Genomic DNA, 115343 nt, shown 5'->3' on the forward strand with positions numbered 1-115343 from the left:
CAACCCGCTCTCCTCGTGCCTTCCCATCCTGGCGCAGTCCCCGTTCTTCTTCGCCCTGTACCACGTGCTCAACAGCATCGCGTCGAACGACACCATCGGCGTCATCAACGACAACCTGCTGCAGAGCGCGCAGAAGGCACACATCGTCGGTGCGCCGCTGGCGGCGAAGTTCACCGACAGCTCGTCGAAGGTGGAAGCACTCGGTGCCTCCCTCACCGACGTCCGCGTGGTCACCGCCATCATGATCGTCCTGATGTCGGCGTCGCAGTTCTTCACCCAGCGCCAGCTGATGACGAAGAACGTCGACACCACGGTGAAGACGCCGTTCATGCAGCAGCAGAAGATGCTGATGTACGTCTTCCCGGTCATGTTCGCCGTCTTCGGCATCAACTTCCCGGTCGGTGTCCTCGTCTACTGGCTGACCACCAACGTGTGGACCATGGGCCAGCAGATGTACGTCATCCACAACAACCCGACCCCGGGTTCCAAGGCCCAGGCCTCGTACCTCGACCGACTGACCAAGTACGTCACGCAGCACGACAAGGTCAGCAAGCGCCGCGACCGCGCCATCGTCAAGGCGATCGTCGCCAAGGGCCGCGACCGCAACGAGTTCGAGCGCAAGTTCATCAACGGCCTGAGCAAGGCCGGTCTCGCCGCCCAGGCCGACGGCACCGTGATCAAGAGCGACACCGCAGCCGCAGCCCAGGCCGAGGACGGTACGCCGATCACCGCCGCCGGTACCCCCAAGCGCCAGCAGCCCAAGCGGCAGAGCAAGTCGCAGCGGCAGCACGGCGGCAGCACCGGCGCGAAGGCGGCCGGCGAGAGCGAGCCGAAGACGTCGCTGACCAAGTCCGACGAGCCCGAGGACGCCAAGCCCGCCGCCGCCGACAAGAAGGGCGGCGCGAAGCCCGCCGGCGGTACCCGCAGCAAGGCCCAGTCCGGACAGCGCAAGGGTCCGCAGCGGCCCAAGTCCCCGTCCAAGAAGTAAGAAGGAGTCCATCCCGTGACGGAAGGCACCACCTCCGCCGCTGCCGAGGGTGCAGACACCCTGACTCGCCTGGAGCAGGAAGGCGAGATCGCGGCGGACTACCTGGAGGGTCTGCTCGACATCGCCGACCTCGACGGCGATATCGACATGGACGTCGAGGCCGACCGCGCCTCCGTCTCGATCATCAGCGACACGGGCGGCCGTGACCTGCAGAAGCTGGTCGGCCGTGATGGCGAGGTGCTGGAGGCGCTCCAGGAGCTCACCCGTCTGGCCGTGCACCGGGAGACCGGTGACCGCAGCCGTCTGATGCTCGACATCGCGGGGTACCGGGCACAGAAGCGCTCCGAGCTGTCCGAGCTGGGCGCGAAGGCAGCCGCGGAGGCCAAGAGCAGCGGTGAGGCCGTGAAGCTGAAGCCGATGACGCCCTTCGAGCGCAAGGTTGTGCACGACGCGGTCAAGGCCGCGGGCCTGCGCAGCGAGTCCGAGGGCGAGGAGCCGCAGCGCTTCGTCGTCGTGCTGCCCGCCTGATCGGCCCCTACGTTCCCCGGCCCCGTCTGTTGCGCAGGCGGGGCCGAACTTTGTCAGCCTGATAGTTCTGGTGGTTCTGGTGTCGGCGCCGGGTGCGCTGACGCGGTACGGAAGGACGGTCCCCGTGACGGAGGCAGCGGAGCTTCCCCCCGCGCCCGAGCAAGCGCGCGAGGTGTTCGGTGAACGCTTCGCGGATGCGGTGCGGTACGCCGAGCTGCTCGCTGAGGCGGGCGTGCAGCGCGGTCTCATCGGCCCGCGTGAGGTGCCCCGCCTGTGGGAGCGGCACCTGCTGAACTGCGCGGTGCTCTCGGAGGTCGTGCCCGACAACGTGACGGTGTGCGATGTCGGCTCGGGTGCCGGTCTTCCCGGCATTCCGCTGGCGCTGGTCCGCACCGACCTGAAGATCACGCTCCTGGAGCCGCTGCTACGGCGCACCAACTTCCTCTCCGAGGTCGTGGAGCTGCTCGGCCTCGATCATGTGACTGTCGTGCGCGGCCGGGCCGAGGAGGTCATGGGGAAGATCCAGCCCGTCCATGTGGTGACGGCCCGCGCCGTCGCGCCGCTCGACCGGCTCGCCACCTGGGGCATTCCCCTGCTGCGGCCGTACGGAGAGATGCTCGCGCTCAAGGGCGACACCGCCGAGGAGGAGCTGAAGGCCGCGTCGGCGGCGCTCAGTAAGCTGGGTGCGGTGGAGACATCCATCCTGCATGTGGGTGAGGGCGTCGTGGACCCGATGTCCACCGTTGTACGGGTCGAGGTCGGGGAGAGCCCCGGCGGTGTGCGCTTCGCCGCGAAGCGCGCCAAGGCGGCTCGCACGGGGCGGACGCGCCGTCGGCGCTGAGCTGATCCGTCCTGACGGCACTGATCCGTCCTGACGACGAGACGTACTCCACACAAGCTGCCAAACCTATGCATGCCGGAGTGTCGCGACAGTCCGGCCATGGCTGCTGTGCATCGTGTTTCACGTGAAACGTCGCTCACTGCTGCACGGCATCATCAGTCGTGGCCGCGCCGCGGCCGAACCCCGCGACCGAAAGCCTCTTGGTTCACTCGATGAGGGACCTGAGGTATCCACAGAGGTGGATTTCTCCACAGAACGCCAGGCCTCACTGGTTCATGACCCCGAAGACATGGGAGGCTCTGTTCATTGCGAGCCTGAAGTCGAGGAGAGTGAATCCTTGCGGTCCGACGCCAACATCGCGGGACCGATGACCGATCCGGTCCCCGGTCCCCGTACCGAGTCGATGGGGGCGGATGTTTCACGTGAAACACCGCCTCCGATGGACGACACTCCCATCGGTCGTGCTGCCCAACTGGCGGTGGAGGCTCTGGGTCGTGCCGGTGAGGGCTTGCCACGGCCCGAGCAGACCCGAATCATCGTGGTCGCCAACCAGAAGGGCGGTGTGGGCAAGACGACGACGACCGTCAACCTTGCCGCATCACTGGCGCTGCACGGTGGCCGGGTCCTGGTGGTCGATCTCGACCCACAGGGCAATGCGTCCACTGCGCTGGGTATCGACCATCACGCCGAAGTCCCGTCCATCTACGACGTGTTGGTGGAGAGCAGGCCTCTCTCCGAGGTCGTCCAGCCGGTCCCCGATGTCGAGGGCCTCTTCTGTGCCCCCGCCACGATCGATCTCGCCGGTGCGGAGATCGAGCTGGTGTCCCTGGTGGCACGGGAGAGCAGGCTGCAGCGCGCGATCCAGGCGTACGAGCAGCCGCTGGACTACATCCTCATCGACTGCCCGCCCTCACTCGGTCTCCTGACGGTCAATGCGCTCGTGGCAGGCCAGGAGGTCCTGATCCCCATTCAGTGCGAGTACTACGCGCTGGAAGGCCTCGGGCAGCTGCTGCGCAACGTCGACCTGGTGCGGGGGCACCTCAACCCCGCCCTGCATGTGTCGACCATCCTGCTCACCATGTACGACGGCCGGACGCGCCTTGCGTCCCAGGTCGCGGAAGAGGTGCGCACTCACTTCGGTGACGAGGTACTGCGGACCAGCATCCCCCGTTCCGTCCGTATCTCGGAGGCGCCGAGTTACGGGCAGACGGTACTGACTTACGATCCTGGTTCGAGTGGTGCCCTCTCCTATCTTGAGGCGGCACGAGAGATCGCGCTGAAGGGCGTCGGCATCAGCTATGACGCGACGCACGCCCATATCGGCGTACAGCAGAACGACCCGAGCATGGTGGAGGGCATCCAGTGAGCGAGCGACGGAGGGGGCTGGGCCGTGGTCTCGGCGCACTGATCCCTGCGGCACCGACGGAGAAGTCGGTGGCCCAGGCTGCGGCGAACGCTGCTTCCCCATCCCCCGCGGCAGTGCCGGCGCTGCCGAACGATCGTGGGGTGGCCGCCGCGAAGGTAGCGACCCTGCCGACTGTTTCACGTGAAACAGAGGAGCCGGCTCAGCCGAGTGCTCCCGCCACGCCGGCGGCGCCGATCGGTGCGCACTTTGCCGAGATCCCTCTCGACTCCATCACGCCGAACCCGCGCCAGCCGCGTGAGGTCTTCGACGAGGACGCGCTGTCCGAGCTCATCACTTCCATCAAGGAAGTGGGGCTCCTCCAGCCGGTCGTCGTACGGCAGGTGGGTCCCGCCCGCTACGAGCTCATCATGGGCGAGCGGCGCTGGCGGGCCTGCCGCGAGGCAGGGCTGGAGGCGATCCCGGCGATCGTGCGGGCCACGGAGGACGAGAAACTCCTCCTGGACGCTCTGCTGGAGAACCTGCACCGCGCTCAGCTGAACCCGCTGGAAGAGGCAGCCGCCTACGACCAGCTGCTGAGGGACTTCAGCTGCACGCATGACCAGCTGGCGGACCGCATCGGCCGCTCGCGCCCTCAGGTCTCCAATACCCTGCGTCTGCTGAAGCTCTCGCCGGCCGTGCAGCGCCGGGTCGCCGCCGGGGTGCTCTCCGCCGGTCACGCACGGGCGCTGCTCTCCGTGGAGGACTCGGAGGAGCAGGACCGGCTGGCCCACCGCATCGTGGCCGAGGGTCTTTCGGTGCGGGCCGTCGAGGAGATCGTGACCCTGATGGGGTCGCGGCCCCAGAAGGCTCAGAAGCCGAAGGGGCCGCGCGCCGGTGCCCGGGTCTCTCCTGCGCTGTCCGACCTCGCCACGCGGCTGTCGGACCGCTTCGAGACGCGGGTGAAGGTCGACCTGGGTCAGAAGAAGGGCAAGATCACCGTCGAGTTCGCCTCGATGGAGGACCTGGAGCGGATCCTCGGCTCACTCGCTCCTGGCGAGGGGCCGGTCCTGCAGAACAGCCTTCTGGAGGGCGACTCCGAGGACAGCGAGTCCTGAGCCTCCGGCAAGGGTCCTCTGCTGGGCAGGAGACAGAGCGGGCCGTGTCCGGTGTGTGCCGGAACATGGCCCGCTCTTTCCTTTCTGGCGGTATCGATGGAATCGCATCGTGGATACGATGCGTTTCGGGTACGGCGCAACCACTCGGCAGCACCTCTGAGAGGGAGGCAGGGGCCATGCGAACCATGAGCCGCACCGGACTGGTGAGCGCCGGTTTGGGGCTGGGAGCGGTCGGTGGGTTCATCGGCAGCCTCCTCAGGGAACGGAGCGCTCTGACAGCCGCCCGCGACGCGGCGGCGGGCGAAGGAAGCGAGGATCAGCCTTCATGGGCCGCCGGCTCGTACCGCTCACGCTGGACAACCTCCAGGACCTTCCCAAGCGTTGTCGCTCGTGTGTCTTCTGGGAACTCGACCCAGTCAGCGGTGAGGCCGCGGTAAAGGCGGGCACATCCGCCCCGGAGAAGGAAGCCTGGATCTCAGCGGTTCTGCTGGACTGGGGATCCTGCGGGCGGGTCGTGTACGTCGACGACGTGCCGGTCGGCTACGTGTTGTACGCCCCACCCGCCTATGTCCCCCGCTCCACGGCGTTTCCCACGAGTCCTGTCTCACCTGACGCGGTACAGCTGATGACCGCGTTCATCGTGCCCGGCTACCAGGGGCAGGGACTGGGCCGGGTGATGGTTCAGACGGTCGCCAAGGATCTGCTGCGGCGCGGCTTCAAGGCGATCGAGGCCTTCGGAGACGCGCGCTGGAAGGAACCCGCTTGTGTGCTGCCCGCCGATCATCTACTGGCGGTGGGCTTCAAGACGGTGCGCCAGCACCCCACCCATCCCCGGCTGAGGCTGGAACTGAGGTCGACGCTCTCCTGGAAGGAAGACGTCGAGATGGCTTTGGATCGGCTCTTGGGAGCCGTGCAGAAGGAGCCGGCGCTGCGACCGCTGTAGGGCAGTCAAACGAATGGGCCAACCCGGAGGGGTTGGCCCATTCGTGTTTCACGTGAAACATGCACTGCCGGTGCGGCGGTGCAGCCGACTCACTCGGCGATGAAGTCCTCGAGGTCGCGAACGATCGCGGCCTTCGGCTTCGCACCCACGATGGTCTTGGCGACCTCGCCGCCCTGGTAGACGTTCAGGGTCGGGATGGACATGACGCCGTACTTGGCGGCCGTACCCGGGTTCTCGTCGATGTTCAGCTTGACGACCTCGATCTTGTCGCCGTACTCGGAGGCGATCGCCTCGAGGGACGGCGCGATCTGGCGGCACGGACCGCACCAGGCGGCCCAGAAGTCCACCAGAACAGGCTTGTCGCTCTTGAGGACGTCCTGTTCGAAGGAGTCGTCGGTCACATTCTTCAGGGTGCCGGCCACGGCGGGCTCCTTAACTGGTTGGTGCGTGGGGCGGGTAGGGAAGATCAGACGGAGGTCTTCTCGGGCTCGGGCTGCTCCTCGTCCGCCAGGGCGGCGAGGTAGCGCTCGGCGTCGAGAGCTGCGGAGCAGCCGGTCCCGGCTGCGGTGATCGCCTGACGGTAGGTGTGGTCGACCACATCGCCGGCGCCGAAGACACCGGTCAGGTTCGTGCGCGTCGACGGCGCGTCCACCTTCAGGTAGCCCTCTGCGTCCAGGTCGAGCTGGCCCTTGAAGAGCTCGGTGCGCGGGTCGTGGCCGATGGCGATGAACAGTCCGGTCACCGGCAGGTCCGAGATCTCACCGGTCTTGAGGTTGCGCAGCTTCAGACCCGAGAGCTTCGGGTCGCCCTGGATCTCGGCGACCTCGCTGTCCCACACGAACGAGATCTTCGGGTCGGCGAAGGCACGCTCCTGCATGGCCTTGGAGGCGCGCAGGGTGTCACGGCGGTGGACGACGGTCACGGACTTGGCGAACCGCGAGAGGAAGGTGGCCTCCTCCATCGCGGTGTCACCGCCACCGATCACGGCGATGTCCTGGTCCTTGAAGAAGAACCCGTCACAGGTGGCGCACCAGGACACGCCACGGCCCGAGAGGGCGTCCTCGTTCGGCAGACCGAGCTTGCGGTGCTGAGAGCCGGTGGCGACGATGACGGCCTTCGCCCGGTGCACCGTACCGGCCGTGTCCGTGACGGTCTTGATCTCACCGCTCAGGTCGACGTTCACGATGTCGTCCGGGACGAGCTCTGCTCCGAAGCGCTCCGACTGGGCGCGCATGTTGTCCATGAGCTCGGGGCCCATGATGCCGTCCTGGAAGCCCGGGAAATTCTCGACGTCGGTGGTGTTCATGAGCGCACCACCCGCGGTGACGGCGCCCTCGAACACCAGTGGCTTCAGCGACGCGCGCGCGGTGTAGAGCGCCGCCGTGTAGCCGGCGGGCCCGGAGCCGATGATGATCACGTTACGGACGTCGCTCACGGCTGGATTCCTCGTCTCTGGACTGCGTCGTTCGACCGGTGGGAGCTCCTCTCGGAGCTCTCACCCCACCCAACGGATCCTAAGGGGCGCGCATTCCCACTGTGTCCGGGCACACGAAGAAGCGGCACCAAGCCCCGGGGCGAAGGCGGAGCGCTCGCTCAGGTGGACGGGTAGGTGCGCTCCAGGAGCACCTCGCCGGCGGCGGTGGACGCCGCGTGATCCACACAGGTGGCGTCGACGATGTAGGCGGTGACCCGAGTGGCGTCGGAAGCGTCGGGAAGCAGCACGAGCATGGCCTTCTTCCCTTGATAGGTGCCGTTCTCGGTGGCAAGGGCCGCATCGTCGCGTCCGATGCCGTCGCGGACGCAGCCGGGCACCACGGCTTCCCTGAAGACCTTGGGCTGGTTGGTGCCGGGGGCCGTCGCCGCGCCGAAGGGGGTGCGGGAGTCGCCGCCCTTGGTCTTGTTCTCGGCCAGGAGACCGGTGACCTGCTTCTGCAGCTTCCCCTCGGAGAAGGTGTCCGTGGCGGTGGTCTGCCGTTCGCCCGCGGTGTCATGGGGCGGCGTGTTGTCGCCGAGCGACGAGAGCAGGACGGAGCCCAGCCCCAGGGCGGCCACGGTGAAGACGGCCCCCAGAACGGCGATCCTGCGGCGTCCGATGCGCGTGCGGCCCTTGCGGCCCGGGCCGGTGGTGGAGGAGCGGGGGCGGCCGACGGGCCGGTCGGCGGGCGTCGATGTTTCACGTGAAACATGCGCACCGCTGTCGTCCTCGGAAGTGGAACGGGGAGCACTCACCGGCTCCGGGCTCTCTGCGGCCTCCGGGCCGGTGGCGTTCAGCAAGGCCTCGGCGGCGAGAGCGGCATCGATGCGGCCCGCGACATCGGCGGGCATGCGCGGCGGACCCGGCAGCGTGCCGAGCAGCCCGCGGATCTCCTCCAGGGAGGCATACACGTCCGCGCAGAGCCCGCACTCGTCCAGATGTCGGCGCAGGTCGGTGGTTCGGGCCGGTGGGAGGAGTCCCTCGGCGAGGTCGGAGATCTCCGCGACGTCCGGGTGCCCGGCCATGTCTGTCGTCGACGTCACGCTCGTCCACCTCCGCCCTTCACTGCAGCTGAGTCGCTCGGTCCTGTGTCCGGGGGTCCCGCTCGGTGCGGTCCCGCTGCGGGTGGGACGGCTGGCCTCTGCGTCCGGTTCCGTTCTCCGCCGGGGTTCTTGCCCTCACCGCTGCTGTCCGGCCGTAGGTGGGTGAGCAGCGGCAGGAGTCTGGCTCGTCCGCGCGCACATCTGCTCTTCACCGTGCCGGTCGGCACGTCGAGAATGCGGGCGGCCTCCGCGACCGGGTAGCCCTGCATGTCCACCAGGACGAGCGCGGCACGCTGGTCGGCCGGCAGGGTTCCCAGGGCTTCGATGAGCTGCCGGTGGAGATCGTTGCGCTCGGCGGGGGCCGAGGCCGACTCGTGCGGCTCCAGCAGCTGTTCCAGGCGCTCGGTGTCGTCGACGGGAGAGGTCTTCCGGGAGGCCGCCTTGCGGGCGCGGTCCAGGCAGGCGTTCACCGTGATCCTGTGCAGCCACGTTGTGACGGCCGACTGGCCCCGGAAGGTGTGGGCGGCCCGGTAGGCGGACACGAGGGCGTCCTGCACGGCGTCAGCGGCCTCCTCGCGGTCGCCGAGCGTCCGCAGGGCGACGGCCCAGAGCCGGTCGCGATGCCGCCGCACGATCTCACCGAAGGCGTCGGGGGCGCCTTCGACATGGCGGGCGAGCAGATCCTGATCGCTCACTCCGTCATATCCGGTGCCGTCTGCCATCGGCCTCCTTCCTCGAGGCAGATGCCGTCAGCTGGTCACCTTGATGTCCGCCACCCTGCCGCGCCACTTGCCTTCGTCGGGCTGCAACGGCAGCTTCGTCAGCCACACCAGGAGGTACCGGCTCTTGAGCGACTTGCCGGGCTTGAGCTGGACGGTCGTCCCTGAACCTTCTGCCACCGTGGAGTAGGCGTCGAGGGACGTCGGCTCCGAGCCCGCCTGCGCGCTTGCGCTGCGGAGCTCGACGGAGGTGTCCCCCTCGAACGTGACGGTCACCTTCCCGACGTTCTGGGTCTTACCGAGGTCGAGGATGATGCCGACGCCCGACTTCAGACGGCCGAAGTCCGTGCTCAGGTAAAAGTCTGTTTGCCAATAGGTGGCCGTGCTGTTGTCGTAGACCTTCCCTATGTCTGACGGCTTCTCTGTTTGATCCCCGAGGGGATCGAAGTCGCGGGCACCGCTGATGGCGATGGGCTTGCCGGATGCAGGCTTCTTCGGGCTCTTGTCGTTCCCGTCGTTCGTCTGCGTCTGTCCCGGGTCCTCGCTCTTGCCGCCCTGGTCCATCAGCGCGTCCGCCAGCTGCCAGCTGCCGAGGCCCAGCGCGGCGATCAGGAGCGCGGAGACGGCCCACTTCAGTGCCTTGCCCGTGCGGCTCTGGAGCGGGGGCGGCGGGGTCGGGACCGGCTGGGTGACGCCGGGACGCGGGGACTGACGGCCGTACGTGCCCTGTTGGTACGTCGTGCGCTGGTACTCGGGCGGGGCGGTGAACGCCGGCTCCGGCGGGCGGATGCGGGGCATCTCGCCGATCGCCTTCACCAGCTCCTCCGGCGTGGTGCACGGCGACTCGTGCCGGGAGGCGGTGGCACCGTCGTTGGCGAGCGCGCGCATGGAGAGCTCGGACAGACCGCGGTGCACACCGGCCCGCACCTGGTCGGGCGCGATCAGACCGATGTCCTTCGGCAGGCCCGACAGGCCGTAGGCGTCGCTCTCGTACGGCCAGCGCTGCGTGAGCGCCGCGTACAGCAGGGCTCCGATGGACTCGGTGTCGGTGCGCTGCGGGGTGTCGGACGCGACACCGCGCAGGGCGGCGTTCACGGCGAGGCCGCGGATGCGCCACTGGCCGGTCGAGGCGCGCAGCACGGCGTTGGGGTTCAGCCGCAGATGGGCGAGACCCTCGCGATGGGCGGCGGCCATGGCGGAGGAGACCTGACTGACCATCTGGTAGGCGTCGTAGGGCTCCAGGGGCCCGGAGGCGAGGAGCGTGGTCAGTTCCGTCGCGTCGGGAAGCCACTCGTGGACGACGTAGACGACGTCGTTCTCCTCCACCGCGTCCAGCACCTGGACAAAGCGCGGGTCACCCAGGAGGGCGGAGGAGCGGGCGGCCGCCAGGACGGAGCGGGCCCGTGAGTGGTCGGCGGGCAGGATGTGCACGCCGACGGCACGGCGGAGCTTCTCGTCCACGGCACGCCAACTGCTGAAACCGTCCAGACGGGTGACGCACTCCTCGAGGCGGTAGCGTCTGGCGAGCTTGTGACCACTGTGCAGTTCGGGCGGCGAGGTCGCTCCGGCACCGTCGGTCCGGGTGCTCTCCTGTACCTCGTCGCTGTCCGTGTCCCGCTCCCGGTTCTTGGCCACCCCGTCGGCCGTGGACTGGTCCGCCTGTGCGGTCAGCGACGTCTCGTCGCTGTTGTCTGCCACGTCGACGGCAGCCGTACTCCGTTCCGCCACCGTCGTTCCTGCCTCCCCATCCATTACGCCTCGGACGGCATCCAGTGCGCGCCGTCCGACGCCGAAACCAATTGTGCCCACAGTCCGCCGCTATGCACGACACGCGGTGGCTGACGATGGTTGTGCGACTACCCCCCGACTCAGCGTCCCAGGCGTCCGCGGACCATGCCGACCAGCGAGTTGAGTTCCTCGATGCGCATGCGGCGGGCGGCGACGAAGAAGATCCCGAGCAGCACGGCGCCGCCCGCCAGGACCGCGGCGAGCGAGCCCGCGGGGCCCTGGCCGAGCGAATGGCCGATGCCGTAGCAGGCCGCGCCGCTGAGCAGGGCCGCCGGGATCGACGCGATGCACAGCCGTGCGTAAGTCCGCAGGACACGGGCGCCGTCGAGGTCTCCGCCGAGCCGCTTGCGCAGCCGGCGCCAGGCGACGCCGACGCCGATCGCGTAGGCCAGGCCGTACGAGGCGGCCATGCCGACCACGGCCCAGCGCGACGGGATGACGAAGTAGCAGATCGCCGAGGCGCCGGCGTTGACCGCGGCCACGATGACCGTGTTGTAGAAGGGAGTTCGGGTGTCCTCGTAGGCGTAGAAGGCACGCAGGACCACGTACTGCACGGAGTACGGGATCAGACCGAGACCGAACGCCATCAGCATGAAGCCCATGTTGGTGGCCTCGCTGGTGCCCGAGGAGCCGAACATCAGCGTGCACATCGGGATGCCGAGGGAGAGGAATCCGAACGCGATCGGCACGATCGCGACCGCCGTGGTGCGCAGGCCCTGGGAGATGTCGTCGCGGACGGCGCCCCCGTCGCCCTCGGCCGCCGAACGCGACAGGCGCGGCAGCAGGGCGGCCATGAGGGAGACCGTGATGATGGCCTGTGGCAGCCCCCAGATCAGCTGTGCGTTGGCGTAGGCGGCGAAGCCGGTGCCGTCGACCGGCGCGGCCTTGCCCGCCGCGGTGGACAGCTGGATGACGATCATGGCGCCCGCCTGGTTGGCGAGGACGAACAGGACCGTCCACTTGGCCAGCGTGACGGCCTTGCCGAGGCCCTGGCCCTTCCAGTCGAAGCGCAGCCGCAGGCGGAAGCCGGTCTCGCGCAGGTAGGGGATCATCGCGAGCGCCTGCACCACGAGACCGAGCAGGACACCGATGCCGAGCAGGCGCTGGCCCTCCGGCGGGATGTTCGCGGCCTTCATCCCGGAGTCGGCCGCGGTGCCGTAGACGTAGATGAACATGCCCAGCGTCACGATGATGACGATGTTGTTCAGGACCGGGGTCCACATCATCGCGCCGAACTTGCCGCGGGCGTTGAGGATCTGGCCCATCACCACGTGGACGCCCATGAAGAAGATCGTGGGCAGGAAGTACTGGGCGAAGGTGACGGCGACCTGGTTCGCCGCCGGGTCGCTGGCGACCGGGTCGGACAGCGCACGGATCAGGAGCGGCGCGCCGAGGACCGAGAGCGCGGTGAGTGTGCCGAGCGTCACGATGACCAGGGTGAGCAAGCGGTTGGCGTACGCCTCGCCGCCGTCGTCGTCGTCCTTCATGGCGCGCACGAGCTGCGGCACGAAGACGGAGTTGAGACCACCGCCGACGGTGAGGATGTAGATCATCGTCGGCAGCTGGTAGGCGACCTGGAAGGTGTCACCGAGGAGGCCGACGCCCAGAGCCGACACGATCAGCGCGGAGCGGATGAAGCCGGTGAGGCGGGAGACCATCGTGCCCGCCGCCATCACGGCGCTGGACTTCATCAGGCCCGCGGCGCGGCCGGCCTTCTTCGGGGCGGATGAAGCAGCGGGCTCAGGAGCCGGAGTCTCGTCCAGGAGGGACGGCGACGCCGTGGTCTGTGCGGGCTCCGCGTACTGACCCTGTGGTGCGTACGGGCCTTGTGCCAGCTGCCCCGGCGCCGGGGACGGGCCGGGGACCGACGGCGACTCGTACGACGGGTGACCGCTGCTCTGCTGCTGGTCCCGGAAGAGATGCGCGAACGCGTCCGGCTCCTGGCGCGGCTCGCCCGCCTGGGAGACGAGGTCGTCCACCCCCACGAACTGGGTGGTGCGGGGGTCGTCGCCGTACGGCAGATGCCGCGTCGGGCCCTCCGGCTCCGGCGCCGGCGTCTGCGCCCACACCTGGGGGTCGGGCGCGTACGGCGACTGCGGAGGCTGGCCGTAGAGCTGCTGCTGGTACGTGCCGGGAGCGGGCGGCGGGTGCGCGGCGCGGTCGTAGAGCGCCTCGCCGACCGGGTCCTGGGCGGAGAGGTCCTGTGCCCGGTAGGGGTCCTGGCCGTAGGCATCCTGGAGGTAGATGTCCGCGGGCGGCTGCGGCGGCACCTGGCCGTGCTCGGGCGGTGAACCCTCGGGCCCGCCCGCATCGGGGTAGCCCGAGCTGCCCGCGGCACGGCCGCGGTCACCGTCGTACGGCGCGTTCATGCTTACCCCACCTCATCGTCCCGGGCCCACCGGCCACGACTTCTCAACGGTCCACTCTCTCACCCGTGCCGGACGGGTCGGCGCTTTCCGCTGCGGTGTCCGGGGCCGGGTCACTCGGCTGCTCGGGGGCGTCTGCCCGTGAGCCGGCCTCGGACTCCTCCTTGAGACGTGCGTCGGAGGCCTTTGGGTTCTGCGGAGCGTCGGCCCGGCTCTGCGGGCCGTCGACCTCGTCGTCCGCTTCGGCGGTGTCGTCCTCGTGGGCCTCACGGGCGGCGGCGCGCTTGCGCTGGGTGTACATCCGGAAGCCCGCGAGGACCAGGAGCAGGACGCCACCGCCGATGACCAGCATCACCGTGGGCGTGACCTCGGTGACCTTCACGTCGAACGTGACCGGGGCGCCGTACTTCTGGCCGTCCTCCGTGTACAGCTGGGCGACGACTTCCGCCCGGCCGTTGGCGTTGGCCGACGTGGTGAACTTCACCGACTGGGCGTGGCCGCCGTTGACGGTGACGGGCTGCTCCTCGTAGGCGTCTCCGCCGATCTTGAGTCGCGTGGGGTTCTTCGACGTGAGCCGCAGCTTTAGGTGCTCGACGCCTTGGACCAGGTTGTTCTGGACCGTCACGGGGATCGTGGCGCTGCGGCCGGAGAGCTTGGTCTCCGACTTCTGGATCAGCTTGACCCCGTCGATGAGCCCGTTGAGGTACGACTCCATGCCATCGCGGTAGCCCACCGCCGCGACGCCCCGGCCGCGCCACGACGTGGACATCTCACGGTTCATGGCCCGCCCGAACGGGGTCACCACCCGGGACTGGCGGGTGAGGATCACCTTGAACCGGTCGAGCTTGCCCTGGGTCCTGGCGATCTGCTCGAAGGCGGCCCGCGGCAGCTCCTGCTTGCGCAGCGAGGAGGGGTACGCGGCGGCAGACGGCACCTTCGTGTTGGCAGCCGGGTCCGGCTTGGCCTTGGCGGCGGCCGTGAGGTCCTGCGACTCGGACCAGTTCCCGCCCTGGAGGGCCCCCAGGGCCTCGGCCATGGCCTGTGCCTGGCTCACGGAGGGCATGCGCTGCGGGGCGACGAGGACGCTGCGCTGCTTGCCGGTCTGCAGGCCGAGCGTCAGGCTCTGGGCCAGGAAACGCTGCACGGCGAGCGTAGAGGCGGAGGCCTTCGTCAGGTCGCCCTGGAACGCTGTGGACATCCGGGAGTCCGCGACGACGGCCGTGGTGCCGCCGCCGATGGGACGGGCAGCGGAGGGCGTGTACGACAGGTTGTCCTGGAGGCTGTCGCTGCGGGTGATCACCTTGTCGGCGCCCGCGGATGTGGCGACCTTCACGATCGACGGGTCGACGGCGCCGTTCACCGGCCAGGCGAAGTCCGTGGACGGTTTCACGTGGAGGATCGTCTCCACCGTCTTGTCGGCCACGTCGGTGGCCTCCTTGAGGTGGTTCAGCGAGCCGGTGACGTTCGTGCCGTTGTGGGCGAGGGAGGCCAGGTCCGGGTCGCCGAACGGCAGGGTGGCGACCTCTTCGCCCGTGACCGCCTGCTGGAGCTCGGCCAGCCAGTGCTTGGCGACCTCCTGGTTCCTGCCGGGAGTGGTGGTGCCGTCTGCGGCACGGACCTGGTAGCTCCCGGTCATCGCGTCGACGGACGCCAACAGGTCCGGGTCGATCACCCACGTGACGTCGAGGCCCTTGCCCAGCGACACCATCTGGTCGAGGCGTCCGCCCGGGGCGATCTCGTCGGCGAGCTCGTCGTCGCGGAAGACCGGCGTCTGCTGCTCGTTCGACCCTGTCTCGGCCGCCATATGGGCGCTGGAGACGAGCGGCCACAGGAACGTGGTCTTCGTCCTGGTGTCGGCCTCTTCCGGCTGCCACGGCAGGAACGTGCGCTGGATGCCGAGAACCTGGTCCCAGGGCTGCGCCGCGGTCTCCCCGGAGAGCGCGACGGCCAGCTGGTAGACGCCGTCGCGGCCGAGATCCAGCTCGTCGGCCGGTACGGAGATGCTGAAGGGCTCGGCCACACCGGGGGTGAGCGCGGAGAACTTCTCGGTGTACTTGCCACCGACCTTTTCGCCGGAGGGCCCCTGGAGGTCGTCGCTCTTCCTGGCGAGGGTGTCGATCGCCGAGCGGGTCTCGAGAGGGGGCCCCACCTGCAGATCTACGTGGGCGCCGGTGACCGTCTGCTTGCCGTTGTTGGTGACCGTGCCCGACACGGTCACCGTGTCCCCCTCGGAGGGGGTGCTGGGGCTGAGGGAGTCGACCGCGACCGACACCGAGCCCGCGCTGGAGGCAGCCTGCGGGGACTCCTGCCCGGCTGCGTCCGCCGGTGTCGCGGCGGGCAACTGGAGGAGTCCGGCCAGCAGGGGCGCACCGGCGAGCAGTGCCCCGGTGCGCCGCAGCCAGCGGCGGGCAGGTGAGGCACTGGTCCCCTGGAAGTCTGCCGCCTCGGCCACGCGCTCGTCCGTCCCTCGTCGTCAGTGGTCGTCGGAATGTGCGTCCACGCATGGTAACGATGCGCGCTGAGGGGAAGTGCCGCGGTCCGCTCCACAAGATCGCGGGCCGACTCCGTGCTGTCCGGTATGTGAGCCTATGGAAGTGAGCGGTTCTTTACGGCTCAAGAGCTGGGGCTTGTGCCCGTATAACGGACGTGTCCCCATGCTTCTGCGCGCGGAATAGGAGGAGCTTTCGGTGGCCCGGGCCACGTACCCTCTTCTGTTGTGCCGAATGCCAACGAAGAAATGTCCAGTGCCCTGAGCCAGGTGCAGCACCGCGCGGTGAGTGAACTGCTGCGGGTCGCTCCTGTCGCCGATGACCTCGCCCGTCGCTTTCAGGAGGCAGGGTTCTCACTCGCCCTCGTCGGTGGCTCGGTACGGGACGCGCTGCTGGGCCGGCTCGGTAATGACCTGGACTTCACGACTGACGCCCGTCCCCAGGACGTCCTCAAGATCGTGCGCCCGTGGGCGGACGCCGTCTGGGAGGTCGGGATCGCCTTCGGCACGGTGGGCGCCCACAAGGGCGGCTACCAGATCGAGGTGACCACCTACCGCTCGGAGGCCTACGACCGCACGTCGCGCAAGCCCGAGGTGTCGTACGGGGACTCCATCGAGGAGGATCTCGTCCGCCGTGACTTCACGGTGAACGCGATGGCGGTGGCGCTGCCGGAGAAGGAGTTCGTCGATCCGCACGGCGGGCTCGAGGACCTAGCGGCACGTGTGCTGCGCACTCCCGGCACCCCGGAGGAGTCGTTCTCGGACGACCCGCTGCGGATGATGAGGGCCGCGCGCTTCGCGGCTCAGCTCGACTTCGAGGTCGCCCCCGAGGTCGTCACGGCGATGACGGAGATGGCCGGACGCATCGAGATCGTCTCGGCCGAGCGGGTGCGGGACGAGCTGAACAAGCTGATCCTCTCCCCGCAGCCGCGCAAGGGGCTGATGCTGCTTGTCGAGACGGGCCTCGCCGAACGCGTGGTGCCCGAGCTGCCGGCTCTGCGCCTGGAGCGTGACGAGCACCACCGCCACAAGGACGTCTACGACCACTCGCTGATCGTCCTGGAGCAGGCGATGGCGCTGGAGGAGGACGGCCCCGACCTCACCCTCCGCCTGGCCGCCCTGCTGCACGACATCGGCAAGCCGCGCACGCGCCGCTTCGAGAAGGACGGCCGGGTCTCGTTCCACCATCACGAGGTGGTCGGGGCCAAGATGACCAAGAAGCGCATGACGGCTCTGAAGTACTCCAACGAGCTGGTGAAGGACGTCTCCCGTCTGGTCGAACTCCATCTGCGCTTCCACGGCTACGGCACCGGTGAGTGGACGGACTCGGCGGTCCGCCGTTACGTCCGTGACGCCGGCCCGCTCCTCGACCGCCTCCACAAGCTGACCCGCTCGGACTGCACGACCCGTAACAAGCGCAAGGCGGCGGCTCTGTCGCGTGCGTACGACGGGCTGGAGGAGCGGATCGCCAAGCTGCAGGAGCAGGAGGAGCTGGACTCGATCCGTCCGGACCTCGACGGCAACCAGATCATGGAGATCCTCGGCGTGGGTCCCGGCCCGGTCATCGGCCGTGCGTATCAGCACATGCTGGAGCTGCGCTTGGAGAACGGACCGATGGAGCATGACGTCGCGGTGGCCGCGCTCAAGGAGTGGTGGGCCGGGCAGGAAGGCTGAGGCGGGTCATGTTTCACGTGAAACATGACCCTGCTGGAGACAGACCGAGGGGCGGTGTTTCACGTGAAACACCGCCCCTCGTCGTGTCTGCCTACTTCTTGTAGTCCTTCAGGCAGAGCAGGAAGTCCTTGCCGTCACCGCTCTCGGTGTACGTGTACTGGAAGTCCTTGGCCGCGGCCTCGCACTTGCTGGAAGCCAGCGTCTGCGTCAGGTACGAGCCCTCGACCTTGGCCAGCACCTTGAACTGGGCCTTCGCGTCGTCGCACTTCACGACCTCGAGGTCCGGGTTGTTGTCGCTGGTGCTGCCGCGGTGCATGCAGTCGCCGACGGCAGCCGTGTTGGCGTCGTCCCGGCTGGTCACGTAGCCGACGATGGCTATGGTCGCCACGGCGATGACGATGACGATGTTCTTGATCGTCTTGAAGCTGAGCTTGCGGCCGGACGGCTGCGGGGGGACCGGAGCGTACGGAGCCGCGCCCTGGGGCGGGAAGCCGGGCTGCCCGGGCTGTTGGGGGTAACCGCCCTGAGGCGGGAACGGAGCCTGGGGTGCAGCCGCGGGCTGGCCCTGTGCGAACGGATTGCCCTGGGGCGGCGGAGTAGTCACTTAGGGGTCCCCCTAGAACATGGTGAGTGACGCGAACATGTCGCGAGATAAGACCCACGTAAGGTAGCGGTCCCCGCTGACAACGCAGTAGTCAGAAGTGGCTCTGTGTCATTGATGTGACACTTACTGGCGGCCAAACCGGGCCATAGTCACAGCTACTGACACGTAGATAACGGCGATCGTGATCACCAGCGGCACGGACCGGCCGTCCGGCGGCAGCATCAGGGCGGCCACAGCGGCCGCGCCGACGAAGGAAACGTTGAAGAGGACGTCGTAAACGGAGAAGATCCGGCCACGGAAGCCGTCCTCGACGGAGGACTGGACGATGGTGTCCGTGGCGATCTTCGCGCCCTGGGTGGTCAGTCCCAGGACGAAGGCCGCGGCCAGCAGGGGGGCGGTGGCGAACGGCAGTCCGAGAGCGGGTTCCAGCAGCGCCGCGGCCCCCGCGCACACGACGATCCAGCGGCCCGGACCGAGCCGCCCCGCAGTCCAGGGCGTCACCACGGCCGCCGCGAAGAACCCGGCCCCGGAGAAGCCCAACGCCAGGCCGAGCAGGGCGAGTCCGTCGTCCGTGGTCGAGGTGAGCGCGTACCGGCACAGCATCAGCAGCATGACCAGCAGGGCGCCGTAGCAGAACCGCATCAGCGACATCGCCACGAGCGCCCAGGCGGCCTCCCGGCGCTGCGGCGCGGCCAGGTGACGTACGCCTGCCGCCAGGTCGCGGGCGGTGCCTGTGAGAGCCGCTCCGACCCGATCGCGCGCCAAGGGCCGGTCAGGGCCGAGGAGTTCGCGCGCCATGCTCAGCGACGCCAGGGCGGCGCACAGATAGAGCCCGGCTCCCACGAGCACCACCGCGGCGTCCGAGTCGGCCACCACCAGGCGCACGACGAAGGCGAGACCGCCCCCCGCGGTCGCCGCCAGTGTTCCGGCAGTCGGAGAGAGGGAGTTGGCGATGACCAGGCGATCGGCGTCGACCACACGCGGCAGGGAGGCGGACAGGCCTGACAGGACGAAGCGGTTGACCGCGGTGACGCACAGAGCCGAGACGTAGAAGAGCCAGTCCGGAGCCGGACTGAGGATCAGCAGGGCTGTCACGGAGGCCAGCAGGGCGCGCAACAGGCTGCCGAACAGCAGGACCTGGCGGCGCCGCCAGCGGTCCAGGAGGACACCGGCGAAGGGGCCGACGAGGGAGTACGGGAGCAGCAGCACCGCCATCGCGGAGGCGACCGCGGCCGCCGAGGTCTGCTTCTCCGGAGAGAAGACCACGTAAGCAGCGAGCGCGACCTGGTAGACGCCGTCGGCACCCTGGGACAGCAGACGTACGGCGAGCAGGCGCCGGAAGCCCTGGAAGCGCAACAGGACGCGCAGGTCACGGACGACGGCCATGGGGCCCACCCTCACATACGGGGAGGGTCCCCGGGTCGTACGACCCGGGGACCCTCACAGCCCTGGCAGGAGCGACTGGTTGCGGCGCGTCAGCGCTCGACCTCACCCTTGATGAACTTCTCGACGTTCTCGCGGGCCTCGTCGTCGAAGTACTGCACGGGCGGGGACTTCATGAAGTAGCTCGACGCGGAGAGGATCGGGCCGCCGATGCCGCGGTCCTTGGCGATCTTCGCGGCGCGCAGGGCGTCGATGATGACGCCGGCGGAGTTCGGGGAGTCCCAGACCTCGAGCTTGTACTCGAGGTTCAGCGGGACGTCACCGAAGGCGCGGCCCTCCAGGCGGACGTAGGCCCACTTGCGGTCGTCCAGCCAGGCGACGTAGTCGGACGGGCCGATGTGGACGTTGCCCTCGCCCAGTTCGCGGTCGCGGATCTGGGAGGTGACGGCCTGCGTCTTGGAGATCTTCTTCGACTCGAGGCGGTCGCGCTCGAGCATGTTCTTGAAGTCCATGTTGCCGCCGACGTTCAGCTGCATCGTGCGGTCCAGGATGACGCCCCGGTCCTCGAACAGCTTGGCCATCACACGGTGCGTGATGGTGGCGCCCACCTGGGACTTGATGTCGTCGCCGACGATCGGGACGCCCGCCTCGGTGAACTTGTCCGCCCACTCCTTGGTGCCGGCGATGAAGACCGGAAGGGCGTTGACGAAGGCGACCTTCGCGTCGATGGCGCACTGCGCGTAGAACTTCGCCGCGTCCTCGGAGCCGACGGGCAGGTAGCAGACGAGGACGTCGACCTGCCGGTCCTTGAGGACCTGGACGACGTCGGCCGGCTCCTCGGCGGACTCCTCGATGGTCTCGCGGTAGTACTTGCCGAGGCCGTCGAGGGTGTGGCCGCGCTGCACCGTCACACCGGTGCTGGGTACGTCGCAGATCTTGACGGTGTTGTTCTCGGAGGCGCCGATGGCGTCCGCCAGGTCGAGACCGACCTTCTTGGCGTCCACGTCGAACGCGGCGACGAACTCGACGTCGCTGACGTGGTAGTCGCCGAACTGGACGTGCATCAGGCCCGGCACCCTGGACGCCGGGTCGGCGTCCTTGTAGTACTCGACTCCCTGCACCAGCGATGCGGCGCAGTTGCCCACACCGACGATGGCTACGCGAACCGAACCCATTCCGGTTGCTCCCTGTGTGTACGAGTGAGGCCCTGAGTGGGCTCTCACGTGGCGGTGTCGTCGGGCGTATCCGGACGGGGGTCGCCCCCCGGCCGGGGCAGGCCGCCCGACGCTCCAGATGTGGTGTCACGCGAGGCGGGCTCCCCGGTGGCCGGACCCTTGAGGTCCCGCCCCGCCCGCTCGCTCTCGATCAGCTCGTTCAGCCAGCGCACCTCGCGCTCCACGGACTCCATCCCGTGGCGCTGGAGCTCGAGCGTGTAGTCGTCGAGGCGCTCCCGGGTCCGGGCCAGGGAAGCGCTCATCTTCTCCAGCCGCTCCTCCAGCCGGCTGCGGCGGCCCTCCAGCACGCGCATGCGGACATCGCGTGAGGTTTGCCCGAAGAAGGCGAAACGGGCTGCGAAGGTTTCGTCCTCGTACGCGTCCGGCCCGGTCTGCGAGAGCAGCTGCTCGAAGTGCTCCTTACCCTCCGCCGTCAACCGATAGACGATCTTGGCGCGGCGCCCCGAGAGGGGGGCGGCGAGGGCGTCCTCGGGGGTGTTCCCAGGTTCCTCGATCAGCCAGCCGTTGGCGACCAGCGTCTTGAGGCAGGGGTAGAGCGTCCCGTAGCTGAACGCACGGAACACACCCAGTGATGTGTTGAGCCGTTTGCGCAGCTCATAGCCGTGCATCGGAGATTCGCGGAGCAGGCCGAGTACGGCGAACTCGAGGATCCCGGAACGCCGGCTCATCGTCGCCTCCTCTCGCCGCGGTGCGTATGTATCAGTCCGATGTGTCGGGCCGATGTGTCGAGCTGATGTATCGACTCGATACATCACGACGATAGAACGGCCTTCCGGATGCGACAAGAGGGGGTCGGGTGAACGGGATCACATCACCGATTCGTCCGACGCGAGTTGCCTGATTTGAGGTGAACTTCGGGGCTCGGCAGGTTTTGGCGGTGCGTAGTCTGTGCGCCATGCACATCACCGGGAACCAAGTGACGCCTGAGAGCGTCGTCGTCTTCGGTGTAGTACGGGTGCATGCGGGACCGATGAATGCGGAGCCGACCGCATCCGTACTTCGGGGGGACCGGAAACCAGCCGCCGTTTCCAGGCGCGCAGGGGTGCGCCTGCCCGAGGAGTAGTCGTTCGATGAGCGAGCACCGTCGCAAACCGCCGCAGCCGCAGGGAGGCGGACGTGCCGCGGCCCGACGCGGCCAGTCCGGTTCGTCCCCCGGCCGCCGAGCGGCACCGCGAGGCGCCACCGGGTCTCCGTCCGACTCCTATGGGTCGGACGCCTACGACTCAGGGGGTGAGGAGCGTCAGTACGGCGGCCGTGCCGAGGCCCGCCGTGCGGCGCAGAGAAGTACGGGTGGCGGCCGCCGCAGAGCGGCCGAACCGCCCCGTGGGGGCCGGCGCGCCGCCCCTGCTGGAAGAGGGCGCGTGGCCGCCGTCCCCGACGGGAAGCGGCTGATTGACTACCCGCGGGCCGGAAAGTACGGCTGGCAGCGCTGGCTGCCCTCCTGGAAGCTCGTCTCCGGCCTGTGCATCGGCTTCTTCGGCAGTCTGGTGGCCGTGGCGGGCATCGGCTACGCCATGGTGGGCGTCCCCAATGAGGAGAACGCGGCCGCTCTGTCGCAGAACAACGTCTACCTCTGGGCCGACGGCACCCAGATGGTCGCGGCGGGCAGTGGTCAGAACCGGCAGAACGTCACGATCGACCGGATCCCGAAGGCCATGCAGTGGGCCGTGATCTCGGCCGAGAACAAGAGTTTCTATCAGGACTCCGGTGTCGACCCCATGGGTATCGCCCGGGCTCTGGCGAACATGGCCCGGGGCGGTGACACGCAGGGCGGTTCGACGATCACCCAGCAGTTCGTCAAGAACACCTACCTGAGCCAGGAACAGACGGTCACCCGCAAGTTCAAGGAGATGTTCATCTCCATCAAGGTGGGCACGAAGGTCGACAAGCCGGTGATCCTTCAGGGCTACCTGAACACCTCGTACTACGGCCGAGGCGCCTACGGCATCCAGGCCGCCGCCCAGGCCTACTACGGCAAGGAAGCGAAGGACCTCACGCCGAGTGAGTGCGCCTTCCTCGCCGCTCTGCTCAAGGGGCCGACGTACTACGACCCCGCGGGCAACGACAGCATCGCCGGGGCGACCAAGGACAAGAACCTCAAGCGGTCCAAGGACCGTTGGGGCTGGATCCTCGAGCAGATGCACAACGACAAGAGGATCACGGACGCGGAGTACCAGGAAGCGATCAAGAAGTACCCCATGCCCCAGGACCGCAAGGCGTCCAAGGGCATGACCGGCCAGATCGGGTACCTGGTGGACACGGCCAAGAAGTACGTCCTGAACCACTCCAACATCTCCGAGAAGCAGTTCGACCTGGGCGGCTACCAGATCAAGACGACCTTCGAGAAGAGCAAGGTCGAGGCGCTGGCGAAGGCCGTCAAGAAGGTCGAGAAGGAGAAGCTCGACCCGAAGAACCGCGAGCTGGACAAGCACGTTCAGTTCGGTGCGGCGTCGGTGAAGCCCAAGGACGGCGCGATCGTCGCGCTCTACGGCGGTGCGGGTTACGAGAACGGCCACTTCAACAACAACGCGGACACCTCGGGTGTCCCCGTCGGGTCGACGTGGAAGCCGTTCGTGCTCGCCGCCGCGATGGAGCACGGCACCTACCGGAGCGACGGTCCTCTCTCGCCGCAGAGCAAGTACAACGGCAACGACCATCTCAAGGTCAGGAACAACGACGGCACCTACGTCCTGAAGAAGGACAACACCCCGTTCTTCCAGGAGAACGAGAGCGACCGCCCCTGGGGCTACATCTCCCTGCGTAAGGCGATGGAGCAGTCGGTCAACACCCCGTTCGTGCAGCTCGGCATGGACGTGGGGATGAGGAACGTGCGTGACGTGGCCGAGAAGGCCGGAATCCTGGACGCCAGCTTCGCCACGCTCAACCCGTCGTTCGCGCTCGGTACGTCGACGCCCAGTGCAATCCGCATGGCCGACGCCTACGCGACGTTCGCCGCAGCGGGCAAGCAGGCCGCCCCGTACTCGGTGACCAGCGTCAAGGCCAACGGCCAGGAGGTCGAGGGCTTCGACAAGCCGAGGATCACCCAGGCGATGCCCGAGAACGTGGCCAACAACGTCACGGACACTCTGGAGAACGTCATCCAGAACGGTACGGGCAAGAACGCGCTGGCCCTGGGCCGTACGGCGGCCGGCAAGACCGGTACCACCGACGAGAACAAGTCCGCCTGGTTCGTCGGCTACACCCAGCAGCTGTCGACCTCGGTCGCGATGTTCCGTGAGGATCCCAAGAGCGCCAGGCTGCTCTCCATGAACGGCACGGCGGGTGAGGAGTCCATCCACGGTGGTGACACTCCCACCCAGGTGTGGACCGAGTACATGAAGGCCGCGCTGAAGGGCAAGCCCGACCTCGGCTTCCCGGAGGCCGAGAAGATCGGCGAGATCCAGGACGCGGTGGGTGCTCCGTCGCCGACCCCGACCCCCAGCGTGGAGCCCAGCGAGACAGTGACCGAGTCGCCGAGTGCCACGCCCAGTGAGAGCCCCACGCTTCCGTCGCCCACGCCGAGCGACACCTGCGGATTCTTCGGGTGTGAGGAGGACGGTGGTGCGCAGAACGGCGGCACCGGCAACGGGGGCACTGACGGAGGGGCTTCCACCGAGCCCACGCCCACCGATACGAACCTGGACGGCGGCAACACTAGAGGCAATGGCAACGGAGGCATCTTCGGAGGCCCTGAGGGATAGCCGCCGACAGATCGTCCGGCTTGAGTGTTTCACGTGAAACGCGAGAAGTGTTTCACGTGAAACAAGGGCCGCCGTCCCCTTCGGGTACGGCGGCCCTCGGCGTCTTGCTGGACACGTACGGCAGGATGTGCGGCATGGCCAGTGCAGAATCGACGCAAGCGAGCGTCCATGAGCGGGAGCCGGTGCGGCCGACCAAGGAGGACGAGGTCGCCGCGGCCGGCAGCGAGCTGATCGGCGGCCCACTCGGGCGGCGTGCACTGCTCGGGTCGTCCTGGTGGATTCCCGTGCGGGTGATCGCGTTGGTGGCGATCGGCATGTTCGCCCTCGGCCTGGTCCAGAAGGCGCCCTGCTACAACGGCGCCTGGTTCTTCGGGGCCAGCTCCCAGTACACGCACGCGTGCTATTCGGACATCCCGCACCTCTACCAGGGGCGCGGCTTCGCCGACGGGCTCGTGCCCTACTTCGACAGGCTCCCCGGCGACATGCAATACCTGGAGTACCCGGTGCTCACCGGGGTCTTCATGGAGGTCGCCTCCTGGCTCACGCCCGGCAGCGGCACCATCCAGTACCAGGAGCAGTGGTACTGGATGGTCAACGCCGGAATGCTCATGGTGTGTGCGTCGGTCATCGCCGTCTGCGTGACCCGCACCCACGCCCGGCGTCCCTGGGACGGCCTGCTGGTCGCCCTGGCACCTGCCGCCGCGCTGACGGCGACCATCAACTGGGACCTGCTCGCGGTCGCTCTGACGGCCGCGGCGATGCTGATGTGGTCACGTGGCCGCTCCCTCGCGTTCGGCGTCCTGCTGGGGCTCGCCACGGCCGCCAAGCTCTATCCCTTCCTGCTCCTCGGGCCGCTCATGGTGCTGTGCTGGCGCGCGGGCAGGTGGCGCGAGTTCGGAACTGCTCTGGGGGGCGCGGTCGTCGCCTGGGTCGTCGTGAACGGGCCGGTGATGCTCTTCGCGTTCGAGGGTTGGTCGAAGTTCTACACGTTCAGCCAGGAACGGGGCGTCGACTTCGGCTCCTTCTGGCTGATCATGGCCCAGAACTCGGACGATCCGCTCAGCACCGACACGGTCAACACACTGGCCACGCTGCTGATGCTGGTGAGCTGTGCGGCTGTCGCTGCGCTCGCACTGACCGCTCCGCGCCGCCCGCGGTTCGCCCAGCTCGCCTTCCTGATCGTCGCGGCATTCATCCTCACCAACAAGGTGTACTCGCCGCAGTACGTCCTGTGGCTGGTGCCGCTGGCCGCTCTCGCTCGGCCGAAGTGGCGGGACTTCCTGATCTGGCAGGCCTGCGAGGTGGCGTACTTCCTGGGGATCTGGCTGTACCTCGCGTACACGACCAGCGGAGAAGCGCACAAGGGGCTGCCCACCGACGGCTACCACTGGGCCATCGGCCTGCATCTGCTGGGGACGCTCTACCTGTGCGTGATGGTCGTGCGCGACATCTTCATGCCGGAGCGGGATCCGGTGCGACGGTCGGGCGACGACGACCCCTCGGGCGGTGTCCTTGACGGAGCGGAGGACGTCTTCGTCTTCGGTCCCGCGGCTCGGCCCCGGCGGCACGAGGCCGTCCAGTTCGGGGGACCGCCGGTCGAGTGGGGCAAGCGGGGCGTCACGGGCAGTTCGCTCTGAGCGAACGGCATCAGAGGCCGGCTACAGGAAGCGCGAAGGCCGTACACGGGACACCGTGTACGGCCTTCTTGCTGAATGAACTGCGGTGGTCAGCGGTCCACGATCCGGTCGAACTGCGTGGTGGTGTGCCGCAGATGGGCCACCAGCTCCTCGCCGACCTGCGGTTCGGGCGCGTCCGCCGGCACGAACAGGATGGAGACCTGCATGTGCGGCGGTTCCGCGAACCAGCGCTGCTTGCCGCCCCAGACGAACGGAGAGAGGTTGCGGTTCACCGTCGCGAGGCCGGCGCGGGCGACGCCCTTGGCGCGCGGCATGACGCCGTGCAGCGCCTTGGGGGCCTCCAAGCCCACTCCGTGCGACGTGCCTCCTGCCACGACCACCAGGAAGCCGTCGGAGGCCGCCTTCTGTTGCCGGTAGCCGAAACGGTCGCCCTTGGTGACGCGCGTGACGTCCAGGACCGCGCCGCGGTACTCGGTGGCGTCGTGGTCCCCCAGCCACAGCCTCGTGCCGATGCGGGCGCGGAAGCGGGTCTGCGGGAACTGCTGCTGGAGCCGGGCGAGGTCCTCGGCCTTGAGGTGGCTGACGAACATGGTGTGCAGGGGCAGCCGGGCGGCACGCAGCCGGTCCATCCAGCCGATGACCTCCTCGACGGCGTCCGAGCCGTCGGTACGGTCCAGCGGCAGATGGATGGCGAAGCCCTCCAGGCGGACGTTCTCGATGGCGGCGTGCAGCTGGGCCAGGTCCTGCTCGCTGATGCCGTGCCGCTTCATCGAGGACATCACCTCGATCACCACCCGGGCTCCGACCAGGCCGTACACACCGTCTATCGACGAGACGGAGCGGATGACCCGGTCCGGCAGCGGCACCGGCTCCTCGCCGCGCCGGTACGGCGTGAGCACCAGCAGGTCCCCGCCGAACCAGTCCTTGATCCGGGCGGCCTCGTACGTCGTGCCGACGGCTAGGACGTCCGAGCCCAGACGGGTGGCCTCCTCCGCCAGCCGCTCGTGCCCGAAGCCGTAGCCGTTGCCCTTGCAGACCGGCACGAGGCCCGGGAACTGCTCCTGCACGTGCTTGTGGTGCGCACGCCAGCGCGCGGTGTCGACGTAGAGCGTGAGCGCCATGGCCGGACCTGGAACCTTTCTCGTGGTTGCCGTGTATCGGCGGTTGCCGTGTATCAGAGGTATGGAAGCACTGATCGGGACATCAGCGACGCGACATGTACATGTCGAGTGCCTTGTGCAGCAGCTTGTTCAGCGGGAAGTCCCACTCGCCGAGGTACTCGGCCGCCTGGCCGCCGGTACCCACCTTGAACTGGATCAGACCGAAGAGGTGGTCGGTCTCGTCCAGCGAGTCGGAGATGCCGCGCAGGTCGTAGACGGTGGCGCCGAGCGCGTAGGCATCGCGCAGCATCCGCCACTGCATCGCGTTCGAGGGCCGGACCTCACGGCCGATGTTGTCGGAGGCGCCGTAGGAGTACCAGACGTGCCCGCCGACGATCAGCATCGTCGCGGCCGACAGGTTCACGCCGTTGTGCCGGGCGAAGTACAGCCGCATGCGGTTGGGGTCCTCGGTGTTGAGGGCCGTCCACATGCGCTGGAAGTACGACAGCGGGCGCGGCCGGAAGTGGTCGCGCACGGCCGTGATCTCGTACAGCCGCTGCCATTCCTCGAGGTCCTGGTAGCCGCCCTGGACGACCTCGACGCCCGCCTTCTCGGCCTTCTTGATGTTGCGGCGCCACAGCTGGTTGAAGTTCTTGTGGACCTCTTCCAGGGAACGGTTCGCCAGCGGCACCTGGTAGACGTAGCGGGGCTGCACGTCGCCGAAGCCGGCGCCGCCGTCCTCGCCCTGCTGCCAGCCCATGCGGCGCAGCTTGTCGGCCACCTCGAAGGCGCGCGGCTCGATGTGATCGGCCTCGATGTCACGCAGGCGCTTGACGTCCGGGTTCTGGATGCCCTGCTTGATGGAGGGGGCCTCCCAGCGCCGGATGATCACCGGCGGGCCCATCTTCACGGAGAAGGCGCCCTGCTGCTTCAGGTGCGCCAGCATCGGCTCGATCCAGTCCTGCAGATTCGGCGCGAACCAGTTGATGACCGGGCCCTCGGGCAGGTAGGCGAGGTAGCGCTTGATCTTGGGAAGCTGCCGGTAGAGGACCAGGCCGGCACCGACCATCTCGCCCGTGCGGTCGTCGAACCAGCCGAGGTTCTCGGAGCGCCACTCCGCCTTGACGTCAGCCCAGGCCGGGACCTGCATGTGGCTCGCCGACGGCAGGCTCTGGATGTAGGCCAGATGCTGCTCTCGACTGATGGTCCTCAGGGTCAGGCTCATTTCGGGGCGCTCCTCGGGCTGGTGTGTCCCCATGGGTTCAGGGGCTCCGGCTCTCGCGCGAAGCCTACTGCGCCGTGGGAGCGCGCCGGTTGGGCGTACGGGACCTTCGCCCCGGCCCGAGGCCGGCCGGGGCGTGACCCGGTGTTCAGATGAGGGTGTGTCCTGGCGTCAGCCGATGAGGCCGCCGTGCGCCATGCCCAGGAAGAACCCGACGCCTGATGCGCCCAGGCCGAGGATCAGGCCGAAGCGCTCCCGGGTCGTCTCCGAGATCCACTGGCCGTACGCACCCGTGAGGATGCCCACCAGACCGGCCCAGGAGCTGAGCAGATGCAGGTCCTCGTCGATGATCGCCGTGAGGAACGACGTGAGGCCCAGCACCAGGGTCACCGCGAGCAGGGCGTCCTGGAGGGGATGGGGCTTGCCGTCGGTGGCGAAGAGGCCGCCGGCGGTGTTGGGTCGCAATGCCTGTGCCATAGGGCACCTCCTGCGAAAGTCGGCGCATCGTAGCGCCATACACACCCGATGTGTACAGATTGGCTGCCCTGGAGGCCGGATTTCAACCGCAAGCCGCTGTGCGGGTACTCTGTACCGTCCGCACCGGTGTCTGCCCATGTCATGGCAGGGGCTTCTCGCCAGAAGCCCCGACTGTCAGTGGTGGCCGATACCGTTGCCTACGCATCACAACCCTCCTGCCACGGAACGACCGTGGCCGCTGAGTCCAAAGGAGGTGGGTTTCACATGCGTCACTACGAGGTGATGGTCATCCTCGACCCCGAGGTCGAGGAGCGCGCTGTCTCTCCGCTGATCGAGAACTTCCTCTCTGTCGTCCGTGACGGCGGCGGAAAGGTCGAGAAGGTCGACACCTGGGGCCGTCGTCGTCTCGCGTACGAGATCAAGAAGAAGCCCGAGGGCATCTACTCGGTCATCGACCTGCAGGCCGAGCCTGCGGTCGTCAAGGAGCTCGACCGCCAGATGAACCTGAACGAGTCGGTCCTCCGGACCAAGGTCCTCCGTCCCGAGATGCACTGAGCTTCCACGCTCAGCTGATTCCGGGATTCGAGTAGCAAGCAGCCAGAGCAAACCCGCCGAGAGGTTCCCCCATGGCAGGCGAGACCGTCATCACGGTGGTCGGCAATCTTGTCGACGACCCCGAGCTGCGCTTCACCCCCTCCGGTGCGGCCGTCGCGAAGTTCCGTGTCGCGTCCACTCCCCGCACCTTCGACCGCCAGACGAACGAGTGGAAGGACGGCGAGAGCCTGTTCCTGACCTGCTCGGTCTGGCGTCAGGCGGCGGAGAACGTCGCAGAGTCGCTCCAGCGAGGCATGCGCGTCATCGTGCAGGGCCGGCTGAAGCAGCGGTCCTACGAGGACCGTGAGGGTGTCAAGCGCACGGTCTACGAGCTGGACGTCGAGGAAGTCGGCGCCAGCCTGCGCAACGCCACGGCCAAGGTCACCAAGACCACCGGCCGCGGTGGCCAGGGCGGCTACGGCGGCGGTGGCGGCGGCCAGGGTGGCAGCGGCTGGGGCGGCGGCCCCGGTGGCGGCCAGCAGGGCGGCGGTGCTCCCGCAGACGACCCGTGGGCGACCGGTGCTCCCGCCGGTGGCAACCAGGGCGGTGGCGGCGGCTGGGGTGGAAACTCCGGCGGCAGCGGCGGTGGCGGCGGCTACTCGGACGAGCCCCCCTTCTAGGGCGGGTTCGCACCCAAACTTCTTGATCACACAGGAGATACACCATGGCGAAGCCGCCTGTGCGCAAGCCGAAGAAGAAGGTCTGCGCATTCTGCAAGGACAAGGTCACGTACGTGGACTACAAGGACACGAACATGCTGCGGAAGTTCATTTCCGACCGCGGCAAGATCCGTGCCCGCCGCGTGACCGGCAACTGCACGCAGCACCAGCGTGACGTCGCCACGGCCGTGAAGAACAGCCGTGAGATGGCGCTGCTGCCCTACACCTCCACCGCGCGATAAGGGAAGGGTGACCGACTCATGAAGATCATCCTCACCCACGAGGTCTCCGGCCTCGGTGCCGCGGGCGACGTCGTCGACGTCAAGGACGGTTACGCTCGCAACTACCTGATCCCGCGGAAGTTCGCTATCCGCTGGACCAAGGGTGGCGAGAAGGACGTCGAGCAGATCCGTCGTGCTCGCAAGATCCACGAGATCCAGACCATCGAGCAGGCCAACGCTGTGAAGGCCCAGCTCGAGGGTGTCAAGGTCCGTCTGGCCGTTCGCTCCGGCGACGCCGGTCGTCTCTTCGGTTCCGTCACCCCGGCCGACATCGCTTCCGCGATCAAGGCCTCCGGTGGTCCCGAGGTCGACAAGCGCCGCATCGAGCTCGGCTCGCCGATCAAGACGCTCGGCGCTCACGAGACGTCCGTGCGTCTGCACCCCGAGGTTGCCGCCAAGGTCAACATCGAGGTTGTCGCGGCCTGAGTGCCGCGCTTGCTGAAGCAGTAAGCGATGGGGCCGCACCCTGCGGGGTGCGGCCCCATTCGTGCTTGTTGGGCGCATAGCTGCCGAACGGCGTCCATGTTTCACGTGAAACACCGCGTTCTGTGGAGCACGCCGTGTTTCACGTGAAACAGGCAGCGTTTCACGTGAAACGCTCAGCGGGTCGCGCCCGTTACGATCCAGCGGCCCGAACGGCTGCGGATCCACAGGGTCAGCATCCGCACGGTCATCATGAGCGTCATCGTGGCCCAGAGGGCGGTGAGCCCACCGCCCAGCACGGGGATCAGTAGAGCCACCGGCGTGAACACCGCCAGAGTGAGGAGCATCGCCCAGGCGAGGTAGGGGCCGTCGCCTGCACCCATCAGGACTCCGTCCAGGACGAAGACGATGCCAGAGATCGGCTGGGAGAGGGCGACGATGATCAGGGCGGGCAGCGCCACATCCTTGACCGCCGGGTCACTGGTGAACAGGGGCAGGAAGGCCGGGCGGGTGATGACCACCAGAACGCCAAGGACGACCCCGACGGCGATGCCCCACTCGACCATGCGACGGCACGCGTCCCGGGCGCCCTGGGCGTCACCGGCTCCGAGGTAGCGACCGATGATCGCCTGCCCCGCGATGGCGATGGCGTCGAGGGCGAAGGCCAGCAGACTCCACAGGGAGAGGATGATCTGGTGGGCGGCGATGTCGGCATCCCCGAGACGAGCGGCGACCGCCGTGGCGATCATGAGGATCGCCCTCAGGGAGAGGGTGCGCACCAGCAGGGGCACGCCGGCTTGCGCGGAGGCCCTGATCCCGGCGGCATCGGGACGCAGCGAGGCACCGTGCTTGCGCGCTCCTCGCAGAACCACCACGAGGTAGACCGCGGCCATGCCGCACTGGGCGATGACGGTGCCCCACGCGGAACCGGCGATCCCCAGATCGGCGCCGTACACAAGCCCGGCGTTGAGGGCGCCGTTGGCGACGAAGCCGGCGATAGCGACATAGAGCGGGGTCCTGGTGTCCTGCAGTCCACGCAGGACACCGGTCGCGGCGAGGACGACGAGCATGGCCGGTATGCCGAGCACGGAGATGCGCAGATACGTGATCGCGTAGGGGGCTGCCGCGTCCGAGGCGCCGAAGAGGTCCACGAGGTGGGGTGCTGTCGGCAGGGCGACGGCGACGACGGCGGCGCCGAGGAGCAGGGCCAGCCAGATTCCGTCCATGCCCTGTCGGATGGCGGCCTGGAGGTCGCCCGCTCCGACACGGCGGGCGACCGCTGCCGTCGTGGCGTAGGCGAGGAAGACGAAGATACTCACGGCGGTCATCAGCAGGGCCGAGGCGACGCCGAGACCGGCGAGTTGGGCCGTGCCCAGATGGCCCACGATAGCGGTGTCGGCCATGAGGAAGAGGGGCTCGGCGACGAGGGCGCCGAAGGCCGGCACGGCCAGCGCGACGATCTCTCGGTCGTGCTGTCTCCGGCCGGTTCGGCGGCGCACGGGGGCCTGTGTCATGTGCAGCAATGTAATCGTCCACAGGTAAGAGATGCAAAGCTTTTGTGGTCCTTACTTTCCGTCTTGGCGTGCGCACTGCTGTGCCCTGTTCGAGGCGATCTTGGGCCGGTTGGGAAAGTTTTTCTTCTGCACAGCCGGTGGACGGCAAAGGTGCAGGTCAAAGTGGCTTCCCTCGTGAGGCGTGCGGCTTGTTCACAGGCCTGTCCACCGGGTCGTGCACAGGTTTCGCGGAGTTCTCCACAGCATCTGGGCCGTCGTCCACATGGCCTGTGGATAACCAGATTGGCTGACGGTGCCGAGGGGCCTACGGTAGTGCGGCGCCCGCTCCGTCCGCCGGTTTTCAAAACGCCACAAAACCGGCGCGCGCCAACCGGAGTTGGGCCTCTTATTTGTCAGTGCCGTGCCGTAGAACAGAGGGGCACGGCTAGGTCTGCTTCGGCGGACGGGAGGAGGTGGCTCGGTGAGCATTTCCGAGCCCTTGGACGACCCGTGGGCCGACAGCGGGCCCAGTGATCGTCTGCCGGCCTCCCGCCGACGTGGTGACGGAGCCCGGAGCCGCGACGAACAGCACGAGCGAGGCAGGGACAACGGGGCGTGGGACGGCGGATCGGCCCCGTCGTTCGAGCGGGTTCCCCCGCAGGACATCGACGCCGAGCAGTCCGTCCTCGGCGGCATGCTCCTGTCCAAGGACGCCATCGCCGACGTCGTCGAGATCCTCAAGGGCCACGACTTCTACAAGCCGGCCCACGAGACGATCTACCAGGCCGTCCTCGACGTCTACGCCAAGGGCGAGCCGGCCGACCCCATCACGATCGCGGCCGAGCTCACCAAGCGCGGTGAGATCAACAAGGTCGGCGGGGCCTCGTATCTGCACACCCTCGTCCAGACGGTGCCGACGGCGGCCAACGCGGCGTACTACGCGGAGATCGTCCACGAGCGGGCCGTCCTGCGCCGCCTGGTCGAGGCCGGGACGCGCATCACGCAGATGGGATACGCGGCCGACGACGACGTCGACGAGATCGTCAACCGCGCCCAGGCAGAGGTCTACGCGGTCACCGAGCAGCGCACCAGCGAGGACTACCTGCCGCTCGGCGACATCATGGAGGGCGCGCTCGACGAGATCGAGGCCATTGGCTCGCGCAGCGGCGAGATGACCGGCGTGCCCACCGGGTTCACCGACTTCGACTCGCTCACCAACGGCCTGCACCCCGGGCAGATGATCGTCATCGCGGCTCGTCCCGCCATGGGTAAGTCGACGCTGGCCCTGGACTTCGCCCGGGCCGCGTCGATCAAGCACAACCTGCCGAGCGTCATCTTCTCCCTGGAGATGGGGCGCAACGAGATCGCGATGCGTCTGCTGTCCGCAGAGGCCCGCGTCGCCCTTCACCACATGCGGTCCGGCACCATGACGGACGAGGACTGGACGCGTCTGGCGCGCCGGATGCCCGAGGTTTCGTCCGCGCCCCTTTACATCGACGACTCCCCGAACCTGTCGATGATGGAGATTCGCGCCAAGTGCCGTCGGCTGAAGCAGCGCAACGACATCAGGCTCGTGATCATCGACTATCTCCAGCTGATGCAGTCCGGGGGCTCCAAGCGCTCCGAGAGCCGTCAGCAGGAGGTCTCGGACATGTCCCGAAACCTCAAGCTCCTGGCCAAGGAACTGGAGGTTCCGGTGATCGCGCTCTCCCAGCTCAACCGTGGTCCTGAACAGCGCACGGACAAGAAGCCGATGGTGTCCGACCTACGTGAATCGGGCTCCATCGAGCAGGACGCCGACATGGTGATCCTTCTGCACCGCGAGGACGCGTACGAGAAGGAGTCGCCCCGCGCGGGCGAGGCGGACATCATCGTGGGCAAGCACCGAAACGGCCCGACGGCGACGATCACCGTCGCCTTCCAGGGCCACTACTCCCGGTTCGTGGACATGGCGCAGACCTGATCCGCCCCCACCTCAGCGGCCCTGCCCTGCCTCCGAATGTGCTCGACGAGAGGATGCCGGGCCAGGTGGACTGGTTCCATGACGACATCTCAGGGAGAACTGCTTCCCGATACACGTCGCGCCCTGCTGCACCGCATCGCCGTCGCACAGGCCGAAGGGCGGGCCCCGTCGCTCGTCGCGGCCGTGGTGCGAGACGGGACAACGGTGTGGACCGGCGCACGGACCTCCGTGGAAGGGCACGCGCCGGACGAGAACGTGCAGTACCGGATCGGCTCGATCACCAAGACCTTCACGGCGGTTCTCGTGCTGCGCCTGCGCGACGAGGGCGCTCTGGACCTTGAGGATCCGCTGGAGAAGCATCTCCCGGGCACCGGCGTGGGGAAGGCGACCGTCGCCAAACTCCTCGCGCACACAGGCGGGCTGGCGGCTGAGACGCCGGGGCCGTGGTGGGAGCGGAGCCCAGGATCCTTGCGGCCCGAACTCGACGACGTACTGGGTGAGCGGCCCCTGCTGACCCCGCCCGGCCGACGGTTCCACTACTCGAACCCGGGCTACGCCCTGCTCGGCGCACTCATCGAGAAGCTCCGCGGGGCATCCTGGGAGGACGTCCTTCGGCGTGAAGTGCTCGAACCCCTGGGGCTGCATCGCACGAGCGTGCGGCCGCAGGCGCCCCATGCGGGTGGCTGGGCCGTGCATCCCTGGGCCGATGTGATGCTTCCCGAGCCTGCCGAAGACCTGGGGCGCATGGCGCCGGCCGGTCAACTCTGGTCGACGAGCGGTGACTTGGCGCGGTTCGCGGTCTTCCTGGTCAACGGCGACGAGCGGGTGCTGAGTGCCGAATCACTGCGGGAGATGAGGACACCGGCCGCGCCCCACGAGGCGGCGGACGTGGCGAGCGGCTACGCCTACTGCCTGGGCATGGAGATCCGGCGCCGGAACGGGCGGTCCCTGGTCGGCCATACCGGTTCGCTGCCCGGCTTCCTCGCGTGCCTCATGATCAGCGTCGAGGACGACGTAGCGGCGATCGCCCTGGCCAACGCCACGTCCGGACCGCTGCTGTTCCCTGTCGCCGCCGACCTGGTCCGTATCGTCGCCGAGGCGGAGCCGCGCATCCCCGCGCCGTGGAAGCCGCTGGGAGACGTCGATCCGTCGCTCCTGGAGCTGACGGGACAGTGGTACTGGGGGACGCACGCCTTCGCTCTGCGGATGGCGGCCGACGGGCTCATCTCACTGGGGCCTTTGTCCAGCGGCGGCCGTCGCTCGCGGTTCCGCCCGAACGGCGACGGCACATGGACGGGGCTGGAGGGCTACTACGCCGGAGAGCTCCTGAAGGCCGTACGGCGGCCGGACGGGTCCGTGAGCCATCTGGACCTCGGCTCGTTCGTGTTCACGCGTCAGCCGTACGACGAGGGGGCTCCTGTGCCCGGTGGTGTCGACCCCGAGGGATGGCGCGGCATCGGATAGGCGGTGACGTGCGTGGGCGCTCTGTTTCACGTGAAACAGAGCGCCCACGCACATGGGTCACAGCTGGAGCTTGAAACCCGTGTGAGAGGCCGTGAAGCCGAGTCGCTCGTAGAAGCGGTGGGCATCGGTGCGCGTCCTGTCGGAGGTCAGCTGGACCAACTGGCATCCCTGATCCCGGGATTCGTCGATCGCCCACTCGATGAGCCGTGTTCCCAGCCCGCTGCCGCGCTCGTCCGCGTGGATGCGCACTCCCTCGATGATCGACCTGGTCGCACCGCGTCGCGACAGTCCGGGAATGATCGTGAGTTGGAGCGTGCCGACGACCCGGCCCTCCCGGACCGCCACGACCAGACGCTGGTTCGGGTCGGCGCTGAGCCGCTCCAGTGCGGCCAGGTACGGGGCGAGGTCGTCCGGTGACTCGCGCTGTGCGCCCAGTGGATCGTCCGCGAGCATGGCGACGATCGCGGGGACGTCGTCGGCAACGGCGGCCCGTATCTCAAGATCTCCCATGGACGCACCTTACGCAGAGCCGGCCGGCGCGGTGATGCCGCACGCGGTGATGCGCTGTGCGGAGGCGCTCTAGGCGGGCACCGGAGCCTTCAGTGTCTCCACGACCCGGACCAGCGGAGCCAGCTCGGGGTTCTCAGCCGCTTCATCGAGGGCTTCGCGCAGGGCGGCGTCATTGGTCGGGCGCGCCGCCTCCAGCAGCTCGAGACCCGACTCGGTGACGTTCGTGTAGATGCCGCGGCGGTCGGTGGGGCACAGGTAGCGCTCCAGGAGTCCGCGGTCTTCCAGTCGGGTGACCAGGCGCGTGGTAGCGCTCTGGCTGAGGACGACCGCGTCGGCGACCTGCTTCATCTGCAGATGACCTCCGTCGCCGTCGTGCTGCCGGCTGAGCACGTCCAGCAGGGAGTACTCGCGCGCGCTGAGGTCGTGGCCGGCCTGCAGGGCGCGCTCGATGTGGGACTCGATCCTCCCGTGGAGCAGGGAGAGGGCGCACCAGCTCTGGGCGAGAGCGGTGATCGCGGGGTCCGTCGCTGTCATTGGCGTTTCCTCCGTCCCGGAGCGGCTGACACCCAGGATAGAGCAGAACCGCAATAGACGGCAGTTGCATATAACCCGCGTCTGCAATTATTGTGGACGCACGCAAAGCGCTCCTGCAATCTTCTGGGAAGGTAACCCCTCCATGCCTCTCGCGCTTCTGGCCCTCGCGATCGGGGCCTTCGGGATCGGAACGACGGAATTCGTGATCATGGGCTTGCTGCCCGAGGTCGCGGGCGACTACGGGGTCTCCATCCCCACCGCCGGGTACCTGGTGACCGGCTACGCGCTCGGTGTCATGTTCGGCGCCCCGCTGATGACCGTGCTCGGCACCAAGATCTCCCGCAAGCGGATGCTGATGCTGCTGATGGGCCTGTTCATCGTGGGCAATCTGCTCTCGGCACTCGCTCCGGCCTTCTCCGTGATGCTGATCGGCCGGATCGTCGCCTCGCTGGCCCACGGCGCCTTCTTCGGCATCGGCTCGGTCGTCGCGGCCGACCTCGTCACCCCGGACAAGAAGGCCGGAGCCATCGCGATGATGTTCACCGGTCTGACCGTCGCCAACGTCGTCGGTGTGCCGCTGGGCACGCTCGTCGGGCAGTCCGTCGGCTGGCGGGTGACCTTCGGCATCGTCGCCGCCCTCGGCGTCATCGGCCTGGCCGGAATCGCCCGGCTCGTCCCCGACATGCCCAAGGCGGAGGGCGTGCGCCTGCGACACGAGCTGGCCGCCTTCAAGAACGTGCAGGTGCTGCTCGCGATGGCCATGACCGTCCTCGGCTTCGGCGGTGTCTTCGCGGCCATCACCTACATCGCGCCGATGATGACCCATGTCGCCGGCTTCGCCGACGGCTCCGTCACCTGGCTGCTGGTCCTCTTCGGCCTCGGCATGGTCGGCGGCAACCTCGTCGGCGGCAAGTTCGCCGACCGCGCCCTGATGCCCATGCTGTACGTCTCTCTGGGCGCCCTGGCCGTCGTGCTGGCACTGTTCACCCTCACCGCCCACGACAAGCTGCTGTCGGCGATCACCATCGCGCTGATCGGCGCCCTGGGCTTCGCCACCGTGCCGCCGCTCCAGAAGCGGGTCCTCGACCAGGCGCACGGCGCCCCGACTCTGGCCTCCGCCGTGAACATCGGCGCCTTCAACCTCGGCAACGCGCTGTCCGCCTGGCTCGGCGGCCTCGTGATCGCGGCGGGCCTCGGCTACACCGCGCCCAACTGGGTCGGTGCCGCCCTGGCCGCCGGAGCCCTGGTCCTGGCCTTCCTCTCGGCCGCCCTGGAGCGCCGTGCCGGCGACCCAGGCACTGTCGTCACGGGCTCCGCACCGGCCGAGCAGCGGGCCGCAGCCCACCACTGAGCAACCGGACCACCCAGGACGCAGACGCCCTCGTCGCCGCAGCCCACCGCGCCGTGCTGATCTCCGGTGAGCCAGCACCCGCAAGGCCTACACGGCCCCCCAGCTGAACGCGCCCACTGCCGACCTGGTCGACGCGGTGCATCCCGGGGGCCTCTTCCACACGTTGCCCACCGCGCTCGACCGGCCGCTGCTGTTCATCGCCGGCGGCGGTGCCCCGGAGCAGGACCACGACTTCGCCACGGCCGCCGTGGAGGCCCTCGCCTGACCTGCCCCCTTCAGCGCGACGACGCCGGTTCCCTGATCCATGGGGAACCGGCGTCGTCGTATCGAGACTCTTCAGCCCGCCGCGACCGTGACCGGCGCGAACCGCCTGCTCCAGTCACCGGGCACATCGGTGATCCCGTACGCCATCACCGAGTTGAAGGCGACGGACTCCAGGCCGCGCTCCTTCACCCACGCGAGGAGCTCCTCGTGCCGTACGTCGATGTCGGTGCGCAAGGGACGGTCGGTGTGTGCGGCGAGGGAGGCGATGAGGGCCTGGGCCACTGATGTGTCGCGTGCGATGAGCGGGCCGACGACGTGGGTGTTCATGTTGGGCCAGGCGGCCGCGTAGCCGATGAGCCGCCCGCCCTCCTCGGCCACACGCAACTGGTCGGCAAAAGCGGGGAGTCGGGTGACGATGTGCGTGCGGTCGTTCCCGAACACCTGCTCGTCGAGCCGGAGGATCGCAGTGAGGTCCTCGGCGGTCGCGGCGCGGGTGGCGACCCTCGGCTCCGGCCCGCCCGGCGTGAAGCGCCCGAGAACCATCTCGGCCCGCCCGGTGACCTTGAAGCCGAGTTCCTCGTACAGGGGGAGGCCGAAGGGCGTCGCGTGCAGGGTGAGAGGCGTCGTGCCCATCGCCGAGATGACATGACGCATCAGCCGGCGTCCCACGCCCTGCCGGGCGTGCCGTTCGGCGATCAGGACCATGCCGATCGCGGCGAGGGCGGGGTCCTGCGGTCCGTACTCGGTGACGACACAGGCGCCCACCAGGCCGCCGTCGGGGTCGTCGATGCCGTAGCCCTTCCCGGCTGTGAGGAGGAAGCCCCACTTGTGCTCCTCCCGTGGCCACCCCCGGTCTTCGGACAAGTCGGCGCAGGCTGCTTGATCGCGGAGCGTCAGACGACGGATGGGCAATGAGGCAAGGGAAGGAGTCGGCACGCAGGTCAGGCTGTCCGACAAGGGCCCCTGGCGTCCACCTCTTTCGGCGGAGACATACGAGCTTTTGGCCAGTTGTCGCCGCCTGCACAGGACGCGGACCGGTTCTGGATGTTTCACGTGAAACACGTAAGAACATCGAGTGTCCGATCGAGGCCTTGAACGGGGCCTTCTTGTCCAATAGTTGACGGACTTGATGGTTCGCGCCGTGCCCGCATTCGTGACGAGGGAAGGGGGGACTTGTGTGCACGGCAGTGGCCGGTAGGGTCGACTCCGGTTCGCATCCCACACGGGACGACCTGTCCCCTGTGGGCCGAGTGCAGGGAAATGCAGCCTAACGGGACGGAGAGATCGAAGACCCGCGTTTCCGGTTATGCGACGGAGCCGTCCAGGCGAGTGAGAAGCTCGACGAGAGTTGCTGCGGCCAATGTCACACTCTCGCCTTACTTGTCCGTACGGAGCTGGAATACGGGTTGAATGTGGCCGCATTGGCCGTGACAAGGATGGGAACGCAGACCGTCCACGGGGGAAAGCAGGCACCTTCCGACCGAGGAAGTGCGCAGACCGACCGAAAGATGCTCGAGGCGAGGCACACCATGGACGCTCCGACCACCACGTCGGCCGACAACGGCACTTCTGGCGGCGGGGGCGGCTGGTTCACACCCCGCAAGAACCCGACGACGACGCGGGACAGCGACGCCAGGACGCCGGACGGCGACGCCAGGACGGCAGAAGGCCGTCGACCGGCGGCGATACGCCCGGTGGGCAGGCCCGGGGCAGCCCCGGAAGCACCGGCGGACGACCCATCCGCGCCGCCCACCGCCACACCCGGCCGCCCGAGCAACAGTGGGCCGGACCAAAGGCGTGAATCCCCGGACGTGATGCCCACGCCCGCCGCTGCGGCCGCACGGCACGCTCCGTCCCCCACCGCGGTTCCGAGCCTGGCCACCGCCTCGTCGCCGGGTCCGGTACCGACGGCGCTCACCCCGGCACCCTTCGCCTCCACCATGGCTCCGCCCCCGGCTGCCGCCGAGCAGCGTGTTCCCGAACAACGGCACGCACCGGTATCGCTCTCAGGAGAGGCCGCCATCGCCCCGGCCGAAACGGGGTCTCCGGACGCCCTCCTCATCCGCCGCGCCATGGCCGAGGTCGCCCCGGTCTCCGACAAGGTCACGTCGTACTTCTACGCCCTGCTCTTCGTCCGCTACCCCGACCTGCGGTCGCTGTTCCCGGCGGCGATGGACACCCAGCGGGACCGGCTGCTCAGGGCGCTGCTCACGGCCGCCGAGCACATCGACAACAAGGATGTCCTCGTCGACTACCTGCAGAACCTCGGCCGGGGCCACCGGAAGTACGGGACGCGGGCCGAGCACTACCCGGCCGTCGGAGAGTGCCTCATCGGCGCGCTGAGCAAGTATGCCGCCGGGGTCTGGAGCGCGGAGATGGAGGCGGCCTGGGTCCGGGCCTACACCACGATCTCCCAGGTCATGATCGACGCGGCGGCCGCGGACGAACTGCGCGCCCCGGCCTGGTGGTACGCCGAGATCGTCACGCACGACCTGAGAACCCCGGACGTCGCCGTCGTCACCGTCCGCCCCGACCAGCCGTACCCCTTCCTCGCCGGGCAGTACACGAGCCTGGAGACGCCCTGGTGGCCCCGGATCTGGCGGCACTACTCCTTCGCCTCGGCGCCCCGCTCCGACGGTCTGCTGTCGTTCCACGTGAAGGCCGTCCCGGCGGGCTGGGTGTCCAACGCCCTGGTGCACCGTGCCCGCCCCGGCGACATCATCCGGCTCGGCCCGCCGGCGGGTTCCATGACCGTGGACCACACCACCGACAGCGGTCTGCTCTGCCTGGGCGGCGGCACGGGCATAGCGCCCATCAAGGCCCTGGTCGAGGACGTCGCCGAGCACGGGGACCGCCGGTCGGTCGAGGTCTTCTACGGTGCCCGCACCGACCATGACCTGTACGACATCGACACCATGCTCCGTCTCCAGCAGACCCACCCGTGGCTCTCGGTCCGGGCGATCATCGACCAGCAGGCGCACCAGCAGCTGCCGGACGCGATACGCGCCTACGGGCCGTGGAACGAGTTCGACGCCTACCTCTCGGGCCCGCCCGGGATGATCCGGAGTGGTGTGGACGCCCTGAGGGACAGCGGCATTCCGTCGGACCGCATACGGCACGACTCCGTCGAGGAACTGGTCGCGGCCGGAAACTGATCAGGCGGCTCAGCCCAGGTCGGGCGCGTGCATGGCGAGTACACCCTCGATGTTGCCGTCCAGGTAGTGCCGCAGCGACAGCGGCACGAGGTGGACGGAGGCGATCCCGACCCGGGTGAAGGGCACGCGCACGATCTCGTACTCGCCGATCGGCTCCTCCACCTCGGGACCGTGCCGGAGCGAGGGGTCCATGGACTCCAGGCGGCAGACGAAGAAGTGCTGCACCTTCACGCCTGTCGCGCCGCCGTCCTCCCCGATGTGCTCCATGGTGTCCACGAAGCAGGGCACCACATCGCTGATCTTCGCGCCGAGTTCCTCGTACACCTCACGGTGCAGGGCGTCGACGACGGTGGAGTCGCTGGGCTCGACCCCGCCGCCGGGGGTGAGCCAGTAGGGATCCATGCCCGGCTTGGTGCGCTTGATCAGGATCAGGTCGGCACCGTCCAGCAGAACGGCGCGGGCGGTGCGCTTGACCACGGGTCGGACGGTCATGTGTGAAATGTGGCCCGGCTGGTTCCACGTGAAACATCGCGAGACGTCACCGGCCGAGCTCTCAGAGTGAAGCCCTGTCCCGAGCGCCCCGGCACCCCCCTCAGGGCGCCCCCTGGAACGGCCGTCACCGCAGCCCGGCACGCGACCCGGTGGGCCTCAGCACCAGTCGGCCGAGGCCTGCTGCAACCACTCGTGAGCCCGCGCGATATGGGGCATCGCGAGCGTCCCGGTGCGGACCACCAGGAAGTACGTCCGCAGCGGCGGCACCGCCGGTTCGTGCAGGGCGACGACATCGCCCCGCTCCAGCGACGCAGCACACAGATAGCGGGGCAGCACGGCCAGGCCGGCGCCCGCGACGGCGCAGGCCAGGACCGCACGCAGGTCGGGGACGATCACGGTGCCCGGGGCGGTCGGGTGCGAGTCGAACACGGAGGCCCAATAGCGGGAGACGAAGGGCAGCGACTCGTGCACCTCCACCACGGGCACCTTCTCGAGGGCTGGTTCCGGCTTGCGGTCCGGCTGCTCTGTGCCGATCTGCTCGGCCCAGCGCGGAGCGGCGACCAGGACGTGCTCCTCGTCGCAGAGCGCAGTCGCCGTGAGCAGGGCCCCGCGCGGCTGGGCCGTGCTGATGGCCAGATCATGATGCCCGGCGGAAAGCCCTTCCAGCGTTTCCTCGGCGTTCCCGAAAGAGGCACGCAAGGCGAAGCCCTGCCCGTCCTCGCCGGTCAGCTCGGTGAGGGCGGGCAGGGCTCGTTCGGCGGTGAACTCCGGAGGACCTGCGAGGTGCAGCGTCCGTAAGCAGGAGTCCTCGTCGAGGCCGGTCTCGGTGATCTCCACCAAGGCGTCGAGATGAGGCGCGGCCTTGTGGGCGAGTTCATCACCGATGCTCGTCGGGGTCACACCGCGGGCCTGCCGCAGGAACAGGGGGCGGCCCAGCTGCCGTTCCAGCGTCCGTATCTGCGAGGTGACAGCAGGCTGGGAGAGACCGAGCAGGGCGGCAGCGCGGGTGAAGGAGCCGGCCCGGTGCACGGTCACGAAGGTCCGCAGCAAGGCCAGATCCACCGCACACACTCCCCTCGTCGGCCCCCGCTGCCCCCGGCCGTGCCCAACTATAAATAAGTCGATAGGTCTCTGTCGCTACCGTGATTGGACACTGACAGAGAGTCAACTAGCCTTGGTCGCGCGGTTCTTGCGCGCGGAACCGGGGGACGGTCCGAGCCACGAGGGGGGAGGCTCGGACCGTCCGTGGGGGACGGTCAGGCTGCCGACGCGTCCAGCGCACGCAGCACATCCGCCACCAGGTCCTCGGGATCCTCGGCACCGACCGACAGCCGGATGAAGCCCTCCGGCACCGCGTCCCCACCCCAGCGCCCACGCCGTTCGGCTGTGGACCGCACCCCGCCGAAGCTCGTCGCGTCGTCCACGAGCCGCAGCGCGTCGAGGAAACGGTCGGCACGCGCGCGTGTGGGCAGCGTGAACGACACCACGCACCCGAAGCGCCGCATCTGCCGCGCGGCGATCTCGTGCGAGGGGTCGTCGGGGAGTCCCGGGTAGCGCAGCCCCGTCACCTCGGGCCGCTCGCGCAGCGCCTCGGCGACCGCCAGGGCCGTCGCGCTCTGCCGGTCGACCCGCATCTGGAGCGTCGCGATCGAACGGTGGGCGAGCCAGGCCTCCATGGGCCCGGGAATCGCACCCACGATCTTGCGCCAGCGGCGTACGGCTGCCATGGCCTCGGCGTCCCGGCCGACGACGTAGCCCAGGAGGACGTCGCCGTGGCCGGTGAGCTGCTTGGTGCCGCTGGCCACCGCGAAGTCGGCGCCGAGGTCAAGCGGACGCTGGCCGAGCGGTGTCGCAAGGGTGTTGTCGACTGCCACCAGGGCGCCACGCGCGTGGGCCGCCTCGGCGAGCCGCCCGATGTCGCACACGTCGAGCCCGGGGTTCGACGGGGTCTCGATCCACAGCAGCCTCGCGCCGTCGAGGACGTCGAGCTGGGCGTCGCCGCCCGTCGGCGCGGTGCGCACCTCGACGCCGTACGCCTCCAGCTGGGCGCGGACCAGCGGCAGCGCTTGGTAGCCGTCGTCGGGCAGGACGCACACGTCGCCGGTGCGCAGCTCGGAGAAGAGCACCGCCGAGATCGCGGCCATGCCCGAGGCGAAGACGAGCGTCTCGGCACCACCCTGGCCGGGCGCCTCCAGCTCGCCGACGGCGCGTTCCAGCAGCGTCCAGGTCGGGTTCTCGTCGCGGCCGTAGGTGTAGGGGCCGGTGGGGTCGCCGGGCAGGTGAAAGTGGGCGGCGAACACGGGGCCGGGCAGGGTGGGCTCGTGCTTGACCGGCTCGGGCAGCCCGGCCCGCACTGCGCGCGTGCCGTCACCGGCGCTCGCGGTCGCCTGTCCCGCGACGCCCGTCACCTCGTCTGCGGCACTCGTCACCTTGTCCACGGCGTCCGTCACTTCGTCCACGGCACCCGCCACCCGGCCCGCCGCACCCGTCACCCGGCCCGCCGCACCCGTCACCCGGCTCGCGGCATCCTTCATCCGGTCCGTGTCGACCGTCGTCCGGGCCGCGTCGCCCGTCGCTCCGCCCGCGTCACCCGTCGCGGAATCGCTCATGCCGCCCGTCCCTCCACGTCCTTGCGCACTGCGGCGAGCAAACCGGTGCTCGCCGCCTCCACCATCTCAAGGCATTCCTCGAAGCCGTCCGTGCCCCCGTAATAGGGGTCCGGTACGTCGAGGTCGTCGCCGGCGGCAGCGTCGTACGAGCGAAGCAGCCGTACCTTTTCCGCGTCCTGTGTCGTGGGCGCGAGGCGCCGCAGGGCCCCGAGGTGGCCGGAGTCGAGGGCGATCACCAGGTCGAGGCGGGAGAACCAGGACGACTGGAACTGCCGGGCCGTGTGGCCGCCGGCGTAGCCGTTGTCCTCCAGGACGGCCACCGTGCGCGGGTCGGCGCCGTCTCCCTCGTGCCAGCCCCCCGTTCCGGCGCTGTCGACCTCCACCAGCCCGTCGAGGCCGGCCTCCGCCACCCGCGCGCGGAAGACGATCTCGGCCATCGGGGAACGGCAGATGTTGCCCGTGCAGACGAAGCAGACCCGGTACGTCATGTCAGCTCAGTCCCCGTCGGGCAGGACGACGTGCAGCGCCCAGGAGACGACCGAGATGATCAGGCCGCCCAGGACGGCCGTCCAGAAGCCCTCCACGTGGAAGCTCAGGTCGAGCGTGTCCGCCAGCCACGAGGTGAGCAGCAGCATCAGCGCGTTGACGACCAGCGTGAACAGGCCGAGCGTCAATATCAGCAGCGGCAGGCTGAGGAGCTTGACAAGCGGCTTGACCAGGAAGTTCACCAGGCCGAAGAGCAGCGCCACGATGATCAGGGTGCCGGCCTGCTTGCCCGTGCTGTCACCGGTCAGAGTGATCTTGTCGAGGAGCCATACGGCGACCGCGAGGGCACCCGCGTTGGCGATCGTCTTGACTACGAAATTCTTCATGTGTCTGATCGTGGCAGACCTGATCGGACGCGGGCACAAGAGGCAGGGGCGGACAAGGCGATGAAGGCATTCCGGCTGGATGAACTGGAGGCGGAGCGCGCCGCCAACGAGGGCGCCTACCTGCAGTTTCTGCGGGAGCAGAACATGTCGGTCGGTTTGTACGCCCTCGAGGCGGGCGAGCAGGATCCTCAGAAACCGCACAATCAGGACGAGGTCTACTTCATTGTGAGCGGCCGTGCCGCGATCACCGTCGGCCTGGAGACGACCCAGGTGGCGCGCGGCAGCGTGATCTACGTGCCGGCGGGCGTCGCGCACAAGTTCCACCACATCACCGAGGACCTGAGGGTGCTGGTGGTCTTCTCTCCGCCCGAGAGGTGACGGACCGCCTCGGGGTTCCCTAGGGGATCGGTCAGGGGAGGACAAGGGATGCCGGCCCCCCGTTCGCCCCCTGCCGGACCTAGCATCGAGTGCAGGACATCAGAGATCCGGACGGACCGACAGGACCCGGCACTCGAACGGGCGGAGAGGTAAGGACGAGGGCGATGCGAGAGATCTTCACGGGACTGCCGTGGTGGGTGAAGTGGATCGCGGTGCCGGTCATCGCCCTGGTCGTGTTCGGCGGGCTGATCGCCAGTGTGGTCGGTTTCGTCATCGGACTGCTCTTCAAGGTGCTGGTCTTCGTGGCACTGGTCGGCGGACTGGTCTACGTCGTACGGAAGTTCACGTCGAGCTCCTCGTCGCGCAGCGACTGGTGAGACCTGTGGGAAACCGGTGGGGGTAGCGGGAAACGCTCGGAATCACCGGTTCCCTCGGGCGGGGGAAGTTTCCCGGCGGGGCCGCCTGCGTGCGGTGGCAGGCGAATAGAGTCCGGAACTCGACGCGGGGACTTCCCCGTGAGCGGCATTCACCCCACCCGTGTGTCTCCGCACGGTCTGCCCCCTCGCGCTTCGGGAGAGCCCCTTGTCCCCGGCTGACACCGCACCCGTCCAGCTCCACTCCGTCCCCGCGCAACCCCGCTCGGCGGCACCCTCCGGGCCACCGCGCCCCTCCACACTCCCGCCTCCACCGACCCTCATCGGTTCCGTGCAGCGCGCGATGCGCCTGCTGGAGACCGTCGCCGCGCACGAGTACGGCTCCCCCGCCAAACAACTGGCCCGTGAGACCGGGCTGGCGCTGCCCACGACGTACCACCTGCTGCGCACGCTCGTGCACGAGGGCTATCTGCGCCGGGACAAGGGCCTGTTCTTCCTCGGTGAGGCGGCAGAGCGCCTGAGCAGCAGCGGGGCGCGGCAGAAACGTCGCAGCACGGTCGTCGACGCGCTCGCGCACTGGCGGGACGTTCTGGGCGTGCCCGTGTACTACGCGGTGTACCGCGAGGGCGAGATCGAGGTCATGTGCGTCTCCGACACCCCCGGCAATCCGGCGGTCGAGGAGTGGGCCGACTTCCGGGAGACCGGGCACGCGCACGCCGTCGGGCAGTGCCTGCTGTCCCAGTTGGACGAGGAAGCACGCCGTGACCACCTCGACCGCTACCCGGTGCAGCCCCTCACGCCGTACACGGTGCGCGACAACCACAGCCTGATGAGGCGTCTGGACCGGATCCGGCGGATGGAACCGGTGACCGAACGCCAGGAGTACGCCCTGGGTGCGGTCTGCGCCGCGATTCCGCTCACCCTCGGCGCCACGGCCGCGACGATGGCCATCTCCCTGCCCGCACACCAGGCCGACCGGCTGCTGCCCGCGGCCCGGCAGTTGCAGGCCGAGATCGGGCGCATGCTCGGCTCGCTCGCCCTCTCTATCAGTATGTGAAAACTCACTCCTTGTGATCTGCTGTGTACGTTCAGCAAGATTCCACTAAGTGTCAGAGGTTCGTTCCCGGCCAGTCACGGCGAATGACGGGGTTGTCGATGCGCGAGTCCGTGCAAGCAGAGGTCATGATGAGCTTTCTCGTGTCCGAGGAGCTCTCCTTCCGCATTCCGGTGGAGCTGCGCTATGAGTCCAGTGATCCCTATGCCGTCCGGCTGACGTTCCACTTGCCCGGTGATGCCCCGGTGACGTGGGCTTTCGGGCGGGAGTTGCTGATCGACGGGGTCGGCCGGCCGTGCGGGGAGGGCGATGTGCGAGTCACGCCTGTCGACCCCGATGCGCTGGGCGAGGTGTTGATCCGGCTTCAGGTGGGCAGCGACCAGGCGTTGTTCCGGTCGTCGACGGCACCGCTCGTCGCTTTCCTGGACCGTACGGACAAGTTGGTGCCGCTGGGCCAGGAGGGCTCGCTCGCCGACTTCGACGCGCACCTCGATGAGGCCCTGGACCGCATCCTCGCCGAGCAGGGCGCTGGTTGAGACATGGGCCCGGCGGCACGGTGGAGTAACGCTTCACCGGGTGCCGCCGAGCTGTGCAGGAACGCTTCTTCCTGCGATCTTCGTATGACCGGGCGATCTTCTTGCGGTCGGAGGCGGCCGAGGCCGGGGGCGAGGCGCTGGAGGCCGACGCGCCAGAGGCCGGGGTGCCCGAGGCTTTCAAGGGCCTCTCCGGCGCTGGGACGTCAGCGCTTGCGGCGCCGGCCCCTCCCCCCGCGCGCCGGGGCCGCAGAGGCCTCCCCAGCGGGCTCCGTGCCGGGGCGGTCGGCCGAGACCATCAGCGCGGCCAGGGCCGTGGTGACCGGCACCGAGGCGACCAGGCCGATCGAACCGACCAGCGTGCGCACGATCTCCTCCGCGACCAGCTCGCTGTTGGCGACCGTCCCCACACTGCTCTGCGCGATCGAGAACAGCAACAGCAGCGGCAGCGCGGCACCCGCGTAGGCGAGGACGAGCGTGTTGACGACCGAGGCGATGTGGTCGCGGCCGATCCGGATGCCCGCGCGGTAGAGCCCGCGCCAGCCCATCGACGGGTTGGCCTCGTGCAGCTCCCAGACCGCCGAGGTCTGCGTGACCGTCACGTCGTCGAGTACGCCCAGCGAGCCGATGATGATGCCGGCCAGCAGCAGACCGCTCATGTCGATCGTCGGGTAGAGGCCGTGGATCAGCCCGGTGTTGTCGTCGGTGTTGCCGCTGAGCGCGGCCCAGTCGATGAACACCGAGCCGAGGATGCCGATCAGCAGCAGCGAGATGAGGGTGCCGAGCACCGCCACGGACGTCCGGGCGGACAGGCCGTGACACAGGTACAGGGCGATGAGCATGATGGCGCTCGCGCCCACCACCGCCACGACCAGCGGGTTCGATCCCTGCAGGATCGCGGGCAGGATGAAGAAGTTCAGCACCATGAAGCTGATGGCCAGCGCGACCAGTGCCATGACACCCCGCAGCCGCCCGACGACCACGACGGCGAGCGCGAAGATGCCGGCGAGTAGTCCCATGGGCAGACGACGGTTGATGTCGGTGACCGAGTACTGCAGGTCCTTCGGTGCCGAGGGCTCGTAGGCGACCACGACCTTCTGACCCTCGTGCAGCTGGCGGGACTGGTCGGGCTGGACGATCTCGGTGAACGTACGGCCCTTGTCGTCGCCGCTGTCGACACGGATCGTCGCCCGCTTGCAGGTGCCCTTCTCCTGCTGCACCGCGGAGGAACCCTCGGCGGTGGAGGTGTCGCCGGTCGGCGGAACGCCCGAAGCGCCCGCCTCCTTGCAGCTCACCTCGACCACCTTGGTGACCGTGGCGTCCTGCGTCTGCCGGTCGAAGCCGACGCCGGTGCGCTCGTGCGCCGGGGCGCCGCCCGGCCACAGCACCGCGAGGCCGACCAGCACCGCGGCGGCGAACGGGATCAGGATCGCCGCGATGACCTTGCGCAGATGCAGGGAGACGGGCGTGGCCGGACCGTGGTTGTGACTGTGCGAGTGCCCGTGCCCGCCACCCGGGGCCGAACCGGAGCCGTGCCCGTCACCTCCGCCGTGGCCGTGCCCGCCACCTCCACCGGACCCTGAACCGCGCCCGCCACCGGGGCCGTGGCCGGAGCCCTGCCCAGCGGTGGGGCCACCGTGGCCACCGGGAGAACCGGCACCCTGGGCCCCGCCGGAGCCCGGCCCATGCTCACCACCGGAGCCCGGCCCATGCTCATCACCGGGACCGGGACCGGGACCGGGACCGAAACCCGCGTCACGTCCGTACCCGAGCTCATGCCCCTGCCCCTGCCCCCTGGCCGGCCCCTGCCCGGTCGCGGCGGCGAAATCATGGCCGTCACCACGGCCGTTGCCGCTTCTGGCGCCCGATCCTCGGGGCGGCTCGGGCGGTGGGTAGGGGGGACGCTGCGTCGTGGTCACCGCCCGATCATCGCAAGAACGAGGGGGGCCCTCTGTTCACCGCGCCAGAATTGCCGCTAGCGTGGAGCCACCTTTTGTACACGCGGGAGCTCGGAGCACCGGGCTGAGAGGGCGCTGACCTCCGTCCCAGCGATGTTTCACATGAAACATCGCCGGAGTCGAGTGATGTTTCACACGAAACGTCGCCGGACGGAAACCGCTGCGTCGACCGCCGAACCTGTTACCGGGTAATGCCGGCGTAGGGAGTAGGTCTCATGACCAGCAAGGACGCACGCACGCCTGCCTCCGTTCAGGACGAGAAGTCCGAGGAGGCCGGGAAGTCCATCGGCTGGCACAAGGCGTACGTCGAGGGCACCCGCCCCGACCTGCGCGTGCCGGTCCGTCAGGTGCATCTCACCAACGGCCAGTCGGTCACGCTGTACGACACGTCGGGCCCGTACACCGATCCACTCGTCGACACCGACGTCCGCAGGGGCCTGTCGCCGCTGCGCGAGAACTGGATCATCGCCCGCGGCGACACCGAGGAGTACGCGGGCCGCCCCGTCCGTCCCGAGGACGACGGCATCAAGCACACCTCGCCCCGTGGCGGCCTCCGCAACCTGGACGCGGTCTTCCCCGGCCGCCCGCGTCAGCCGCGCCGCGGCAGGGACGGACAGGCGGTCACCCAACTCGCGTACGCCCGCCGCGGCGAGATCACGCCCGAGATGGAGTACGTAGCCATCAGGGAGAACGTGTCGCCCGAGGTCGTGCGGGACGAGATCGCCGCGGGCCGGGCCGTGCTGCCGGCCAACGTCAACCACCCGGAGATCGAGCCGATGATCATCGGCAAGCGGTTCCTGGTGAAGGTCAACGCCAACATCGGCAACTCGGCGGTGACGTCCTCCATCGAGGAGGAGGTCGAGAAGATGACCTGGGCGACCCGATGGGGCGCCGACACGGTCATGGACCTGTCCACCGGCCGCAACATCCACACCACACGCGAGTGGGTGCTGCGCAACTCCCCCGTTCCCATCGGCACCGTGCCGCTCTACCAGGCCCTGGAGAAGGTCGACGGCCGGGCCGAGGAGCTGACCTGGGAGATCTACAAGGACACGGTCATCGAACAGGCCGAGCAGGGCGTGGACTACATGACGGTCCACGCGGGCGTGCGCCTGGCGTACGTACCGCTGACGGCGAACCGCAAGACCGGCATCGTCTCCCGCGGCGGCTCGATCATGGCCGCCTGGTGCCTCGCGCACCACAAGGAGTCGTTCCTGTACGAGAACTTCGAGGAGCTCTGCGAGATCCTCGCCGCGTACGACGTCACGTACTCGCTCGGGGACGGCCTCAGGCCCGGATCGATCGCGGACGCCAATGACGAGGCGCAGTTCGCGGAGTTGAGGACGCTCGGGGAACTCAACCGGATCGCGAAGCGTTTCAACGTACAGACCATGATCGAGGGCCCGGGCCACGTCCCGATGCACAAGATCAAGGAGAACATCGACCTTCAGCAGGAGATCTGCGATGAAGCTCCGTTCTATACGCTCGGCCCGCTGACCACGGACGTCGCACCGGCGTACGACCACATCACCTCCGGCATCGGTGCCGCGATGATCGCCTGGTGGGGCACGGCGATGCTGTGTTACGTCACGCCCAAGGAGCACCTGGGCCTGCCGAACCGTGACGACGTCAAGACCGGCGTCATCACCTACAAGATCGCCGCCCACGCAGCCGACCTCGCCAAGGGACACCCGGGTGCGCAGGAGTGGGACGACGCGCTGTCCGACGCCCGTTTCGAGTTCCGGTGGGAGGACCAGTTCAACCTGGCCCTCGACCCGGACACGGCACGGGAGTTCCACGACGAGACCCTGCCCGCGGAGCCGGCCAAGACGGCTCACTTCTGCTCGATGTGCGGTCCCAAGTTCTGCAGCATGAAGATTAGTCAAAGCATCACAGAGCGGTTCGGTGGTGCGGCGGCTGAGGGAGCCTCGGCGGAGGAGGTCGCCGAGGGGATGCTGCAGAAGTCGAAGGAGTTCGCCGAGGCGGGTAACAGGGTGTACCTGCCGATCGCGGACTGAATCTGACCTGACGGCGGTCCGTGCCACGAACGATCTTACGAGCTTCGTTACACGATCTTGTTGAGATGCCCTGGTAGGGCGTGCCCGGTCAGACGATTCGGCCGTTCGTGATGGTGTGAGTACACGGCCGTAGATCGTGGACGACGACTTGTGGGCGCTGACGAGAGCCGTTACTGCCGCCGTGGCCCGAGCGGTCGCCGGGGCCACGGCCGGTGGACGACCGGCTCTGTCTACAAGGCGTCCTGTACGTGCTCTACAACGATGTGGCCTGGCAACTGCTGCCGCTGGAGTCGGGGTTCGGCTCCGGACAGACCTGCTGGCGACGCCTGGAGCGGTGGCAGCAAGCCGGTGTCTTCGACGAGCTGCACCGCATCCTGCTCGCCGAACTGAACGCGGCCAGGGAACTCGGCTGGTCACGGGCCTGCGTGGTCGGCTCCCACATCCGCGTGAAAAGGGGGCGCCGACACCGGTCCGTCGCCGGTCGACCGGCGCAAGACGGCCAGCAAACACCACCTGATCTGCGACGGACGTGGTACCCCACCCAAGGTCATCACCACCGCGGCCAACGTCAAACGACGTCACCCAGACACTCGCCCTGGTCGACGGCATCCCGCCCGTCGCCAGCCGCCCCGGCCCTCCTCGCAAGCGTCCCGAGGCTCTGCTCGGCGACAAGGGCTACGACTCCAACCCCAACCGCGATCACCTCCGCAAGCGCCGGATCCCGCCCGTCATCTCACGCAAGGGCGCTCCCAACCATTCAGGGCAGGGGCGAGCTCCGCTACGTCGTCGAGCAGACTTCCGCCCTGCTCCACCACTTCAAGCGCCTCGCCGTCCGCTGGGAACGCCGCACCGAACTCCACGACACCTTCGTCACCCTGGCCTGCAGCCTCATCACCTACCGGCGACTCCGGTCATTGTGTTAGCCGCTTTTACAGCAAGCAGAACTCCGGAGAACTGGATCACCGCGTAGTGACCGTGACGAATGTTGCAGCCCGACGGTTCACACAGGGTGCGCGCCAGATACGACGGCAAGTGTCCAGTGCACGGTGCCGCCGTCTGTCCGTACGGCGAGCTTCTGGGGGACAACGTCCGCATAGATGCGCCCGTGAGTAGTGGGCCCGTTGCAGCCGATCTTGCTGGGGTCATCGTCTGGAGCATTGCGATCGACGAGAGTCATCTTGCCTTTGCCAGTGCATGTGACGTAGACGGTGTACACGTCCGATTCGGGCTTGAAAACGGGCAGGTCGGCGTTTCCCTCACCCGTGGTCACTGGCACGAGGATCTTCGCCTTGCCAGGCAAGTCGAGTGCCCGTGGTGTGGCAGGCGAGCTGGGGGCAGCGTCGGGACTGCTGCTCGACCCGGTCCCGGAAGGGGCAGCACTTGACGGGGGTGATGTTCCGTCACCGTCGCTGGTTCCCGAACAGGCTGTGGTCAACAGCAGAATGAGCAGGGCGGGAGCTGTGGCGTAACGGCCCATGGAGCACTCTCCTCGGAGACGCGCGCCCCGGACGGAGCCGGGGCGCGCTGCGAAACGGTTAGTGGATGAGCCAGCCTTCACGGTAAGGCGCCCACGCCGTCGTGTATTGCTTCGAGCCCGTCTTGCAATTGCTGTACCGGTATGCGGTGTAGCCGTACACGTTCTCCTTCATGATCCCGTAGTCGCCGTACACGGTGTCATGAGCCTTGACCTTGCCGGTGGCCTCAACGCCGAGCTCGGAAGTCCACGACTTGGAAACATTGCCGTTGACTTCGGCCTTGATCTTTCCGAGCCACAGAGCCTTGAACTCACCGCTGAGCGTCACCGACCCCCCGACGGTCGTGGTGCCCGCCTTCTTGGAGGTGAACTTGAAGTCGATGCTGTACGACTTCGTGTTCTTGACGAAGGCCTTGTCATAGACCTTCATCGTGTTCTTCTTGTTCTTAGTGATGTGGGCGAACCAGTGGCCGGGACCGCAGTACTCGGACAGCGGTTCCTTGGGCCCCAGTAGTTCAGGCCCATCCGTCTCGCCCGGGATGGGCAGGTCCTCTTCCAACGGTGCTCCGCTGTCGACCCCCTCTACCACTCCCGAACCGGCGATCGGGGCGTCCGTTACCGTGCCCGGTACGACCCCGGCCCCCTCCGCAATGAGTACGGGACCGGGCTCTTGAGCCGACTCGTCGGCAAACGCAGGTACGGAACTTCCCATGATCAGCAGGGCAGCGGCGACAGTGCCCATGCCAAATCGCTGTGACATGATCCCCCTTTTGTACCCGGCCCCTGGTCGGGCCGGTTGGTCAGGTTGATCAGAACACGTCTTGATCATGTGTGGAGTGAACTTGAGCAAGATATGAGGTGTACGCGTCACACTCAGGGTTCCTTGGGACTTGCAGAAGAGACCAAGCCGCCCTGGTCGGGCTACTGGCGCAGATCGAGGAAGCACCGAAGCCGTACGCCGGGCTCGCCCGGTCCGCCGGTGCGATCGCGCACTGCGCGGCGAGCAATTCCTGGACCCGGGAAGCGGTCTCGTCGTCGGCGGCCGCGACCTCCACCACGGCCAATCCGGCTTCCGACAACGCCCCACGCCCCAGCCCCATGTGTCTAATGCTGCATGGTTTCACTCCACACCGCTGTGGTAGTGCTCGCAGCAATCGTGATCGGACTTGTCGTGGGTTGCTTGACTGCTCTTACCAGTGTTTCCGTCGTCGGTGCTGTGCTCGCTGGCCTGACGGCGGCAGGTTCTTGTGTTCCTAGCCTACGCTCGCTGATCGGCCCTGTTCCGAGGTGACCGGATGCGCGCCAGCAGGATCACGACCTTCACATCCTCGTCAGCGGTTGGGACGGCTCGGTACGGTCGAGGTTGTGTCTGGCGCACGTCGGGTTGGTCACCCAGAGGCGTGCACTGGTTGATCGCGCGCGACTAGGGGAGCTGGTACGGGCATGGCGGTTGACGCTGCTCGATCGGAAGAAGGGTTCACGTCGGCGAGGGCTACGCGGGTGATGGGTGCCGCGTGCGAGGCCGCGGGGCTCAACTGCAAGGGCGCTGAGCTGATCCGTCTAGGAGAGAACGCGCTCTTCCGCCTGGACGCAGAGCCAGTGATCGTACGAGTGGCGCGGGGAGAGCCGTGGCTGCCCAAGGCCCGTGTCGAGGTGGCCGTCTCACAGTGGTTGGCCGAGGAAAGGTTCCCTGCCGCGCGCCTGGTCGACGGGCTGGAGCAGCCGTTCCTGATCGATGGCCACCCGGTGACCTTCTGGAGGCTCATCGTCGAGGGCAGCCGTAAGGCCACGTATGGGGAACTCGGCGGCATCCTGCGGGACCTGCACTCCATGACGTTGCCCGTTGGCCTGGAGCTGCCCTCGTTCAACCCCTTCGACAAGCAGGAACTGCGGATCAGCCGGGCAGCGATCCCGGAGGATGACAGGGTCTTCCTCCGCAAGCGGTGGAGTGAGCTGCGGGACCAGTTCGAGGGCCTGCGGTTCGAGACGCCCAAGGGTCCGGTCCACGGCGACGCTCACGTGCAGAACCTCATGGTCAACGACCGGGGGGAAGTCATCCTGATCGACTTCGAAGCATTCTGCTTCGATCACCCTGAGTGGGACCTGATGGTCACGTCGGTGGAGCACCACAGCCTGGGGTGGCAGACCGACGAGCAGTACGCCGACTTCGTGCGGGCGTACGGGCGGGACCTGCACGACTGGCACGGCTACGACACGCTTCGGCGGCTCCAAGAGTTCGGCATGACCACGTGGTTGATGCAGAACGTACGGGAGGACGAAGGGACCGCGGCCGAGTACCGCCGGCGCATCGCTGCCTTGAGGAACGACGACGCCCCGCGCGATTGGCGTCCTTCGTAGCTATTACTCGTCCTCGTCCAGACGGGCGAGCGCTTCGTTCACCTGCTCGTTGAAGGCGACGACGGCGGGGTTGGCCGCGTACGCACTGACCTCCGCCTGAAAGTCGGACACGTACCGCTGGAAGCGGGAGGACTGGAGGGAGTCGCCGCCGTCCACGGCAAGGCTGGCCGTGGTGACGGCGGCTTCCAGCTCTCCGTTCAGAAGCTGGCTCTGTGCGAGCACCATGCGACAGAAACCGAGGGTGCGGGCGTACTGTGGATCGGTGCTGTCCACAGCGCGCTGTGCGTGCTCGACCGCCTCACGGCGCATCCTCAGATCGCGGAAGCAGTGGCAGAACTCGCCCAAGAGTTCCGCGTCGTCGAAGTAGCTCAACCATGGCGGGTCATCGGCACCGTCAGCGCGCTCGAAGTAGCGCTCAGATTGATTCATGGCGAGTGACGCCCCGGTGCGATCACCCGCGTTGGAGAGTGCCCGGGCCTCCATGGCCCAGTAATTCGCCATGGCGCGTGGGGTCGCCCGGCCCTTGGCACCCTCGACTGCGGCGCGGGCTAGCTGGATGGCCTGGGTGTGGTTGCCGAGATAGTTCGCCTGGTGGCTTAGGTTGCCGAGGATGCGGGCGCCGAACATGCGGTCGTCGATGACCTGGGACAGTCGCAGTGTCGACGTGAGATAGCGGTGGGCGAGCCGGTGGTTTCCGGAGTCGTATGCGGTCCACGCGAGCAACTGGGAGACCTCGGCGGCGGCGCCGAACAACGCCGTGCCTACCTTCTCGCTGTAGCTGGCGCTGAGCAGGGGCAGGACCTCATGGCGGAAGTAGTGGCGTAGTGCCTTATGGCCGTGGCCTCCGCCGTACTTGAAGTCGAGTTGCATGAAGGTGGCGGCGGCGTCCCTGATTGCCCGGACGTCGCGCATGCCGACTCGCTGCTGAGCGGGCCTGTCGGTCTGGATGCCGTCCGGGCGCGCGATCATCCACGACAGGACGGCGGAGCTGAGATCCGAGTCCGAGACGATCAGTTGCTCGAATGTGACGGCGTCGGCCCGTTCCTGGGCGAGTCCATCCAGCATCGACAGCACGTCGGGGACCGTACTGGGATAACCGAGCGGTTCGGGAGTGGCCGGCCGTGTGTGATCGAAGAAGCCGAGATCGCCGGGAGTGATGCGGCGGCCGAGTTTGGCGCTCAGTACCTCCGCCATGAGTGCCGCTGTCTGAGGCTGGATGCCCGCGCCGTCCCGCCATCGCTGTACTGATACGTGCGTTGTCCCAAGACTGATGCCGCGCTGAGCGGCGGCGTCCTTCATGCGCTTCGCCAGGCCCTTGTTCGAGACCTTCGCCTCGTCCATGACGGCGATTAACTGCGCGTTCGGCTCTCGGCTCATGCTCCCCTGCCAACCCGAGAATGACGGCGAGTGTTCATCGTGTCACAGCAGTATCAACCGTGGGGGTTCATTGATGAACCCCCTTTGCCTTTGCCCGTGTTCACGTGAACCCCCTGGTGAACGCTCCCGGTCACGCCCGTCTCGCCGTGTACTGGCTTGCGTGATGCAAGCGGTGCCGTGAGAGCCGCGGGGCCTCGGAAGGGGAAGCGATGGATGCCGGGAAGACTGAGCGGATGGCGGGTGAGCTTGACGCGTACGCGCACTGGTTCGTGACACCGGAGCCCTCCTCCGACGGCCACTTCCTGACGCTGACGCTCTTCGCCGAGTTCGGTGACACGGCGCGCGTCGCTCGCGACATGACGGCTGTGTTCCTTCGGGGCGCTGGTGCTGGTGCGGTCGTGGACGACGCGCGGTTGGTCGTTTCCGAGCTGGTCGGCAACGTGGTGAACCATGCCGTGCCAGACCAGCACCTGTCCGCCCCCGGTGCCTGCCGACGCATCGACGTGATCTTCAAGATGTTTCCGAAGTGGCTCTTCATCGGTGTCGCTGATGAGGACTCGACCCCTCCGCTGCTTCCGGTGGGAGAGGTGTTCTCTCCAGGGCTGATCGGAGATCTGTCTGAGGCGGTGTTGCCCGACAGCGGTCGTGGACTGCTCATCGCCCAGCGTCTGGCAGCGGCGGTCTGGTGGACACCGGAAGAGCGCGGCGGAAAGACGGTCTGGTGTCGCTTCGACCTGAACGACGGAATGGAGTCCGTACCGCGCTCGTGATCTCCGGGCCGTCGCCCTCGTTTCGCTCCTCGCGATCGGGAGCGAGCGGCGGCCCGGTAAACCGGCCGGAGTCTGACCTCTCCGGCCAGGGCGCGGCTCCTCCGGCTTCTGGGAGCTCCCCTTCTCACCGGAGGGCCGCGCCTGACAACCACATACCGAGACCGGGCCACCCCATCTGCCCTGGAAAGCGAAGGGTGGCCCGGCTGGGAACGCGGCGGTTCCCGGTGCCTGATGGTACCGGGGCCGTCGTGCTGCGTTTGTGCCCTGGTCCAAGGAAGTTGACGATCCGTTACTAGATCAGGGCAGAGGTGGCAACGTGACTGGCTCAGGTGAGGACTGGCTGAGCGACGGTCTGAACGTGACGGGCGCGGACTCCGGTCTCTGGGTGTCCGGCGTCGACTACATCGCGGGATGGCGTGAGGCACGAGTGGCAGCCGATCGCCTGAACCGAGCGCTCCTGAGCGTGGGTTTCGAGCTGTCCGCCGTACGGGCCGTCGCCTCGACGAAGCGAGGACGGACGCGGTGTGGTGCGGCTGGCGGGCTGGCCGGACACCGTGGATCGCCTCGCTCAGCTCCTGGAGGCGCGCTCGGATGGCGACGGCGGTGCAGCATGAGGCGCGTTTTCGCTGCTGAGTGGGGCGCGTGGGCAAGTCGCCGGCCGGAGAGACTTTGGGCTGGAGCTGCCATGGGGCGAGTGAACAGGGGGCCTTACGCTGGTCCGGCGAATCGGGCAGGCAGTTGCCCTGCCCGTTGTAGTGCCCGATTGGCCCCCTGTTCTTCGAGGCTCGCCCCATGGTGGCTGCCTAAAGTCTCGGAGGCCGTCGACCCCCAGCCCACCACGCCCCTACCCGCGGCAGCGGGTCGGCGCCATGCTCCCTTGGGTGTGCTGCGGGCGGGGGCGCCCGGCGACCGGCCGGGACCGGCGTCCACGCCGCACGCCCGGCCGGGGCGGCCGGGCGGCCCGGCGCGCCGCAGGCGCGCCCTTGAGGAAGTAAAGGCTGTTTCGACCGATGCCGGTTGCCGCTCAGGTGCGGGCGCGTCGCGCGGGCTGCTTGTCGGCGGTGATCCGGTAGGCGAGTTCGGCACGGTCCGCGCCGATGCGGAGCTCTTCGAGGGTCAGCGGGCGATCGTCGGCGCCGTGCGCGACGCGGGCAACGTGCAGGATCGGGGTCGCGTCGGGGAGATGGAGCGTGGTCCGCTCGTCGGGCAGCGGCATTCGGGCGCGGACCGTCTCCGACCACCACAGCTTGTGTCCGTCCTGGGTGAGCACTCGGTAGATCGCTGCCGGGGGCTTGCACGGCTCATCAGCGAGCACTGGAACCGCCTCGGCGACTTCGAACGGAATCAGCGTGCGGTGCATGGCGCGGGCACCCGTGGCCGTGTCGATCAAGAGCCGGTCGCAGCCGAACACGGCCTCTTCCTCACCGAGTCCCAGCAGTCGACCTGTGGCTTTCGTGGTCCGGGTGCGGTAGCTGCTCGGCTCCTCAGCCTCCTGCCAGGCGTCGCCGTTGGGCATGACGAACTTGCTGTCGGTGGTGCGGTTGATGCGGCGTTCGAGGGTGAGTGTGGGTTGGCCGCTGGAGCGTACGAAGCTGCCCTTGCCGTGGCGCACGTCGATCAGACCTTCCGCCCGCAGTGCGGCGATGGCGTTGCGGACCGTGGGGCGGGAGACGCTGTAGCGGGCCATGAGCTGGGCTTCCGACGGAAGCAGGGAGTCGGGGGCGAACTCGCCCGACAGGATCGCTGCTCGGATGGCGGCGGCGACTTGCTGGTAGAGGGCTCCGGGGCGCTGGATCTCCGTCATCTCGGCAATCTCCGGGTGAGGTCGTAGGTACGTCGCTCGCGCGACATCACTCGTCAGCATAAGTAGTTGCACCCTCGCCGTACAGCACTCCATAGTCGTAACTCGTAAGGACAAGTGACGTCAGTATCTCACTGGCGGCCCAACTGGCCAGGGAGGCCAAATCCAATGCAGTCCATTCCCGTGGACACGGCGCGGCTCGGCGTACTGCGGTGTGCCAACGCGCCCGAAGTGAAGTTCAGCAACTCCGAGACGCAGGAGGTGAAGAAGGACCGGGAGGGCAATCCCGTCTACAGCGTGGCCGTCACAGTGCGGCCGGACGGACGGCGTATCTCCGTGATCGAGATCGCCGTGAGCGGTGAGCCCAAAGGGCTCGAAGCGGGCCAGGTCGTCAAGGTCACCGGGCTGACGGCGTTCGTCTGGTCGATGGGCGACCGTAACGGCGTCAGCTTCCGCGCTGACACGATCGCGCCCGCGCATGGACCGGCGGCGCAGGGCAAGGGCGGTGACGCGTGATGGGGCCGACCCTGCTCGCCCTCGGCTTGGCGGTACTGGCCTGGGTGCTGGTCGTCGGTGACCTGGTGCGGCGCCACCGTCCGGCCTGGCACTGGTACGTGATCGGCTACCCCGTGACCGCGTGCCGGGTGGTGTTCACCTGGCGCAGGGTTGCCCTGCTCAACGACCTGTCCGTCTCGCGCCTCCCGGCGCGCACGCTCATCGGGCACCTGCTGGTCAAGGGGGATCCGGTTCGGCCGGCGGCTCCACGGATCTCGTTTCCGCGGGGTACCCGCATGGGGCTGACCGTGGCTGTCCAACTGCACGCGGGTCAGACTCCGGCGACCTACATGAAGGCGGCCGACGCGTTCGTCCATGCGTGGAAGGTTCACGCGGTGCGCGTGACCTCGCCGGAACGCGGGCTCGTCCTGCTGACGGCGATGGCCAGTGATCCGCTACAGCGGCCCGGATTAGCCACCGCCCCCGCCGAACTGCTCTCCGCGCTCATCGGCGCACTGGAGAGCGGCGGCGCCTGGGTGATGAACCTGCGGCTCGTGCCGCACTGGCTCATTGTCGGGGCCACGCGGCCCGGCAAGTCCACCCTGCTGGCCCGGCTGATCACCCAGCTTGCGCCGCAGCCCGTCGCCCTGGTCGGCATCGACTGCAAGGGCGGCATGGAACTCGGCCTGTTCGCCGGGCGGCTGAGTGCACTGGCAACCAGCCGACGCGAAGCGGTCGCGGTCCTCAGCGCGCTCGCCCTCGACATGCAGGAACGAATGAGTGTGTGCCGGTCGGCCGGTGTGCGCTCCATATGGGAGCTGCCCGACAAGCTCCGGCCGGTTCCGGTCGTCGTGATCGTTGACGAGATCGCAGAGCTGTACCTGTCCGACGGTCGCCGCGAGAGCAAAGCGGAAACCGAGCAGTGCTCCACGCTGCTGCTGCGGCTGGCACAGCTCGGGGCAGCGCTCGGCGTCCACCTGGTGGTGGCCGGACAGCGGGTCGGCTCCGACCTGGGGCCCGGCGTCACCGCCCTGCGGGCTCAGCTCGGCGGCCGGATCTGCCACCGGGTGAACGATCCCGGCACGGCAGAGATGACCCTGGGCGACCTGAACAAGGACGCCGTGGCCGTCGCGCAAGCCATCACGGCAGAGGAACGGGGCGTGGCCGTGTGCACCGGCCCGGACGGCAGCTGGAGCCGCGCCCGTTCCCACCTCACGCCCACGGAAGAGGCCGTCTCGACGGCTCGGAAGCACGCAGCACTCACCCCGGATCTGCCCGCGCTCAACCGTGCCCTTGCGGCGCCGGAAGGAGACGACAAGTGATCAGCGAAGGTACGGCGTTCACGTTCGCGGTGGTCTTCGGGATCATCACCGTCCTCCTCGTCCGCTCTCGTGACGTGCGCGCCTGGGAAGCGGTCTGCGTCGGCCTCTTCGGCCTCTACCTCGGCCAGACCCCGGTGATCTACACCGTCCACGGCCTCGTCACGTGGCTGATCAACGGCTTCTCCCACACCTGACCAGAGAAGGGAACGCAACGGCATGCCCATGCCCCGCGTGAGGTGCCCCCACTGCAAGGGCGACGGAGCCCGCAGGACCTGGACCGGACGACAGCGGCGCTGTCGCGTCTGCCGGGGCACCGGAACCATCCGCTGAACTTCGCTCCGACCCCACAAGGAAGGCGAGCCCCATGACCGACAACGCGCACCTACCCACCCACCGTGCCGCTGCGGCGGCCCACCCCGGAAGGTCCCCACCATCACACCGGAGCTCACCCCGGCTGACAGGCGCGCCGTCCTCAACCGCGCGGCGCGCCTGCGTCAGCTGTCCGAAGCAGACCGCGACGCAATCGGCCTCGCTCAAGACCCCAGATTCCCCCGCCTGTTGGAGCAGATCACTGCCACCGGTGGCTGCTCCCGCCCCGTCCACCTCTCCGGCTCCACCACCATCCTGGACGCCACAACCGGCGAACTCCTCCGCCACTACGACACCGGCACCGAACCCGGTGAACGCCTTCTCGTGCGCTGCCGCAATCGCCGGGCAACCGTCTGCCCCGCATGCTCACGCCTGCACGCGGGCGACACCTTCCACCTCGTCCGCGCGGGCCTCCTCGGCGGCAAGAACGTCCCTGCCACAGTCCGCCACCGGCCCCGGCTCTTCGTCACCCTGACTGCCCCGTCCTTCGGCCAGGTGCACCGCGCCGGGGAACTGTGCCACCCCCGCCGTGACCGTGGGACATGCGAGCACGACCGTCCTCGGAGCTGCGGCGCTGTCCACGGTCCCGGTGATCCCTCTGTCGGCAAGCCCTTGTGCGCTGACTGCTACGACTACACCGGCCACGTGCTGTGGCACGCGCATGCGTCGAAGCTATGGGATCGGTTCGTCATCGACGTCCGACGGCGGCTTGCCTCCTCGGTCGGTCTCGTACAGGCCCGCTTCCGGGATCACGCCCGGCTGTCCTTCGCCCGGGTCGCCGAGTACCAGAGGCGGGCGGCCGTTCACGTACATGCAGTCGTCCGCCTCGACGGCCCGAACGGACCGGCGGACGAACCTCCGCCCTGGGCCGCGCACCAGCTCATCGAGGCCGTTCGGTCCTCCGCTCGCCGCGTTCTGGTCCGCACGCCGTACAGCCCCGCCGTGGGTGAGTTGGTTCTGCGCTGGGGGGTCCAGGTCGACGTTCGCTCGCTACACGCCGATGGCGACGGGCCTGACGATGATGCCGTAGCCGCCTACGTGGCCAAGTACGTCACAAAGGGAGCGAGCGAGACAGGCGCCGGCATCGACTACAGGGTCACCACCTGGGATGACATCGAGGCTGCGTCCGTGAACGCACATGTGCGCACTCTCATGCGGGCCTGCTGGCGCCTGGGCGGCCTGCCCGAGTACGAACCCCTGAACCTGCGCACGTGGGCTCACACGCTGGGCTACCGGGGCCACATCCTCACCAAGTCCCGCGCCTACTCCACCACCTTCGCGGCACTGCGGGCCGAACGCGCCCAGCACGTAGGCGGTGTTGACGTCCCAGGGACGGTCACGGACAGGCACTGGCGCTACGTCGGCTCCGGCCATACTCCGGGCGCTGCGCTCATCGCCGCCGGAATCGCAGATGACATCGCTGAGAACCGCGCCGTCGCGCGGGAAGCTCTCCGAGCTGGCGGTGATGCCAACTGAGTACTACTTCGGCTAAGGCCAGCGCTGAGCGCGAGGAAGCAGCAGTACGAGCGTGGATCGAGCGGCAGCTACGCGACTCTCCCCCACTCTCTGATGAGCAGCTGCGGAGGGTGGGGGAGATCCTCGGACTTCAGCTCATTCGGAAGTCCGCCACACAGGCTTGAGAAGCTCAGGGTCGAAGGTCCTGTTGCCCTTGCCACCCGGCACTGCGACCACGGCGCTCAGAACCTTCTTGATCGCCTCGCGCTTCTGCGTGAGCGTCTTCGACCCCCACGAGATCCTGACGTCTTCCTTGGCCTCCTCGGCCTCCGCCTTCAGAGCTTCGTGCGCCCGCTGATCTGCACGAAGCTCCTTGATCCGACGTTCGAGGACCGGGAGATTGCGGAAGAACGTCTCATCATCGATGTCCGTGTCCTCGTCGTCGTGCCAACGCCGCTCCAGCTCGTTGCGGCTCCTGACGGCTCGCTCCAGGGCATCGGCCTTGTCCCAGTCCGGAACGTCCTGGGCCTTGCTCGCCGCATCGCGCTCCAGCTTGGCGATGACAAGTTCCTCGATGGCCATGTCCGTCTTGTCGCCCCGCTTGTAGGTCTTGTTGCAGCCGCCGTCCACGGTCTTCTTGCACATGTAGGCGTGCCGGTACTTGAGCCAGTCGTTCGCCTTGATTCCGATCATCTTGTTGTTGCAGACCGTGCCGTCGTCCAGCACGTGGCCACATCGCAGGATGCCGGTCAGCAGGTACTTGTGGACCAGGCCACCGCGCGGCATCCCGGTTCCTCGGCCACGCTCCCTGATCTTGGCCGTGACCGCGAACCACTCCTTCGGAGTGATCATCGGCTCCCACTCGCCCACGATGGGCTGATCGTCGCCGTCACGTACAAGCTCGCCCTTGATCTCGCGATATCCACACAGCCGCGCGTTCACCAAGACCTGCTTGACGGTCTGGTACTGGAAGGCGTTCCCGCGACTCGTGATGAAGCCGGCCTCCTTCCACCGGCGCGTGATCTCGGAAATGGAGGCACCCGCGATCACGTCCTTCACCGCCTGACGGATGGCTTCCGCCTCGTCCGGGCGCAACGAGACCTTGTCGTCCTCCCATCCGAAGGGGCGCCATGCCGCTACCGACTGCCCACGGATCGCCCGGCTGCGGTGGCTGTTCCTGCTCCGACGCTCCTTCTTCCTCGTCTCGCTGAGGGACATGGCGACCCCCAGAAGCCCCTTGATCTCGAACCCTTCGGCGTAGAGGTCCTGGATGCCGTTCGAGTCGTGGTAGACCCGTCCTTCCTGCGTAGTGAACGCCTTCAGGTACCGCTCCCAGTCACTCGGGCGCCGGTACAGCCGGTCGTCGTTGACGGCCATGACGCCGTGGATCGGGTACCCGTCCGGCGTCGTCCCGGCAGCAAGATCGGCGAGCAGCTGCTCGAAGTCATCGCGAACGATGTTCTCCTTGCTCGCGCTCTTGTCGTTGTCCGTGTAGCGGTAGACGACGAGCCATCCGAACCTGCGGGCCGTCTCGGTCATGTCCCGGTGCTGGTCCTCGACGCCGTGGGCGTCCTTCACCCGGCCGTCGAACGAGATTCGTGCGTAGCAGACGACGCACTTCAGCTCCGGGTCGGAAGCCAGCATGGCGCGCACTCCCTCGACGGACGGCAGTCCCTCGGGCGTACCTCGCAGCTTGCTGACCAACTCCTCGCGCTTGCCCACGTGTTCCCCCTCGGTCCATGGCTGGGCTGCTGGAACGACCGTAGCGCATGTGGGAGTTCTAGTAATGCTCTACAGCATGAAGATCTCGCAGGACATCCGCCGGGAACACGGCGGCACACGGACCGAGATCGAGGAGGGCATGGCCCTGAAGTCGAAGGAGTTCGCGGCGAGCGGGAACCGCGTGTACCTGCCCATCGCGGACTGACCCGGCCGCGCACAGGCCCGGGGCCGATGGTCCCCCGGCCTGTGGGAGGTGCCTGCTCGGACGGGCTCCGACGGCTACTCCGGCTGGTGCTCCGGTCCTCCGAAGTCCGGGCTGGTGTAGTCCGGGCTGCTGAAGCTGGGGCGCGAGCCGCGGTCGCCGTCGTCCGGGCTGGTGAACCCCGGGCGGTCGTAGCCGAGGTGCGGCATGCGGCTGACCGGAGTGGACGAGGGCGTGTGGCGCAGCGCGGCGGCCGCGCCGGGGTCGACGAGGGCCTCCCGCAGGAAGGGCAGGATGCCGCGTTCCAGCAGGGCCTCGTGCCAGGCCTCCTTGGCCTGGGCCACCTCGCCCTGCAGTTCGCCGTACGGCCCGCCTTCGGCCGTGGGCTTGTTGCGCAGGGCGGTGAGCAGCAGCCCCACCGCGGCGACGAGGATCGCGACCGCGGTCACGGCGCCGAACACCCAGCCCGTGGTGAGCATGGTCCGGGCGAATCCCTGCTCGGGGTCGAGTATCTGCAGGATGTAGCCGACGAGCAGGAAGATCGCCGCGGCTGTACCGGCCAGGACGGGTGCGAGGACGGCGACGACGGCGACGGCGCCCGCGCCGGCGGTCTCGGCGACTCCTCCCATGGTGGCGGCGAGACCCGACGCGCCCGCACCCGGCTCGGAGGAGCCGGACTCGCGCACGGCCGGGGAGCCGGCCGACGCCGGCTGACGCAGTTCGTCGCGGACCTTGACGTAGTGCTGGTACTCGGTCCACGCGGCCGCAGTGATGAGCGCGGTGGCGTTCAGCGCCATGGTGCGCAGTTGTTCGGGGTTGAGCCGCTGTCCGACAGCGGCCAGTTCAGGACGGTGTGGTGCGGAGCGCAGCGCCTCATCGAGGATCCGCTCGTATTCCTGGCGGTCCTCGCTCAGCAGGTGCTGCGGAACGCTGTTCATGTGCATCCCCCGATGCTCCGTAGGGCTTGGGGCTCGGCATGCTGACGAGCCGTCGGGCAGAAACGGAGGGGAGCCTGCTACGGATAAGCCGATGGTAGAGCGGTGACGGTATGCGGTGACAGGGGGTTTACCGAAATTGACCCCTCACCGGCCCGGTCCTCCGAAGGGGGACGCCTGCCCGGTGAACGTTCACGTATCCAGCGGCAGTTGCTGGACCAGCAGCTTTCCGGCCATCGTCACGCCGCCGTCCATCGCGATGGCGAGTCCGTCGGCGTAGACGTGCGGACCTTCGATCACGGGGTCGCGGTTGTCCTCGTCGTCCTCGGAGCCGGCCTCGCCCAGCAGATACGGAATCGGGCTGTGCCCGTGAACGATGCGGGTGCCCCCGTACGTATCGAGCAGGGAGCGCACGGCGTCGGCGCCGCCCTCGTCGCGGAAGGAGAACCGCTTGGTGAACTTGCGGAACAGGTCCCAGACCTCGTCCGCGTCGTTGCGTGTGATCGTCTCGCGGACGGTGTCGTTGACCTCTTCGATGGAACGGCCGTAGTCGAGGTAGGCGGTGGTGTCGGAGTGGACGAGCAGGTGGCCGTCGACCTCCTCGATGGCGTCCAGGCGGGACATCCACTGCAGGTGGTGGTCCTGGAGGCGGTCCATGTCGGTCTTCTGGCCGCCGTTGAGCAGCCAGGCCGCCTGGAAGGTGGCGGTGCCCGCGCCGGAGTTGACGGGGGTGTCGCCGAACCGCTTCGCACCGAGCAGCAGCAGCTCGTGGTTGCCCATGAGTGCCTTGCAGTAGCCGCCGGCCGCGGCGGCCTCGGCGGACAGCCGCATCACCAGGTCGATGACGCCGATGCCGTCCGGACCGCGGTCGGTGAAGTCGCCGAGGAACCACAGCCGGGCGGTGCCCGCGCACCAGTTGCCGGCGGCGTCGAGCAGGCCCTTCTCCTGGAGGGCCGACACCAGCTGGTCGAGGTAGCCGTGCACGTCACCCACGACGTACAGCGGGCCCTGCCCGGTGGTGCCCTGCGGGGCGGCGGCGGTCTCGGGGTCCACGGTCACCTGGACAGTGTCGCCCCGGTTCACGACGGGAAGGTCGCGCTGGGTCGGCGTGTATCCCTCGGGGTAGGTCTCCTCGGGCGGCGGGGCGACCTCGCCGGGGTGAACGCTGTGGACGTACGGACCGGCCTCGTGGACGTACGCGGGCACCCGGAAGTCGCGCAACGTCGCCGTCCGCTCCACCTCGGGTCCCTGACCGGCCCCCTGAGTCATCGACCCCTCCACCATCGCGCCGCATTGCACCGCATCGGACTGCCTGGTCGTAGCGGCCCGCGGGTGTCGTGGGCCCATCATAGGAATGCGGATCGCGCCATGTGATGACCCAGGGGTGGTGAATCAGAGCAAGAGTCCAGTTCACCGCGGCTTTCGCCCCGATTGAGCCGGGCTTTGACCACCGTGTGACCGTCCTCGCTCTTCTCCTCTTCGCGAGAACGATCCCTTCTCTCCGGGGGACCGGCCCTGTTTCTCCCCAGGAGGACGACCTTCCTGTCACCCGGGTGCGGGACTTACGTCTCCTCGGGTGATCGCGGCGGGCTGACCGTCGTGCGCGGCGGGCGTCGCTGGGACGAGGTGCGCACGATCAGCTCCGTCGGTATCACCTGCTCCACCGGGTGGTCGGAATCCGCTCCCTCGATGGCGTCGATGAGGAGCTGCACCACCGCCGTGCCGATGCGGCGCGGCTTCAGGGAGAGCGTGGTGATGGGCGGCTCGGTGTTGGCGTACACCGTGGACTCGCTGCAGCAGACCAGCAGCAGGTCGTCGGGGACGCGCAGGCCGTAGCGGCGGGCGGCGGCGAGCAGGTCGGTGCCGTTCGGGTCGAACAGTCCGTAGACCGCGTCGGGCCGGTCGGGCCGGGCCAGGAGCCGGTCGGCGGCGACGGCTCCCGCGCACGGATCGTGCGCCGGGTAGGCCTCGTACACCGGATCCTGGCCGACGCGCTCGCACCAGCGCAGGTACGCGGTGGTCGACAGGTGGGTGTACGTGTCCGTGGTCGTGCCGGTCAGCAGGCCGATGCGGCGGGCGCCGGCGTCGGCCAGGTGGTCGAGGATGCCGAGGACGGCGGCCTCGTGGTCGTTGTCCACCCAGGCCGTGACCGGCAGCGCACCGGCCGGGCGGCCGTCGGAGACGACCGGCAGTCCCTGCCGGACGAGCTCGCTGACGACCGGGTCCTGGTCGGAGGGGTCGATGACGACCGTGCCGTCCAGGGCGACGTTCGACCACACGTCGTGGCGGGAGGTCGCGGGCAGGATGACGAGGGCGTAGCCGCGGGCGAGCGCGGCGGAGGTGGCGGCCCGCGCCATTTCGGCGAAGTACGCGAACTCCGTGAAGGTGAAAGGTTCATCCCCGTACGTGGTCACGGTCAGGCCGATGAGTCCCGACTTGCCGGTACGGAGGGTCCGGGCTGCGGCCGAGGGCCGGTAGCCCAGCCGGTCGGCGACTTCCCGGACATGGCGCCGGGTGGCGTCCGGGAGCCGGCCCTTGCCGTTGAGGGCGTCGGAGACGGTCGTGATGGAGACTCCGGCGGCGGCGGCCACGTCTCTGATACCGGCCCGACCCGGCCGACTGCCTCGCCGTGAGGTTTCCGCGCGGCTCACCTGGTGCTTCCCTGCTGCTGTCATGGCGAGCCGATAGTAGGGCTCATGCGGTGGGGTAGTGCGGACGCATATGCACGCGTTGACAGGCACGTTTCTGCATGATCATTTAACCTCAATTGCTTTGGAAACCAAGGGTGTTGAGCGCTCTCATGGCAGTACGTGTCTTGTCGGCGCGCACGGGCCTGCCAAGTGGTCGATGTTGCGAAGAGGTCTCAACTCACCTGCACGGGGGATGCGCGCCACGGCGTGCACCACCGGCGCATAGATATATGTGCGGCGCGCCCCCGGATTCGTACGCCTTGGTGTGGTGATGCCCCTGATGCCGGTGGGACCGGGGGCGGCCGGGACCGGCCGCTCGGTCGTGGCTATACGCAGCGGCGCGGAATCCTCATAAGGTGAGGAGTATTGGATGTCGGCGGCGGTCATGGGCCGCCGGTCTTCACGAGGAGGACTGCGGTGAGCGAGACGAGCCCGAAGCTGCGCGCCGAGCTGGAGGGGATCCCGACCTACAAGCCGGGCAAGCCCGCCGCGGCAGGTGGTCCGGTGGCCTACAAGCTGTCCTCCAACGAGAACCCGTATCCGCCCCTGCCGGGTGTGATGGAGACCGTGACGGCGGCGGCCTGCAACTTCAACCGCTACCCGGACATGGCCTGTACGGCGCTGATGAACGAGCTGTCCGAGCGGTTCGGCGTGCCCCTCTCCCACCTGGCCACCGGCACGGGTTCGGTCGGTGTCGCCCAGCAGCTGATCCAGGCCACCTCGGGCCCCGGCGACGAGGTGATCTACGCCTGGCGCTCCTTCGAGGCGTACCCGATCATCACGCAGATCAGCGGCGCCCGGTCGGTCCAGGTGCCGCTGACGCCCGGGGATGTGCACGACCTCGACGCGATGGCCGACGCGATCACCGACCGGACGCGGCTGATCTTCGTCTGCAACCCCAACAACCCGACCGGCACGGTGGTGCGGCGTGCCGAGCTGGAGCGCTTCCTCGACCGGGTCCCGAGCGATGTGCTGGTGGTCCTCGACGAGGCCTACCGCGAGTTCATCCGCGACCCCGAGGTGCCGGACGGTGTCGAGATCTACCGTGACCGGCCCAACGTCTGTGTCCTGCGGACCTTCTCCAAGGCATACGGCCTCGCCGGCCTGCGCGTCGGTTTCGCCATCGCCCACGAACCGGTGGCCGCGGCGCTGCGCAAGACGGCGGTGCCGTTCGGCGTGAGCCAGCTCGCGCAGGAGGCGGCGATCGCCTCGCTGCGGGCCGAGGACGAACTGCTCGGGCGGGTCGGCTCGCTGGTGTGTGAGCGCTCGCGCGTGGTCGACGGGCTGCGCTCGCAGGGCTGGACGGTGCCGGAGACCCAGGCCAACTTCGTGTGGCTGCGGCTGGGGGAGCGCACGGTCGCGTTTGCGCAAGCGTGTGAGCAGGCGGGTGTGGTGATCCGGCCGTTCCCGGGCGAGGGTGTGCGGGTGACGGTCGGGGAGGCCGAGGCGAACGACATCTTCCTGAAGGTGTCGGAAGGGTTCCGCAAGGAGCTGTAGCGCTGCTGCGGCGCCGGAGGTTCGGCCGCGGCTGATGTGGAACGCACCGTGCCCCCGAGCCTGTACGGCTCGGGGGCACGGTGGTGTCCGGGGTGGTTCAGCCGGTGTTGCGCAGGCCGGCTGCCACGCCCGCGAGCCAGGTCAGGCGTTCAGGAGTTCCACGCGCACGGGGTCGCCGTCCCGTACGGTCGCGAGCAGTCCGGGGTCGCCGTCGATGCGGCCCAGGACATTGCACGGGCTTGGAAGGCGGCACTCGTCGCCCTGCGAGATCGGTGTGGGCCCGTAGGGGGAGGGCGAGGGCGTCGCCGTCGGTCCAGAAGGCGACGGTGCCCGGCTCGACAACCTCCCGGGCGCCTGTTTCACGTGAAACCGAGACTCCTGTGTCGAAGTACACCTCCGCGCCCCAGGTGCGGGCTGTGGAGACGAGGGGCAGCGCCTCGGCGAGGGCCTGACTGGTCGGGGTGTCGTCGAGTGACGCGGCGAGATGCCCCGCAGGCCAGGAGATCCATATGTGTAGCGATGTCGGTGACTGCATGCCGGTGGTTCAACAGTATGTTGAAGTTCAGGCCAAGAGGTCGACTGTGACGGGGAGGACGGGGGACCCCCTCCAGCACTCGAAAGTCCGTGCTGCATAATGGCTTGTGAATGTGAACGCTTTCACAAGCGTAGGTAAGGAGCGGCGACGTGGACCTGGCTTTGGCGCCGGAGACCCTGGCTCGATGGCAGTTCGGCATCACCACCGTCTACCACTTTCTGTTCGTCCCCCTGACGATCTCACTGGCCGCGCTCACGGCCGGTCTGCAGACGGCCTGGGTGCGGACGGAGAAGGAGAAGTACCTCCGGGCGACGAAGTTCTGGGGCAAGCTCTTCCTGATCAACATCGCGATGGGTGTGGTCACCGGCATCGTGCAGGAGTTCCAGTTCGGCATGAACTGGTCTGACTACTCGCGCTTCGTCGGTGACGTCTTCGGTGCGCCCCTGGCCTTCGAGGCCCTGATCGCCTTCTTCTTCGAGTCGACCTTCATCGGTCTGTGGATCTTCGGCTGGGACAAGCTGCCGAAGAAGATCCACCTGGCCTGCATATGGATGGTCTCGATCGGGACGATCCTGTCGGCGTACTTCATCCTCGCGGCCAACTCCTGGATGCAGCACCCGGTCGGCTACCGGATCAACGAGGCGAAGGGCCGGGCCGAGCTCACCGACTTCTGGCTGGTGCTCACCCAGAACACCGCGCTCGCCCAGGTCTTCCACACGCTGACCGCGGCCTTCCTGGCCGGCGGCGCCTTCATGGTCGGCATCGCCGCCTTCCACCTGGCCCGCAAGAAGCACGTTCCGGTGATGAAGACCTCACTGCGGCTGGGCCTCGTCACGGTGGTCATCAGCGGTCTCCTCACCGCGATCAGCGGCGACGTGCTCGGCAAGATCATGTACCAGCAGCAGCCGATGAAGATGGCCGCCGCCGAGGCACTGTGGGACGGCGAGAAGCCGGCTCCCTTCTCGGTCTTCGCCGTCGGCGACGTCGACAAGGGCCACAACAAGGTCGCCATCGAGATCCCCGGCCTGCTCTCCTTCCTCGCGAAGGACGACTTCACCTCGTACGTGCCCGGCATCAACGACATCAACAAGGCCGAGCAGGAGAAGTACGGGCCCGGCGACTACCGGCCCAACATCCCCGTCGCCTACTGGGGCTTCCGGTGGATGATCGGCTTCGGCATGACGTCGTTCGCCATCGGCCTGGTCGGGCTGTGGCTGACCCGCAAGAAGTTCATGCTCCCGCAGCACCTGAGGACGGGCGACGACGACGTGCCGCATCTCGTGCTGCTGCCGAAGAAGGCGCTCGGCCCCACCCTCACCAAGTGGTACTGGCGTATCGCGATCCTCACCCTGGGCTTCCCGCTGATCGCCAGTTCCTGGGGCTGGATCTTCACCGAGATGGGCCGCCAGCCGTGGGTCGTCTACGGCCTGTTCCAGACGCGTGACGCGGTCTCCCCCGGTGTCTCCCAGGCCGAGGTCATCACCTCCATGATCGTCTTCACCACGCTGTACGCGATCCTCGCCGTCGTCGAGGTCAAGCTGCTGGTCAAGTACGTCAAGGCGGGCCCGCCGGAGCTCACCGAGGCCGACCTCAACCCACCCACGAAGATCGGCGGCGACTCCCGTGACGCCGACAAGCCGATGGCCTTCTCGTACTAGGCCGAGGGAGCTGCACAGTCATGGAACTGCACGACGTCTGGTTCGTCCTGATCGCCGTCCTGTGGACCGGCTACTTCTTCCTGGAGGGCTTCGACTTCGGGGTCGGAGTGCTCACGAAGCTGCTCGCCCGCAACCGGCCCGAGAAGCGGGTGCTGATCAACACCATCGGCCCCGTCTGGGACGGCAACGAGGTGTGGCTGCTCTCGGCGGGCGGCGCGACCTTCGCCGCCTTCCCCGAGTGGTACGCCACGCTCTTCTCAGGCTTCTACCTGCCCCTGCTGCTCATCCTGGTCTGCCTGATCATCCGGGGTGTGGCCTTCGAGTACCGCGTGAAGCGGCCCGAGGAGAACTGGCAGCGCAACTGGGAGACGGCGATCTTCTGGGCCTCACTGCTCCCCGCGTTCCTGTGGGGTGTGGCCTTCGCCAACATCGTGCGGGGCGTGAAGATCGACCGGGACTTCAACTACGCCGGCGGCGTCCTGGACCTGCTCAACCCGTACGCGCTGCTGGGCGGTCTGGTCACGCTGGCACTGTTCACCTTCCACGGGACGGTGTTCGTCGGGCTCAAGACCGTGGGGGAGATCCGGGAGCGGGCGCGGAAGCTGGCGCTGCGCGTCGGACTGGTGACCGCCCTGCTGGCGCTCGCCTTCCTGCTGTGGACGCAGGCCGACCGGGGCGACGGTTCGTCGCTCGTGGCGATGGTCGTGGCCGTGGCGTCGCTCCTCGTGGCCCTGGCCGTGGCACGGGCCGGGCGTGAGGGCTGGGCGTTCGCCCTGTCGGGGCTCACCATCGTTGCCACGGTGACGATGCTCTTCCTGACGCTCTTCCCGAACGTCATGCCGTCGACGCTGAACCCGGACTGGAGCCTGACGGTCACCAACGCCTCGTCCAGCCCGTACACACTGAAGATCATGACCTGGTGTGCCGGGATCGCCACCCCGGTCGTCCTGCTCTACCAGGGCTGGACGTACTGGGTGTTCCGCAAGCGGATCGGTACGCAGCACATCGCCGAGACCGTGCACTGAGGTGTGTTTCACGTGAAACCAATCGATCCGCGTCTGCTCCGGTACGCCCGTGCCACCCGGCTCTTCCTGATGGCGGTCGTGGCTCTCGGGGGCGTAGGGGCCGGGCTGGTCATCGCGCAGGCGATGCTCATCGCCGAGGTGGTGGTCAGTGCGTTCCAGCACCGCATGGCGGTGTCCGAACTCGGCACTCCCCTGCTGCTGTTGGCCGCCGTCGCGCTCGGCCGGGCGCTGGTCGGCTGGCTCACCGAGCTCGCCGCGCACCGGGCGAGCGCGGCGGTGAAGTCCGAGTTGCGGGGACGGTTGCTGGAGCGTTCCGCTGAGCTGGGGCCGGGCTGGCTGAGCGGGCAGCGGACCGGTTCGCTGGTCGCCCTGGCCACCCGGGGCGTCGACGCCCTCGACGACTACTTCTCGCGGTATCTGCCGCAGTTGGGTCTCGCGGTGGTCGTGCCGGTGGCGGTACTGGCGCGGATCGTCACCGAGGACTGGGTCTCCGCGGCCATCATCGTGGGCACCCTCCCGCTCATCCCGGTCTTCATGGTGCTGATCGGCTGGGCGACCCAGTCCCGGATGGACCGTCAGTGGCGGCTGCTGTCGCGGCTGTCCGGACACTTCCTGGACGTCGTGGCGGGGCTGCCGACGCTGAAGGTCTTCGGGCGGGCCAAGGCGCAGACCGAGTCGATCCGGCGGATCACCGGCGAGTACCGGCAGGCGACCATGCGGACGCTGCGGATCGCCTTCATCTCTTCCTTTGCCCTGGAACTGCTCGCGACGATCTCGGTGGCGCTGGTCGCCGTGACGATCGGCATGCGGCTGGTGCACGGTGAGATGGACCTGTACATCGGCCTGGTCATCCTGATCCTCGCGCCCGAGGCGTATCTGCCGTTGCGGCAGGTCGGGGCGCAGTACCACGCGGCGGCGGAGGGGCTCGCGGCGGCAGAGGAGATCTTCGAGGCCTTGGAGACGCCCGTCCCGGCATCTGGCTCCGAGGCCGTGCCGGAGGGTGCGCTGTCGTTCGAGGGCGTGACCGTCCGGTACCCGGGGCGTTCGGCGGACGCCGTCGCGAACGTGTCCTTCGGCGTCGAGCCCGGGGAGACGGTCGCGCTGGTGGGGCCGAGCGGCGCCGGTAAGTCGACGCTGCTGAGCGTCCTGCTGGGGTTCGTGCGACCGGCCGAGGGGCGGGTGCGGGTCGGAGGTGTCGACCTCGCCGATGCCGACCTGGAGCGGTGGCGCGCCCGAATCGCGTGGGTGCCGCAGCGGCCGCACCTCTACGCCGGGACGATCGCCGAGAACGTACGGCTGGCGCGGCCCGGCGCCGACGACGACTCCGTCCGGCGGGCGCTGCGGGACGCCGGGGCGCTCGAGTTCGTCGACGCGCTGCCCGAGGGCGTGGACACCGTGCTCGGTGAGGACGGTGCAGGGCTGTCCGCCGGGCAGCGGCAGCGGCTCGCGCTGGCCCGGGCATTCCTCGCGGACCGGCCCCTGCTGCTGCTCGACGAGCCGACGGCGGCGCTGGACGGGGCCACCGAGGCCGAGGTCGTCGCGGCGGTGCGGCGCCTTGCGGCCGGCCGGACGGTGCTGCTGGTGGTGCACCGGCCGGCGCTGCTGGAGGTCGCGGACCGGGTCGTGCGGCTGGAGGTCGCGGACGGGGACGTACGGCCGGCGGAGCCCGAGAGCACCGCTGCCTTGGCCGGGGCGTCCGGCGTGGCCCGGGGGATCGAGACGCGGTCGGTCGAGGCCGAGCTGCCCACCCCCACCGAGTCCGTCGAAAAGCCGGCTGCAAGTGGTGTCCTCGCGCGCGTCCGCGCCATGTCCGGTGCCCGGCGTGGGCGCCTGGGACTCGCGCTGCTGTTCGGGAGTCTCGCGCTGGGAAGCGCCGTGGGGCTCATGGCCACCTCCGGCTGGCTGATCTCGCGGGCCTCGCAGCAGCCGCCCGTGCTGTATCTGATGATGGCCGTCACCGCGACGCGGGCGTTCGGGATCGGGCGGGCCGTGTTCCGGTACGCCGAGCGGCTGGTGTCGCACGACGCCGTGCTGCGGATGCTGGCGGACACCCGGGTCGCGGTGTTCCGCAGGCTGGAGCGGCTGGCGCCGGCCGGGCTGCGCCGGGTCCGCCGGGGTGATCTGCTCTCCCGGCTGGTCGCGGACGTGGACGCGCTGCAGGACTACTGGCTGCGGTGGCTGCTGCCCGCCGGGGCGGCTGTCGTCGTGTCGGCGGCGTCCGTCGGTTTCACGGCATGGCTGCTGCCCGAGGCCGGGGCGGTGCTCGCGGCCGGGCTCCTGGCGGCGGGGGTCGGCGTGCCGCTGATCACCGGCGCGGTGGCCCGGCGGGCCGAGCACAGGCTGGCGCCCGCCCGCGGGGTGCTCGCGACGCGGGTGGCCGATCTGCTCACCGGCACCGCGGAGCTGACCGTCGCCGGTGCCCTGCCCGCGCGGACCGCCCAGGCCCGCGAGGCCGACGGGGCGCTCACCCGGATCGCCTCGCGCGCCGCCACCGCCACGGCCCTCGGCGACGGTCTCACCGCGCTGATCTCCGGACTGACCGTCACGGCCGCCGCTCTGGCCGGGGCGCAGGCGGTCGCCGCCGGGCGGCTCGACGGCGTGGCCATGGCCGTCGTGGTCCTCACCCCGCTCGCCGCCTTCGAGGCCGTGCTCGGGCTGCCGCTCGCCGTGCAGTACCGGCAGCGCGTGCGCCGGAGCGCGGAGCGGGTGTACGAGGTGCTGGACGCCCCGGAGCCCGTGGGGGAGCCGGAGCAGCCCCGGCAGGCGCCCTCGTCGCCGTTCCCGGTCGTCGTCGGAGGGCTGACCGCCCGGCACGCCGGGCAGGACCGGGACGCGCTCGCCGGGCTCGACCTGACCCTCGAGGAGGGCCGCCGGGTCGCCGTGGTCGGCCCCTCCGGCTCCGGCAAGACCACGCTGGCGCAGGTGCTGCTGCGGTTCCTCGACGCGGAGGCGGGCTCGTACACGCTGGCGGGCGTCGACGCGTACGCCCTCCGCGGTGACGACGTACGGCGGCTCGTCGGGCTGTGTGCGCAGGACGCGCACCTCTTCGACAGCTCGCTGCGCGAGAACCTGCTGCTCGCCCGGAAGGACGCCACCGAGGACCAGCTGCGCGCCGCACTCGGCCGCGCCCGGCTGCTGGACTGGGCCGACAGCCTGCCCGACGGGCTCGACACGCTCGTCGGCGAGCACGGGGCGCGGCTGTCGGGGGGCCAGCGGCAGCGACTGGCGCTGGCCCGGGCACTCCTCGCCGACTTCCCCGTCCTGGTGCTCGACGAGCCTGCCGAGCACCTCGACCTGCCGACCGCCGACGCGCTCACCGCCGACCTGCTGGCCGCCACCGCGGGCCGGACGACGCTGCTCATCACGCACCGGCTGGCGGGACTCGAAGCGGTCGACGAGGTGATCGTGCTGGACCAGGGACGGGTGGTGCAGCGCGGGCCGTACGCGGAGCTGATGGCGGTGGACGGGCCGCTGCGGGGGATGGCGGAGCGTGAGGCGGCATCGGAGTCGCTGGTGGGGGCCCGGTAGCGGCAGGGAAGGGCGCGCACTGGGCCGTTCGGCGCAGCGGGTCCCCCAGGCGTACGACGTGAACAGGACCGGGGCGGCGGTGTTGGGCGACGATCGCTGACATGCGCTCATATCGCCGTCATCGGCTGCTTGTTCCGGTCCTGCTGTGCGCGCTGGCCGTGCTCGCGGCCCGGCCGACGTCGGCGCACAAGGAACCCGGGAGCGGCACCGGGACCGGCGCGGACACGGGCCTCAGCGCCGAGGTGGCGCGGCTGTACGAGGAGGCCGCGGTGGCGACGCAGCAGTACGAGGCGGGCCGTGAGGAGGCCGAGGAGCAGCGGGCCGAAGCGCAGCGGGCGGAGGCGCTCCTGGACGCGCAGCGGCGGCACATCGCCGCGCTGCACGAGGACCTGGGCCGGATCGCCCGGGCCCAGTACCGCAGCAGTGGTGGTCTGCCGGTGGCCGCGCACATGATCCTCGCCGACAGTCCCGACGGCCTGATGCGCGGTCAGCACGCCTTCTCGCAGGCGGATCTCGCCGTGAACAACGCGATCTCCAAGAACCAACGGGCCGAGGCACGGCTCGCGGCGGACGAGGCCAGGGCCGCGGCCCAGTGGGAGGCGCTGGAGAAGCGCACCACCCAACTCGCCGGTCTGAAGGCGGACATCGAGCAGAAGCTGGAGACGGCCCGCTCGCAGCTCCAGGGGCAGGCGGACGCCGCGGTCGCCGCCGGGGCGTGCCGCGGGGCCGCCCGGCTCGACCAGCCGGAGACGGGGTTCACCGACGGCGAGTGGGTCGCGCCGGTCGAGACGTACGAGCTGTCGGCGTCCTACGGCAGTGGCGGTGCGCGGTGGTCGAACCGGCACACCGGGCAGGACTTCGCGGTGCCGATCGGCACTCCGGTGCGGGCCGTGGGTGCGGGCCGGGTCGTGAAGGTGTCCTGCGGTGGTCCCTTCGGCATGGAGATCGTGCTCAAGCACGCGGGCGGCTACTACACGCAGTACGCCCATCTCGCTTCCCTCGCGGTCGACCAGGGGGAGCACGTCAGCCCCGGCCAGTGGATCGGCCAGTCGGGCACCACGGGCAACTCCACCGGGCCGCACCTGCACTTCGAGGCCCGGGTCACACCGGAGTCGGGCTCGGCGGTGGACCCGGTGTCGTGGCTGGCGGCGCGCGGGGTGTCCCTCTGAAACACCCCGGCCCGGCGACTACGGCAGTTCCGTCAGCAACTGCTCGATCACGACCGCCACCCCGTCCTCGTTGTTCGCGACCGTCCGACCCGAGGCGGCGGCGATCACGTCCGGGTGCGCATTGCCCATCGCGTACGACCGGCCCGCCCAGGTCAGCATCTCCACGTCGTTCGGCATGTCGCCGAAGGCGACGACCTGCTCGTGCGAGATGCCGCGCTCGGCGCAGCACAGGGCGAGGGTGCTGGCCTTGGACACGCCCGGGCCGCTGATCTCGAGCAGTGCGCTGGGGCTGGAGCGGGTGACGTTGGCGCGGTCGCCGATGGCGAGGCGGGCCAGGGTGAGGAAGGCGTCGGGGTCGATCTCGGGGTGGTAGGCGAGGATCTTCAGCACCGGCTCCGCGGCTGCCGGGTGGTCAGGGCCCAGCAGCTTTTCGGCCGGGGCGAGGCTGTCCGGTATCTCCATGTGCAGCTTCGGGTACGCCGGCTCCTGGTAGAAGCCGTACGTCTGCTCCACCGCGTACACCGTGCCGGGCGCCGCGTCGCGCAGCAGCCGTACGGCGTCCAGGGCGTTCTCCCGAGCCAGCTCCCGCACCTTCACGAACCGGTGGGCACCGGGGCCGCCGTGCAGGTCGACCACGGCGGCGCCGTTGCCGCAGATCGCCAGGCCGTGGCCGTGCACGTGGTCGCTGACGACGTCCATCCAGCGGGCCGGGCGGCCCGTGACGAAGAAGACCTCGACCCCCGCCTCCTCGGCGGCGGCCAGCGCGGCGACCGTACGCGGTGACACCGACTTGTCGTCGCGCAGCAGTGTGCCGTCGAGGTCGGTGGCGATCAGCCGCGGCGGGAGGGTCTTGGCCGCGGTCTCGGGCTGTCGGGTCGCTGAGGTCACCCGGACATTGTCCCGCACATGCCTGCACGGGCGTGCGGGGCTCCGCACAGGTGAGTGGATACCGCCCTCACCAGGGGCCCCTCACCAGGAGCCGCGCCGCAGGAGCCCCTCACCGGAGGCTCCTCGGCACGTTCGTCCGGGCTCAGCGCAGCTGCGCCGGCGCCTCCATCGCGATCTGCTCGAAGACCTTCTCGTCGGCTGCGAACTGCGAGTCGGGGATCGGCCAGTGGATCACGATCTCCGTGAAGCCCAGCTCCACATGACGTCCGGCGAAGTCCACGAACGCGTTCAGGGACTGGAGCGGGCCGCCGCGGTCCGGCGTGAATCCGGTGAGCAGGACCCGGTCGAGATCGGTCATGTCCCGGCCGACCTCGGCGCAGATGTCGTCGAGCCGCTCCGCCTGCCCGCGCATGGCCTGAATCGACTGTTCAGACGTGCCGTTCTCGTACAGCTTGGGGTCGCCGGTGGTCACCCAAGCCTGCCCGAACCGGGCGGCGAGCCGCATCCCGCGCGGCCCGGTCGCCGCCACCGCGAACGGCAGCCGGGGGCGCTGCACACAGCCGGGGATGTTCCGCGCCTCGTGGGCGGAGTAGAAGTCGCCCTCGTAGGACACGGCGTCCTCGCTGAGCAGCCGGTCGAGCAGCGGGACGAACTCGGCGAAGCGGTCGGCGCGCTCGCGCGGGGTCCACGGTTCCTGGCCGAGCGCGGTGGCGTCGAAGCCGGATCCGCCCGCGCCGATGCCCAGCGTGACCCGCCCGCCGGAGATGTCGTCGAGGGAGATCAGCTCTTTTGCGAGAGTCACGGGGTGCCGGAAGTTCGGCGAGGTCACCAGGGTGCCCAGCCGTAGCCGTTCGGTGATGCTCGCGGCGGCCGTCAGGGTCGGCACGGCGCCGAACCACGGGCCGTCCCGGAAGGTGCGCCAGGACAGGTGGTCGTAGGTGTACGCGGTGTGGAAGCCGAGCTGCTCGGCACGCGCCCAGGCCGCGCGGCCGCCTTCGTGCCAGCGGCGGTACGGGAGGATCACGGTGCTCAGACGCAGACTCATGACATCGAGCCTAAGGGAGCGCCGGCGGTCACCCGTGTTTCACGTGAAACACGTCACCGTGCGCGCCAGGGCGGGCACCGACACACTCCGCCGTCGGCCGGATGCGGCAGGTCAGTGCGATTCGGGGAAGCGCAGATACCGGGCCGGGACGGCCTGGGTCAGCCACACCCCGTTCGCGCTCACCTGGAAGACATGGCCGTCGCGGTGCATGGCGCCCGCGTCCACCGCCAGCACGACCGGCCGGCCCCGGCGGGCGCCGACGCGGGTCGCCGTCTCCCGGTCGGGCGAGAGGTGCACGGCGTGCCGGTTCATCGGACGGAGCCCCTCGGCCCGGATCGCGTCCAGACTGCCGGCGATGGTGCCGTGGTAGAGGTAGGCGGGTGGAGTGGCCGGCGACAGCCCGAGGTCGACCTCCACGCTGTGGCCCTGGCTGGCGCGGATCCGGGTGCCCTCGACGGCGAAGCGCCGCTTGTCGTTGGTGGCGACGACATGGTCCAGTTCGTCGCGGGTGAACCGGAAGCCGTGCGTGGCGGCCGCGGCGATCAACGTGTCGATCTCCACCCAGCCGGCCTCGTCGAGCGTGAGCCCGATGCGTTCCGGCTGGTGGCGCAGATGCTTCGACAGGTACTTCGACACCTTCACGGTGCGTCTTTCATCCATCCCACCAGGGTGCGGGAGAGACGGGAATCACGCGATCGAGTTTCACTTCGGAGGTTTGATCCACAACCAAGTATGGTTATCCACAGCAGAATTGGCGGTTCTGTGGACAACTAGCCGCCATGGAAGGGGTTTTGGGCCCCCTCTCGTACCGGTGGCTTCACTCGCGCGATGCTCCGCAGTGCCCCCGGCGCCCACCGCGACAGCCAACGCGCACCCCGGGCCTCCGGCGTCACCGGCACCACCGCCTCGTTGCGCGTCACCGCCCGCAGGATCGCCCGGGCGACCTTCTCCGGCGGATAGTTCCGCAGGCCGTACAGGCGCGCGGTGCGCTTCTGCAGCCGCTTCTCCTCCAGGGCGTTCACACCGGCGAAACGCGCCGTCGACGTGATGGCGGTGTTCACGATGCCGGGACAGACCGCCGTCACGCCGATCCCCTGACCGGCGAGCTCCGCCCGCAGGCACTCGCTGAGCATCAGCACGGCCGCCTTGGAGGTGCTGTACGCGGGCAGCGCCCGGGACGGCAGGTAGGCCGCGGCCGATGCCACGTTGACGATGTGGCCGCCCTGCCCGCGCTCGGCCATCCGCCGGCCGAGGAGGCGGCAGCCGTGGATGACACCCCACAGGTTGACGTCGAGGACCTTCTTCCAGTCCTCCGGCGTGGTGTCGAAGAAGGAACCGGACAGTCCGATCCCGGCGTTGTTCACGAGGACGTCCACCACTCCGTACTCGGTGGTGACCTTTTCGGCGAGCTTCTCCATGGCCTGCTCGTCGGAGACGTCGACCGTCTCCGCCCAGGCCTCGGGGGCGCCCAGCAGGCGGGACGACTCGGCGGTGCGGGCCGCCGCCTCCGCGTTCCGGTCGACGGCCACCACACGCGCGCCGGCCTCGGCGAAGGCGAGCGCCGTCGCCCGCCCGATACCGCTGCCCGCCCCGGTGACCAGCACGAGCTGCCCGCCGAACCGCTCGGCGTGCGCGCCGCTCACCGCCACCGGAGAGCGCCCGCTCTCGACGGACGCCACGAACTCCTCGATCCATGAGGCCAGCCGGTCGGGGCGGGTCCGCGGGATCCAGTGCCCCGCCTGGATCGTCCTGCGGGTCAACTGCGGAACCCACTGCTCCAGTTCATCGTGGAGCCGCTCCGAGAGGAACCGGTCCTCCAGGGACGTGATGATCTGCACGGGCGCGTGGGCGTGTGCGTCCGGGCGCGGCCTGCGCAGCCGGGGCCGGACGTTGTCCCGGTACAGCCAGGCCCCGTGTGCCGCGTCCGACGGCAGGGACGAGGTGGGGTAGTCGCTCCGGGGCACCCTCTCGACCCGCTCCAGCATCCGCGGCCAGCGCTTGCCGAGCGGGCCGCGCCAGGCCAGCTCGGGCAGCACGGGGGTGTGCAGCAGGTACACGTACCAGGACCGGGCGCCCTGCCCGAGGAGCTGGCCGACCCGGCGCGGGGTCGGCCGCTTCACGCGCCGGCCGATCCAGTGGCCGAAGTGGTCGAGCGACGGCCCGGACATCGAGGTGAAGGAGGCGATACGGCCCTCGGTGCGCCGGACGGTGGTGAACTCCCAGGCCTGCACCGAGCCCCAGTCGTGCCCCACCAGGTGCACCGGCTCGTCCGGACTCACCGCGTCCGCGACGGCCAGGAAGTCGTCCGTCAGCTTCTCCAGTGTGAACCCGCCCCGCAGCGGACGCGGCGCCGTCGACCGGCCGTGGCCGCGGACGTCGTACGCCACCACATGGAAGCGTCCGGCGAGCCGCTCGGCGACCTCGGACCACACCTCCTTGCTGTCGGGGTAGCCGTGCACCAGGACGACCGTCGGCCGCCCCGGATCCCCCATCTCGGCCACGCACAGCTCGACTTCGCCGGCCCGCACCCTGCGCTCCCGCGCGCCCCTCAGCAACGTCATCCGGCGAATCTGGCAGTTGTTAGAGAGTTCGTCAATAGGAGCTACCCCGTCGTGGTAACTCTCAAGAACCAGCTCCCCTAGGGGCCCGTAATACTCAGGGCTGACCCGAAGACAGCTCTGCGGAGTGACGACCGCCACGCGCACGGCCCCTACCTTCAAAGGGTGACTGTGATCGCGACCGAAAGCCTGAGCAAGCGGTTCCCCCGGGTGACCGCGCTTGACCGGCTCTCCGTGGACGTCGGGCCCGGTGTGACCGGACTCGTCGGAGCCAACGGAGCCGGCAAGTCCACACTGATCAAGATCCTGCTGGGTCTGTCCCCCGCCACCGAGGGCCGCGCCGAAGTGCTCGGCCTCGACGTCGCCACCAAGGGCGCCGCCATCCGTGAGCGGGTCGGCTACATGCCCGAGCACGACTGCCTGCCGCCGGACGTCTCGGCCACCGAGTTCGTCGTCCACATGGCGCGCATGTCCGGCCTGCCGCCCACCGCCGCGCGCGAGCGCACGGCCGACACCCTGCGCCACGTCGGCCTGTACGAGGAGCGGTACCGCCCCATCGGCGGCTACTCGACCGGCATGAAGCAGCGGGTCAAGCTCGCGCAGGCCCTCGTCCACGACCCGCAGCTGGTCCTCCTGGACGAGCCGACCAACGGGCTCGACCCGGTCGGCCGCGACGAGATGCTCGGCCTGATCCGCCGCATCCACACCGACTTCGGCATCTCGGTCCTGGTCACCTCCCACCTGCTGGGCGAACTGGAGCGCACCTGCGACCACGTCGTCGTCATCGACGGCGGCAAGCTCCTGCGCTCCAGCTCCACCACGGACTTCACACAGATCACCACCACCCTCGCGATCGAGGTCACCGACACCGACGAGCACCCGGACGGCACCCGCGCGGTCCGCGAGGCGCTGCACGCGCGCGGGGTGAGTGCCGAGGACGGCAGCGGCCTGCCGGGCGCCGGGCACGTCCTGCTGCTCACCGCTCAGGGCGAGGAGACGTACGACCTGGTCCGGGACGTGATCGCGGACCTCGGACTCGGCCTGGTGCGCATGGAGCAGCGCCGGCACCACATCTCCGAGGTCTTCACCAGCAGCGACGAGCGCGAGCAGCGGAAGGAGGCGGTCGGCCATGGCGGTTGAGCACGCCACGGGGACACCCGCCCCGGCACCGGGTGACCAGACCCGCATCCACAACATCGGCTACCGCAACTACGACGGCCCCCGCCTGGGCCGCGCCTACGCCCGACGCTCCCTGTACTCGCAGTCGCTGCGCGGCTCCTACGGCCTCGGCCGTTCGGTGAAGTCCAAGGTGCTGCCGATGCTGCTCTTCGTGGTGATGTGCGTGCCCGCGGCCATCATGGTCGCCGTCGCGGTCGCCACCAAGGCCAACGCCCTGCCCCTGGACTACACGCGCTACGCGATCGTCATGCAGGCCGTCATCAGCCTGTACGTCGCCTCGCAGGCACCCCAGTCCGTCTCGCGGGACCTGCGGTTCAAGACCGTTCCGCTGTACTTCTCGCGGCCCATCGAGACCGCCGACTACGTCCGCGCCAAGTTCGCGGCGCTGGCCTCGGCGCTGTTCGTCCTCACGGCCGCTCCCCTGCTCGTGCTCTACGTGGGCGCGCTGCTGGCCAAACTGGACTTCGCCGACCAGACCAAGGGATTCGCACAGGGACTGGTCTCCGTGGCACTGCTCTCACTGCTCTTCGCCGGAATCGGCCTGGTCATCGCGTCCTTCACCCCGCGCCGCGGCTTCGGCATCGCGGCCGTGATCGCCGTGCTGACCATCACCTACGGCGCGGTCTCCACCCTGCAGGCCATCGCCGACGCACAGGGCAGCGGCGACGCCGTGCCGTGGATCGGGCTGTTCTCGCCGATCACGATCATCGACGGGGTGCAGTCCGCCTTCCTGGGCGCGACCTCCGCCTCCCCCAGCGGGGTGGGCCCGGACAACGCCGAGGGCGTCGTCTACGTCCTCGTCGCACTCGGCCTGATCGCGGCGAGCTACGGCCTCCTGATGCGCCGTTACAAGAAGGTGGGACTGTGACCACGCTCTCCATCGACCACGTCTCCCGCTGGTTCGGCAACGTGGTCGCCGTCAACGACATCACCATGACCATCGGCCCCGGCGTCACGGGCCTCCTCGGCCCCAACGGCGCCGGGAAGTCCACCCTCATCAACATGATGGGCGGCTTCCTGGCCCCCTCCACCGGCGCGGTCACCCTCGACGGCCAGGCCGTGTGGCGCAACGAGCAGATCTACAAGCACATCGGCGTCGTGCCCGAGCGGGAGGCGATGTACGACTTCCTCACCGGCAAGGAATTCGTCCTGGCCAACGCCGAGCTGCACGGCCTGGGCGCCAAGGCGGCCCAGAAGGCCCTGGCCACGGTCGAGATGGAGTACGCGCAGGACCGCAAGATCCAGACGTACTCCAAGGGCATGCGCCAGCGCGTGAAGATGGCTTCCGCCCTGGTGCACGACCCGTCCCTGCTGCTGCTGGACGAACCCTTCAACGGCATGGACCCGCGCCAGCGCATGCAGCTGATGGACCTGCTGCGCCGCATGGGCGACGAGGGCCGCACGGTCCTGTTCTCGTCCCACATCCTCGAAGAGGTCGAGCAACTCGCCTGGCACATCGAGGTCGTCGTCGCCGGGCGGCATGCCGCCAGCGGCGACTTCCGCAAGATCCGCCGCCTGATGACCGACCGGCCGCACCGCTACCTGGTGCGCTCCAGCGACGACCGCGCCCTCGCGGCCGCGCTGATCGCCGACCCGTCGACGGCCGGCATCGAGGTCGACCTCGCCGAGGGCGCACTGCGCGTCCAGGCCATCGACTTCGGCCGCTTCACGGCCCTGCTGCCGCGGGTGGCAAGGGACCACGGCATCCGGCTGCTGACGGTCTCGCCGTCCGACGAGTCCCTCGAGTCCGTCTTCTCGTACCTCGTCGCGGCGTAGGAGGCCCTGATGTACGACCCCACAGTCGCCCGGCTCACTTACCGGGCCCTGCTCGGCCGGCGCCGGGCCCTCATCCTGGGCGCTCTGCCCCTGCTGCTGATCGTGATCGCCGTGGCGGTGCGCGGCCTGGCCGGGGCGGACGACCAGACGGCGTCCGACCTGCTGGGCGGACTCGCCCTCGCCACGATGGTGCCGATCATCGGCGTCATCGCCGGAACGGGCGCGATCGGGCCGGAGATCGACGACGGCTCGGTGGTCTACCTGCTGTCCAAGCCGATCAAGCGGCCGACCATCATCTTCACCAAGCTGATCGTCGCGATCGCGGTGACCATGGTCTTCTCCGCGGTGCCGACGCTCATCGCCGGCTTCATCCTGAACGGCAACGGCCAGCAGGTCGCCGTCGCCTACACGGTGGCCGCGCTGGTCGCGTCGATCGCCTACGCGGCCCTGTTCCTGCTGCTCGGCACGGTCTCCCGGCACGCGGTCGTGTTCGGTCTCGTCTACGCGCTGGTCTGGGAGGCCCTGTTCGGCTCCCTGGTGCCGGGCGCCCGCACGCTGAGCGTCCAGCAGTGGTCGCTGGCGGTCGCCCAGAAGGTGTCCGGCGGGGACCTGGTCTCCTCCGACGTGGGGCTGACCACGGCGACGGTGCTGCTGGTGGCCGTCACGGTGCTGGCCACCTGGTACGCCGGACAGAAGCTGCGATCCCTGACGCTCGCCGGCGAGGAGTGACGTGCCCCGGCCCTGACGGAGGCTTCACCTCTGCCGGGGCACACTGGGCGAACGGGATGTAGGGGAAGCACCACAGGAGTTGGACGGCTGGGAGGACGGGGATGGCGGGCGAGAGGGCTCAGTACGACGACGCCGGGGACGAGGCCCGGGACGACCTCGACGGTATCGTCCTGGACGAGGACTTCATACGCTCCGCCGGGACCTCCGAGCCGTCCGCCCGTGCCCGGATGCTCGCCGCGAAGTGGCGGCGCGAGGATCCGCAGCCGCAGCCCTGGCGCTCCGACGAACCGCCCGCGGGCTGGTTCTTCAGCAAGGCCCGGCGGCGCAAGTGGCGCAGGAAGTAGCCGGACCGCCGCCGATCAGGCCGCCGGTTTAATCGGTGGCGTCTCCTTCGCCCCGGCGGGCAGAGTGGTTGTCGTCACGGCCGGGCGAGGAGCCCGGCGCCACGTTCTGGGAGAGGAGCGGGACGATGTCCATGCACGGCAGTACGTCCAGCTCCCTTCAGGGCAGCCCGCGGCGGGATCCGGAGTAGTCACTACCCTCCGTAGAACCCGCCCCACACGGGGAGCTGCCCGGGGCGGCCGCTTCGAGCACGCGAGTCGCACATCGCGTGGGCCGCCCACCCGGAGGATTGGCCGAGTGGTAAGGCACTGGCTTGCGCTGCGTTTGATCAAAAGCGAGTCAAGGTCGGGCCTGAAAAGCCCGCGCACGTTCGATTCGTGCATCCTCCGCCGAGAACCGTCCAGCAACGGGCGACAGGCCCGGCGCTCAGCCCAGCAACCGCTCCAGCACCACCGCGATGCCGTCCTCGTCGTGGGAGGACGTCACCTCGTCGGCCACCGCCTTCAGTTCCTCGTGGGCGTCCGCCATGGCGACGCCGTAGGAGGCCCAGGCGAACATCGGTATGTCGTTGGGCATGTCGCCGAAGGCGATCGTGTCGGCCGCCTTCATCCCGAGCCGGCGGGCCGCCAGGGACAGCCCCGTCGCCTTGGACAGACCCAGGGGGAGGAGCTCGACGATGCCCTCGCCCGCCATCGTGACGGTGACGAAACCGCCGGCGGTCCGCGTGGCCGCCTCGCAGAGCTCGTCGTCGGTCAGCGTCGGGTGCTGGATGTACAGCTTGTTCAGGGGCGCGGTCCACAGATCCGACGCGTCCGTGAAGGGCGTGGCGGGCAGGGTGCCCTGGACCGCGTAGCCCGGGCCGACCAGCACCTCGCCGTCGAGGCCGTCGCGGCTCGCCGCCAGGTACAGCGGGCCGACCTCCGCCTCGATCTTGGCCAGCGCCACCCCGGCCAGCTGCCGGTCCAGCGTCACCGACGTCAGCAGGCGGTGCGCGCCGGCGTCGTAGACCTGCGCGCCCTGGCCGCAGACGGCCAGGCCCTGGTAGCCGAGGTCGTCGAGGATGTGCCGGGTCCACGGGACCGCGCGGCCGGTGACGACGATGTGCGCGGCGCCCGTCGCGGTGGCCGCGGCGAGCGCGTCACGGGTGCGCGGCGACACCGTGTCGTCGGAGCGCAGCAGCGTCCCGTCGAGATCGGTGGCGACGAGCCGGTACGGAAAGCCGCCCGGGGAAGCCGTGTCGCTCACTTGGCCACCGGCTCCAGGACCTCCCGGCCGCCCAGATACGGACGCAGCACCTCGGGCACGCGCACCGAACCGTCGGCCCGCTGGTGGTTCTCCAGGATCGCCACGATCGTGCGCGGGACGGCGCACAGCGTGCCGTTGAGCGTGGCCAGCGGCTTGACCTGCTTGCCGTCACGGACGCGGATCGACAGGCGGCGGGACTGGAACTCGGTGCAGTCCGAGGTCGAGGTCAGCTCGCGGTACTTGCCCTGGGTCGGGATCCACGCCTCGCAGTCGAACTTGCGGGAGGCCGAGGCGCCCAGGTCGGCGCTCGCCACGTCGATCACGCGGTACGGCAGCTCCAGCGAGGTCAGCCACTGCTTCTCCCACTCCAGCAGGCGCTGGTGCTCGGCCTGCGAGTCCTCGGGAGCGACGTAGGAGAACATCTCGACCTTGTCGAACTGGTGCACGCGGAAGATGCCCCGGGTGTCCTTGCCGTGCGAGCCGGCCTCGCGGCGGAAGCAGGGCGAGAAGCCCGCGTAGCGCAGGGGGAGGCGGTCGGCGTCGAGGATCTCGTCCATGTGGTACGCCGCGAGCGGCACCTCGGACGTGCCGACCAGGTAGAGGTCGTCGTCGGCGAGGTGGTAGACGTCCTGCGCGGCCTGGCCGAGGAAGCCCGTGCCCGCCATGGACTGGGGGCGGACCAGCGCCGGGGTCAGCATCGGGGTGAAGCCGGCCGCGGTGGCCTGCGCCATCGCCGCGTTCACCAGGGCGAGCTCCAGGAGGGCGCCCACGCCCGTCAGGAAGTAGAAGCGCGAGCCGGAGACCTTGGCACCCCGCTCGACGTCGATCGCGCCGAGGATCTGGCCGAGCGCCAGGTGGTCCTTGGGCTCGAAGCCCTCGGTGGCGAAGTCGCGGATCGTGCCGTGCGTCTCGAGCGTGACGAAGTCCTCCTCGCCGCCCACGGGCACGTCCGGGTGGACGAGGTTGCCGAGCCTCTGGAGCAGTTCCTGCGTCTCGGTCGCGGCCGCGTCGCGGTCCGCGTCGGCCGCCTTGACGTCGGCGGCGAGCTGGCCCGCCTTCTTCAGCAGCTCGGCCTTCTCGTCACCGGCCGCCTTGGGGATGAGCTTGCCGAGCGCCTTCTGCTCGGCGCGCAGCTCGTCGAAGCGGACGCCGGACGACCTGCGCCGCTCGTCGGCAGACAGGAGGGAGTCGACGAGCACGACGTCCTCTCCACGGGCGCGCTGCGAGGCGCGCACACGGTCGGGGTCCTCACGGAGCAGGCGAAGGTCAATCACGCGCCCAAGGCTACCGGTGCGGGATGACAGCCCACGACTCACTATGGCCGGCGGGCCTTACGTGCCGTTATGGGTGAATTGCGAGCAGTGTCAATGTACGGTCTGCCCCTCCCCGGTACGAGGCATCCGCAGGGCGTCGTATTGACGTGAATCCCTTGCGGGGAGCGGGACTTGGGCTTCGGTTGTCCACAGGGATCCACACCTCCCGAAGAGTTATCCACAGGCTGTGTGGGAAATCTGTGGACTTCGGAATTGATCACTCCGGAAGGCCCGGTCACTCCTCAGAATTCCCGGCGCAAACCCGCTCTATCCTCACTTTGGAGTGGAATTTGGTCACCCCAAAGAGTTACACAAAGGGAAACGGTGGACGAAGGGTGACCTGCGTGCGGATGGACCCATCAGGGGTCTGTAGGGCGATTTGTCGACTGACTCACGCTTCGTTGTCGACTTGTCCCCAGGTCGAGAAGCGGACCTGTGGATAACTCCTGTGGATAACAACAATCAGCAGGTACGACCGGCTAGAAGCGGCCGTCCTGGCACCGCGCGACCCAGTCGGCAGCCCCCACGAACTCCTCGTCGGAGGTCCCCAGCCGCGGCGGCTGCACATCCCCCGGCTGCATGTCCGCGCGCGGGTAGGAGCCGAGGTAGCGCACCTGGAGGCAGATCCGCTTCAGGCCCATCAGGGCGTCGGCCACCCGGCGGTCGGAGATGTGGCCCTCGGCGTCGATACAGAAGCAGTAGTTGCCGATGCCGGCGCCGGTGGGCCGGGACTGGAGCAGCATCAGGTTGATGCCGCGGGTGGCGAACTCGCCGAGCAGGTCGCGCAGGCCGCCGGGGTGGTCGTCGCGCTGCCACAGCACGATCGAGGTCTTGTCCGCGCCGGTCGGCGCCGCGGGCCGGGCCGGCCGGCCGACCAGGACGAACCGCGTCTGGGCGTTCTCCGCGTCGTGGATCCCGGTCTCCAGGGCCTCCAGGCCGTAGCGGGCGGCCGCGAACTCCCCCGCGAAGGCGGCGTCGTACTGGCCCTCCTGGACGAGCCGGGCGGCGTCCGCGTTCGAGGCGGCCGACTCCCAGTGGGTGTCCGGGAGGTGCTTCTTCAGCCAGTTGCGCACCTGCGGCTGCGCGGCCGGGTGGGCGGAGACGGTCTTGATGTCCGACAGCTTCGTGCCGGGCCTGACCAGCAGCGCGAAGGTGATCGACAGCAGCACCTCGCGGTAGATCATCAGCGGCGCGCCGGCGACCAGCTCGTCGAGGGTGGTGGTGATGCCGCCCTCGACGGAGTTCTCGATCGGCACGAACGCGGCCTCGGCCTCGCCGGCGCGTACCGCGTCGAGCGCGGACTGGACGGACACGTACGGGATGAGCTCCCGGGTGGCGGCCTCGGGAAGCGTGCGCAGGGCGACTTCGGTGAAGGTGCCCTCGGGGCCGAGATACGCATAGCTCGCTGGCATGACCTCACCCTAATGGGCCCGCGGAAGCGCTATCCCCCACAAGCCCGCACAGGGCTGAATTCTCACCCCTCCAGCAACTTCTGCCCCACGTACTCGCCCTCCGCGGCCCCGCCCGGCACCGCGAACAGCCCGCTCGACTCGTGCCGGATGAACTGCGACAGGGCGTCGCCGCGGTCGAGCTTGCGCTGCACCGGCACGAAGCCGCGCAGCGGATCGGCCTGCCAGCAGACGAAGAGCAGGCCCGCGTCGGGCACCCCGTCGGTGTCGATGCCGTCGTGGAAGGAGAACGGGCGGCGGAGCATCGCGGCGCCGCCGTTCTGGTCGGGCCGGGTGATGCGGGCGTGGGCGTTGATCGGGACGACCAGGTTGCCCTTCGCGTCCGTCTTCTCCAGCTCCATCGCGGTCGTCTCCGTGCCGCCGGACAGCGCCGCCCCGTCGGACTTGCGGCGCCCGATCACGTCCTCCTGCGCGGTGACGGAGAGCTTCTCCCAGTCGTCGAGGAGCATGCGGATACGGCGTACGACGGCGTAGGAGCCGTTCGTCATCCAGGCCGGTTCGCCTTTCTCAGGGACGAAGATGCGCTGGTCGAAGTCGGTTTCGCTCGGCTTCGGATTGCGGGTGCCGTCGATCTGGCCCATCAGGTTGCGAGCCGTCATGGGGTGGGAGGTGGCTCCCGGTGAGCGGTTGAAGCCGTTCATCTGCCAGCGGACCTTGGCTGCCCGGCCCGCGTCCTTCTGGATCGCGCGCAGGGCGTGGAAGGCGACAAGGGCGTCGTTGGCGCCGATCTGCACCCAGAGATCGCCGTTGCTGCGGTTCTTGTCGAGGTGGTCGGAGGAGAACTCGGGCAGCGGGTCCAGGGCGGTGGGGCGCTGCTTCTCCAGGCCCGTCCGGGCGAAGAAGCTGTGGCCGAAGCCGAAGGTGATCGTCAGGGACGAGGGCCCGGCGTCGCGGGCCACGTCGGTGTCGTCGTGGGTGCTCGGCTCGCCGGCCATCAGCCGCCGGGCCGTCTCCGACCAGCGGCGGAGCAGGGCGGCGGCCTCCTTGCGGCCGGCGCCCGCCGCCAGGTCGAAGGCGACGAGGTGACCGCGTGCCTGGAGGCCGTCGGTGATACCGGGCTGATGTTTCCCGTGAAACATCGCCCTGTCCGTGCCGAGGGAGGTGAGCGGAGCGGCTGCTTCGGAGGGGGCGGCCGCGTAGCCCACGGCGGCACCCGCCGTGCCGAGGACGAGCCCGGTGGCACCGGCGGTGCCGATCAGCCGCCGCCGTGAGATGCCCTCGTGGGCGGGGGCCGTTTCGCTCTCCCCTGTGGGGGCCTCGGGGGTACGGGCCTTCGGAAGGGACTGGTCAGGCATGGTCGTTCAGCCGATCTGCGCGTTCTTGGTGACGGTCACCTCGTCGATGTCGGAGGTCCGCACGGTCACGTCGACCTGCCAGTCGCCGGCCATGGGGAGCTGCACTCCGTTCGCCGACCAGTGTCCGGTAGCGATGTGGTCGGGGACGACGGGCAGGGGCCCGAGGTCCTTGGCCTTCAGGGTGAAGTCGACCTTCACCTCGGGGATGTCGAAGGCCCGTCCGTTGGGCCGCTCCACGTAGACGTGCATCTCGTTGTCGCCCACGCGCGCGGGGTCGAGGTCGATGGTGACGATGCCCTTGCCGTCCTCGCCGCCGGTGTCGAACGGCATGTTCAGGGTCAGCGCCCCGGACGCGCCCGCGTCGGCGGAGGAAGACACGGAGGACGAGGTGGCCGCCTTGGCCTCCTGTTCCGTGCGTCCCGGCTCGGTCTGCGTCAGCACGGTGGTGACGGCGAGCAGCACCACCGCGATGCCGGCCTCGGTCAGTACGGAGCGGCGGAGCCCGAAGCGGTTCGGGTCCGCGTCCCGCATCCGCTTCTGCCGTGCGGCGTCCCGGGCGGCCTGCTGCCGGGCGAGCTGCGCGGCACGTTCGGTGTCGGCGGGCTCGGGGCCGGACCGCACGTCGGTGTCGAGGCCGGTGTCGGTGTCACTGCCGCCATCGCCATCGCCGTCCCTCTCGCCCTCGGCGTCGCCCGAGGCGTCCGCGGCATCCGCCCCCGCGCCGACCCGCTCCTTCTCCCGTACCGCCGACGCCCCCACCGGGACCGTCTCCGTCAGCCGCCCTGTCCACCGGCGCGAGATCCACGCGACGCCGACCAGGACGACCACGAGGCCGATCTTGGCCAGGAGGAGCTGGCCGTAGCGGGTGTCGGTGAAGGCCGACCAGGAGCCGAGCTGGCGCCAGGACTGGTACGTACCGGTCGCGATCAGGGCGAGGACGCTGCCGAAGGCGACCTGGGAGAAGCGGCGAACGGCCGGTGCGTCGACGGGCGTGTCGGCGGGGGCGCGGTACAGGGCGACCAACAGCGCGCCCAGCCCGCCGAGCCAGGCGGCCACGGCCAGCAGATGGAGCACGTCGACCGGCATGGCGATGCCCGCCTGGAGGCCGACCGAGGCGTGCTCGGACATCGCCCAGCTCGCGGCGAGCCCGGCCGCCACGACGGCGCCGCCGATCGAGAGCCCGAAGGTGAGGTCGCGCTTCTCCTGGGCGTCCTCACGCTTTTCATAGGCCCCGAACAGCACGGCGATGAACAGTGCCGCCGCGGCGAGCAGCAGCAGCCGGGACACCAGCGCCGCGCCGGTCTTGGTCTGCAGCACCTGCCCGAGCAGCGACAGGTCGAAGACGTCGGCGACCTTCCCGGAGCCCGTGAAGGAGCCGCGCAGAAGCAGCAGCGCGAGGGTCGCCGCGGTGAGCGCGACCCACCCGGAGACGACGAACCGCTGCACCGGCCGCACCCCGGAACCGCGCCGCCAGCAGGCGAGCACGAAGGCGGCGCCGCCGGCCATCACGATGAACCCGGCGTACGACACGTACCGCCCGAAGCCGTACAGCCAGCCCACGACCCCGTCGTCGGCCGCCTGCCCGGAGACCGACACGGACGTCTTGGAGGGGGCGCCGATGGAGAAGGTGTAGGCGCCGGCGACGGGATGGCTGTCCGCCGAGACGACCTGGTAGGCCACGGTGTACGTGCCGTCGGGCAGGCCCGAGTGCAGCGGTACGGCGTACGTCGTGCCGCTGACGTTGGCCGGCTTGCCCGTGTCGACGCGCTTGCCCTCGGGGTCGAGCACGCGCAGCGAGTCGTCGGACAGCGCGACCTGCTCGGAGAAGGTGAGCGAGATCCGGGCCGGGGCCTTGTCGACCACCGCCCCCTGCCCGGGGTCGCTGCCGGTCACCGCGGCGTGCGCGGAGGCCGGGCCGGTTCCGGCGAGGAGCGCGCAGGTCGCGGCCAGGAGCAGCAGCACCAGTGTCCGGACGCGGGGGGCGATGGTCTGCGTCACAGGGTCCCTCCCTCAGTGTCCGGTCTTCGGGGTGTAGGTCGCCGGCTTCACCGGCATCCCGACCTTCACCGGGTCGGAGTGGGCGAAGTGCAGCTCGACGGAGACCGTCCGGCCCTCCTTCGGCTTGCTCTTCAGCTGTTCGAACATCAGGTGGTCGCCACCGCTCTTCAGCTCCAGCCGGCCGTCCGCGGGGATCTTCAGGCTCTTGACCTCCTGCATCGCCCCGTCGACGGTCTGGTGCACGGTGACCTGCCCGGCGATGTCACTGGTGACCGAGGTCAGCTCGTCGGCGGCACCGCCCTTGTTGGTGACGGTGAGGAAGCCGGCCGCCATGTCGTCGGACACCGGCTGCGGCATGTACGCGGAGCCGACGGAGAGTTCCGCCTTCCCCGAGTCGCCTTCACCGCCGGAGTCCGAGCCGCCGCAGCCCGCCAGGGCCAGCGTCCCGGCTATGACGAGGGCCGCCGGGCCGAGCCGCCGCCTCACGGCTTCTCCCCCTTGACGATCTTGGGGAGGTCCTTGGTGTAGTCGTCGACGGAGGCGTCCTCGCCGTAGAGCACATAGCCGCCGTCGGTCTTCGGGGAGAACGCGATGACCTGGGTGCCGTGCTCGGAGACGAGCTTGCCGTTCTTGTCCTTCGTGGTCGGCTCAATGGAGATGCCGAGGGTGCGGGCGCCGGCCTGGATGGTCGCGAAGTCGCCGGTGAGGCCGACGAAGCTGGAGTCGATGCCCTTGAGCCACTTGCCGAGTTCGGCCGAGGTGTCGCGCTTGGGGTCGGTGGTGACGAACACCACGCGCAGTTCGTCCTGCTCGGCCTTGGGCAGCTGCTTCTTGGCGACGGCGATGTTGTTCATCGTCAGCGGGCAGACGTCCGGGCAGTGGGTGTAGCCGAAGTAGATCAGCGTGGGCTTGCCCTCGGTCTCCTTGCGGAGGTCGTACTTCTTGCCCTGCGTGTCGGTGAGGACCAGGTCCGGCTTCTCGAAGGGCTTGTCGAGGACGGTGGCGGCCTTGTCGGTGCCTGCCTCCTCCGACACGACGGCGACGGGCTTGCCGCTGTCGTCGCCGCTGCCGCAGGCGGTCAGGGTCAGGGATGCGGCGGCGAGCAGTGCGGCCGCGGCGAAGGTCTTGGTGCGCATAGAAAAATGTCCCAGATGTCGGTGACCCGGCGCGCACCGGGGTGCCCCGCCCAGCGGGGATCCGGTGCGCGCCGTCAACGGAAGCAGCCTCAGGCGTTGGACCGCCGGCGCCCGGCGAGCACACCGTAGGCGACGCCCGCCGCGCCGACCACGATGCCGACGATGCCGAGGACGCGGGCGGTGGTGTCGGTGTCGTCGGAGGAGTCGGAGGCGGCGGTGTCGGCGGAGGCCTTCTCGGCCGACTTGGCGTCGGAGTCCTCGTCGGCCGCCGAGCCGTGGTGCCCGTCCTCGGAGGCCGCGGACAGCTCCAGCACCGGGGCCGGGTTGTCGGGCTCCTCCTGGCCCTTCTGCGGCACCTCGATCCAGCGGACGACCTCCTTGTTGGAGTACGTCTGCAGGGCCTTGAAGACCAGCTGGTCGGCGTCCTCGGGCAGCTGGCCGACGGAGAGCGGGAACTTCTCGAAGTAGCCGGGCTCGATCCCCTTGCCGTTGGCGGTCCAGGTGACCTTGGTGACGGCCTCGGTGATCTTCTTGCCGTGCATCTCCAGCGGCTTGTCCAGCTCGGACGTGGTGACCTGGACCTTCCAGCCGGGCATGGGCTCCGGCATGACGGAGGCCAGCGGGTGGTCGGTGGGGAAGTTGACCTCGAGCTTGGTGGTCGAGGCGTCGTCACGCTCGTTCGGAACCTTGAAGTTCACCACCGCGTAGCCGCCCTTGGCGGCCGTGCCCTCGGGCTGCACGCTGACGTGCGCGAAGGCGGGGGCGGACAGGGCGAGAACGGTGACACCGGCGGCGGCACCGGCCGCGACGATACGGGAAGCCTTCATGGAAGGAGCACTCCGCTGTGAGTCGGTCTGGATGTGGAAGGAGGGATGCGCGCACACGCGCGTGCCGCACGACGGCGGCCCCTCCTCCGCGGGATCCAGGGCTCCGGGGCTCCGAAGAGGAGGACCCGGGGCATCCGAGGGGCGCAGTGGTGGTGATCGCGTCGCGTCAGGCGGCGAGGGCGAGTGCGGCTGCGGAAGCCGGGGCGGCGGGCGGGCCGCGCCGGATCACCGTGTGCTGGAGCGCCGTGGTGCGAGGCATCGGGGGCGCGGGCCGGGCGTCGGGCGCTGGGCGCGGGCAGGCCTCCGGGGCTCCCGGAAGCCCGGCGCGCAGGGCGTGTACCAGCGCGAGAGCGGCCCACAGGGAGCGCACGAGCGCCCCCTCGGCGACTCCCTGCGCCGACAGTTCGGTGAGCCGCAGCAGTGCCAGGTCGCCGTGGCGCAGCAGCCAGCCGGCGGCGAGCGCCGCGAGGACGTGGCCGAGCAGCATCGGCAGGGACGGCCACAGCGAGGCCGACGACTCGGACAGGGCATCCCCGGGCAGGTGCGTGTGCGCCCCCGTGGACGGCTGGATTCGGGCTTCGGTGAGGATCCTGTGGGCCTGCGCAGGGCTGATCGCCGCCGCCGTCGTGCCGCATACGAACCGCGCGGCCTGCTGGACCAGGGCGGCGTCGCTCCCGCCCGCCGACGCCGAGGAGGTGACGGCGGCCGTACCGTGCTGGCCGAGGCCGAACAGCGTGTGCAGCACCGTCTGGCCCACCGCGAGCAGTGCCGTGATCCCCGCCAGCGAGCGCACGCGCCCGGCGAGGGGAGCCGCCACCGCGACCACCCCGAGGAACCCGGCACTCAGCGTCCACAGCGGGATGCCGTCGCAGGAAGCGAGTGCGTGACCTGCCCCGGCCAGCACGACGCAGACCGCGGCGAACACCGCGGCCCGCAGGATCCGGAGCGTGTGTCCGGAGCGCGTCGCGCGCGCGTGGGGGGCAGTCATGGCGGGCTCATCATCGCACTGGCCCCGCAGGCCTCGTGCGGCAGGTCCACAAGATGCCGTACGACCGGAACATCATGCTCTGACCCCGCGCGACCCCGGATACGCCGATACCTGCCCCCCACATACACCGATCAGGAGCAGCGCGCATCCGCCGTATGGGCGGCGTCACGTCAACTTCACGCTTACACAGGGGCGCAGAGGGCAATACGTAACGGTATGTCGAGCCGCAGCCAGGAGGCTGGAGCATGAGCATCTGGTGGTCACTCCATCTGCGGCGCGAAGCTGCGAGCGTGCCGCTCGCCCGCCGCCTGCTGATCGGCACGATGGAGACCGCGGGCGTCGACCCGGACATCTCCTACGACCTCTCCGTCGCCCTCAGCGAGGCGTGCGCGAACGCCGTGGAGCACGGCGGGGACACGGGGCGTGGCCCCGGTTCGGAGGCCTACCGGGTCACCGCGTACCTCGACGGTGAGAAGTGCCGGATCGAGGTCGCCGACGCGGGCCCGGGGTTCCCCGCGGCATCCGCCGGCCGGTCCCGCCCGCCGATCCGTCCCGCGCACTCCGACGCGGAGAACGGCAGAGGACTGTGCCTCATCGAGGAGCTCGCCGACCACGTCCACATCGGCAACAAGCCGGGCCGGGGCGGAGCCGTGGTGAGCTTCGACAAGGTCCTGAAGTGGCGTTCCGGCGCACCGCTGATGGCGGTCTGACCCCCATCCGACCGCCCCCGGCGGGGCGGTGTTTCACGTGAAACACCGCCCGTGACCGACCGCCCTACAGCGCGCCCCAGTCCAGCGTCGTCCGCGCCAGCCCCGCCACCTCCGTGAGCAGTGCAAGACGCGCCGCCCGGACCGCCGGGGCGGGGTCCATCACCAGCACCTCGTCGAAGAAGGCGCCGATCGCGTCCACCAGCGGGGCGGAGACCTCGATCAGCGCGCCGAGATCGTCCTCCCGCCCCTGAAGCGCCTGCCGCACGGCCTGTGCGCTCTCGGTGAGACGCAGTTCGGCGGGGGCGGTCAGCAGGGACACATCCGCCGCCCCGACACCCCCCTCGGGCAGGATGCGCACCACCCGCTGGAAAGCGGCAGCGACCGCCTCGAACGCCTCGCTGCCGACCTGCCGCTCCAGCGTGGCCAGCGTGCGATCACCATGGGCGGGCCGGTCGGCCCACACCAGTACGGCCTGCACGAGACGGTGCTCGTGCCCGGCGTCCGTGAGCTGCTGCTCATAGCGCCGGGTGATGAGCTCGGCGGCCTCGGCGACCCGCTCGGCGGGCACTTCGACGCCCTGCGCGGCATACCGTACGGCCGCCGCGCGCAACCCCTCGCTCACCCGCACCCCGGACACGGCGGGCAGGTTCCGCAGCACATTGAGCAGGCCGATCGCGGCCCGGCGCACCCCGTACGGGTCGGAGCTTCCGGTCGGTGCGGCGCCGATCAGGAACATGCCCGTCACCAGATCGAACCGGTCGGCGAGGGACAGCACGGCCCCCGCGTCCCCGGCCGGCAGGGCGCCACCGGCGGAACGGGGCAGCTCCATCTCGGCCAGTGCCCGGGCGACCTCCGCTGACTCGCCGGCCCGGCGGGCGTACTCCTCCGCCATGACCCCGGCCAGCCCGGAGAACTCGATCACCATCTGCGACGCCAGGTCGAACTTGGCCAGCGCACCGGCCCGCCGTACGACCTCCACCGCCTCCTCCGGAAGCCCGGCCCGTCCGGCCAGGTCCAGGGCGAGGGAGGCGAGCCGGACGGCGCGGTCGGCGACCGTGCCGAGCCGGTCCTCGAAGGTCAGCTTGTCCAGGCGCCGCCGGAACTCCTCCGGCGCCACCTTCAGGTCCGCCCGCCAGAAGAACGCGGCGTCCTCGTAGCGGGCCCGCAGCACCGCCTCATTGCCCGCCCGCACCACGTCGTCGTCGCACAGGGCGTTGGCGAAGGTCACGAAGTGCGGCATGAGCCGCTCGCCGTCCAGCACCGGCAGATAGCGCTGGTGCTTGCGCATCACGGTGGTCAGGACACTGGCGGGCAGTTCGAGGTAGCGCTCGTCGAACGACCCCCGCACGGCGTACGGGAACTCCAGGATGTCGGTGATCTCGTCGATCAGCCCGGCCTGGCCCTCCACGTCGATGCGCCCGCCCACCTCGGCGGCGGCCTCCAGGGCACCGCGCACGACCGCGCCGCGCCGGGCCTCGCGGTCGAGCAGGATGCCGTGCATGTGCAGGAAGTGCGGGTAGCCCTCGGCGGAAGTCACCCGGACCTCCGGGTAGGGCGCCTGCCGCTGCACCCGCGTGGTGTCGCCGGACGACAGCGAGGAGACCACCACGGGCAGGGGAGTACGGCCCAGCAGCGCGAGCAGCCAGCGCACGGGACGCGAGAACGACAGCCCCGGGTCGCTCCAGCGCATGTTGCGCCCGGCCCGCAGCCCGGAGACGACCTCGGCCAGCAGGTCACTGAGCACCTCGACGGCCGGACGCCCCTCCTCGTGCCGGGTGACGCCCACGTACTCGGCCCCGTTGAACTCGACCACCCGCACGTCGGCCGGTTCGGCGCCCTGGCTGCGGGCGAAGCCCAGGAGGGCGGGCGTGGGGGCACCGTCCTTGTAGGCGGCGGCGACCTTGGGCCCGCGCACGGTCCGCATGGTGTCCCGCTCGCGCGGCTGCACCCCGTCGACCGTGATCACGATCCGGCGCGGTGTGGCCATCACGGTGATCGCGCCATGCCCCAGCCGGGTCGCGGCGAGCTTGGCGGTGACCGACTCGCGCACTGCTTCGGTGGTGGCGGGGACGTCGGCGTAGGGCAGTTCCTCCACGCCGATCTCGAACAGCAGCGTCTCGACGCCGGGCACCTTGGGCAGCATGGCCCGCGTGGCCGGCGCCGGCGCCGCCGCCAGCCCGAGCGGATGCTCCAGCGCGGCCCGCCGCCGCTCCCACAACTTCGCCGTCTCGTGCGTCAGGCCCCGCATCAGCGAGAACGCCTTGGCCCGCTCGGTGGTGCTGATCGCACCGCGCGCGTCGAGCACGTTGAAGGTGTGGCTGCACTTGAGCACATAGGTGTACGCCGGGACCGGCAGCTCCAGGTCGAGCAGGCGCCGGGCCTCGGCCGCGTACGACTCGAACAGCCGGTGGTTGGTGTCGATGTCGGCGTCGTCGAGGTAGTAGCGGCTCATCTCGTACTCGTTCTGCCCGAACACCTCGCCGTAGGTGATGCCCGGCGCATAGGCGATGTCCTTGAAGTGGGACACGCCCTGAAGGTTCATCAGGATGCGTTCGAGCCCGTACGTGATCTCCACCGACACCGGGTCCAGGGCGACGCCGCCGACCTGCTGGAAGTAGGTGAACTGGGTGATCTCCATGCCGTCCAGCCAGACCTCCCAGCCCAGCCCCCAGGCGCCGAGCGCGGGCGAGGCCCAGTTGTCCTCGACGAACCGCACGTCGTGCGCGTTCAGGTCGACACCCAGGGCGCGGAGGCTGCCCAGATACAGCTCCTGCGGGTTGCCCGGGTCGGGCTTGAGGATCACCTGGAACTGGGTGTGGGTCTGGAGCCGGTTGGGATTCTCGCCGTAGCGCGAGTCGTCCGGCCGCACGCTCGGCTCCACGTAGGCGACGCTCCACGGCTCGGGACCGAGTACCCGCAGCGCCGTGGCCGGGTTGGCCGTACCGGCTCCGACCTCGGTGTTCAGCGGCTGCGTGATCATGCAGCCGTTGTCGCTCCAGTACTTCTGCAGGGTGAGGATGGCGTCCTGCATGGTCAGCGCCGTCTGGACGTTCTTCATGATGATCGCGCCTGTTCCCGAGTCGGACCGGCAAGGTCGGCCATGATCTCACACGTCAACTACCGCTGACCTGCTGTTTCTTGACCGACCGGTCGGATGCCCCAAGCCGGTTCACAGCATGCCCGCAGCCGGGCCCCATGCCCTTGACGGGTGGCGCCCCTACATTCCGGGTCCCATGACGGGAACGCAGCACGGGAACGGCCGCGCGGACGAGGAGCTCGCCCGGGCCGCCGTCGACGCACTGGTCGGCCAGCTGGCCCTGGCGCCCAAGCCGGGTCTGCCCGACCCGCGCGATCTGACGGCCCGGGCCACCCGCCGGGACCACAGCGCCCTGCGCTGGTCGGCCAGGGCCTTGCTCCCCGGCCTCACGGCGATGGCCGCCACGGCCCGCCGCACGGGCGAGCCCAGTGCCCGCCTCCGGACGGACCTGGGCGCGATCGGCCGCTCCACGGAACACACGGTGGCGCTGACGGGCGGCGGCCACCGGGGCGCCCTGTGGACGCTGGGCCTGCTCGTGGCGGCGGCGGCCCTGCGCCCGGGAGCCGAGCCGGCCGACACCACGGCCCTGGCGAAACAACTGGCCGCCCACCCGGACCGCCGCGCCCCGCGCCGCCCGTCCCGCGGCTCCACGATGTCGGCCCGCTACGGCGCGGCCGGCGCGAGAGGAGAGGCCAGAGCCGGCTTCCCCCACGTGCGCCGGGCCCTGACCGCCCTCACCACAGCCCGCACCCGGGGCGCCCCCGAGTACCGGGCCCGTCTGGACGCCCTGCTCACGGTGATGTCCACACTCCAGGACACGGAACTGCTCTACACGGCGGGCCCGATGGGCCTGCGGCAGGTCCAGGCCGGGGCGCGCGGGGTCCTGGAAGCGGGCGGCACGGCAACGGAGTACGGTGCGGCGGCGCTGGCAGCCCTGGACACCAACCTCACCGACCGAGGCTGGACTCCCAGCGGCAGCGCACCCCTGCTGGCAGGCGCCCTGTTCCTGGACGCCCTCAGCTCTTGAGGGACGCCATCCAGGCCTCGACCTCGTCCGAACGCCGCGGCAGCGCAGCACTCAGATTCCGGTTGCCGTCGTCCGTCACGAGGATGTCGTCCTCGATCCGCACACCGATGCCCCGGTACTCCTCCGGCACCGTCAGGTCATCGGCCTGGAAGTACAGCCCGGGCTCCACGGTCAGGCACATCCCCGGCTCGAGGACACCGTCCACGTACGCCTCGACCCGCGCCGCCGCACAGTCATGGACGTCCATGCCGAGCATGTGCCCGGTCCCGTGCAGCGTCCAGCGCCGCTGCAGCCCCAGCTCCAGCACGCGCTCCACGGGCCCCTCGACCAGCCCCCACTCGACGAGCCTCTCGGTCAGGACCCGCTGCGCCGCATCGTGGAAGTCGCGGTACTTCGCGCCCGGCTTCACCGCGGCGATCCCGGCCTCCTGCGCCTCGTACACGGCGTCGTAGATCTGGCGCTGGATCTCGCTGAACCGCCCGTTGATCGGCAGCGTGCGCGTCACGTCGGCCGTGTAGTACGTGTGCGTCTCCACACCCGCGTCGAGCAGCAGCAGCTCGCCCGAGCGCACGGCCCCGTCGTTGCGCACCCAGTGCAGCGTGCAGGCGTGCGGCCCGGCCGCGGCGATCGTGCCGTAGCCGACGTCGTTGCCCTCCACGCGCGCGCGGAGGAAGAACGTGCCCTCGATGTACCGCTCGGAGGTCGCCTCGGCCTTGTCGAGGACCTTCACCACGTCCTCGAAGCCGCGCACGGTCGAGTCGACCGCCTTCTGCAGCTCGCCGACCTCGAACTCGTCCTTGACCAGGCGGGCCTCGGAGAGGAAGACCCGCAGCTCCTCGTCGCGCTCGGCGGTGACCTTGTCGGTCAGGGCCGCCTCGATGCCGGCGTCGTACCCGCGCACGACCCGCACCGGCCCGGTGGCCTCGCGCAGGGCGCCGGCCAGCTCGCGCACATCGGAGGCGGGGATGCCGTACAGCGTCCCGGCCTCGGTGAGGGAGTGCCGGCGGCCGACCCACAGCTCGCCCTGGCCGTCCAGCCAGAACTCGCCGTTCTCGCGGTCGGAGCGCGGCAGGAGGTAGATCGTCGCCTCGTGGCCCTCGTCCTTGGGCTCGAGGACCAGGACGCCGTCCTCTGTCTGGTTGCCGGTGAGGTAGGCGTACTCGACGGAGGCGCGGAAGGCGTACTCGGTGTCGTTCGAGCGGGTCTTCAGGTTGCCCGCGGGGATCACCAGACGCTCGCCCGGGAAGCGCGCGGAGAGCGCGGCCCGGCGGGCGGCGGTCTCGACGGCCTGTGGGATGGGCTCGAGGTCGCGCAGCTCGGTGTCGGCCCAGCCGCTCTTCATGTTCTCGGCAAGCTCGTCGGACACGCCCGGGTACAGTCCGTTCTTCCGCTGCTTGATCGGCTCTTCGCTCTCGTCCGGGGTCTCCGGGATGAGCTCCTCCGCCACGGTCATCCTCCTCGATACGGCACTGGACCACCGTCCACTGTACGGCGGCGCGGAAGCGGCCCCAGGGCGATGACGAGGAGCGTTACTCGAAGCGGACCGCCAGCAGGACGACGTCCTCCGCACCCTCCGCCGCGTCCAGCCCGTCCGGCAGCACGCTCCGCAGGACGTGGTCGGCGATCGCGCCGGGGTCGTCGCGCAGGGCCCGGGGCACGGCGGCCGCCGCCGCGTGCAGCCGGGCGAAGGCGCGGTCGGTGGCCTCGCCGGTGCGGTGCAGCAGCCCGTCCGTGTAGAGCAGAACCGTCTCTCCGGGTTCGGCGAGGATCTCCACGCTGGGCGCCTCCCAGCAGGCGAGCATGCCGAGCGGAGCGGAGACGGACGTCTCCACGAACTGGGTGCGGCGCTGTCCGATCAGCAGCGGCGGGCTGTGCCCGGCACCGGCCAGCGTGATCTTGCGCGCGGCCGGTTCGCAGTAGCCGAAGAGGGCCGTGGCCGAGCGGGCCGGTTCGGTCAGCCGCAGCAGCAGCTCCAGGTCGGACAGGACGGCGACCGGGTCCTCCCCCTCCATCACGGCGTACGCGCGCAGCGACGCCCGCAGCCGCCCCATGGCGGCGACCGCGCTCGGGCCCGAGCCGGTGACGGACCCGACGGCGAGGCCGAGGGCGGCGTCGGGCAGCGGCAGCGCGTCGTACCAGTCGCCGCCGCCGCGCGGGCCCGTGCGGTGCCGGGCGGCGATCTGGACGCCGGCGACCCGGGGCAGCCGCGCGGGCAGCAGTTCGTCCGACATGGTGGCCATGGACGTGCGCGTGCGTTCCAGTTCGAGGAGGCGGGCGAGGTGCTCGGTGGCGTACCCCGCGTAGAGGCCGGCGAGGTGGCACTGCCGCTCGCCCGGTTCGGCGGGCTCGTCGTAGAGCCAGACGGCGGCGCCGAGGCGGCCGGCGGTGTCGGTGGTCAGGGGGAGGGCGTAGCTCGCGGCGTAGCCGAGGCGGGCCGCGACCTCGCGGTGGCGGGGGTCGAGCCCCTCCGCGGCCAGCAGGTCGGGTTCGGCGATGCCGCCCTCGCCGCCTGGCAGCCCGTCGAGGATCCGGCCGTAGGACAGGGCGCTGCGCGGCACCGTCTCGATGTGGCCGAGATCGGCGCGGGCGAGGCCCAGTCCGATGGTGGTGTCCGGGCCTAGTCCGTCGCCGGGTTCGAGGACGACGAGGCCGCGCCGGGCGCCCACCAGGGCGGCGCCGGCCCGCAGCAGTTCCTGGAGTGCCTCGTCGAGCGTGGCCGTGCGGGCCAGGCGTTCGGTGAGTTCGTGCAGGGTGGTGAGGTCGGAGACCCAGCCGGCGAGACGGTCCTGGAGCACCGTGCCGGGAGGGGCCGGGAGGTTTGCGGGGACGGCCGGGGACGAACCCGCCGCGACGGGCGCGACAGTGTGTGCGGGAGCCGGAACCGTTGAATCGATTCCAGCCACTTTCGGAGGGTGCGGAGCGTTCATGGCGTCCGGCCTTCCAACCGGTACGTACTGCTCAAAAGCATCGCAAACCCCCATGTCATTCTGCGTCGCTAGCAGTGTCTCCACATGTACACGCACTCGTGAGGAGATGTCCAGCATTGTCCTGCCGGGATTCCTGGTGTCCGTGAGGTCCGGGAGAACAGCTCCCCTTCCTCTTGCGGAAATGCAAAGTTGGCTTAAAACTGCCTCAGGGGACGGCTTATTGCGGTCGACTGGGCTTGCTCGACGGAGCGTCACAACGGTCGTGATGGGTACGTACTCGATGAAGGCCAGGGGTGGTTGGGAACCACCCGGAACCTGGTGACGGAACCGGGCGTCCTATCCACCGACGACCGTGCCCCATCCTCCCGTGGCGGAGGCGGAGAGAAATACGCGCGACGGCAAACGCCATACTTCGCCACCCCTACGCCAGGCCCGTGCTTTCGACAGACGCAGTATGGGCGGGCGGTCGCGGAGGCAGCCCAAAGCTCGACCCATAGGGGTTCCCCTTGCTTCAGGCAGGGGTGTGATGCGCCAACAGGTACGCACAGTGAAGTGATCGACACATGATGTGACGTGGACCACGGTGTTGCCAGGCGTGCAACGGAAAGGAACGAGCGCACATGCGCGAGATCCTCGGAAGGCGACGCAGGCTCTTGTCCCAGCGCAGCGACGGGCCTGAACTGATCGGCGCGGCCCTGACCTACGCGACGGAATGGCAGTGGCCCGTACTCCCGGGCGTGGCGGCGGACCCGCAGGGGCACTCCCGCTGCAGCTGCCCCGACCCCGACTGCACGGTGCCCGGCGCGCACCCCTTCGACCCCGGCCTCCTCGCGGCCACCACCGACGGACGCATGGTGCGCTGGTGGTGGGGCAACCGGCCGACGGCGCCGATCGTCCTGGCGACCGGCGGCCACGCCCCCTGCGCGGTGTCCCTGCCGGCCCTGCCGGCCGCCCGTGCCCTCAAGGCGCTCGACCTGATGGGCATGCGGCTCGGCCCGGTCGTCGCCTCCTCCGCCCGCTGGGCGATCCTCGTCAAGCCGTACTCCATGGAGCAGCTCGGCGAACTGCTCTACGCCAAGGACTTCGTGCCCGGCTCCCTCCGCTTCCACGGTGAGGGCGGCTACCTGGCCCTGCCCCCGTCCGAGACGGGCCAGGGCGAGATCCGCTGGGAGCGCGCGCCGCTGCCCGGCTCGGCCTCGCCGTGGGTGCCCGATGTCGAGGCCGTGGTGGACGCCGTGGTCGAGGCCCTCACTCGTACGGGTGTGAGCGCGCCCGAGTTGTAGGGCCGTCGGGCGCGCCGGGCCCGGCGCCCGCCCCGGCGCGTTAAGTTCCGGAACCATGCGGCGTCACGCCCGGGGCCGCTCCCGGGACTCCCGAAAGACCAGACTGCTCGCCCTCGCGGGCGTCGTGGCGGCGTGCGCGATCGCACTGCCGCTGGCGGTGGCGTCCGCGAGGTCCGTGGGGTCCGTGGGATCCGTGGGTGCTGTGGGATCCGTGGGTGCCGGCGTCCGCACGTCCGGATCCGGTGCCCTGCGTCCCTCCCCGCGCGCCGACGACAGGGCCCCCGGGGCGCCCTCCGCCCCTCCCGGCCTCCCCGTGCTCGGCCAGGGCCTGTCGACCGCCGTGCGCTGCGGTCCCGAACTGTCCTCCCCCGACGGCATCGAGGCGCAGACCTGCGTGGTGACGCAGGGTGCGCAGACCTGGGCGCGGACCTACTACCGCAATGCGACGGGCGAGGCGCTGGACGCCGTACTGAGCCTGATGGGTCCTGAGGACCGGAGCGTGCGGATGACGTGCGCCGTGGGGGCGGAGGACGAGCCGGGGACGTGCGAGACGCCCCGGGAGCCCGCGCGCGGGAATCCGGCGGCGTACACGGCTGTCGCGGAGTTCGCCGAGCGGGGCGGGCGGGGGCCGCTGCTGTTGCGCTCGGGAAGCAACTCACCTGTGCGAACGGGCAGTTGAGGAGCGGCTGCGTTCCGTGAACGGAAGCGGAGACGCAAAGACCCGGTTGCTGGCGACGGGGGATGCACCAGCAACCGGGCTACAGGAACGGTAACAAGAGATCGGCGGTTCGCAAATTCGAACTCGCCTTTCCAGTCACCGACTGGCTTGTCCCCGCCGGGAGTTGTGATCCGGCGAGGGCATGACGACACGGCCGGCCGGGCCGGCCGGCCGTGTCGTCGCGGCGGGCGTCAGCTGAGCGTGACCTGCCGGTTGGTGAGGCCGCCGCGGGCGCGGCGCTCGTCCGCGGTGAGCGGCGCGTCCGTCGCCAGGGCGGTGGCGAGACGCTCGGCGAACTCCGCCGCCGGCTTCTCCACGTCCTCGGCGGTGACCCCGCTCGGCAGGTCCCACACCGGCACCGTGAGCCCGTGAGCGCGGAAGGAGCCGACCAGGCGGGTGCCCTCGCCGAGGCCGGCGCGGCCCGCGGCGTGCAGCCGCGCGAGGGCGTCCAGAAGCAGTTCCTCGGCGTGCGGCATGACCCACCGCAGATGGTTCTTCTCCGGCGTCTCGCACCAGTACGCGGCGTCCACGCCCTGGAGCTTGACGGTCGGGATGGCCGCGGCGTTGGCCCGCTCCAGGGAGGCGGTCACCTCGGGCGTGGCGTTCTCCGGGTCCGGCACCCAGAATTCGAAGCCGCTGTGCACTTCTGGCTCGAACGCGCCCTCGGGGTCGAGCAGATCCTGCAGCCGCGGGCTGTCGGCCGGGGCGCGGCGGCCCTGGACGGGCGTGCCGGGCTGGGCTTCCAGGGCGCGCTGGAGGGTGTCGGCGAGGTCGCGGCTGATGTCGCCGGACGAGGTGTCGTTCTGCAGGCCGATCAGAACCGAGCCGTCGTCGCGGCGCAGAGCCGGCCAGGCCATGGGAAGCACCGTGGCCAGCGTGACCGCGGGGACACCCTTGGGCAGGCCGTCCTTGAGCGTCAGCCCGACGGTGGCCGCCGGGACCAGCTCGCGCAGGGCGACCCAGTCGCACTCGCCGGGCAGGCCCTCGAAGGGGCGGTGCACCAGCTCGGTCGCGGCGTGGGAGGCGGCCCGGCCGTGACAGGCCTTGTAGCGGCGGCCGCTGCCGCAGGGGCAGGGCTCGCGAGCGCCGACGACCGGAACGTCTCCATCGGCGCCTGCGGTGCGGGCCCCGCCCGTGGTCTGCGGGCGCTTGGCCTTCGTCTGGGGTCGCTTCTTGGCCATCGATGGATCTCCCGGTTACGGCTCGGCTCGTACGCTCGCGAGCCTAGCCGCTCGTGCCCCGGGTTACGGGGTCCTGTGGACAACACCCGGTCCAGCGTGGCGTACGCGCTCAGTCCATGTCGTCGAAGGCGTCCGCGAAGTCCAGTCCGGCCATCTGGGAGACCGCGGGGGCGGTGACGCGTGTCGCGAAGTCGTCGCGGCGGTGGCCCGCGTCCGGGTCGTGGACGTCGTCGTGGACGATGACCCACACCGTGACCTCGCCGCGGATGTCGTCCCGTACGCCCCAGTCGTCGGCGAGGGCGGTGATGATGTTCAGCCCGCGGCCGCCGTGCGCCGTGACCGACGGGGTCGCGGGGGCGGGGCGGGTCGGGCCGCCGCCGTCCGTGACCTCGACGACGAGCCGGCCGGCCGGCTCCACGCGCCACGCGGCACGGACGTCACCGTCACCGGCCAGCGCGTCGCCCAGGGGTCTACCGTGCTTGCACGCGTTGCTCAAGAGTTCGGAAAGGATCAGTACGGCGTCGTCGATGACCGATTCCGCCACGCCACCTCTGCGCAACTGCGCACGCATCCGGTGTCGCGCTTCCCCCACGCCCGCAGGGCCATGGGGCACGGCCATGCTCGACGACGTGGGCACCTCCTGTGCCACCACCAACGCCACCCCCGAGACCTCCTTCGCCCCACGCCACGGTGTGGATGCCCCATTGGCCTGTACCGGAAACCGGCCAATCCACGTCCGGTGACGCATTCAACACGACCGACTACGGACCGAACGCGCCGGAGCACTCCCGGTCATCACATGGCTGGAAATCATCGGTGTGGCCGAGATGGGAGGATCCCGCCCGTCAAGGCGTGGGGTCAAGAGGTGTGCGTGGGTCTGGTGGGACTTGAGAGGTTGGCGGTCCCGGTCGTCAGCGGCCGAGCTGGTCCAGCACCGCACGCGGGCGGTTGGTGATGATGGCGTCCACGCCCAGCCCGACGCAGCGGTCCACGTCCTCGGGCTCGTTCACGGTCCACACGTGCACCTGGTGGCCGGCCTGCTTCAGGCGCTCGATGTACGCGGGGTGGTTGCGCACGATCCGGATGGAGGGGCCCGCGATCCACACGCCCGGGGGCAGCCGTCCGTCACGCAGCCGGGGTGAGGGGAACTGCGTCAGATGGACCGTCGGAAGGGAAGGGGAGGCGGCACGCACGCGGTGCAGCGAGCGGGCCGAGAAGCTCATGACCCGCACCTGTGACTCCTGCGCGGAGGCCGGGGCGTCGAGGCCGAAGCGCTTCAGCAGGGCCAGCAGCCGGTCCTCGACCTGGCCCGCCCAGCGCGTGGGGTGCTTGGTCTCGATGGCCAGTTCCACGCGGCGCCCGGCGTCGGCGACGAGTTCCAGCAGCCGCTCCAGCGTGAGGACGGAGGTCGCCTCGCGGTCCTCCGGGCGGTGCTCCCAGTCGGGCTCCTCGTCGCGGCCCCTCCAGGCCTCGCCCGTCTTCCAGGAGCCGAAGTCCAGGGCGGCGAGGTCGGCGAGCTCCAGCGCGGAGACCGCTCCGCGGCCGTTGGACGTACGGTTGATCCGGCGGTCGTGTACGCACACCAGGTGGCCGTCGGCGGTGAGGCGCACATCGCATTCGAGGGCGTCCGCGCCGTCCTCGATCGCCTTGGTGTACGCGGCCAGGGTGTGTTCCGGGGCGTCCTCGGAGGCTCCGCGGTGGGCGACGACTTGAATCACATGCTGCCGTGCGTGGGTCACCGCGTCATGGTGCCACCGAGTGCGGGTACGCGTCCGGTCGGACGGACTCGACGGATACACGGGTCCGGACGGAGGCATAGGGATTGCATCCTTTTCGCCGGTAATGACCTATATAAAGAATGGCCTCGGACGCACAGCCACCGCTTATGGTGCTCTGACGGCCTGTGGGAAAAGCTGACGGCATACAAAGGGACAAGCGCAGCTGTATCGCGCCGGACCCGTCGAACGGCGGGAAAAGCGTGACCGAGTGCGACCCGGAAGACAGCCGTGGATCTAGGAGAGAAGCTGTGAGCACCGAGAACGAGGGCACCGCGGTACCCCCCGCCCCGTCCGCACCCCCCGTGCCGGTGGACGCTCCCGCTGCTCCGGCGCCCCAGGCACAGGCCCCCCAGGGGTCGTACGGGCCGGACGCCCAGGGCCAGGCCCCGCACGGGCAGGGCGCCTCCGGTGACGCCGGTCACCCCGGCGTCTCCTCTTCCGCCCCCGACCCGTCCTGGCCCCCGCCCCCGCCGCCGAGCGCCCCGTACGGCGACGGCGGTTCCGGGTCCGGCTCGGGCGGCTGGGGTTCGTCGTACCAGCAGTCGGCGCCGAAGTCCGGCCGCGGGCGCGGTGGTCTGGTCGCCGCGGTCCTGGTGGCCGCGCTGGTCGCGGGCGGCGCGGGCGGCGGGCTCGGGTACGTGCTGGCGAAGGGCAACGACGAGAGCACCGGTTCGACGACGGTCTCGGCCTCCGCGAGTGGCGGTGACGTCAAGCGCGACCCGGGCACGACCGCGGGCGTCGCCGCCAAGGCGCTGCCGAGCACGGTCACGATCGAGGCCGAGAGCAACAGCGGCGAGGGCGGCACCGGCACGGGCTTCGTCTTCGACAAGCAGGGCCACATCGTCACCAACAACCACGTGGTGGCGGGCGCGGTGGACGGCGGCAATCTCACGGCGACCTTCCCGAGCGGCAAGAAGTACGACGCCGAGGTGGTCGGTCACGCGCAGGGCTACGACGTGGCGGTCATCAAGCTCAAGGACGCCCCCTCCGACCTGAAGCCGCTCACCCTCGGCGACTCGGACAAGGTGGCCGTCGGCGACGCGACCATCGCGATCGGCGCCCCGTTCGGTCTGTCCGACACGGTGACGACGGGCATCATCAGCGCCAAGAACCGCCCGGTGGCCTCCAGCGACGGCAGCGGCAGCCAGGCGTCGTACATGAGCGCCCTGCAGACCGACGCCTCGATCAACCCGGGCAACTCCGGCGGTCCGCTGCTGGACGCGCAGGGCAATGTCATCGGCATCAACTCCGCGATCCAGTCCACCGGCAACGGCGGCTTCGGCACCGGACAGTCGGGCTCGATCGGCCTGGGCTTCGCCATCCCGATCAACCAGGCCAAGTACGTCGCCCAGGAGCTGATCAAGAACGGCAAGCCGGTGTACGCGAAGATCGGCGCGTCCGTCTCGCTGGACGACAGCTCCGACGGCGCGCAGATCACCGACCAGGGCGCGGGCGGCGCGGCACCGGTCGAGCCGGGCGGCCCGGCCGCCAAGGCGGGCCTCAAGCCGGGCGACGTCATCATCAAGCTCGACGACCGGGTGATCGACTCCGGCCCCACCCTGATCGGCGAGATCTGGACCCACCAGCCCGGCGACAAGGTCACGATCACCTACGAGCGCGGCGGCAAGCAGCGCACGGTCGACGTCACGCTCGGCTCCCGCGTCGGCGACAACTGACCCCCACCCGCCCGCACCGACCCGTTACCCTTGTCCCCGCGCCGCCGATCACGGCCGGCGCGGGGAGGCGTGCCCGAGCGGCCGAAGGGAACGGTCTTGAAAACCGTCGTGGCAGCGATGTCACCGTGGGTTCAAATCCCACCGCCTCCGCGCGATGAGCAGTGAGAACGGCCCCTGACCTGGATGTTCGGTCGGGGGCCGTTGTCGTGTCCGGCTACTGTGACTGCCTGGTGCTCCCCGTGGTTCCCCGCTCGATCGGGCACGGTTGGGGCACGGCCACCTTCTGATCCGTAGCTCTATGTGGATCGGTCAATGAGCGGCAGACCGGTCACTGCCCGGTCCCGGAGAACCGCTGAGCGACGGAGACGGTTGCTGTGGTTGCGGTACTCCGCTGCTGTACAGGTCGCCAGCATGACGGCGCTCCGAATTGCTTCGCCTACTCTCTGGACCATGGGTGACTCGGAAGCCCTTCGCACAGCGGTCAGCGATGTACGAGGCGGCATCAAGCGTCATCTCGTTGAACTCGACGGGGCGGCCCTCGTCCGCGAATGCGGTGCGGCAGATGAGGATCACGGGCGTGCCTGCGGAGATGCTCAACTGCGCCACTTCATCCCTCGTGGGCATGCGTGAGCGGATCTCTTCGCGGAAGTAAGTGCCCAGCGACAACAAGGCGCCCCGCCGCAGCGCCAAGCCGGGCAGGGCGCGGTGCTGGCCGATCCCGTGTACCGGGGTCGGGAACCGGGCTCAAGAGCTTGGACATGCCCGACGCAAGTCCCCCTGGCCTGGAGGAGATCCTCAGAGCCAGGAGGGTGCTGTCACTTCTTGCAGGTCAGGTGCAGGCTTCCTTGATCTGGTCCACACCCAGGAAGATGAGGGCGATGTCCTTGAGGTCCCGGGAGAGGGTGTTGCCCTTCCCCTTGCGAACGCCCTTGATCGCATTGATGACGCGCTTGACGCCGTACTTCTTCACGATCTTGGCCACCTTGACGACCTTGGAGGCCGGGATCAACGCGCCACCGACAGCCGCGAGTATCAGACCGGTGCACGTGATCAAGCCCATGGCCTGGACCCGCCGTCCGCTGTTCTCGTCGAGCCATGCGAGCGTCGCGTCCCCGCCCTGGGCCAGAACGTCGTCCGGCACCTTTTCGAGCAGCGTCAGGTATTTCTCGATCTCGGCGTCGGCGATCTCGTAGAACTGCTCGTCGGTCATCGGGGTGTCGGTCTGCGTCGCAGCCGACACAAGCGCGGAGGCCCGCGCGGCTGGAGGGCGCGGCATGGGCGGTGCCCGTGGTGGCAAGTACCGCAGTCGCGGTGAGACCGGCCACGGCGATGGCAGTACGGCGCAGAACGGAACGCGACATCAGGCTGGCATTGGTCAAGAGAATCCCCCCTTGATGCTGGTCAGGCGGTCGTGGTCTCCAGGACTGTTGCCCTTTGGAGACGATGCGGAGGGCGCCGGCAGATCGTGCCCACCCTCCCGGAGATCATCCTGGCCCGCACCACTACTGCCTGGTATCCCACTTTCAACCCCCTTCCCGTGGAGGGGTTCCGAGGGGGGCGTCTCTGGGGACGACATTTACACAGACTCAACTATTCTGCATACTCGAATAGTTGGCGAATCCATAACACCAGGGGGAACGATCTCGGTGGCGGTGAACACGTCGTGGGCGCGAGCGGTCTTGCCACTCTGCTTGCTCGGAGTGCTGGACGCGGAGGAGAAGAACTACGGCTACGCACTCCTGAGCCGCCTCAGTGCGGCGGGCTTGGAGAGTGTGAAGCCCGCAACCCTGTACCCCGCCCTCGCGCGGCTGGAGGAAGAAGGGGCAGTGGAGATCGAGTGGGGCGCCGGCGAGGGCGGTCCCGGGCGAAAGTACTACCGCATCACCGATAAGGGGCGGGAGCGGCTGCGACGTGACAGCACCGCCTGGCACGACCTCAACAGCACCGTCGCTTCGCTCCTCGAAGACCGCGCAGGGGGAAAGTCATGACCACCACGGAGAAGCTCAGCTGGCCGCGTGAGGAGGACGAGCAGTGGGCGGCGGCCGTCGAACTGCGCCTCGCGCTCGACCAGCAGGCACCCGCCGGTCTTGCCTCCCGGATCCTGACGGAGGCCCATGACGCCGTGACCGAGACGGGCCGTACGGCCCGCGACCTCTTCGGCGCTCCTGCGGCGTACGCGCGATCCGTCGCTGAAGAACGGATCGGCGAGGAGTACCGCGCGCGGATCGACTCTCGCGGAATGACGCCGGGCGAGCGCCTCACCTCGTCCCTTGCGACGCTCGGGGTTGTGGGGCTCGTCGTCTCCGTTCTGCGGTGGAACCGCGACGGGCCTTGGCAGCAGGCCAGTTGGTCGTCGATCACAGGATTCTCGGCAGTCGTTCTCGCGGCTGTCCTGGTAGCCGTCGCCCTCGCGGCACGGGCTGCGGGGCGGATCGTCGGCACATGGGGCTTCGCCGCAGGAGCTGTCGTTACGGTGGGCTCCGGTATGGCTGCTGCCGGCGTCCTGTCAGAAGAGCGACTCTTCGATGTCCCCACCCCCGCACTGGCAGTTGCGGGTGGCGCCTTGACCGTCGCTGCCGTGATGCTCCCCGACGCCACAGTCGACCGCTGGTTCACTCCGGGGCTTCGAGGCAGCGACGAGCGCTGGCTGTCGCATGTGGAGGGCCTGTTGCGTGGCCGTCACGCCATGCCTGCCGTCGAAGCACGTGCTCACGTGCAGGAGGCACGCCAGCATCTGGCTTCGTCCGGCGACAGCGCCGAGCAAGCCTTCGGTCGCGCCGAGGTGTACGCGATGAATCTGGCCGAGGGGCCGCGAAGGGAGCAGCGGCTGGCTCGTCGCAGGCTGTACGGCGTTACCGCCGTGGCGCTTCTCCTCGCGATGCTCTTCGCCGACGAGTTGCGTGACCCGCAGCCCTCGTCCGTGTGGTTCTGGTTCTATGCGGCAGCGGTCGCGTACTGGATCTGGTACGCGGCACGCATGTGGTGGCGGGCGTCTTCAGCCGACGGCCGGAAGGACCATGCCCGGTCCTCCGCCGGCCCTGAGTGAGTGCTGCCGTACAGCGGGTGCCCAAGGCCCCGGAAGGCGGTCCGGGGCCTTGGATCCGTGGGCACTCGGCGGAACGCGGACGTCGAACCTGCCGTTGCTACGCCGCTGCACTCGAAAGCGGCAGTCCGTTGGCGCCCTTTCTGTGTCGGGCAACGGCAACCGCCTCTTCACCGTCTTCAGCCGTGAGATTCCACGACGCAGGAGTGTCATGACGAACGCCAAGGCGCGAACGGCCGCGCTCATCACCCCCGTCGGGCAGGAAGCCCAGGAGGAGGCGAGGGCGCTGGCCGTGGACGGTCGCACGGGCAAGGCCGTCCGGAGGTTGCGCAGGGGCTCCTGGCTGAAGCGGGGCCCGGCCCGGGAGGCTCTGGAGCTGCTGGTCGATGGGCAGGTGCTGCCCACCAGCAGCGGCCAGGCGCTGGACGCCCTGCGCCGGCTCGATGCTCCGCTGGTCGTCGAGCTGACCGCTCTGCTCGACGACGGTCAGCAGATCGCCGCGGTCAAGCTGCTCCGCGAGCGGACCGGCATCGACCTGGCCGGCGGCTATCACCTCGTCCTGGAGCTGAGCGCCCGGCCGGGCACGGAGTGAGCACTACGATCACCAGGGCGTGCCGGTCGGAGAAGGGTGGGTGAACGCCGCCGTGAGTCGGCGCATCGTCGTCGTCACCGCCGTGCACGGCCCCCATGCCCGGTTTCTGCCGGAGGCCTACGCGTCGTTGTGCGCGCAGCGGCTTCCCGGGGGCTGGGAGTGGCACTGGGTCGTGCAGGAGGACGGGGAGAGCGAAGGCGTCAGGCCGTATGTGCCCGCGGATCCTCGCGTGACGTTCCGGCAGGGGCGGGCCGGGGGGCCCGGTGTCGCGAGGACCATGGCGCTGGCGCACGGGGACGGGGCGTATGTGAAGGTCCTCGACGCCGACGACCGGTTGGCGCCGGGCGCGCTCGCGCGGGATCTCGCCGCGCTGGAAGGGGATCCGGACCTCGGCTGGGCCACGTCGCGGGTGCTCGACCTCATGCCCGACGGGTCGACCGTCGGGTTTCCGGGCGATCCGGACCAGGGCCCGATCGAGCGCGGGGCCGTGCTCGCGCACTGGAAGGCGAACGGCTTCCTCGCGCCGGTGCATCCCGCCTCGCTCTTCGTGC

General features: G+C 69.5%; 100 protein-coding genes, 2 tRNA genes, 6 pseudogenes and 1 riboswitch (2 of these 109 cut by a window edge). Of the genes and pseudogenes, 53 read left to right on the forward strand and 55 right to left on the reverse strand.

Features of this window, described 5'->3' with window-relative positions; genetic code table 11:
• From yidC to G3I77_RS12430, 6 genes are all read left to right on the forward strand, one after another.
• Positions 1-988: the 3' portion of a membrane protein insertase YidC gene (gene yidC / locus G3I77_RS12405; protein ID WP_248503113.1), read on the forward strand. Its footprint begins 302 nt before the window's first position; only the last 988 of its 1290 coding nucleotides appear in the window; its start codon lies beyond the left edge, outside the window; it ends in the stop codon at positions 986-988.
• Between the two features lie 15 nt (positions 989-1003).
• Positions 1004-1516, forward strand: coding sequence for a R3H domain-containing nucleic acid-binding protein (locus G3I77_RS12410; RefSeq protein ID WP_053670147.1), 513 nt, complete (start codon positions 1004-1006; stop codon positions 1514-1516).
• Between the two features lie 124 nt (positions 1517-1640).
• Positions 1641-2357, forward strand: a complete 717-nt coding sequence (gene rsmG, locus G3I77_RS12415) for a 16S rRNA (guanine(527)-N(7))-methyltransferase RsmG (RefSeq protein ID WP_248503115.1) — start codon at positions 1641-1643, stop codon at positions 2355-2357.
• 289 nt (positions 2358-2646) lie between these two features.
• Entirely contained in the window at positions 2647-3723 is a 1077-nt protein-coding gene (locus tag G3I77_RS12420; RefSeq protein ID WP_282572876.1) for a ParA family protein, read from the forward strand.
• Complete coding sequence (locus G3I77_RS12425; protein ID WP_248503116.1) at positions 3720-4817, forward strand: ParB/RepB/Spo0J family partition protein; 1098 nt, start codon at positions 3720-3722, stop codon at positions 4815-4817. The genes G3I77_RS12420 and G3I77_RS12425 overlap by 4 nt, the downstream gene beginning before the upstream one ends.
• Positions 4818-5142: 325 nt before the next feature.
• Positions 5143-5760 carry a GNAT family N-acetyltransferase gene (locus tag G3I77_RS12430; protein ID WP_248503117.1) on the forward strand — a complete coding sequence of 206 codons (618 nt, stop codon included), beginning with the start codon at positions 5143-5145 and terminating at the stop codon, positions 5758-5760.
• An 89-nt stretch (positions 5761-5849) separates the two neighbouring features.
• On the opposite strand, the gene trxA is transcribed toward G3I77_RS12430, so the two are convergent.
• The 7 genes from trxA to G3I77_RS12465 all read right to left on the reverse strand — a co-directional run bounded on the left by trxA (position 5850) and on the right by G3I77_RS12465 (position 15602).
• A complete protein-coding gene (trxA, locus tag G3I77_RS12435) occupies positions 5850-6182 on the reverse strand; it encodes a thioredoxin (RefSeq protein ID WP_103545205.1) in 333 nt (110 codons plus the stop codon).
• A gap of 44 nt (positions 6183-6226) precedes the next feature.
• On the reverse strand, positions 6227-7195 hold the full coding sequence (gene trxB / locus G3I77_RS12440) for a thioredoxin-disulfide reductase (RefSeq protein WP_248503118.1): 969 nt from the start codon (positions 7193-7195) through the stop codon (positions 6227-6229).
• Between the two features lie 158 nt (positions 7196-7353).
• On the reverse strand, positions 7354-8277 hold the full coding sequence (locus tag G3I77_RS12445) for a hypothetical protein (protein WP_248503119.1): 924 nt from the start codon (positions 8275-8277) through the stop codon (positions 7354-7356).
• Positions 8274-8999, reverse strand: a complete 726-nt coding sequence (gene sigM, locus G3I77_RS12450) for an RNA polymerase sigma factor SigM (RefSeq protein WP_248503120.1) — start codon at positions 8997-8999, stop codon at positions 8274-8276. The genes G3I77_RS12445 and sigM overlap by 4 nt, the downstream gene beginning before the upstream one ends.
• Positions 9000-9026: 27 nt before the next feature.
• Positions 9027-10724 carry a protein kinase family protein gene (locus G3I77_RS12455; protein ID WP_248503121.1) on the reverse strand — a complete coding sequence of 566 codons (1698 nt, stop codon included), beginning with the start codon at positions 10722-10724 and terminating at the stop codon, positions 9027-9029.
• A gap of 140 nt (positions 10725-10864) precedes the next feature.
• Positions 10865-13153: a murein biosynthesis integral membrane protein MurJ gene (gene murJ / locus G3I77_RS12460; protein ID WP_248503122.1), complete on the reverse strand. Its 2289-nt coding sequence runs from the start codon at positions 13151-13153 to the stop codon at positions 10865-10867.
• A 43-nt stretch (positions 13154-13196) separates the two neighbouring features.
• Complete coding sequence (locus G3I77_RS12465) at positions 13197-15602, reverse strand: DUF6049 family protein (RefSeq protein ID WP_248503123.1); 2406 nt, start codon at positions 15600-15602, stop codon at positions 13197-13199.
• Positions 15603-15866: 264 nt separating this feature from the next.
• Here G3I77_RS12465 and G3I77_RS12470 point away from each other — a divergent pair, with 264 nt between their 5' ends.
• A complete protein-coding gene (locus G3I77_RS12470; protein ID WP_248503124.1) occupies positions 15867-17312 on the forward strand; it encodes a CCA tRNA nucleotidyltransferase in 1446 nt (481 codons plus the stop codon).
• A 91-nt stretch (positions 17313-17403) separates the two neighbouring features.
• On the opposite strand, the gene G3I77_RS12475 is transcribed toward G3I77_RS12470, so the two are convergent.
• The 4 genes from G3I77_RS12475 to G3I77_RS12490 all read right to left on the reverse strand — a co-directional run bounded on the left by G3I77_RS12475 (position 17404) and on the right by G3I77_RS12490 (position 21202).
• Positions 17404-17916 carry a hypothetical protein gene (locus G3I77_RS12475; protein WP_248503125.1) on the reverse strand — a complete coding sequence of 171 codons (513 nt, stop codon included), beginning with the start codon at positions 17914-17916 and terminating at the stop codon, positions 17404-17406.
• A 123-nt stretch (positions 17917-18039) separates the two neighbouring features.
• Positions 18040-19302, reverse strand: coding sequence for an MFS transporter (locus G3I77_RS12480; protein ID WP_248503126.1), 1263 nt, complete (start codon positions 19300-19302; stop codon positions 18040-18042).
• Positions 19303-19391: 89 nt separating this feature from the next.
• The gene (locus G3I77_RS12485) at positions 19392-20474 is read right to left on the reverse strand and encodes an inositol-3-phosphate synthase (protein ID WP_248503127.1); all 1083 of its coding nucleotides are present in this window, start codon (positions 20472-20474) and stop codon (positions 19392-19394) included.
• Positions 20475-20518: 44 nt separating this feature from the next.
• Entirely contained in the window at positions 20519-21202 is a 684-nt protein-coding gene (locus tag G3I77_RS12490; protein ID WP_248503128.1) for a PadR family transcriptional regulator, read from the reverse strand.
• Between the two features lie 402 nt (positions 21203-21604).
• Here G3I77_RS12490 and G3I77_RS12495 point away from each other — a divergent pair, with 402 nt between their 5' ends.
• Both G3I77_RS12495 and G3I77_RS12500 read left to right on the forward strand, forming a co-directional pair.
• Positions 21605-24235, forward strand: a complete 2631-nt coding sequence (locus tag G3I77_RS12495) for a transglycosylase domain-containing protein (RefSeq protein ID WP_248503130.1) — start codon at positions 21605-21607, stop codon at positions 24233-24235.
• 125 nt (positions 24236-24360) lie between these two features.
• Complete coding sequence (locus G3I77_RS12500) at positions 24361-25872, forward strand: glycosyltransferase family 87 protein (protein WP_248503457.1); 1512 nt, start codon at positions 24361-24363, stop codon at positions 25870-25872.
• A gap of 89 nt (positions 25873-25961) precedes the next feature.
• Here the strand turns inward: G3I77_RS12500 and G3I77_RS12505 are convergent, their stop codons facing one another.
• From G3I77_RS12505 to G3I77_RS12515, 3 genes are all read right to left on the reverse strand, one after another.
• Positions 25962-26993, reverse strand: coding sequence for an alanine racemase (locus G3I77_RS12505; protein ID WP_248503132.1), 1032 nt, complete (start codon positions 26991-26993; stop codon positions 25962-25964).
• 82 nt (positions 26994-27075) lie between these two features.
• Entirely contained in the window at positions 27076-28197 is a 1122-nt protein-coding gene (gene femX / locus G3I77_RS12510; protein WP_248503133.1) for a peptidoglycan bridge formation glycyltransferase FemA/FemB family protein, read from the reverse strand.
• A 168-nt stretch (positions 28198-28365) separates the two neighbouring features.
• Positions 28366-28671, reverse strand: coding sequence for a hypothetical protein (locus G3I77_RS12515; protein ID WP_248503134.1), 306 nt, complete (start codon positions 28669-28671; stop codon positions 28366-28368).
• Positions 28672-28935: 264 nt separating this feature from the next.
• Here G3I77_RS12515 and rpsF point away from each other — a divergent pair, with 264 nt between their 5' ends.
• The 4 genes from rpsF to rplI all read left to right on the forward strand — a co-directional run bounded on the left by rpsF (position 28936) and on the right by rplI (position 30631).
• Positions 28936-29226 carry a 30S ribosomal protein S6 gene (rpsF, locus tag G3I77_RS12520; RefSeq protein WP_104779105.1) on the forward strand — a complete coding sequence of 97 codons (291 nt, stop codon included), beginning with the start codon at positions 28936-28938 and terminating at the stop codon, positions 29224-29226.
• Positions 29227-29297: 71 nt separating this feature from the next.
• Positions 29298-29885 carry a single-stranded DNA-binding protein gene (locus G3I77_RS12525; protein WP_248503135.1) on the forward strand — a complete coding sequence of 196 codons (588 nt, stop codon included), beginning with the start codon at positions 29298-29300 and terminating at the stop codon, positions 29883-29885.
• A 44-nt stretch (positions 29886-29929) separates the two neighbouring features.
• The gene (gene rpsR / locus G3I77_RS12530) at positions 29930-30166 is read left to right on the forward strand and encodes a 30S ribosomal protein S18 (RefSeq protein ID WP_003949403.1); all 237 of its coding nucleotides are present in this window, start codon (positions 29930-29932) and stop codon (positions 30164-30166) included.
• Positions 30167-30184: 18 nt separating this feature from the next.
• Entirely contained in the window at positions 30185-30631 is a 447-nt protein-coding gene (gene rplI / locus G3I77_RS12535) for a 50S ribosomal protein L9 (protein WP_033309881.1), read from the forward strand.
• A gap of 173 nt (positions 30632-30804) precedes the next feature.
• Here the strand turns inward: rplI and G3I77_RS12540 are convergent, their stop codons facing one another.
• Positions 30805-32142 carry an MATE family efflux transporter gene (locus G3I77_RS12540; protein WP_248503138.1) on the reverse strand — a complete coding sequence of 446 codons (1338 nt, stop codon included), beginning with the start codon at positions 32140-32142 and terminating at the stop codon, positions 30805-30807.
• Between the two features lie 460 nt (positions 32143-32602).
• Here G3I77_RS12540 and dnaB point away from each other — a divergent pair, with 460 nt between their 5' ends.
• On the forward strand, positions 32603-34084 hold the full coding sequence (gene dnaB / locus G3I77_RS12545) for a replicative DNA helicase (RefSeq protein ID WP_248503142.1): 1482 nt from the start codon (positions 32603-32605) through the stop codon (positions 34082-34084).
• Between the two features lie 78 nt (positions 34085-34162).
• Complete coding sequence (locus tag G3I77_RS12550) at positions 34163-35548, forward strand: serine hydrolase (protein ID WP_248503144.1); 1386 nt, start codon at positions 34163-34165, stop codon at positions 35546-35548.
• 57 nt (positions 35549-35605) lie between these two features.
• Here G3I77_RS12550 and G3I77_RS12555 read toward each other — a convergent pair whose 3' ends face one another.
• Positions 35606-36058 (reverse strand): GNAT family N-acetyltransferase, encoded by a 453-nt coding sequence (locus G3I77_RS12555; protein WP_248503146.1) that lies wholly within the window; start codon positions 36056-36058, stop codon positions 35606-35608.
• 69 nt (positions 36059-36127) lie between these two features.
• Complete coding sequence (locus tag G3I77_RS12560) at positions 36128-36592, reverse strand: MarR family winged helix-turn-helix transcriptional regulator (RefSeq protein WP_248503148.1); 465 nt, start codon at positions 36590-36592, stop codon at positions 36128-36130.
• A gap of 142 nt (positions 36593-36734) precedes the next feature.
• On the opposite strand from G3I77_RS12560, the gene G3I77_RS12565 reads away from it, so the two are divergent.
• Together G3I77_RS12565 and G3I77_RS12570 are read left to right on the forward strand one after the other, a co-directional pair.
• Positions 36735-37943: an MFS transporter gene (locus G3I77_RS12565; RefSeq protein ID WP_248503150.1), complete on the forward strand. Its 1209-nt coding sequence runs from the start codon at positions 36735-36737 to the stop codon at positions 37941-37943.
• Positions 37940-38208 (forward strand): annotated as a pseudogene (locus G3I77_RS12570) (heme-binding protein). The gene G3I77_RS12565 and the pseudogene G3I77_RS12570 overlap by 4 nt, the downstream one beginning before the upstream one ends.
• Before the next feature lie 71 nt (positions 38209-38279).
• Here G3I77_RS12570 and G3I77_RS12575 read toward each other — a convergent pair.
• The gene (locus G3I77_RS12575; protein WP_248503152.1) at positions 38280-39143 is read right to left on the reverse strand and encodes a GNAT family N-acetyltransferase; all 864 of its coding nucleotides are present in this window, start codon (positions 39141-39143) and stop codon (positions 38280-38282) included.
• Positions 39144-39736: 593 nt separating this feature from the next.
• On the opposite strand from G3I77_RS12575, the gene G3I77_RS12580 reads away from it, so the two are divergent.
• Positions 39737-41362 carry a globin domain-containing protein gene (locus G3I77_RS12580; protein ID WP_248503154.1) on the forward strand — a complete coding sequence of 542 codons (1626 nt, stop codon included), beginning with the start codon at positions 39737-39739 and terminating at the stop codon, positions 41360-41362.
• Positions 41363-41371: 9 nt separating this feature from the next.
• Here G3I77_RS12580 and G3I77_RS12585 read toward each other — a convergent pair whose 3' ends face one another.
• The 5 genes from G3I77_RS12585 to G3I77_RS12605 form a co-directional block, all read right to left on the reverse strand.
• A complete protein-coding gene (locus G3I77_RS12585) occupies positions 41372-41854 on the reverse strand; it encodes an NUDIX domain-containing protein (RefSeq protein WP_248503157.1) in 483 nt (160 codons plus the stop codon).
• A 156-nt stretch (positions 41855-42010) separates the two neighbouring features.
• On the reverse strand, positions 42011-42916 hold the full coding sequence (locus G3I77_RS12590; RefSeq protein ID WP_248503159.1) for a LysR family transcriptional regulator: 906 nt from the start codon (positions 42914-42916) through the stop codon (positions 42011-42013).
• Positions 42917-43110: 194 nt separating this feature from the next.
• Positions 43111-44463, reverse strand: a complete 1353-nt coding sequence (locus tag G3I77_RS12595) for a cystathionine gamma-lyase (protein WP_248503161.1) — start codon at positions 44461-44463, stop codon at positions 43111-43113.
• Positions 44460-44951 carry a low molecular weight protein-tyrosine-phosphatase gene (locus G3I77_RS12600; RefSeq protein WP_248503164.1) on the reverse strand — a complete coding sequence of 164 codons (492 nt, stop codon included), beginning with the start codon at positions 44949-44951 and terminating at the stop codon, positions 44460-44462. The genes G3I77_RS12595 and G3I77_RS12600 overlap by 4 nt, the downstream gene beginning before the upstream one ends.
• Positions 44952-44957: 6 nt before the next feature.
• The gene (locus tag G3I77_RS12605; protein WP_248503167.1) at positions 44958-45335 is read right to left on the reverse strand and encodes a phage holin family protein; all 378 of its coding nucleotides are present in this window, start codon (positions 45333-45335) and stop codon (positions 44958-44960) included.
• 60 nt (positions 45336-45395) lie between these two features.
• On the opposite strand from G3I77_RS12605, the gene G3I77_RS12610 reads away from it, so the two are divergent.
• The 4 genes from G3I77_RS12610 (at position 45396) to G3I77_RS12625 (ending at position 47677) form a co-directional block, all read left to right on the forward strand.
• The gene (locus G3I77_RS12610) at positions 45396-45713 is read left to right on the forward strand and encodes a cupin domain-containing protein (RefSeq protein WP_248503170.1); all 318 of its coding nucleotides are present in this window, start codon (positions 45396-45398) and stop codon (positions 45711-45713) included.
• A gap of 164 nt (positions 45714-45877) precedes the next feature.
• The gene (locus G3I77_RS12615) at positions 45878-46090 is read left to right on the forward strand and encodes a DUF5326 family protein (protein WP_234750359.1); all 213 of its coding nucleotides are present in this window, start codon (positions 45878-45880) and stop codon (positions 46088-46090) included.
• A 340-nt stretch (positions 46091-46430) separates the two neighbouring features.
• Positions 46431-47144, forward strand: coding sequence for an IclR family transcriptional regulator (locus tag G3I77_RS12620; RefSeq protein ID WP_374385387.1), 714 nt, complete (start codon positions 46431-46433; stop codon positions 47142-47144).
• Between the two features lie 98 nt (positions 47145-47242).
• Positions 47243-47677, forward strand: coding sequence for an SsgA family sporulation/cell division regulator (locus tag G3I77_RS12625; RefSeq protein WP_030849994.1), 435 nt, complete (start codon positions 47243-47245; stop codon positions 47675-47677).
• 203 nt (positions 47678-47880) lie between these two features.
• Here the strand turns inward: G3I77_RS12625 and G3I77_RS12630 are convergent, their stop codons facing one another.
• Complete coding sequence (locus G3I77_RS12630; protein WP_248503175.1) at positions 47881-49593, reverse strand: YibE/F family protein; 1713 nt, start codon at positions 49591-49593, stop codon at positions 47881-47883.
• Positions 49594-49665: 72 nt separating this feature from the next.
• Positions 49666-49855: riboswitch (TPP riboswitch) on the forward strand.
• Here G3I77_RS12630 and thiC point away from each other — a divergent pair.
• The gene (thiC, locus tag G3I77_RS12635; RefSeq protein WP_248503177.1) at positions 49848-51650 is read left to right on the forward strand and encodes a phosphomethylpyrimidine synthase ThiC; all 1803 of its coding nucleotides are present in this window, start codon (positions 49848-49850) and stop codon (positions 51648-51650) included. It overlaps the preceding riboswitch by 8 nt.
• A 133-nt stretch (positions 51651-51783) precedes the next feature.
• Positions 51784-52573: pseudogene (locus G3I77_RS12640) on the forward strand (IS5 family transposase).
• 77 nt (positions 52574-52650) lie between these two features.
• Here G3I77_RS12640 and G3I77_RS12645 read toward each other — a convergent pair.
• The 3 genes and pseudogenes from G3I77_RS12645 to G3I77_RS41170 all read right to left on the reverse strand — a co-directional run bounded on the left by G3I77_RS12645 (position 52651) and on the right by G3I77_RS41170 (position 54224).
• Positions 52651-52920 (reverse strand): hypothetical protein, encoded by a 270-nt coding sequence (locus G3I77_RS12645; protein WP_248503180.1) that lies wholly within the window; start codon positions 52918-52920, stop codon positions 52651-52653.
• Between the two features lie 265 nt (positions 52921-53185).
• Entirely contained in the window at positions 53186-53866 is a 681-nt protein-coding gene (locus G3I77_RS12650) for a hypothetical protein (protein ID WP_248503183.1), read from the reverse strand.
• A gap of 179 nt (positions 53867-54045) precedes the next feature.
• Positions 54046-54224, reverse strand: a pseudogene (locus G3I77_RS41170) (DUF6207 family protein).
• Positions 54225-54567: 343 nt separating this feature from the next.
• On the opposite strand from G3I77_RS41170, the gene G3I77_RS12660 reads away from it, so the two are divergent.
• Entirely contained in the window at positions 54568-55482 is a 915-nt protein-coding gene (locus G3I77_RS12660; RefSeq protein ID WP_248503186.1) for a phosphotransferase enzyme family protein, read from the forward strand.
• 3 nt (positions 55483-55485) lie between these two features.
• Here G3I77_RS12660 and G3I77_RS12665 read toward each other — a convergent pair whose 3' ends face one another.
• Positions 55486-56859 (reverse strand): sporulation protein, encoded by a 1374-nt coding sequence (locus tag G3I77_RS12665; protein ID WP_248503187.1) that lies wholly within the window; start codon positions 56857-56859, stop codon positions 55486-55488.
• A gap of 209 nt (positions 56860-57068) precedes the next feature.
• On the opposite strand from G3I77_RS12665, the gene G3I77_RS12670 reads away from it, so the two are divergent.
• Both G3I77_RS12670 and G3I77_RS12675 read left to right on the forward strand, forming a co-directional pair.
• A complete protein-coding gene (locus tag G3I77_RS12670; protein ID WP_248503188.1) occupies positions 57069-57629 on the forward strand; it encodes an ATP-binding protein in 561 nt (186 codons plus the stop codon).
• A gap of 316 nt (positions 57630-57945) precedes the next feature.
• Positions 57946-58243: pseudogene (locus G3I77_RS12675) on the forward strand (hypothetical protein).
• Between the two features lie 410 nt (positions 58244-58653).
• On the opposite strand, the gene G3I77_RS12680 reads toward G3I77_RS12675, so the two are convergent.
• On the reverse strand, positions 58654-59433 hold the full coding sequence (locus tag G3I77_RS12680; protein WP_248503189.1) for a GntR family transcriptional regulator: 780 nt from the start codon (positions 59431-59433) through the stop codon (positions 58654-58656).
• A gap of 165 nt (positions 59434-59598) precedes the next feature.
• On the opposite strand from G3I77_RS12680, the gene G3I77_RS12685 reads away from it, so the two are divergent.
• From G3I77_RS12685 to G3I77_RS12700, 4 genes are all read left to right on the forward strand, one after another.
• A complete protein-coding gene (locus G3I77_RS12685; protein WP_248503190.1) occupies positions 59599-59946 on the forward strand; it encodes a hypothetical protein in 348 nt (115 codons plus the stop codon).
• Entirely contained in the window at positions 59946-61247 is a 1302-nt protein-coding gene (locus G3I77_RS12690) for an FtsK/SpoIIIE domain-containing protein (RefSeq protein WP_248503461.1), read from the forward strand. The genes G3I77_RS12685 and G3I77_RS12690 overlap by 1 nt, the downstream gene beginning before the upstream one ends.
• Positions 61244-61441 (forward strand): hypothetical protein, encoded by a 198-nt coding sequence (locus G3I77_RS12695; protein WP_003991451.1) that lies wholly within the window; start codon positions 61244-61246, stop codon positions 61439-61441. The genes G3I77_RS12690 and G3I77_RS12695 overlap by 4 nt, the downstream gene beginning before the upstream one ends.
• 295 nt (positions 61442-61736) lie before the next feature.
• Complete coding sequence (locus tag G3I77_RS12700; protein WP_248503463.1) at positions 61737-63092, forward strand: replication initiator; 1356 nt, start codon at positions 61737-61739, stop codon at positions 63090-63092.
• A gap of 135 nt (positions 63093-63227) precedes the next feature.
• On the opposite strand, the gene G3I77_RS12705 is transcribed toward G3I77_RS12700, so the two are convergent.
• Positions 63228-64793 carry a recombinase family protein gene (locus G3I77_RS12705; RefSeq protein WP_248503191.1) on the reverse strand — a complete coding sequence of 522 codons (1566 nt, stop codon included), beginning with the start codon at positions 64791-64793 and terminating at the stop codon, positions 63228-63230.
• A 76-nt stretch (positions 64794-64869) separates the two neighbouring features.
• On the opposite strand from G3I77_RS12705, the gene G3I77_RS40645 reads away from it, so the two are divergent.
• Positions 64870-64998 carry a hypothetical protein gene (locus G3I77_RS40645; protein WP_272923355.1) on the forward strand — a complete coding sequence of 43 codons (129 nt, stop codon included), beginning with the start codon at positions 64870-64872 and terminating at the stop codon, positions 64996-64998.
• A gap of 74 nt (positions 64999-65072) precedes the next feature.
• Here the strand turns inward: G3I77_RS40645 and G3I77_RS12710 are convergent, their stop codons facing one another.
• The 3 genes from G3I77_RS12710 to G3I77_RS12720 all read right to left on the reverse strand — a co-directional run bounded on the left by G3I77_RS12710 (position 65073) and on the right by G3I77_RS12720 (position 68605).
• Positions 65073-65939 carry a hypothetical protein gene (locus G3I77_RS12710; protein ID WP_248503193.1) on the reverse strand — a complete coding sequence of 289 codons (867 nt, stop codon included), beginning with the start codon at positions 65937-65939 and terminating at the stop codon, positions 65073-65075.
• A 183-nt stretch (positions 65940-66122) separates the two neighbouring features.
• Entirely contained in the window at positions 66123-67214 is a 1092-nt protein-coding gene (locus G3I77_RS12715; protein WP_248503195.1) for a metallophosphoesterase, read from the reverse strand.
• Between the two features lie 278 nt (positions 67215-67492).
• Positions 67493-68605: a LacI family DNA-binding transcriptional regulator gene (locus G3I77_RS12720; RefSeq protein ID WP_248503197.1), complete on the reverse strand. Its 1113-nt coding sequence runs from the start codon at positions 68603-68605 to the stop codon at positions 67493-67495.
• Positions 68606-69037: 432 nt separating this feature from the next.
• Here G3I77_RS12720 and hisC point away from each other — a divergent pair, with 432 nt between their 5' ends.
• A complete protein-coding gene (gene hisC, locus G3I77_RS12725) occupies positions 69038-70117 on the forward strand; it encodes a histidinol-phosphate transaminase (RefSeq protein WP_248503199.1) in 1080 nt (359 codons plus the stop codon).
• Positions 70118-70285: 168 nt separating this feature from the next.
• On the opposite strand, the pseudogene G3I77_RS12730 reads toward hisC, so the two are convergent.
• Positions 70286-70652, reverse strand: a pseudogene (locus G3I77_RS12730) (cyclophilin-like fold protein); the annotation flags it as partial.
• A 149-nt stretch (positions 70653-70801) separates the two neighbouring features.
• Between G3I77_RS12730 and G3I77_RS12735 the strand changes: the two are divergent.
• The 4 genes from G3I77_RS12735 to G3I77_RS12750 all read left to right on the forward strand — a co-directional run bounded on the left by G3I77_RS12735 (position 70802) and on the right by G3I77_RS12750 (position 78032).
• Positions 70802-72310: a cytochrome ubiquinol oxidase subunit I gene (locus G3I77_RS12735; protein WP_248503201.1), complete on the forward strand. Its 1509-nt coding sequence runs from the start codon at positions 70802-70804 to the stop codon at positions 72308-72310.
• Between the two features lie 20 nt (positions 72311-72330).
• On the forward strand, positions 72331-73335 hold the full coding sequence (cydB, locus tag G3I77_RS12740) for a cytochrome d ubiquinol oxidase subunit II (protein ID WP_248503203.1): 1005 nt from the start codon (positions 72331-72333) through the stop codon (positions 73333-73335).
• 12 nt (positions 73336-73347) lie between these two features.
• Positions 73348-76863, forward strand: coding sequence for a thiol reductant ABC exporter subunit CydD (cydD, locus tag G3I77_RS12745; RefSeq protein WP_248503205.1), 3516 nt, complete (start codon positions 73348-73350; stop codon positions 76861-76863).
• Between the two features lie 101 nt (positions 76864-76964).
• Positions 76965-78032, forward strand: coding sequence for a M23 family metallopeptidase (locus tag G3I77_RS12750; protein WP_248503207.1), 1068 nt, complete (start codon positions 76965-76967; stop codon positions 78030-78032).
• Between the two features lie 18 nt (positions 78033-78050).
• Here G3I77_RS12750 and G3I77_RS12755 read toward each other — a convergent pair whose 3' ends face one another.
• From G3I77_RS12755 to G3I77_RS12770, 4 genes are all read right to left on the reverse strand, one after another.
• Entirely contained in the window at positions 78051-78920 is an 870-nt protein-coding gene (locus G3I77_RS12755) for a Cof-type HAD-IIB family hydrolase (protein WP_248503209.1), read from the reverse strand.
• 142 nt (positions 78921-79062) lie between these two features.
• The gene (locus G3I77_RS12760) at positions 79063-79965 is read right to left on the reverse strand and encodes an LLM class flavin-dependent oxidoreductase (RefSeq protein WP_248503211.1); all 903 of its coding nucleotides are present in this window, start codon (positions 79963-79965) and stop codon (positions 79063-79065) included.
• A gap of 111 nt (positions 79966-80076) precedes the next feature.
• Positions 80077-80625 (reverse strand): RNA 2'-phosphotransferase, encoded by a 549-nt coding sequence (locus G3I77_RS12765; protein ID WP_248503214.1) that lies wholly within the window; start codon positions 80623-80625, stop codon positions 80077-80079.
• 110 nt (positions 80626-80735) lie between these two features.
• Positions 80736-82526, reverse strand: coding sequence for an SDR family oxidoreductase (locus tag G3I77_RS12770; RefSeq protein WP_248503216.1), 1791 nt, complete (start codon positions 82524-82526; stop codon positions 80736-80738).
• 168 nt (positions 82527-82694) lie between these two features.
• Here G3I77_RS12770 and G3I77_RS12775 point away from each other — a divergent pair, with 168 nt between their 5' ends.
• The 6 genes from G3I77_RS12775 (at position 82695) to G3I77_RS12800 (ending at position 86938) form a co-directional block, all read left to right on the forward strand.
• Positions 82695-83663 (forward strand): ABC transporter ATP-binding protein, encoded by a 969-nt coding sequence (locus G3I77_RS12775; protein ID WP_248503465.1) that lies wholly within the window; start codon positions 82695-82697, stop codon positions 83661-83663.
• A complete protein-coding gene (locus G3I77_RS12780; protein ID WP_248503218.1) occupies positions 83653-84570 on the forward strand; it encodes an ABC transporter permease subunit in 918 nt (305 codons plus the stop codon). Before G3I77_RS12775 ends, G3I77_RS12780 begins: the two co-directional genes overlap by 11 nt.
• Positions 84567-85478 carry an ABC transporter ATP-binding protein gene (locus G3I77_RS12785; protein WP_248503220.1) on the forward strand — a complete coding sequence of 304 codons (912 nt, stop codon included), beginning with the start codon at positions 84567-84569 and terminating at the stop codon, positions 85476-85478. Before G3I77_RS12780 ends, G3I77_RS12785 begins: the two co-directional genes overlap by 4 nt.
• Before the next feature lie 9 nt (positions 85479-85487).
• Positions 85488-86207, forward strand: a complete 720-nt coding sequence (locus tag G3I77_RS12790; protein ID WP_031137724.1) for an ABC transporter permease subunit — start codon at positions 85488-85490, stop codon at positions 86205-86207.
• A gap of 101 nt (positions 86208-86308) precedes the next feature.
• On the forward strand, positions 86309-86551 hold the full coding sequence (locus G3I77_RS12795; protein WP_248503222.1) for a hypothetical protein: 243 nt from the start codon (positions 86309-86311) through the stop codon (positions 86549-86551).
• Positions 86552-86832: 281 nt separating this feature from the next.
• Positions 86833-86938: transfer RNA gene (locus G3I77_RS12800), tRNA-OTHER, on the forward strand.
• 37 nt (positions 86939-86975) lie between these two features.
• Here G3I77_RS12800 and G3I77_RS12805 read toward each other — a convergent pair.
• From G3I77_RS12805 to G3I77_RS12845, 9 genes are all read right to left on the reverse strand, one after another.
• A complete protein-coding gene (locus G3I77_RS12805) occupies positions 86976-87794 on the reverse strand; it encodes an HAD family hydrolase (protein WP_248503223.1) in 819 nt (272 codons plus the stop codon).
• Positions 87791-89068 (reverse strand): serine--tRNA ligase, encoded by a 1278-nt coding sequence (serS, locus tag G3I77_RS12810; protein WP_248503225.1) that lies wholly within the window; start codon positions 89066-89068, stop codon positions 87791-87793. The genes G3I77_RS12805 and serS overlap by 4 nt, the downstream gene beginning before the upstream one ends.
• A 518-nt stretch (positions 89069-89586) precedes the next feature.
• The gene (gene pheA, locus G3I77_RS12815) at positions 89587-90519 is read right to left on the reverse strand and encodes a prephenate dehydratase (RefSeq protein ID WP_248503228.1); all 933 of its coding nucleotides are present in this window, start codon (positions 90517-90519) and stop codon (positions 89587-89589) included.
• A 62-nt stretch (positions 90520-90581) separates the two neighbouring features.
• Entirely contained in the window at positions 90582-91871 is a 1290-nt protein-coding gene (efeB, locus tag G3I77_RS12820; protein ID WP_248503229.1) for an iron uptake transporter deferrochelatase/peroxidase subunit, read from the reverse strand.
• A gap of 6 nt (positions 91872-91877) precedes the next feature.
• Positions 91878-93869, reverse strand: a complete 1992-nt coding sequence (locus tag G3I77_RS12825; RefSeq protein ID WP_248503232.1) for a copper resistance protein CopC — start codon at positions 93867-93869, stop codon at positions 91878-91880.
• A gap of 12 nt (positions 93870-93881) precedes the next feature.
• Positions 93882-94355, reverse strand: a complete 474-nt coding sequence (locus G3I77_RS12830) for a copper chaperone PCu(A)C (RefSeq protein ID WP_248503234.1) — start codon at positions 94353-94355, stop codon at positions 93882-93884.
• On the reverse strand, positions 94352-95005 hold the full coding sequence (locus G3I77_RS12835; RefSeq protein WP_248503236.1) for an SCO family protein: 654 nt from the start codon (positions 95003-95005) through the stop codon (positions 94352-94354). Before G3I77_RS12835 ends, G3I77_RS12830 begins: the two co-directional genes overlap by 4 nt.
• Before the next feature lie 89 nt (positions 95006-95094).
• Complete coding sequence (locus G3I77_RS12840; protein ID WP_248503238.1) at positions 95095-95832, reverse strand: YcnI family protein; 738 nt, start codon at positions 95830-95832, stop codon at positions 95095-95097.
• Positions 95833-95998: 166 nt separating this feature from the next.
• Positions 95999-96820 (reverse strand): hypothetical protein, encoded by an 822-nt coding sequence (locus G3I77_RS12845; RefSeq protein WP_248503241.1) that lies wholly within the window; start codon positions 96818-96820, stop codon positions 95999-96001.
• 245 nt (positions 96821-97065) lie between these two features.
• Here G3I77_RS12845 and G3I77_RS12850 point away from each other — a divergent pair, with 245 nt between their 5' ends.
• Complete coding sequence (locus G3I77_RS12850) at positions 97066-97530, forward strand: ATP-binding protein (RefSeq protein WP_248503242.1); 465 nt, start codon at positions 97066-97068, stop codon at positions 97528-97530.
• A 64-nt stretch (positions 97531-97594) separates the two neighbouring features.
• Here G3I77_RS12850 and G3I77_RS12855 read toward each other — a convergent pair whose 3' ends face one another.
• Positions 97595-100588 (reverse strand): glycine--tRNA ligase, encoded by a 2994-nt coding sequence (locus tag G3I77_RS12855; protein ID WP_248503246.1) that lies wholly within the window; start codon positions 100586-100588, stop codon positions 97595-97597.
• A 175-nt stretch (positions 100589-100763) separates the two neighbouring features.
• On the opposite strand from G3I77_RS12855, the gene G3I77_RS12860 reads away from it, so the two are divergent.
• A complete protein-coding gene (locus G3I77_RS12860) occupies positions 100764-101594 on the forward strand; it encodes a triphosphoribosyl-dephospho-CoA synthase (protein WP_248503248.1) in 831 nt (276 codons plus the stop codon).
• Here the strand turns inward: G3I77_RS12860 and G3I77_RS12865 are convergent.
• Entirely contained in the window at positions 101584-103047 is a 1464-nt protein-coding gene (locus G3I77_RS12865) for an aminopeptidase P family protein (protein ID WP_248503252.1), read from the reverse strand. The genes G3I77_RS12860 and G3I77_RS12865 overlap by 11 nt on opposite strands.
• A 76-nt stretch (positions 103048-103123) precedes the next feature.
• Positions 103124-104638: a PP2C family protein-serine/threonine phosphatase gene (locus G3I77_RS12870; RefSeq protein WP_248503255.1), complete on the reverse strand. Its 1515-nt coding sequence runs from the start codon at positions 104636-104638 to the stop codon at positions 103124-103126.
• 503 nt (positions 104639-105141) lie between these two features.
• Between G3I77_RS12870 and G3I77_RS12875 the strand changes: the two genes are divergently transcribed.
• The gene (locus G3I77_RS12875) at positions 105142-105804 is read left to right on the forward strand and encodes a bifunctional DNA primase/polymerase (protein ID WP_248503257.1); all 663 of its coding nucleotides are present in this window, start codon (positions 105142-105144) and stop codon (positions 105802-105804) included.
• A gap of 55 nt (positions 105805-105859) precedes the next feature.
• Positions 105860-106483 (forward strand): hypothetical protein, encoded by a 624-nt coding sequence (locus tag G3I77_RS12880; RefSeq protein WP_248503259.1) that lies wholly within the window; start codon positions 105860-105862, stop codon positions 106481-106483.
• 230 nt (positions 106484-106713) lie between these two features.
• On the opposite strand, the gene G3I77_RS12885 is transcribed toward G3I77_RS12880, so the two are convergent.
• The 3 genes from G3I77_RS12885 to G3I77_RS12895 all read right to left on the reverse strand — a co-directional run bounded on the left by G3I77_RS12885 (position 106714) and on the right by G3I77_RS12895 (position 109442).
• On the reverse strand, positions 106714-107703 hold the full coding sequence (locus tag G3I77_RS12885; RefSeq protein ID WP_248503260.1) for a DUF5926 family protein: 990 nt from the start codon (positions 107701-107703) through the stop codon (positions 106714-106716).
• 109 nt (positions 107704-107812) lie between these two features.
• Positions 107813-108451, reverse strand: coding sequence for an ATP-binding protein (locus G3I77_RS12890; protein ID WP_248503261.1), 639 nt, complete (start codon positions 108449-108451; stop codon positions 107813-107815).
• A 163-nt stretch (positions 108452-108614) separates the two neighbouring features.
• On the reverse strand, positions 108615-109442 hold the full coding sequence (locus tag G3I77_RS12895) for a glycerophosphodiester phosphodiesterase (RefSeq protein ID WP_248503262.1): 828 nt from the start codon (positions 109440-109442) through the stop codon (positions 108615-108617).
• Between the two features lie 287 nt (positions 109443-109729).
• Here G3I77_RS12895 and G3I77_RS12900 point away from each other — a divergent pair, with 287 nt between their 5' ends.
• Positions 109730-111157: a S1C family serine protease gene (locus G3I77_RS12900; RefSeq protein ID WP_248503263.1), complete on the forward strand. Its 1428-nt coding sequence runs from the start codon at positions 109730-109732 to the stop codon at positions 111155-111157.
• 63 nt (positions 111158-111220) lie between these two features.
• Positions 111221-111307 (forward strand) — tRNA-Ser (locus G3I77_RS12905).
• Positions 111308-111637: 330 nt separating this feature from the next.
• Here the strand turns inward: G3I77_RS12905 and G3I77_RS12910 are convergent.
• A pseudogene (locus tag G3I77_RS12910) lies at positions 111638-111808 on the reverse strand (UTRA domain-containing protein); the annotation flags it as partial.
• Between the two features lie 178 nt (positions 111809-111986).
• Positions 111987-112367 (reverse strand): hypothetical protein, encoded by a 381-nt coding sequence (locus tag G3I77_RS12915; protein WP_248503264.1) that lies wholly within the window; start codon positions 112365-112367, stop codon positions 111987-111989.
• 490 nt (positions 112368-112857) lie between these two features.
• Here G3I77_RS12915 and G3I77_RS12920 point away from each other — a divergent pair, with 490 nt between their 5' ends.
• The 4 genes from G3I77_RS12920 to G3I77_RS12935 form a co-directional block, all read left to right on the forward strand.
• Entirely contained in the window at positions 112858-113145 is a 288-nt protein-coding gene (locus G3I77_RS12920) for a PadR family transcriptional regulator (RefSeq protein ID WP_248503266.1), read from the forward strand.
• Positions 113142-114203 carry a hypothetical protein gene (locus G3I77_RS12925; protein ID WP_248503268.1) on the forward strand — a complete coding sequence of 354 codons (1062 nt, stop codon included), beginning with the start codon at positions 113142-113144 and terminating at the stop codon, positions 114201-114203. The genes G3I77_RS12920 and G3I77_RS12925 overlap by 4 nt, the downstream gene beginning before the upstream one ends.
• 208 nt (positions 114204-114411) lie before the next feature.
• Positions 114412-114792: a hypothetical protein gene (locus tag G3I77_RS12930; protein WP_248503270.1), complete on the forward strand. Its 381-nt coding sequence runs from the start codon at positions 114412-114414 to the stop codon at positions 114790-114792.
• Positions 114793-114832: 40 nt separating this feature from the next.
• Positions 114833-115343, forward strand: the 5' portion of a protein-coding gene (locus tag G3I77_RS12935; RefSeq protein WP_248503271.1) for a glycosyltransferase. 260 nt of this gene lie beyond the right edge of the window; only the first 511 of its 771 coding nucleotides appear in the window; the start codon lies at positions 114833-114835; its stop codon lies off the right edge, out of view.

Source organism: Streptomyces sp. D2-8 (assembly GCF_023184515.1).
Classification (GTDB): Bacteria; Actinomycetota; Actinomycetes; order Streptomycetales; family Streptomycetaceae; genus Streptomyces.

Bases quoted from the DNA above. Each gene is read 5' to 3' on its own strand.
- G3I77_RS12515 (WP_248503134.1), bottom strand. From the start codon at position 28,671: ATGGCACAGGCATTGCGACCCAACACCGCCGGCGGCCTCTTCGCCACC.
- G3I77_RS12795 (WP_248503222.1), top strand. From the start codon at position 86,309: ATGGCGGGCGAGAGGGCTCAGTACGACGACGCCGGGGACGAGGCCCGG.
- G3I77_RS12760 (WP_248503211.1), bottom strand. From the start codon at position 79,965: ATGAGTCTGCGTCTGAGCACCGTGATCCTCCCGTACCGCCGCTGGCAC.
- G3I77_RS12420 (WP_282572876.1), top strand. From the start codon at position 2,647: ATGGGAGGCTCTGTTCATTGCGAGCCTGAAGTCGAGGAGAGTGAATCC.
- G3I77_RS12585 (WP_248503157.1), bottom strand. From the start codon at position 41,854: ATGACCGTCCGACCCGTGGTCAAGCGCACCGCCCGCGCCGTTCTGCTG.
- G3I77_RS12500 (WP_248503457.1), top strand. From the start codon at position 24,361: ATGTGCGGCATGGCCAGTGCAGAATCGACGCAAGCGAGCGTCCATGAG.
- G3I77_RS12925 (WP_248503268.1), top strand. From the start codon at position 113,142: ATGACCACCACGGAGAAGCTCAGCTGGCCGCGTGAGGAGGACGAGCAG.
- G3I77_RS12485 (WP_248503127.1), bottom strand. From the start codon at position 20,474: ATGGGTTCGGTTCGCGTAGCCATCGTCGGTGTGGGCAACTGCGCCGCA.
- G3I77_RS12880 (WP_248503259.1), top strand. From the start codon at position 105,860: ATGCGGCGTCACGCCCGGGGCCGCTCCCGGGACTCCCGAAAGACCAGA.
- pheA (WP_248503228.1), bottom strand. From the start codon at position 90,519: ATGCCAGCGAGCTATGCGTATCTCGGCCCCGAGGGCACCTTCACCGAA.
- G3I77_RS40645 (WP_272923355.1), top strand. From the start codon at position 64,870: ATGAAGATCTCGCAGGACATCCGCCGGGAACACGGCGGCACACGGACC.
- G3I77_RS12865 (WP_248503252.1), bottom strand. From the start codon at position 103,047: ATGACCGTGGCGGAGGAGCTCATCCCGGAGACCCCGGACGAGAGCGAA.
- G3I77_RS12605 (WP_248503167.1), bottom strand. From the start codon at position 45,335: ATGAAGAATTTCGTAGTCAAGACGATCGCCAACGCGGGTGCCCTCGCG.
- G3I77_RS12715 (WP_248503195.1), bottom strand. From the start codon at position 67,214: ATGGTGGAGGGGTCGATGACTCAGGGGGCCGGTCAGGGACCCGAGGTG.
- G3I77_RS12560 (WP_248503148.1), bottom strand. From the start codon at position 36,592: ATGACAGCGACGGACCCCGCGATCACCGCTCTCGCCCAGAGCTGGTGC.
- G3I77_RS12855 (WP_248503246.1), bottom strand. From the start codon at position 100,588: ATGAAGAACGTCCAGACGGCGCTGACCATGCAGGACGCCATCCTCACC.
- G3I77_RS12845 (WP_248503241.1), bottom strand. From the start codon at position 96,820: ATGACTGCCCCCCACGCGCGCGCGACGCGCTCCGGACACACGCTCCGG.
- G3I77_RS12710 (WP_248503193.1), bottom strand. From the start codon at position 65,939: ATGCACATGAACAGCGTTCCGCAGCACCTGCTGAGCGAGGACCGCCAG.
- G3I77_RS12615 (WP_234750359.1), top strand. From the start codon at position 45,878: ATGCGAGAGATCTTCACGGGACTGCCGTGGTGGGTGAAGTGGATCGCG.
- efeB (WP_248503229.1), bottom strand. From the start codon at position 91,871: ATGCCTGACCAGTCCCTTCCGAAGGCCCGTACCCCCGAGGCCCCCACA.
- G3I77_RS12540 (WP_248503138.1), bottom strand. From the start codon at position 32,142: ATGACACAGGCCCCCGTGCGCCGCCGAACCGGCCGGAGACAGCACGAC.
- G3I77_RS12430 (WP_248503117.1), top strand. From the start codon at position 5,143: ATGGGCCGCCGGCTCGTACCGCTCACGCTGGACAACCTCCAGGACCTT.
- G3I77_RS12555 (WP_248503146.1), bottom strand. From the start codon at position 36,058: ATGGGAGATCTTGAGATACGGGCCGCCGTTGCCGACGACGTCCCCGCG.
- G3I77_RS12495 (WP_248503130.1), top strand. From the start codon at position 21,605: ATGAGCGAGCACCGTCGCAAACCGCCGCAGCCGCAGGGAGGCGGACGT.
- G3I77_RS12690 (WP_248503461.1), top strand. From the start codon at position 59,946: ATGGGGCCGACCCTGCTCGCCCTCGGCTTGGCGGTACTGGCCTGGGTG.
- G3I77_RS12480 (WP_248503126.1), bottom strand. From the start codon at position 19,302: ATGGCCGTCGTCCGTGACCTGCGCGTCCTGTTGCGCTTCCAGGGCTTC.
- rplI (WP_033309881.1), top strand. From the start codon at position 30,185: ATGAAGATCATCCTCACCCACGAGGTCTCCGGCCTCGGTGCCGCGGGC.
- murJ (WP_248503122.1), bottom strand. From the start codon at position 13,153: ATGAACGCGCCGTACGACGGTGACCGCGGCCGTGCCGCGGGCAGCTCG.
- G3I77_RS12685 (WP_248503190.1), top strand. From the start codon at position 59,599: ATGCAGTCCATTCCCGTGGACACGGCGCGGCTCGGCGTACTGCGGTGT.
- G3I77_RS12505 (WP_248503132.1), bottom strand. From the start codon at position 26,993: ATGGCGCTCACGCTCTACGTCGACACCGCGCGCTGGCGTGCGCACCAC.
- G3I77_RS12720 (WP_248503197.1), bottom strand. From the start codon at position 68,605: ATGACAGCAGCAGGGAAGCACCAGGTGAGCCGCGCGGAAACCTCACGG.
- G3I77_RS12600 (WP_248503164.1), bottom strand. From the start codon at position 44,951: ATGACGTACCGGGTCTGCTTCGTCTGCACGGGCAACATCTGCCGTTCC.
- G3I77_RS12790 (WP_031137724.1), top strand. From the start codon at position 85,488: ATGTACGACCCCACAGTCGCCCGGCTCACTTACCGGGCCCTGCTCGGC.
- G3I77_RS12765 (WP_248503214.1), bottom strand. From the start codon at position 80,625: ATGGATGAAAGACGCACCGTGAAGGTGTCGAAGTACCTGTCGAAGCAT.
- G3I77_RS12490 (WP_248503128.1), bottom strand. From the start codon at position 21,202: ATGAGCCGGCGTTCCGGGATCCTCGAGTTCGCCGTACTCGGCCTGCTC.
- G3I77_RS12610 (WP_248503170.1), top strand. From the start codon at position 45,396: ATGAAGGCATTCCGGCTGGATGAACTGGAGGCGGAGCGCGCCGCCAAC.
- G3I77_RS12660 (WP_248503186.1), top strand. From the start codon at position 54,568: ATGGCGGTTGACGCTGCTCGATCGGAAGAAGGGTTCACGTCGGCGAGG.
- G3I77_RS12770 (WP_248503216.1), bottom strand. From the start codon at position 82,526: ATGACGTTGCTGAGGGGCGCGCGGGAGCGCAGGGTGCGGGCCGGCGAA.
- G3I77_RS12750 (WP_248503207.1), top strand. From the start codon at position 76,965: ATGCGCTCATATCGCCGTCATCGGCTGCTTGTTCCGGTCCTGCTGTGC.
- G3I77_RS12860 (WP_248503248.1), top strand. From the start codon at position 100,764: ATGACGGGAACGCAGCACGGGAACGGCCGCGCGGACGAGGAGCTCGCC.
- thiC (WP_248503177.1), top strand. From the start codon at position 49,848: ATGACCAGCAAGGACGCACGCACGCCTGCCTCCGTTCAGGACGAGAAG.
- G3I77_RS12565 (WP_248503150.1), top strand. From the start codon at position 36,735: ATGCCTCTCGCGCTTCTGGCCCTCGCGATCGGGGCCTTCGGGATCGGA.
- G3I77_RS12930 (WP_248503270.1), top strand. From the start codon at position 114,412: ATGACGAACGCCAAGGCGCGAACGGCCGCGCTCATCACCCCCGTCGGG.
- G3I77_RS12625 (WP_030849994.1), top strand. From the start codon at position 47,243: ATGCGCGAGTCCGTGCAAGCAGAGGTCATGATGAGCTTTCTCGTGTCC.
- cydB (WP_248503203.1), top strand. From the start codon at position 72,331: ATGGAACTGCACGACGTCTGGTTCGTCCTGATCGCCGTCCTGTGGACC.
- sigM (WP_248503120.1), bottom strand. From the start codon at position 8,999: ATGGCAGACGGCACCGGATATGACGGAGTGAGCGATCAGGATCTGCTC.
- G3I77_RS12680 (WP_248503189.1), bottom strand. From the start codon at position 59,433: ATGACGGAGATCCAGCGCCCCGGAGCCCTCTACCAGCAAGTCGCCGCC.
- G3I77_RS12670 (WP_248503188.1), top strand. From the start codon at position 57,069: ATGGATGCCGGGAAGACTGAGCGGATGGCGGGTGAGCTTGACGCGTAC.
- G3I77_RS12620 (WP_374385387.1), top strand. From the start codon at position 46,431: ATGCGCCTGCTGGAGACCGTCGCCGCGCACGAGTACGGCTCCCCCGCC.
- G3I77_RS12915 (WP_248503264.1), bottom strand. From the start codon at position 112,367: ATGACCGACGAGCAGTTCTACGAGATCGCCGACGCCGAGATCGAGAAA.
- G3I77_RS12550 (WP_248503144.1), top strand. From the start codon at position 34,163: ATGACGACATCTCAGGGAGAACTGCTTCCCGATACACGTCGCGCCCTG.
- G3I77_RS12875 (WP_248503257.1), top strand. From the start codon at position 105,142: ATGCGCGAGATCCTCGGAAGGCGACGCAGGCTCTTGTCCCAGCGCAGC.
- G3I77_RS12840 (WP_248503238.1), bottom strand. From the start codon at position 95,832: ATGAAGGCTTCCCGTATCGTCGCGGCCGGTGCCGCCGCCGGTGTCACC.
- G3I77_RS12885 (WP_248503260.1), bottom strand. From the start codon at position 107,703: ATGGCCAAGAAGCGACCCCAGACGAAGGCCAAGCGCCCGCAGACCACG.
- rpsF (WP_104779105.1), top strand. From the start codon at position 28,936: ATGCGTCACTACGAGGTGATGGTCATCCTCGACCCCGAGGTCGAGGAG.
- G3I77_RS12835 (WP_248503236.1), bottom strand. From the start codon at position 95,005: ATGCGCACCAAGACCTTCGCCGCGGCCGCACTGCTCGCCGCCGCATCC.
- femX (WP_248503133.1), bottom strand. From the start codon at position 28,197: ATGAGCCTGACCCTGAGGACCATCAGTCGAGAGCAGCATCTGGCCTAC.
- G3I77_RS12780 (WP_248503218.1), top strand. From the start codon at position 83,653: ATGGCGGTTGAGCACGCCACGGGGACACCCGCCCCGGCACCGGGTGAC.
- G3I77_RS12890 (WP_248503261.1), bottom strand. From the start codon at position 108,451: ATGCGTCACCGGACGTGGATTGGCCGGTTTCCGGTACAGGCCAATGGG.
- G3I77_RS12650 (WP_248503183.1), bottom strand. From the start codon at position 53,866: ATGGGCACTGTCGCCGCTGCCCTGCTGATCATGGGAAGTTCCGTACCT.
- G3I77_RS12580 (WP_248503154.1), top strand. From the start codon at position 39,737: ATGGACGCTCCGACCACCACGTCGGCCGACAACGGCACTTCTGGCGGC.
- G3I77_RS12870 (WP_248503255.1), bottom strand. From the start codon at position 104,638: ATGCTGGACATCTCCTCACGAGTGCGTGTACATGTGGAGACACTGCTA.
- G3I77_RS12665 (WP_248503187.1), bottom strand. From the start codon at position 56,859: ATGAGCCGAGAGCCGAACGCGCAGTTAATCGCCGTCATGGACGAGGCG.
- rpsR (WP_003949403.1), top strand. From the start codon at position 29,930: ATGGCGAAGCCGCCTGTGCGCAAGCCGAAGAAGAAGGTCTGCGCATTC.
- G3I77_RS12525 (WP_248503135.1), top strand. From the start codon at position 29,298: ATGGCAGGCGAGACCGTCATCACGGTGGTCGGCAATCTTGTCGACGAC.
- G3I77_RS12850 (WP_248503242.1), top strand. From the start codon at position 97,066: ATGAGCATCTGGTGGTCACTCCATCTGCGGCGCGAAGCTGCGAGCGTG.
- G3I77_RS12595 (WP_248503161.1), bottom strand. From the start codon at position 44,463: ATGAGCGATTCCGCGACGGGTGACGCGGGCGGAGCGACGGGCGACGCG.